The sequence below is a fragment of the Methylogaea oryzae genome, from assembly GCF_019669985.1.
Taxonomy (GTDB): Bacteria; Pseudomonadota; Gammaproteobacteria; order Methylococcales; family Methylococcaceae; genus Methylogaea; species Methylogaea oryzae.
This window is the reverse complement of sequence record NZ_AP019782.1, coordinates 355260-465751: the sequence shown is the minus strand read 5'-3', so window position 1 is coordinate 465751 and position 110492 is coordinate 355260. Positions and strand designations below refer to the sequence as shown.

Here is a 110492-nt window from a genome sequence, read left to right as displayed (position 1 = left end):
CACGCCGGTCACCGGCGGCGGCACGAAGCGATAGGCCCCCACCAGCAGCAGCGAACCTGCCGCGAACAGTAATGCCAGCCGCCAGGCGAAGCCCCATAAGCGCGCCGGCCAGCCTTGTCGCCGGTTCGCCGCAGCGGAGCGCCGAGGCGTTGGATTCTTGAGACGACTCATGAAAATGGAACGTGATGGACCATAATGAACACGGAGAAAATCTTCGCCAACCCGCCGTCCCGCGCGCCCATGAAACCATCCCCATCGGCCGTTGCACTAAGGTAAGATTTTAACCCCGACCAAACGTCATACCATTAAACTCCGCCACCGAGGCCCCAACGCCCATGTTCGAGAAGAAAACCGCCCTCGTCGTCGTCGACTCCGTTCCCATCGCGCAAATCATCGGTCAGTTGCTGCGCAACGAATTGAAGTTCGATTCAGTGCTCAACGCCAACGGCGGCATGCAGGGCTTGCAACTGTTCCAGGCGGAACCGGTGGACTGGATTTTCGCCGATTTCGAGATCCCGCAGATGAACGGTTTGGAGCTGCTGACCGCCGTGCGCGAATTGGACAAGGGCAAGTACACGCCTTTCGTCCTGATGACGGCGCAAATGAATATGGACACCTGCGCCAAAGCCGTGGAAATCGGCGCCAGCGACGTGATGGCCAAGCCGTTCACGCCCGCCGCGTTCATCCAGCGGGTTAGGCGTATCGCCGAAACCACCAAGCGCCGTCAGCCGCCGCCCGCAGCGGTGAACAAGCCCAACCAGGCCAACATCGTCTTTTCCCTGGTAGCGCGCTATAAGGCCGAAGTGGTGAGCGTCTCCCCCACCGGTTGTTTGCTGCGCTGCCAGCCGTTCCGCGACGGCGGCATGATTTACGACACCTGCCAACTGGGCCTGGAACTGAAAGGGGTTAACGTCGCCGCGAAAGGCCTGCTGGTGCGCATGGAAATCGACCGCAACAAAGCGGCGAATAAATCCATGCTGGTCGCCTTCCAGTTTCTGGAAATCGACGACGCCGGCCAGCAAGCGATCAAGGACTACCAGGCCCAAACGGCCTAGTCCCAGCCCGACAGGAGCCCGCCCCGTGCATCAGGCAACCGGCCCGCAGCGTAAGGGTTACGCCTACCGGAGCGTCGCATTTTCGGAGGACGGCCGCAAAGCCTGGCTGGACGGCTGCGAGTATCGGGAAGTACCGTTCCCCGCCGACAAGGGAAAACGCTTCAATTACATTATCGTAGCCATCATCGTGGCCGTATTCGCCGGCATCCCGCTGTTGGCGCAATACCAGCTGGAACTGTTCCAACGCCACTACCTAGCCGGCTTCGCTGCGCTCGCCATCGGATTGGCCTGGTTCAACCGCCGCATTCACCGCTGCCATCGCTGCAACCGGGCGACCCGGGAAATCACCACGCCCTACGACGGCGCCCCCGTATTGTTTTTCTGCCGCCGCTGCCGCGTTTTTTTCGAGCACGGCCAAATCGACGGCGGCTGGCCTTGGCACTAAGCGGCTCGGAATGAAAAAGGCCCGCGTCGCCGCGGGCCTCGACTTTATTGACGCAGCGCCCTAGAGGCGATTACCGGCGTCGCCTAACGCTTCCAGCCGAAGAACCACTCGGTCAAATGGCGCGTGCCGCCCAGTCCGGACAGGCGGCGGTCGACGGCGTCGTGGTTGCCCCAAACCACCTCGGCCCAGCGGCCTTCCGCCACTTGCGCCTCGATGTCCTTGCAGTAAAGCCCTTGATCACGCTGCACATAGAACCCGTAGGTGCGGCAAGCCACCGGCCGGTGCGCGTAGACCCGGCAAGCGCCCTCGGCGCGGTCCAGCAGCGGGCAAACGATGGGACGCACGGGGCGCTCGGCCAAGGCCGCCATGTCCCGGCTGATTTCCCGGAGCAATTCGGGAGACAATTCGGCCAACCCCTCCCTGAGACGAAGCCACTCCGCCTCGGTGAGATCGGGGATCGCCGCAAGCCGCCGGCAGCAAGCGTCACAGCCCACCCGGCATAACCACTCGCCGTGGCCGTCCGCGATGATGGCGCTGACGCGCGCGTCGATATCGGCATGGAGCTCGGCGAGCGTGTCGACCTTGCTGTCCGCTGCTTCGGTATCGGCGCTTTCCGACGGAACCGGCATGCCCCCTCCTCTCGCCTATTGCGGCGCGGCGGTTGCCGCCGCTCGGGAGCAGTCTTCCGACTGGGCCTGAATCGCCGTAATGGCGATGGTGTTGACGATATCCGGCACCAACGCCCCCCGGCTCAAATCGTTGATGGGTTTTCTCAATCCCTGCAAAACGGGGCCGATGGCGATGGCGTTCGCCGCGCGCTGCACGGCTTTGTAGGCGTTGTTGCCGGCGTTGAGGTCGGGAAAGATGAAAACGGTGGCATGCCCGGCCACTTGGCTCCCCGGCAACTTCAGTTTGGCGACCTCCGCATCGACCGCCGCGTCGTATTGCAAGGGCCCCTCGATCATCAGCTGCGGACAACGCTCCCGGACGATGCGCGTGGCCTCGCGGGCCTTGTCGACGTCCGGCCCGTGGCCCGACTCCCCGGTGGAATACGACAGCATGGCGATCCGGGGCTCCACGCCGAAAGCTTCGGCCGTCAGCGCCGAACTGACGGCGATATCCGCCAATTGCTCCGCCGTAGGATTCGGATTGATCGCACAATCGCCGTAAACGAGCACCCGGTCGGCCAGGCACATGAGGAAAACGCTGGAAACGATGGAGATGCCGGGTCGCGTCTTGATGAACTCCAGGGCGGGACGAATCGTGGCGGCCGTGGTATGCGTCGCGCCGGAAACCATGCCGTCGGCATAGCCCAAATGAACCATCATCGTGCCGAAATAGTTGGTGTCCGCCAGGGTATCGTAGGCCATTTCCTTGGAAATGCCCTTATGCCGCCGCAGCTCGTAGTACTCGTGGGCGAAGGGGGCGCGCAGTTCGGAGGACAGCGGGTCGATGATGCGCACGTTTTCCAGCGACAACCCCAATGCGGCGATTTTCCTTCTGACCTCGCCCGCATCCCCCAGCAGCGTCACGTCGCAGACTTCACGCAACAGGATGACTTCCGCCGCGGCGAGGACGCGTTCCTCCGCGCCTTCGGGCAGCACGATGTGTTTTCGCTGCCGCTTAGCCCGTTGAATCAATTCGTACTGGAACATGAGCGGCGTCACGTGTTCGGACCTGTCCACCGCCACGCGCTCCATCAGCTCGGCAAGATTGATGGAGGTTTCCACCAGCCCCAAAGCCGCGGCGATCTTGCGCCTGTCCTCCGGAGCGATGGACGGCTGGACGGCATTCACCTGAATCGCGGTGGTAAACGTGTCGGTGGCGACGCTGAGCACCGGAATGCGCGCCACGTCCAAGCCTTCCAAAACCCGTTGTATCTGGGGAGCCGGCTTCAAGCCGCCCGTCAGGACCAAGCCGGAGATGCGCGGGTACTGGCGAGACAACACCGCCGCCAGCGTACCCAGGATGATATCGGAACGATCCCCCGGCGTGATGATCAAGCTGCCGTCCTGCACGTGGTCGAGAAAATGCGGCAGCTCCATGGCGGCGACTTTCACGCCGGTCACTTCATTGTCGAGCAAATCACCGCTGTCCGTGACGATGCCCGCGTCGAGCGCCCGGGCGATATCGCGCACCGTGGGCCGTTGCAGGCGAGGATCCTCGCTGAGCACAAAGATGGGACAAGGTTGCGACAAGGCTGCCGTCAACCCCGCGAGCAGCGATTCGCGGTCGTTGGCGGCGACGCGGTTCAGCACCACGGCCAGGATATCGCAGTGATGATTCCGCAAAGTGTTCACGAACACCTGCGTCGCCTCCAGCAACTCATCCATGGATTGATCGCCGCCCTTGATCACCGCCAAAGCGGGCGTGCCCAAGTGGTTGGCCAGTTCCATATTGAACTCGAATTCCAGCACCGCCGAAGCATCGCCGTAATCGGTTCCCACGCACACCACGAAATCGCACTGTGCCGCTAGGCCCATGTATTTCTCGAGAATATTGCTGTAGAGATCCTCGCGGCGATCGGCCGCCAGCAACACGCGGGCGTCTTCGTAGGTGCAGCCGGACATCGCGGCGAAAGAAAATGGCAGCCGATACCGCGTCGCCATCAAGCTCAGCAACTCGTCCGGCTCTTCTTCGCTGCGCACCACGGGGCGGAAAAAGCCGATACGGCCGCTACGGCCCGACAAGAACTCCATGAGAGCCAGCGCAACGACGCTCTTCCCGCTTTGCGGCGCCGCGCTGGTGATATAGATGCTTTTCGTCATGGTATTCGTCGCGGCCTCTCGTTGGTTTGGCTGTTTCGCTCAAGTCCGGATATTTTGAAGCACCTCCCGCTCAAATCCAGTGTTCCTTCACCGCCAAGCCCGGCCGGTTTCGCCGCAACGTCGTCGCGCCGGGCGAACAGCGCGCTCCGGGGCCTCAAGAAGCGATCTGGTCAATGTTGTTGGAGTGCCGCCAATTCCGCCGGAACGGCATCATATGCGTCGCCGCGCGTTTACTCCGCAAACAGAACAAACGGAGCGGGTCTCGCGCCGGGCTTACCGGGACGGGCCAAAACTGGAAGGATTTTAGGAAAAGCGTAGGACAAAAAAAGGCCCGCGAGATATGCGGGCCTTTCGTTTCATGCGTTTGGTGCCCAGGGGCGGAATCGAACCACCGACACGAGGATTTTCAATCCTCTGCTCTACCGACTGAGCTACCTGGGCGTCGAAGCTTGCGCTTCGCTAGAACGCTTATTAAAGCGTTCCTGAGGCTTCGCGTCAAGCGGGAATCTTGCTCCGAAGCGCTCCGATCGCGTTAATCCTTGGGGGGAACATAACCTTCCGGCGTTTGGCTGCCTTGGCCGAAGAGGAATTTTTCGCGCTCGGCCTCCAAAAACTGGCGGGCCTTGGGCTCGAACGGCGTGAGGCGGTATTCGTTGATGAGCATGGTCTGCTGCCGCAGCCAGGCCTGCCAAGCCTCCTTGGAGACGTTTTGGTAAATGCGCTGGCCTTGTTCGCCAGGAAAGGGCGGCGACGCCAAGCCTTCGGCTTCGTGGCCCAGTTTTGCGCAATGCACCGTTCTAGTCATGGGTGGTGGTCTCTTCTAGTGGGTTGTTGAGTCGTCGGTATAGCCGCTGGATGGGCGTCGGCATGGGAGGCGGCACGTCGCGAGGATCCACCCAGCGGGAATAATCGCCATCGGCGATCCGTTCTGTTTCGCCCTGGCTTATAGCGATCACCGGCGTGTAGCTCAGGTGATAATGGGAAAAAGTATGCCTGCTGGAAGGCAAGCGCTCAAGGGCGGCGGGGTCGCCCCGCCAGCGCCGGCAAGCCGTTTCCAGCGCTTCCCAGCTGGCAAACTCGGGAAAACACCACAGGCCGCCCCACAGCCCCGGCTCGGGCTTCCGTTCCAGATAGACGCGGCCGTCCCTGTCCAGCAACATCAAAAAATAACATTCCCGTGTCGGCATGGCTTTGGCGGGCCGCTTGCCCGGCAACTGTGGAATACGGTTTTCCCGGTAGGCCACGCAGCGAGACGCGACGGGACAGCCGCAGCAAGCCGGCTTGGCGCGAGTGCAGACAGTGGCGCCCAAATCCATGATGGCTTGGGTGTAATCGTCAACGCGCCGATCGGGCGTCAAAGCCTCACTGAGCGCCCACAGGCGCCGGCTGGTATCCGCATCGCCCGGCCAGCCCACGACGCCGCCGTAGCGCGCCAGAACGCGCTTGACGTTGCCGTCCAGGATGGCCGCGCGCCGCCGGAAGGCGATGGCGACGATGGCTCCCGCGGTGGAACGGCCGATGCCCGGCAATGCGCTCAGGGACTCCACCGTGGCGGGGAAACGTCCCCCAAGGTCGCGGGCCACGATTTGCGCGGTACGGTGCAGGTGGCGGGCGCGACTGTAGTAACCCAGCCCCGCCCAGTAGCGAAGCACCTCTTCCTGTGGCGCGTCGGCCAAACCGCCGATGTCGGGAAACCGCTGCAGAAAGCGCTCATAGTAGGGCAGCACGGTGGCTACCTGGGTTTGCTGCAGCATGACTTCCGACAGCCATACGCGGTAAGGGGTGGGGTTGATCCGCCAAGGCAGATCCTTGCGCCCCTCCTCGTCGTACCAAGCCAACAGGGAGCCGGCGAAAAAGTTATCGGCGCCGTGGGCGCCTGTGGCGGAAGCGGTGCTGGGCATGTCGTTGCGGCGGGCGATTTTACTCATGGAACATCGGTCGTCGACGGTCAGGCGGCAAAGCGCGGCGCCCCATTGCCCGGGCGCTGCGGCGCACTGGACGCGTTTACAAAGCTCTGGGCGTTTTCTACACTGCGCCCTCCTTAATTGCTACCGGAAGCCAACCGCCATGGGAAAAAATGCCGGACTCAACGCATTGTTGGCGTTGGGCAGCATCTTGCTCAGCTTCATCGCCGTGGAAGCGGTTGTCGAACGTTTTTTGATTACCCGGACTCCGTTGAAATTCGCCTTCGCGCTGTCCGACGGCGTCGGGCTGCTGGCGCAAAGCTCCAAGAAAGGCCGGTTGCCGCAAAATTATATCGCCCTGGCCGGCGACTCCTACGCCCAAGGCAAAGGCGACTGGGTCTTCGAGGCCGACCCCAACAGCAACCCGCCCTACCACTCCGCCCACCTGATCCAGCAGCGCACCGGACGCGACGTTATCAGCTTCGGCAAGCGGGCGGTCGGCAGCATGCGCGGACTGGTGGTAGAACCGGCGGCGCGCTACCGGTTTGTCCACGATCATATCGATAGCGACCTGCAGCCGCCGGAGGAAATCTGGGCGTATTTTTATGCGGGCAACGACCTGGAAGACAACTTGGATGAACTACAGCAAAGGTTCCTGCGCAAGCATACCCTGGCCGAATTAAGCGACGACCGGGCCGTCCAGGCGTTCTTCCAAGACTGGATAGACCACCGCAGCGTCGGCCCCTACTCCTCCCTGACGCTCAACACCGGCTGGCTGCTGAAGTCCACCTACAAAATACTCGGCAACACGCTAAAGCCGGCGCAAGACGCCGAGCTGGCGCCGCAACAAGGCGTCGCCGCCGGCGACATCAACCGGGCGCGGATCGGAGAGCAAACCGTCGCCCTGCCCGACGGCCTGCAAGGCCCGGCGCTGGACTTGGACGACACCCAGTTCGAGCAAGGGGTAGCGGTCTTCCAGGCATCGCTGCGCGCCATGCGCGCCCTATTTCCCGACGCGAAAGTGACCGTGGTTTATATTCCGTCGGTGCTGGAGGCTTACCAGGTCGTTTCCCAGCAGGTCAGCTATGCCGACAAGTTGCACCCGCCCGTCGGCAGCGCGGCCACCAGCCGGCTTTGGCAAAACAGCAATCGTTTGTGCCGTGCGGTGCAAAGCGTCGTGGAAGCGCAACGCGTACGCTTTATCGACACTCGCCCGGCGATACGAGCGGCGGCGGCGCAGCGATCGATCCATGGACCGCGCGATTGGAAGCACTTCAATCAAGCCGGCTACCAGGCCCTAGTCGACGGCATCGTCGGACAACCCGCCACGGCTTGCGCGACCTTATAAAAGCAAAAACCGCTGCCCAGCCCCGGAAAGGGCCGAGCAGCGGTTGAGCCTAATCGCACACGATCAGAACAGGGTGTAAATGAACGGTGCGACCACCGAACCCTGCGAGAAGACAATCAGCGCGCCCAGCAGCAACAGCACCAGGATGATCGGCGCCAACCAGAACTTTTTACGGACTTTGAGGAACCCCCACAAGTCCTTAAGCAAATCCAACATCAGTACGGCCTCTCCAAATGTTCACGGGGTTGATGATTGCTGGGATTGCGGTAGCTGGCCGCTTGAGCGTCCAAACGGCGACGCATGGGATCCTTGCCCAGCAGTTTCATCAGCAATCCCACCGGGAAAAACAGCGCGACGAACAAAATGCCTAAGATGATGCGGGTGTTGATCCAACCCAGCACTTCGCCGATGGCCATCCACAGCCGGTAAAGGGGACTCAGCGTCTTGGGCAGCAACAACGCCCACAGCAGCAATACGCCGGCGGCGATCATCACCGGCAGCAACGGCGGCTTGCCCAGCCACCACAGGGGCACGGCACCGAAGATGACGGCCAGGATCAGCGCCAGCACCAGGCCGAACTGGCGCAGGGCGGCTTTATCGGGAACGGGGTGTTTGCTCATGGATCAATCCAGCTCGAATTCGGTTTTCCAGGCTTCGTCCTTGGCCCAAGCCGGCTGGTCGGACTTTTTCAGCAGGATGTTCTCCAGCACCAGGTAGTCCATTTCAGTGCGCATGAAGCAGCGGTAGGCGTCTTCCGGCGAGCAGACGATGGGCTCGCCGCGCACGTTGAAGGAGGTGTTGATCAACACCGGGCAACCGGTGGCCTTTTCGAATTCGTCCAGCAGGGCGTAGAAGCGCGGATTGGTTTCCGGATGCACGGTCTGCAAGCGCGCCGAGTAGTCCACGTGGGTGATGGCCGGCACGGTGGAACGCGGCACGTTGAGCTTTTCGATGCCGAACAGGGCCTCTTGCTCCGCCGTCATGGGGATGCGGTGCTCGTCGTTGACGCCGGCCACCAGCAACATGTAGGGGCTGCGGGTGCCGGTGTCCACCTGGAACCAGTCGGCCACCTTGTCCGCCTTCACCGCCGGGGCGAAGGGCCGGAACGATTCGCGGTACTTGATCTTCAGGTTCATCACCGACTGCATGTTGCGGCTGCGCGGGTCGCCGATGATGGAACGGCCGCCCAGGGCGCGCGGGCCGAATTCCATGCGGCCCTGGAACCAGCCGACCACGTTTTCGGAAGCCAGGATGCCGGCCAGTTCCGGCATCAATTCGGCGTCGCTTAATTCGCGATAGGGCGCGTTGATGCCGTCAAGATACTGCTTGATCTGGCTATTGTCGTAGCGGATGCCGAGATAAGAGCCCCGGCTCTGGTCGGTGACGTTGTCCGCAGCGCGCGGCTTGTCCAGGTACTGGTGCCAGGCGGCATAGGCCGCGCCCAAGGCGCCGCCGGCATCGCCGGCCGCCGGCTGGATCCAGATTTCCTTGAAGATTTTTTCCGAAAGCAGCTTGCCGTTGGCCACGCAATTGAGCGCCACGCCGCCGGCCAGGCACAGGTAGTCGACGCCGAATTCCTTCTTGATGCTGCGCGCCAGCTTGAGCACGATCTCTTCCGTCACCGCCTGGATGGAGCGGGCCAAGTCCATGTGTTTTTGCGTCAGCTGCGACTCGGCCTTGCGCGCCGGCTCGCCGAACAGCTTGGCGAAGCGGCGGTTGGTCATGGTCAGGCCGGTAGCGTAGTTGAAGTACGCCATGTTGAGCCGGTAGGTGCCGTCTTCCTTGATGTCGATGAGATTGTCGCGGATCAGGTCGACATATTTGGGCTCGCCGTAGGGCGCCAGGCCCATCAGCTTGTATTCGCCGGAATTGACCTTGAAGCCGCAGTAATAGGTGAAAGCGGAGTAGAGCAAGCCCAGGGAGTGGGGAAAATCGATTTCCCACTGGGATTCCAGCTTGTTGCCGTCGCCCACCCACACGGAAGTGGTGGCCCACTCGCCCACGCCGTCCAAGCACAACACGGCGGCCTTCTGGTACGGGCTGGGGAAAAAAGCGGAAGCCGCGTGGGACTGGTGGTGCTCGGTGAACAACAACGACGGCAGGTCTTTCTGCTTCAGGCCGCTCAATTGGCACAGCTCGTCCTTCAAGCGGCTCTTCAGGAACAGCTTATCCTTGAGCCACACCGGCATGGCGGAGCAAAACGAAGTAAAGCCCATCGGCGCATAGGCCAAATAGGTTTCCAACAGGCGCTCGAACTTGACCAGCGGCTTGTCGTAGAACACCACGTGGTCGATGTCTTTGAGCTGGATGCCGGCCTCGTCCAGGCAATACCGCACGGCTTCGGCGGGAAAACCCGGGTCGTGCTTCTTGCGGGTGAAGCGCTCTTCCTGGGCGGCGGCGACGACCTCCCCGTCCACCAACAAGGCCGCGGCGCTGTCGTGGTAATAGGCGGAGATTCCGAGAATACGGATAGGCATGGGAAACTATCTAAACCTTTCGGCCGATCGGTGGAAATGAATCGTGGAACATCCCTGTTCCTGCGGACTAGCGAAGAACGGTATTAAAGATCGATGCTGTATTTTTGCATCCGGTACAACAAGGTGTCCCGGGAGATGCCCAGCAAACGTGCGGACTGGCTGCGATTGCCCTGGGTGCGGGTCAGCGCCTGCCTGATCAAATCGACTTCCACCTGCTCCAACTGAATGCCGAAATCCGGCAGGGTGAATACGGATTTGCCCCCCTGCGCGGCGGCGCCGGTAATTTCCAGCGGCAGGTTTTCCTTTTCGATGACGCGTCCCTGCAACAGGATGGACAAACGCTCGCACAGGTTGCGCAATTCGCGCACGTTGCCCGGCCAGCTGTAGGCGTGCAAAACCTGCAACGCGCTCTTGCCGAACTGGGAAGGCTTGACGTTGTGCTCGCCAGCGAAGTGGGCCATGTAATGGCGCAACAGCAAGTCCACATCGCTGCCTCGCTCGCGCAAGGAAGGAATCTCCAAGGGCACCACGTTGAGGCGATAGTACAGATCCTTGCGGAACTCGCCACGGGCGATTTTTTCGTTCAAATCGCTGTTGCAGGCGGCGATGACGCGCACGTCCACCCGCTCGCTGCGGGTTTCGCCCACCGGCTGGATTTCGCCGGTTTCCAGGAAGCGCAACAACTTCGCTTGCAACGCCAACGGCAGAGAGTCCACTTCATCGAGGAACACCGTACCGCCGTCGGCGGCCTGCAAACGGCCGGTCTGGTTGCCCACGGCACCGGTGAAGGCGCCCTTGCGGTGACCGAACAGCTCCGACTCGGCTAGGCTTTCCGGCAAAGCGGCGCAGTTGAGCGTAACGAAGGGTTTACCGGCGCGCGGGCTGTGCTGCTGCAAAGCGCAGGCCAAAACTTCCTTACCGGTACCGGTTTCGCCGGCCAACAGCACGGTTACGTCGGTGGAGGCAACCATGCGCGCGCTACGCAGCATTGCTTCGAAATTGGGCGAGCGCCCGATCAGCTTGTCGAACATAACCTTAATACCTCACTGCGGCACGTGGTGCAGAACCAAGGGGTTCAGCATGGGGAACGCTGCCAGTACGGCCAGAATTATCATTGTTATACCCGCCATGGCGCGAAAGCGCTTCATACGGGACAGCCGTACCATCCAGTTGGTCATTATACCCACCCCCACCACCGCGGGCAAAGTTCCCACCCCGAAAGCCAGCATGGTAAGGCCGCCGCGGGTTACATCGCCGGCGGTGGCCGCCAGGGCCAGAGCCGCGTACACCAAGCCGCAGGGCAGCCAGCCCCACACCATGCCGAACACGAAAGCCTGCCGCAGGGTCTCCACCGGCAGTAAACGCCTGCCGTAAGGCTCGATGCGCCGCCAGATCTGCGCGCCGGCTTTTTCGATATAGGCGAAACGGGAAAACCAGCCGGCGACGTGCAGGCCGGCGCCGGCCATCACCAAGGCCGAAATCACCTGCAGCATGCGGTGTCCGTAACCTTCGCCGAACGGCAGCATCAACACGTTATGCAGCACCCCCGCCAGCAGTCCGGCCAAAGCGTAGCTGGTGATACGCCCCAGGTTGTAGCTGAGCACGAAGGGCAACAGCTGGGCCTTCTGCTCGCGCAGCGCGGGTTTCAGGCTCAGGGTGAGCGTACCGATGATGGAGCCGCACATGCTGAAGCAATGCAATGCGCTGAACAGCCCCATCATGAGGGCGACCAGGAATGAACTGCTGAAGGATTGATCGATATGCTGCATGGCGGTGCGGAACCATACCACAGAACCACCGATCCCAAAACTTCCGCAAGGATGCGGCAAATCACGCAATCGCTGCGGCAAAACCCACAACGATAACCCGTCACGCGCGGGCACATCAAAATTTAAGCATCTGATAATAAAGATATGTTGGAGGTTGGCACGAAGATTGAGTAAACGCCGTTACCAGTCGGCGCCTAGCCGACACCATCTTCCGCGAACCATCCCAACGAGGAGCAGCATGAAAAGAAACGATTCAGACCGGCGATCGGCGCTCAACATAATGCTGGGCGGTGCGATCCCGTTTTGCGTCGCCGTTTCGGCCATCGCAGACGACACTCAAGTGCAAAGTGGCGATCCGGCGAAGGAGAAAAAGCTCGAAAAAGTCGTGGTCACGGCACCGGCCATCGCCCCCAAAAAAACCCTGAACACGGTGGAAATGGGCGAAGCGGCGATCGCGGCGAAACGCTCCTACACCAGCGACACCGCCGCCTTGTTCGACGACGTCCCGGGCCTGAGCCGCTACGGCGGCGGCGGCGTTTCCAGCCTGCCGGTGATCCACGGGCTCAACGACGACCGGGTAAAAGTCCAGGTGAACGGCATGACCGTGGCCTCCGCCTGCGCCAACCACATGAACCCGCCGCTGTCCTACGTGGACTTGCGCAACATCGGAAAAACCCAGGTATTGTCCGGCATCACCCCGGTCAGTCTGGGCGGCGACAGCATCGGCGGCACCATCATCGTCGACTCGCCCGAACCGGTATTCGCCAAACAAGGCGAAGGCGTCCACACCGGCGGCAGCGTTTCCTCCTTCTATCGCAGCAACGGCAACGGATTCGGCGGCAGCCTCAACGCCGAAGCGGCCACGGAAAACCTCAGCATCGCCTATAACGGCTCCCACACCCAAAGCGGCAATTACAAAGCCGGCGACGGCATGGAAGTCAAATCCACCCGCTACGAAAACCAAAACCATGCCGTCACGCTGGCGGCGCGCAGCGACGACCACTTGCTGGTCCTGAACGGCGGGCAGCAGCACATGCCCTACCAGGGCTTTCCCAACGCCCGCATGGACATGACCAACAACGACAGCACGTTCGGCAACGTCGGTTACAAGGGCCGCTACGACTGGGGTAATTTGGAAGCCAAATTCCACTATGAACACACCCAGCACACCATGAACTTCCTGGACGACAAGCGCTATACGCCGGGCAGCAACATCCCCAACGAAATGCCCATGTATACGGACGGGAAAAACCTCGGCTACCTGGTCAAGGCGGAAATCCCGTTGAACGAACGCGACATCCTGCGCGTCGGCAACGAATACCAGCGCAACGAGCTGAACGATTGGTGGCCGCCGGTGGCCGGAAACATGATGATGGGACCGGGAACCTTCCGGAACATCAACAAAGGCGAACGCGACCGCATTGGCACCTTCGCCGAATGGGACGCGCGCTGGAGCGACGAATGGAGCAGCTTGCTCGGCTTGCGCCACGACCACGTTTCCATGGACACCGGCCCGGTCGTCCCCTACGACACGCGGGCTGGACGGCACATCCCCGGCAACATTTCCGCCAACGCGTTCAATGCCAAGGACCACAGCCGCGACGACGACAACTTCGACGTCACCGCCCTGCTGCGCTATACCCCGGACGCCACCAGCCAATTCGAAGCCGGTTACGCGCGCAAAAGCCGTTCGCCCAACCTATACGAGCGCTACGCCTGGAGCAAAGGGCAAATGGCCATGTACATGAACGGCTGGTTCGGCGACGGCAACGGCTATGTGGGCAACGTGAACCTCAAGCCGGAAAACGCCCACACCCTCAGCGTCACCGCCGGCTGGCACGACGAAGCCAAACAGGAATGGGAGTTCAAAGTCACGCCGTACTACACCTACGTGGAAAACTACATCGACGTGGACCGTTGCCCGGTAACGGCAGGCACCGACTGCGGCGCCGCCAACCTGACCAAAACCAACGACTTCGTTTTCCTGCAATTCGCCAACCACGCAGCCCAGCTGTACGGCGTGGACGTGTCCGGCAAGCTGCCCATCGCCAAAACCGACTTCGGCCGCTTCACGGCCAAGGGCATATTGGGTTACGTGCGGGGCGAAAACCTGGACACCGGCGACAACCTGTACCACATGATGCCGGTCAACGCGAAAGCCACCCTGGACCATCAATGGGGCGACTGGTCCAACGCCGTTGAATTCCAATTGGTCGCGCCCAAGAGCGTCGTCACCAAAGTGCGCAACGAAACGCAGACGGCCGGTTACGGCCTGCTGAACGTACGCACCGGCTACGAATGGAAGCAAGTGCGCGTGGACGCCGGCGTCGAAAACGTATTGGACAAGAACTACGACCTGCCCCTGGGCGGCGCCTACCTGGGCGCACGGCCTTACGCCTACGGCGCCAACGTGCCCGGCATGGGCCGTTCGGCTTACGTCGGCGTCACCGTCAAGTTCTAAAACGATCGTGGAGCGGCGCCCCGCGGATGCCGCCCTTACCTCCCCCTTCCCCGCCATGCCGTCCTCCATCCGGCGGCATGGCGGCCTTTTTTCAACCCCGCCCCCGCCCGTGACCGCCGTCACATTCCACAGCGGATTGCTCTACAATGGGCGGCTTAGGAGGAAATTCGGGCCGACGCTGGTCAAAGGACAAGCCCATTTCCACTCTGGGGCAATGCCCCGCATCAAGCCACTCACCGCGCAACGGCAGGGACGGCGACCGGACGCTCCGGTTGTGCGCAGCCGCGCGGGACGCGGCTTTAGGACTATAACGAGAAAAAAATGACCGACAAGAAATCCGTCTGTGAGCTGGTGGATAAAAGCTATGGGCGCTGCCGCATGACCGGCACGTTTATCGACGAGTTCTACACCGAATTCCTCGGATGTTCCCCGCTGGTCGCGGAAAAATTCAAGAACACCGATATGGAGCAGCAAAAACGCCTGCTGGACCAAGGCATCCGCCACCTGATCCTGTTTTTCCACGAGCCCAGCGCCATCACCGCCACCAAGATGACGGACCTGGGCGAATCCCACGCCAAATCGGGACTGGATATCGGCCCGGAGCTGTACGAACTGTGGCTGAGCGCCCTAGTCAATACCGTGGCGGAGAACGACCCGAAATTCGACGCTGAACTGGACGCGGCGTGGCGCGAAGTAGCCAACCACGGGATTAGCGTTATGCTATCCATGCACGACGACGATTAGTCCGGCACCCAAGGCAACCACAACAGGAGAAAAAAATGTCCAAGCGCACAGTGCTGTACATGCTGGACCCCATGCCGCATAACAGTCCTTTCGACATCAACATGGCGATCGACGCCGACTACGATGTCGTGCTGCCGTTCAGCGGAGTGAAACTGGAGGACATGAACGGCCTGACCCAGGACGCGATTTTTTCCCGCGGCCCAGAAGGCACGAAAAACACCGGCATATTTATCGGCGGTCGCGACATCGGCTTGGCCGTGGAAATGCTGGAGGTCGCCAAAAAAGCCATGGTGCCGCCGTTCCAAGTATCGGTCATGGCCGACCCCAGCGGCGCTTTCACCACGGCCGCCGCCTTGGTGGCCCTGGTGGAAAAACAGCTCAAAAGCATTCACGGCCTGGAACTGAAAGGCCGCAAGGCGGTGGTGTTCGGCGGCACGGGCCCGGTGGGTATCGCCACGGGCGTGATCGCCGCCTCCTGCGGCGCGGAAGTCACCATCGTCGACCACGCCTCGCTGGATGCAGCCCTGGATAAAGCCAACACCTACGGCCGCTTGTTCAACGTGCAGCTGGACGGCACCTGCGCCGCGTCGGAAGCGGACAAAGCCCATTTGCTGCACAGCGCCGAAGTGGTGTTCTGCACCGCCAAAGCCGGCGTGCAGGTCTTGAAAGCCGCAGTGCTGGCCGAAGCCGGCCAACTGAAGGTGGCTGCGGACGTCAACGCCGTGCCGCCGCTGGGCATCGAGGGCGTCAAGCGCACCGATTGCGGCGCGCCCCTCAAGCACGCCACCGGCAGCCCCGGCGCCATCGGCATCGGCTCGCTGGCCATCGGCGATTTCAAATACAAGCTACAGCACGCTTTGCTGAAATCGCTGCTGCAACACGACGAACCGGTGTTCGTGGATTTCCGCACCGCTTTCGAAATGGCGCGATCCATGTAGAGTAGGGTTCCGGGCCGCTTCGGCGGCCCTTGCCGCAAGCAAAGCGCCGCTGGCCCGCAAGGCCACCGGCGCTTTGTCGTTTCAGCCGCCGAATACCGACGCGATCTGCGCCTGGACGCGCAAGGCCTCGGCGCGCGGATCGGCGGCGTCGCGAATCGGACGACCCACCACGATGTAGTCGGCGCCGTTCTTGAAGGCGTCCTCTACCGTCACCACCCGCTTCTGGTCGTCGGCCGGGCGGTTCTCCACTGGGCGGATGCCGGGGGAAATCACCAGCAGTTTGTGGTCCACTTCCTCCCGCAGCAACGGCACTTCCAAGCCGGAGGAAATCACCCCGTCGCAGCCCAGCGCCAGGGCGCGCTTGGCACGGGACAGCACCAGCTTCTGCACGTCGCAGTCAAAGCCCAGGTCGTCCAGGTCGCCCCGGTCCAGGCTGGTGAGCACTGTAACGGCGAGGATTTTCAACTCGCCTTTGTTGGCGGCGGCGGCCTCCATGATGGCGTCGTTGCCGTGTACCGTGGCAAAATCCACGCCGCGCTGGCTGAGGGCGCGCACAGCGCGGCCGACGGTGGCGGGCACGTCGAAGAACTTCAGGTCGACGAACACGCGTTTGCCGCGCGCCTTGAGCCATTCGATCAGGCCGAAATAATCGCCCGCCATGAACAACTCCATCCCCACCTTATAGAAATGCACCGCATCGCCGAGCCGCTCCACCAGTTCACGGGCTTCTTCCACGCTGGGCACGTCCAGCGCCATGATGAGGCGTTCTTGCGGCGGAATGAGTTTGGTGGACTGATGGCTCATAGGGGCTCCCGATCGGTGCAATGGCTGATGGTGATGGATTGAGGAACTAGACGATGGCCGACGTGGTACTGCAAATGGCGGTGATGATTCTGGCCGGCATCGCCTGGCGTATTATACGTCCGGCCAAGCTCGATGCCGACCTGACCCGCCACGTCATCGCCAGTTTGGTGTACTACGTTCTGCTGCCGGCCTTGGTGCTGGAGGTGCTGTCGCGCCATGCCCTGGGCGTTGAAACCCTGCGCATCGCCGCTTTCGGCGCGACGCTGATTTTCGCCGGCGTGGCGCTGGCCTGGCTGGCCTACCGCTGGCTGCCCGCGCCGGACTCCCAGCGCGGCGCGGCCATCCTGGCCGTGGCTTTTCCCAACGTCACCTTCCTCGGCCTGCCGGTGCTGGAGCAAACCTTCGGCCCCTGGGCGCGGGCGGTGGCGATCCAAATCGACCTATTCGCCTGCATGCCCTTGGTGCTGACCCTGGCCGTGACCATCGCCGGCGCCTACGGCAGCGGCGGCGGCAAGGACAACGGCGCCTGGCGGGCGCTGCTGTCGGTGCCGGCGCTATGGGCGGTGCTGGCCGCGGCCTTGCTAAACCACTTTCACATCACGCTGCCAGCTTGGCTGGCGGGCGCCCTGGGACGCATGTCCGGCACAGTGGCGCCGCTCATGCTGTTCGCCCTGGGCCTGGGATTGCGGCTGGACGCCCTGCGCTGGCGCAACATCGCCCTGCTGGCGCCGGTGCTGGCGCTGCGGCTGCTGCTGCTGCCGCTCTTGGCATGGCCTCTCGCATCGGCGCTGCATTTCGGCGGAGACACTTGGCGGGCGCTGATATTGGAGGCAGCCATGCCCAGCATGGTGGTGGGCATCGTGCTGTGCGACCGCTTTCGTCTGGACAGCGGCTTTTACGCCGCCGCGGTCACCTTGACCACCCTGGCGAGCTGGCTATCGCTGCCGTTTTGGTGGCGGCTGTTTCAGGCGGTGGCGTGAAACACGGCTAACGACTCTTCCGCGCCGGCCACGCAGACCTGGTTGCGCCCGCCCTGTTTGGCGCGGTAAAGCGCCTGGTCGGCCAGCATCAAAAAAGTTTCCGCGCCGGCGCCGCGCGGCGGAACCAGGCTGACGATGCCGACGCTGACGGTGATATAGGGGGCCGCGCCTGAAGCCATGTGCGGAATACGCGCCGCCAACACCTCGCGGCACAGGGTCGAACCGATGGAGCTGGCGCCGTTCCGATCCGTATTGGGCAGGAGAAACACGAACTCTTCGCCGCCGTAGCGGGCCGCCATATCCAATGGCCGGCGGGTGGCGTGACTGAGGATTTCGGCGACGCGCCTCAGGCAGTCGTCGCCGGCCACGTGACCGTAATGGTCGTTGTAGGCTTTAAAGTAGTCCACGTCCGCCAAAGCCACCGCGAGTGGCTGCTCTTCGCGCACGGCGCGACGGAGCTCCAGCTCGAATTGCCGGTCGAACGCCCGCCGATTGGCGAGCCCGGTCAAGCCGTCCTGATAGGAATGCCCTTCCAACTCCAGGGCGATGCGGTGCAATTCCTGCTCCCGGTCCACCGCCGCCGTCACGTCCTGGATCTGCACCAGGCAATAACGCTCCCCTTCGCACAGCAAAGGCACCACGCTGATGGCCTGCTGCATAGGCTGCCGGCTCAGGCGGTTGACCTGCACATGCAGCGGGAAAGGGTGGCGATTGAGGGACTGGGAAACCACCGAAGCCATGCCCTGCCCCAAGGCAGACTTGATGGCTCGATGGGCGCGGCCGCCGACCAGGGAGGGGAATGCCGTGGCGAAAGGCAGGCCGATGATGGATGCTTCGGTAAGATCGGAACGCTGCTCCAGCCAGTGGTTCCACATCACCACCCGCTCGTCCCGATCCAAGGCCAACAGGCCGGCGTTGATGGCATAACAAATTTGCGCCAACAAGGCGGACTGCTGCGGCGCCACGGCCTCAGGCACCGATTTTCTCGAGAAACGCCCCCAGCACCGCTTTCAAATCCACTAGGGAAATCGTATCGAGCAAAAACACCAAATAACCGCGAATCTGGCGTTTTTCCGCCAGAAAGTCGATGAAGATAACCAAGGACAGGTCTTCGCCGCCCTGCTCGGAATAGCCCAGCACCTGTTCCATGGAACCGCGGAACAAGCTGGGCAGAGACGCGTGGCATTCGTTTTCCATGGTATTGGCCATGGCGCCGACGCAAGCGTTGAGGATGATGTTGCCGATCTCGCACAACGCTTCCTGCTGCATTTCGGTCAACGTGTTATGGGGAACGCTTTCGCCCAGCATCAGCTTGACCAGCTCCAGGCTCTCGTCCTCGGGGAAAAGCAGGTGGGCGTTGGCGCTGAACAAGCCCGACACGCTCTGGTGCACGCCGCAGATGCTCTTGGATTGCAATTGCAGGGCGTCGCTCAGGGATTGGCGCGGCAGCACCTCGATGGAAGGCACCGACAGGCGCAGTTCCTCGTTCAACAATTCGTTCATGGCGGAGGCGGCATAACCGACGCCGATGTTGAACAGCTCGGTCAGAGCGTCCTGTTCGAGCGGCGTCAGTAAAAACGCCTCACTCACCTAACAGCTCCACGATTTTCGCACAGCTTTTCTCCGTGATCGGCTTGGCGACGAAATCGATGCCCAGCGCCGCCGCCCGTTGCTGCACCGGCTCCTGGATATTGGCGGTGAGCAGCGTCATTTTCAGATCAGGAAAGCTGGCGGCCAGGATTTCCGCCAACTCCATGCCGTTCATGCCTGGCATGTTGTAGTCCAGCGTGGCATAGTGCGGCGTTTCCGTGGTGGTCAAGGCGATGGCTTTTTCGCCGTCCTCCGCCTCCACGATATGCCATTCGGGCCGCATGGCGCTGATAAACGAACGCAGCATGAGACGCGCCACACGGCTGTCGTCTACGATTAGCAAGGTTTTGCCGGAACTCATTGGTGTCAAAAACCGCTTTGGGAGCCGGGAATTCTGGCCCAGCGCCAGGGAAACGTCAAATAACAGATAACTTATAGGTTTGCATACACCTTGGTACAGTTACGTCTAGCAAAAATCTCCATCGCCTTCGGCGTGCATCCCTTGTTGCACGAAGCGGATTTCCAACTGGACAAAGGCGAGCGGGTCGGCCTCATCGGCCGCAACGGCGAAGGTAAATCCACCTTTTTGAAAATCCTTTCCGGCCAGCAGCCGCCCGACAGCGGCGAGGTCTGGCGGCAGCCCGGCTTGCGCCTGGCGTTCCTGGAGCAAACCCCGGACCTGCCCGCAAACGCCACCATCTATGAAGCCGTGGCCGGCGCGCTGGGAGAAATCGGCGAGCGACTGTCCCGCTATCATCACCTGCTGGCGGAAGGGCTGGAAGCCCAAGGCGCCATGGCCGAGCTGGGACAGGTGCAGCAATGGCTGGACGCCCACGACGGCTGGAGCCTGCAACAACGGGTGGATGCGGTGCTGAGCCGCTTGGACCTGCCGGCCGACAAAGCCGTGGCCGCCCTGTCCGGCGGCTGGCAACGGCGCGTGGACCTGGCCCGCTCCCTGGTGCTGAACCCCGACGTGCTGCTGCTGGACGAACCCACCAACCACCTGGACCTGGAAGCTATCGCCTGGCTGGAAGAGCAGCTGCTGCAATTCCCCGGCGCCGTGGTGTTCATCACCCACGACCGCGCTTTTTTGCAAAAACTGGCGACACGCATCGTCGACCTGGATCGAGGCAACCTGACCTCGTGGCCCGGCGATTACAACGACTACCTGTTGAAAAAAGCCGCCGCCCTGGAAGAGGAAGCCAACAACAACGCCCTGTTCGATAAAAAATTGGCCGAAGAGGAAGTTTGGATCCGTCAAGGCATCAAGGCCCGCCGCACCCGCAACGAAGGCCGCGTGCGCGCCCTGAAAAAACTGCGGGTGGAACGCTCCCAGCGGCGCGAACGCCAAGGCACGGCGAAAATGGCGCTGGACCGGGGCGAGGAATCGGGCCGCAAAGTCATCGAAGCCACCGACGTCAGCATCGCCTTCGGCGGCCGCCCCATCATCCGCGATTTCTCCACCACCATCCTGCGCGGCGACCGGGTCGGCCTGATCGGCCCCAACGGCGCCGGCAAGTCCACCCTGCTCAAACTGCTGCTGAAGCAATTGGAACCGGACTCCGGCCAAGTGGAACACGGCACCCGCTTATCCATCGCCTATTTCGACCAGTTGCGCGACCAACTCGATCCGGAACAGACCGTGGCCGAAGTGGTGGGCGACGGCCGCGACTGGGTTGCGGTGGGAGACCGCAAGGTCCACGTGATGTCCTACCTGGGCGACTTCCTGTTCAGCGCCGCCCGCGCCAGATCGCCGATCCGCAGCCTGTCCGGCGGCGAGAAAAACCGCGCACTGCTGGCGCGCTTGTTCAGCCGCCCGGCCAACCTGCTGGTGATGGACGAACCCACCAACGACCTGGACCTGGAAAGCCTGGACCTGCTGGAAGACCTGCTGTCCAGCTACGACGGCACGCTGCTCCTGGTCAGCCACGACCGCGCCTTCCTCGACGGCGTGGTCACCCAAAGCCTGGTGTTCGAAGGCGACGGCGTGGTGAGCGAATACGTCGGCGGCTATTCGGACTGGCAGGCCCAGCGCAAAACCGCGCCGACCGCCAAGCCGGAAAAAAAAGAGGCCGCACCGGAACCGGCCGCCAAGCCCCAGCCCGCCGCCCGCAAGAAGCTCAGCTACAAGGACCAGCGCGAATTGGAACAGCTTCCCGGCCTGATCGAAGAATTGGAAACCCGCCACGGCGAGCTGTCCGCCCTAGTCAACTCCGGCGACCTCTACCGCCAGGAACGCGCCCAGGTGGACGCGGCCCTGGCCGAATATGCCGAGGTGGAGGCCAAACTGGCCGCCGCTTATGCGCGCTGGGAAGAGCTGGACGCCCTGCAGGCTGCCGCGTCGTAAGCCGGGCGCGACTCCCTCGCCGGACCCGTGGGGCTTGGACAGGCCACCCCAACCATGGCGGCGCCGCGTCAGGCAAACCGGCCGTGCTATATTTCGGCCGACGGCTTTTCGGGAAACTTGCGAATGGTTAGGGCCTTGGCTTTGATTTTATTGGGGACGGGATTATTGCTGCCCGTCCCATCGGCGCTGGCCGCGCCGAATTATCAAGCCGCCCTGGTGGTGGACGCGGAAAGCGCCGGCGTGTTGTACGAGAAAGACGGCGGCGCATTGTGGTTCCCCGCCTCCCTCACCAAGATGATGACGGTGTACCTGACCTTCGACGCCATGGCGAAAGGCAAACTGGCCCCCACCGACATGCTGCAAGCCTCGCCCCACGCGGCGTCGCAGCGAGGCACCACCCTCGGTTTGAAGGCGGGCGACAAGCTGTCCGTCGATACCGCCATCCGCAGCCTGATCGTCCGCTCCGCCAACGACGTGGCGGTGGTGCTGGCGGAGCGCGTCGGCGGCACGGAAAGCGCCTTCGCCACCCTCATGACCGACACGGCGCGCCAGCTGGGCATGGCCCACACCATTTACCGCAACGCCACCGGACTGCCCAACATGGAGCAGGTGACCACCGCCCGCGACATGGCGATCCTGGCCCGCGCCCTGCTGACCCGCTTCGCCAACTATTACCCTTATTTTTCCGGCCGCTCGGTCAACTACAAAGGGCGCGAACTGCCCAGCTACAACGGCTTGCTCAGCTCCTACGTGGGCGCGGACGGCATGAAGACGGGCTTCACCTGCGCCGCCGGCTTCAACATCGTCGCCTCCGCCAAGCGCGCCGGGCGGCGCTTGATCGGCGTATTGCTGGGCAGCACCAGCCGGGTCGAGCGGGCCGGCACCATCAGCTATCTGCTTAACCAGGGTTTCGCCGCGCAATCCGCCGCCGCCCGCCCCAACCTGTACGAGCTGTTCAAAAACACGGCGATGACGCTGTTGAAGCGGCCGCAACCGCTGGACGTGGACGCCTGCAACAGCGACGGGGCGGACAACGGCGCGACGACGGCGCAATCCGCGGCGCCGTCCCAGCCCCAGCAAGCGCAAGCGCCGTCCCAGCACTTCAACGGCTGGGGCGCGGTGATCGGCGAATTCCGCGCCGCCGACGAGCCGGGCGTGGTGCTGGAGAAATTCAAGGCGCGCTGGCCGGGGGACCTCGCCAACGGCCGAGCGAGGGTCGTGACGCACCTGGGCCAGGGAGCGGCGGGCCACAATCTGGTCATCACGGGAATCACCAAGGATCAAGCGAGCGCCATCTGTTCCCGCCAAGCCTGGCCGTCCCGCGCCCATTGCGTGACCGTCAACCCCACGGCCAACATCCGCGGCATCTCCGTCGCCGGAGGCGCACGCAAAACAGCGGTTATCGGCGCGCCTTGAAACGGCCGGCTTGAGCGGGCGCGGCGGGCGGCGGCAACAGGGGTTGCAGCGCCTGCCACACCCGCTCGGCCAACAGCGGCTGGGCGGCTTCGTTGGGGTGGATGCCGTCGGCTTGGAACCAAGCCGGATCCTCGGCGAAGCCTTCCAGCAGGAACGGGACGAACGGCAGGCCCAGCTTCTTCGCCAAGGCGGCATAGGCGTCGGCATAAGCGGCCAGATACCGCGGACCGTAATTGGGCGGCAAGCGCATGCCCAACAACAGCACTCTTGCGCCGGCGGCTTGGCTGCGCTGGGCGATGGCCTCCAGGTTTGCCGCCAGTTGCGCGGGCGGCAAACCGCGCAAGCCGTCGTTGGCGCCCAGCTCCAGAATGACAATGGCCGGACGGTGCATGGACAGTTCCTGGTCGATGCGCGCCAAGCCGCCTGCACTGGTTTCGCCGCTGATGCTGGCGTTGGCCAGCGTATAATCCCCGCCGGCTTGCTTTAACTTGTCCCGTAGCAAATCGGCCCAGCCGCGTCCCGTCGGCAGGCCGTAGCCGGCACTGATACTATCGCCCAGAAGCAGCACGGTTTCCGCCCTGGCCGGCGCGACCGCGGCCAAGGCCGCCAGCAACAACACGATGAATTTCCCCATACCCGACACGCGCAGAGAGCGAAAATGAAGCCGGATGCCATTATAGCCGTGGAAAATCTATGCAAGCGCGTCCCCATCGCCGAGGGCGAGCTGACCATCCTCAGCGACATCGGCTTCACCATACAACCGGGCGAAACGGTGGCCGTCGTGGGCGCCTCGGGCTCGGGCAAATCCACCCTGCTGGGCTTGCTGGCCGGCCTGGACTCGCCCAGCGCGGGCGAAATCCGTCTGGACGGACAAGCGTTGAGCGGCCTGAATGAAGACGGCCGCGCCCGTTTGCGCAACCGCCGGGTCGGCTTCGTCTTCCAATCGTTCCAGCTGCTGGCGGGCCTGACCGCCCTGGAAAACGTCATGCTGCCCCTGGAACTGTCCGGCGACGGCCAGGCCGCGAGTAAGGCCGCCGCCCTGTTGCGCAAGGTGGGCCTGGGCCAGCGCTTGAGCCACTACCCGCGCCAACTGTCCGGCGGCGAGCAGCAACGGGTGGCGCTGGCGCGGGCTTTCATCGCCGAGCCGGCGCTGTTGTTCGCCGACGAGCCCACCGGCAACCTGGATGCGGCCACCGGCCGCCAGGTGATGGACCTGTTGTTCGGCCTGAACCGGGAGCGGCGAACCACGCTGGTCCTGGTAACCCACGACGCCGAACTGGCCGGCCGTTGCAGCCGTACCATCCGGCTGGAAGCCGGCCGCCTGGCGGCCGACTGATGCGCTACCTGGCATTGGGCTTGCGGCTGCTGCGCCGCGACTGGCGCGCCGGCGAAGTGGCGGTGCTGGCCTTCGCCCTGCTGCTGGCGGTGGCGGCCAACACCGCGGTGGGCCTGCTGACGGACCGCTTGCAGCGGGGCATGGAGGAGCAGGCGGCGGAACTGCTGGGGGCGGACCTGCTGCTGGAAAGCCATCAACCCCTGCCCGGCGAATGGCTGCAGCAAGCCGATGCGGCGGGCTTGAGCCGCACGCTGGTGGTGGAGTTCCCCAGCATGGCGGTGGCCGGAGAGCGCTTCCTGCTCACCAGCGTCAAAGCGGTGGAAGCGGGCTACCCCTTGCGCGGCGCCCTGCGCACCGCGGCGACCAGCGACGCGCCGGATCAAGCGGCGGAAGGCATCCCGCCCCAGGGCGAAGCCTGGGTCGACGCGCGCCTGCTGGCCGAACTGGGCATTCCCCTGCAAGACGACATCGAGCTGGGCCGGCTGCGCCTGAAGGCCAGCCGGCTGCTGACCCACGAGCCGGATCGCCGCCCGGATTTTTACAGCCTGTCGCCCCGTTTGCTGATGAACGCCGCCGACCTGCCCGCGTCAGGCCTGCTCGCCGGCGGCAGCCGCGCCCATTACCGCGGCCTGTTCGCCGGCCCCGGCCGGGAGGCTTTCAAGGACTGGCTGCAGCCGCGATTGGCGGCCGGCCAGCGCCTGCTCGACGTGGACCAGGAACGGCCCGAATTGGGCGATACGCTGGCGCGCGCCGAGCGCTACCTGGGCTTGGCCTCGGTGCTGGTGGCCCTGCTCAGCGGCGTGGCGGTGGCCTCGGCCGCCCGCCGTTATGCCCAACGCCATTACGACGCCGTCGCCATGCTGCGCTGCCTGGGAGCCGGACGACGCGAGCTGCGACTGATCATCGGCAGCCAGCTGCTGGCGGTTGGACTGTCGGCCGCCGGCCTTGGCGTCCTGGTCGGCTGGCTGGCCCAAGAAGCCTTGCTGCATAGCTTGCGGTCTTTGCTGCCGATAGCGCCTCCGGCGCCCGTTTGGCGGCCGGCGGCCTGGGGCGCAGGCAACGGCTTGCTGATTTTGGCGGGATTCGCCTGGCCGGCCCTGTGGCGGCTGGAACGGCTGGCGCCGCTGCGGGTACTGCGGCGCGACCTGGAACCGCCCTCGGCTTCCGCTTGGCTGGCGGGGCTGGGGATGCTGGCCGTGGCGGCCCTGCTGGCCTGGCGTTACGCCGGCGACGGCAAAACCGCGGCCCTGTTGCTGGCGGGCGTCGGTCTGCTGGTATTGGCGGTGGCCGGCCTGGCCTGGGCCCTATTGGCAGCGAGCCGACGCTGGCAACCGCGCAACCTGGCCTGGCGCTTCGCCGTGCGCAGCCTCAACCGCCACCCAGGCCGCAGCCTGGCGCAAGCCGTCGCTTTCGCCATCACCCTGGCGGCCATGGCCGTCAGCCTGGTGGTGCGCAACGATCTACTGGACGACTGGCGCGGACAACTGGATGCCCATGCGCCCAATTATTTCGTCATCAACCTGTTCGAGCAGGATCTGGAGCGTTTCCAGCGCCAGCTGACCGCGGCCGGCGTGGCGGCCAGCCGCTATTATCCGGTGGTGCGCGGCCGGCTCACGGAAATCAACGGCCAGCCGGCGCAAACCTTCGCCGAAAAGGGCTCCCAGGGCGAACGGGCGCTCACCCGGGAACTGGGCCTGACCTGGACGGCGGACCTGCCCGCCGGCAACCGCATCACCGCCGGCGCCTGGTGGGACGGGGAAAGCGAACCAAGCCTGTCGCTGGAGCAAAAGCTGGCGGAAAGCCTCCATGTGGGCGTGGGGGACCGCCTCGCTTTCACCGTCGCCGGCCGCAAAGTGCAAGCCACCGTCTCCAGCTTGCGCAGCCTGCGCTGGGACAGCATGACGCCGAATTTCTACGTGATTTTTCCGCCCGGAGCCCTGCGGGATTTTCCGTACAGCTACCTGACCAGCTTCCACCTGCCCGCCGAACGGCGCGCCGAACTGGCCGATCTGCCGCGGCAATTTCCCGGCGTGACGCTGCTGGACGTGGACCAGTTGCTGCGCCAGCTGCAAACGGTGCTGCGGCAGGCGACCCTGGCCGTGAACGGCGTGCTGGTTTTCGCCCTGGCGGCGGGGTTGGCGGTCTTGTGGGCGGCGGTGCTCAACCAAGCGGACGAACGCCTCAAGGAAGACGCCCTGCTGCGCGCGCTGGGAGCCGAACGGCGCTTGCTGCGGCGCAGCCGGCTGCTGGAATTCGCGCTGCTCGGCGCCCTGGCGGGTTCGGTGGCCGCCATGGTGGCCGAAGGGCTGATCTGGGTGCTGTACCGCCGCGTGCTGCACATGGATGCGGCCTTCCACGGCCCGCTGTGGCTCGATCTGCCGGCCGTCGGCGCCTTGCTGGTGGCGGCTTGCGGACTGCTTTTGACGCGGCGCGCGGTGACGGTCGGCCCGCTGACGGTGCTGCGGGAGGGATGAGCCCCAAACGAAAACGGCCGCCGGCTGTTGCCAGCCGGCGGCCGTTGCGACATCCCGCCGATTAGGGCTTGATGTTGGTCTTGGCGGTCCAACCGCTCTTGCCGGCGCAGCTGCCGCCGGTGATTTCAACTTTGACGAACGGCAGGGATTGGCCGCCCATGGTGGGAATCATGGTTTCGTCCTTCACCGTGGCCGCCGTGCCGCCTTCCGCGTAGCAAACGAAACTTTTTTCATCCTCGGCGTTAACGCTGAAGTTGCCCGGCTGCTCATCGATCAAGGATTTGCCGCCGTTCGGATTGAGCAGGGTAACGGATTGGCCGGGCGAAACGTTCACCTTCACCTCAACGTTGCCGCCGCCGCTGCCGCTCATGATGAACCACAGCACGATGACCACCCCGGCGATGCCGCCGTACAGTACCGCGGGCTTCTCCTGTTGCAGCTTGGTCAAGGTATCGGTGATGCCCTTGGCAGCGTCTAAAGGACTCTTGGATGCATTGTTTTCTTCGGACATTCTCGGTTACCTCCTCTCTACGTCTGTTTTCGGCTGGTCGAGACCGCGAGGGGCAACTTACCATGCCGGAAAGACATTATCAAAAGCGTATTTGTTATAGTTGATGTGCTCTGCAAAAGGCGTTCAGGGAGCCTTGCGGGCATTATAACGCGAAGACTTGGCCGCGCACGTTTGCCGTTGGATCGCGGCATCCGGCGGGGCGACGGCCCCCTGAAGCGCCGCCCAGGGCGGTGCCTCCCGCGAGGATTTCCAAGGCCGGCTCGTATAATGTCTGGCTTAACCCACGAGGAGCCGAATTGATCAGGCTGTTATTGCTCACGGTCATTTTGGGACTGCTTTTCTACGGCGGACGCCGGCTGTGGCAAATCTGGGCGCCGCGCCTGCACGGCCGCTGGCACCGTGTCGCCCTGTACGCCGGTGCGCTGGCCTTGCTGGTGCTGGCCGCCACCGGCCGGCTCGGCCTGCTGCTGGCCGCCGCGGGCGGAGTCGCCGCCTACGCGTCGCGCAATTTCCCGCAACTACTGCGCTGGGCGCCCGCGCTGCATCGCCTATGGCTACAGCTGCGCGCCCGGGGCGGGCTGGGCGACATGGAAACCGCCTACTTGCGCCTGCGCATGGATTACGCCAGCGGCCTGCTGAGCGGAACCGTGCTGGCGGGACGTTTTGCCGGCAAGCGGCTTGACGAACTCAGCCTGGACCAATTACTGGCCTTGCACGGCGAATGGCAATCCGCCGACGCCGCCTCGGCCGCTTTGCTGGAAACCTATTTGGATCGGCAGCACGGCGCCGATTGGCGCCGCGTCCATAGCCGGAGCCGGAGCGATGGCAAACAGTCCTCCCGCAACGAGACGATGAGCCGCGACGAGGCCAGCGAGGTGCTGGGGCTGCAAGCGGGGGCATCCGAGCGCGACATCGTCGCCGCCCATCGTCGCTTGATGCAGAAATTCCACCCGGACCGGGGCGGCTCGGACTATTTGGCTACCCGCATCAATCTGGCCAAGGATGTATTGCTCAGAAAGTAGCCCCGCCGCAACAACTTGCTTTTTGCTAATAGGTTTTTTACCCTGCATAAGCCTCGGGTAATCCATTAAGGAATCCATGAATTTACGTACTTCGGAAATTTTCCAGCGGTTTAAGGACCAGGGCTTGTTGACCGAACATCGAGGTCCGGACTCAACAGTGCAGCGGATAGCCCCCATCGAGGACTGCGGACCGGGCGACTTGGTATTCGCCGACCGCGCCAAGTTTTTAGACACTCTGCGCGCACAACGGCCGGCCGCGGTGGTCGCTGACCGGGCCTTGGCGGAACAGCTGGCCGAACAAACGGAACTGGCGGTGCTGGTGTCCCCCAACGTCAAGCTGGCCATGGCTCTGCTGCGCCAAGCCTACGACGACCGCGACCTGCGCATCAGCGAATGGCCGCGCGTTCACGCCACGGCGGTAATCCATGACAGCGTGGCCCTGCCGGACGACGCCATCGTCGGCCCCGGCGCCGTCATCGGCGCCAACGTCCGCCTCGGCGCCAACACCGTGATCATGGCCAACGCGGTGGTGGAGCACGACGCCGTCATCGGCGCCAACACCGTGCTGCACCCCGGCGTGGTGGTCTGCTACAACTGCGAAATCGGCAGCGACTGCATACTCAAGCCCGGTTGCGTCATCGGCGCGGAGGGCTTCGGCTTCGCCCAGGACGAACGGCGCCGCAACTACCGCATTCCCCACATGGGCCGGGTGGTGATCGGCGACCGCGTGGTGATCGGCGCCAACACCACCGTGGACCGCGGCACCTATGGCGAAACCCGCATCAAATCCGGCACCATCGTCGATGCCTTGTGCCACTTCGGCCACAACGTGGAATTGGGCGAGGATTGCATCATCTGCGCGCAAACCGGCTTGTCCGGCTCGACCCGCTTCGGCAACCGCGTGATCGCCACCGGCCAGACCGGCACTATCGACCACGTGCAGGTGCCGGACAATACCGTATTGCTGCACCGCGCCGGACTGCCCAACAGCATCAAAGAGCCGGGCATGTACGCCGGCGGACCGGCGCAGCCGCTCAAGGAATACAAACGCAATATCGCCATGCTGCCGCGCCTGCACGAAATGTGGACGCGGCTGAAGGCCTTGGAGAAAAAACTGGACGATTCGTCCGAATAGCTTATCGGCGCCCGTCGCAGCGTTTCAGACGGAATCGGCAGACAGGGACCCATCACCCAATCCATCATGCAAGGGTGCGGCATTGCGCTCAAGAATGTTTGCGCGGAACCATTCCGATAGCCGGGCCGGCTTGCAACGGGCGTTGCTGGCCGGCTGCTGCGCCGCACTGTTGAGCGCCTGCGCCACCAGCCCCCCGCCCAAACGGCATCCGCCGCCCGCCGCCCGCCAACCAGCCGCGCCCAGCGGCGACTCCTACGTGGTGCAACGGGGGGATACGCTGTATTCCATCGCCGTCCGACTGGACATCAACTTCAAGACGCTGGCGCGCATCAACAATATCGCGCCGCCCTACCGCATCGTGGCCGGCCAGCGCCTATCGCTCCACCAAACGGAGACATCGCCGGCGCTACCGCCCGCCCGCCCCGCCGCTACCGACCACGCCGCCCCCCCCTCCCAAGCAACGGCAACCGCGCTCGCCGCCTCGCCCACTCCTGCGGTAACGCCCGCAAAACCGCCCGCGGCTGCAGAAGACACCATTCCAAGTATTTATGATAACCAAGCGCCGATTACCTGGCGCTGGCCGCTTTTTGGCCCCTTGGCGCGGGGGTTTCAAGACGACGGCAATAAGGGAATCGATATAACAGCCCACGACGGCGAAACCGTGGCAGTAGCGGCCAACGGCAAGGTTGTTTACAGTGGTCAAGGGTTGATCGGTTACGGCAACCTCGTTATCGTCAAACACAACGACACGTATCTGAGTGCTTACGGCAACAATAGCCGCCTGCTGGTGCAGGAGGGAGACGAAGTGGCGGCGGGGCAACCCATCGCCGAAGCGGGGTCGGTAGGCGACAAGCCGCCCACCTTGCATTTTGAAATCCGTCAGGCGGGGAAGCCGGTGGATCCTTTGGATTACTTGCCTAGACGCTAAAACGGCAACTATTGGGATTTGGTTTGCATGTCCGATCACGGTTCACACGAATTCGAAGAAGAAAATCCGTTCGACGCTGAAGTGGTGGAGGAAATAGAGGCATTGGAAGCGGAGGAACCGCTGGAAGCCTTGGCGCTGGCCGACAAAAGCGGCAGCGAGGATTTCGACGCCACCCGGCTCTACCTCAATGGCCTATCCGCCTCGCAACTGCTGAGCGCGGAGGAGGAACGCCATTATTCCCGCTTGGCCCGGCAAGGCGACGAGTCGGGCAGGCGCAAAATGATCGAATCCAATCTGCGCTTGGTGGTGAAGATATCCCGCCGTTACCTGAACCGCGGCTTACCTTTGCTGGATTTGATCGAAGAAGGTAATCTGGGCCTGATGCACGCGGTGGAGAAATTCGACCCGGAACGGGGATTTCGTTTTTCCACCTACGCCACGTGGTGGATACGCCAAACCATCGAGCGGGCCCTGATGAACCAGACCCGTACCATCCGCTTGCCCATACACGTGGTCAAGGAGATGAACGTCTATCTTCGCACCCTGCGGGAGCTGGCCGGACGCCTGGATCACGACCCCCGCGCCGAAGACGTGGCGCGCCATTTGGACAAGCCCCTGAGCGAAGTGGAGCGCATGCTCAAGCTCAACGAACGCGTCGCGTCCATCGACCTGCCCGGCAAGGGCGATTTCGACCGCCCTCTGGCGGACTCGCTGTCCGACGGCGACGCGCTCACGCCGGCCGACATTCTGCAGGACGAAACGCTCAACGCCAATTTGAATCAATGGCTGGAACGGCTTAACGACAAGCAGCGGGAAGTCATCGCGCGGCGCTACGGCTTACACGGCTACGACCAGTCCACCCTGGAAGACGTTGCCCGGGAGATGGGCGTGACCCGCGAACGGGTGCGGCAGATACAAATCGAAGCGCTCAGGCGCTTGCGGGAAATCATGGAAACCGAGGGATTCTCGGCCGAAGCACTGTTTTCCTAGCCCCTCCTGGACCGACGGCCGAGCATACCCCGCGCCGAAGCCCCCGCCCCCAAGGCCCGGTGAAGTAACCGAGGCCTTGTGCTATCATGCGCCGCTGTCAAGCGGCCGCATGGGCCGCACGCAAAGCGCATTAGAACGGATAATCGGGAGTTATTGCATGTCGCAGGCCATTCAATCTTCAGGAAAAGCAATTCTGCTCGGCACGCTGCTGGCGTTAACCGGATGCGCAAGCCAACCGAAGCCGGTCGCGCCGGAACCGAAAGCCTCCGAGGAAACCAATAGCTTGGGCGAGCGCATGAGCCGCGTCAGCTCCAAAATGACCGTCATGAGCCAACAGTGGGACGAAGGCAAAAGGCTGGTAGAACAAGGCCGTTCCACCATGGAGAAGGGACGCGGCCTGATCGACGAAGGCCAGGACATGGTGAAAAGAGGCGAGGAGATGCAACGCAAAAGCGAAGAGTTTTTCCGCGAGCACGGCGGCAAACCCTGAGCCGGCAACGGGCCGCCTTGGCCCCTGCCCTCTCCGGCATAAGGGCGAACCGGCAGTCATCAAACCGTAAACAATCGCCGCTAGCATTGCCCCATGTCACAAAATAACGCTGTCACCCCCCGCTCCCTGCTGCCCGACGAAAAAACCATGACCCGCCGCCGCCGGCGGCGCATGATGGTCGACACCCTGGTCAGCCACGCCATGGCCATCGGAGGCGGCGCGGTCATCATGGCCGTCCTGCTGATTTTCTTTTACCTGCTGTACGAGGTGGCGCCTTTGTTCAAAGGCGCGGAAAGCGAAGCGGCGGCGGAATTCGCCGTGCCGGCTGCCAATGCCGGCGCCACCTTGACCTACGTCATCGACGAACAAACGGAAGTGGCCTTGCGCTATACGGACACGGGCCACGTCATCCTGTTCCAACCGAACTCCGGCAAAATCCTCAACGAGAGCACGCTGCCCATTCCGGCGGGAGTAACCATCGCCTCCTTCGCCAAAGGCGCCGGCGCCGTGCTGGCCTTCGGCCTCAGCGACGGCAGCGTTATCGTCGCCAAGCAAAAGTTCTCCGTCACCTTCCCGGACGATCATCGCACCATCACCCCGGACCTGGCCTACCCGCTGGGCCAGCAGCCCTTGCGCCTGCTGCAGGCCAAGCAGCCGGTACGGGCGCTGGCGGCGCAAGCCGGCAGCGACGGCGCCATCATCGTGGGCTGGGGCGGCGGCGCCGACCTGGATCTGCTGCGCTTCCAAAAAGGCGAGTCCTTCCTGGACGACGACGCCAGCCTGAAGGAAGAGCGGGCGACCCTGTCCGTGCAGCTGGAGCAACCCAAATACCTGCTGCTCGACAGCGACATGCACAACCTGTACGCGGCCGACGAAGCGGGCCTGCTGGCGCAATACGACGTCACCGACCTGGAGCACACCAAGCTCAAACAACAACTGCCGCTGCTGCATCAGGGCCAAAAGCTCACCGCGCTCACCCACCTCACCGGCGACATCTCCTTGCTGGTGGGCGACTCCGACGGCGGCCTCGCCCAGTGGTTTCCGGTACGCAACGAACACGGCTACCCCGAGCTGAAAAAAATCCGCGCATTCGACGCCTTGACGCGCTCCGTCAGCGTCATCATCGCCGAAGAAGGCCGCAAGGGATTCCTCGCGGCCGATGGCGCCGGCCGCATGGGTATCTATCACACCACCGCGCACCGCACGCTGCTGCAAACCGAAGTCGGCCAAGCGGCAGTCAGCTCCGCGGCCCTGGCGCCGCGCGCCAACGCGGTAGTGCTGGAGGACGCGGCCGGCATAGTGCACTTTCAGCGCATCCATAACGAACACCCGGAAGTATCCTGGTCGTCGCTGTGGGGCAAAGTCTGGTACGAGAGCTACCCGGCGCCGGACTACGTCTGGCAATCCTCTTCTTCCGGCAACGACTTCGAACCCAAATTCAGCCTGGTGCCGCTCAGCTTCGGCACGCTCAAGGCGGCGGTTTACGCCCTGCTGGTGGCCGTGCCCCTGGCCATTTTCGGCGCCATTTACACGGCTTACTTCATGGCCCCGACGCTGCGCCAGACCGTCAAGCCCATGGTGGAAATCATGGGCGCCCTACCCAGCGTGATCCTGGGCTTCCTCGCCGGCCTCTGGCTGGCGCCAGCCCTGGAAAGAAACCTGCCCGGAGTGTTTTTGATGGTGGTGCTGATCCCCCTGGGCACGACCGCCTTCGCCTTTTTCTGGCAACGCCTGCCGGAACGCTTGGCCTCCAAGGTTCCTAACGGCTGGCTGCCGTTGCTGCTTGTGCCGGTGGTCTTCCTGTTGGGCTGGATCAGCTTCGCCATGAGCTACCCCATCGAGCAATGGCTGTTCGGCGGCGATGTCCGCAACTGGCTGGTCAACGTCATGCACATCAGCTACGACCAGCGCAACGCCATCGTCGTCGGTTTCGCCATGGGCTTCGCGGTGATGCCGACCATCTTCTCCATCGCGGAAGACGCCGTTTTCGACGTGCCCAAGCACCTCACCTACGGCTCCCTCGCCTTGGGCGCAACGCCGTGGCAAACCATGATCCGCGTGGTGCTGCTCACCGCCAGCCCGGGTATTTTCTCCGCCGTCATGATCGGCATGGGCCGCGCCGTGGGCGAAACCATGATCGTATTGATGGCGACGGGCAATACGCCGGTGGTGGATTTCAGCCTGTTCCAAGGCATGCGCACCCTGGCGGCCAATATCGCCGTGGAAATGCCCGAATCGGCGGTGGGAGGCACCCATTTCCGCGTATTGATTCTGGCGGCGCTGGTTCTCTTCGCCTTCACCTTTTTGTTCAACACCATTGCCGAGCTGGTTCGTCACCGCCTGCGGCAGAAATACAGCTCCTTGTAGGCCACTATGCGATTTACCGAATGGTTTAAAAGCGGAGCGCCGTGGATCTGGCTCAGCGCCAGCGCCGTGGCCGCCAGCTTGCTGGTTGTCATGGGCTTGCTGCTTTTGCTCGTTTACCAGGGCTCCAGCCACTTTTGGCCCCGCGCCGTACTGGACGTAACCTCTCCCGGAGAAAAAGTCCGGCTTATCGGCGAGCAGCGCCAGTCCGAAACGGTGCCCGCCGAGCGCTTGCGCTCCCTGGGCCAGACGGTACCCGCCGGCCAAGAAATGGTGGAACGGCGCTTATTGCGCGTGGGCAACCGCGACCTGCTGGGCAGCGATTTCCGCTGGGTACTGGCCGACGAACTGGCCGGAGCCGCCTACCCCGCCGATCTAACGGTGCTGGAAAGACGCGAGTGGGGCAATTTCTACGGCTATCCGAAAACGGTCAAGGAAAACGGCAACGTAGTGGCCCAAGGGGACAAACTCTGGCCGGAACTGGAATCCCATCTGGCCCGGGCATTGGATTTGCACGAGCAAATCCGCCGCATCGAGAAAGACGAAATCGGCGCCATCAACTACAGCCTGGAAAAGCTGCGGCTGGAGCACCGCAAGCTTGAACTGGCGCAGGACAACGACCCGCAGAAGCAGCAAGACCTCTCCGCGCGACGCCAGTCCTTGCAAGCCCAATACGAGACGTTGCAACGGCGCCTGGGCGAACTTTACGCTCAAACCGGCCGCGACAGCGTATCCGTGGAAACCAGCGACGGCACGCTGCAGGACATCCCCCTCGCCAAAGTCGTTCGCGTCTATCGCCCCAACGCCATGGGCCTGCTGGACAAAATGGTTTTTTATGTGGGCAAGGTGTGGGAATTCGTCAGCGAGGAACCGCGTGAAGCCAACACCGAAGGCGGGATTTTCCCGGCCATTTTCGGCACGGTGCTGATGGTATTCATCATGACCATCATCATCACGCCGTTCGGCGTCATCGCCGCCGTGTATCTGCGCGAATACGCCACCCAGGGCTTCATCACCCGCCTGATCCGCATCGCGGTGAACAACTTGGCCGGCGTGCCGTCCATCGTCTACGGCGTATTCGGCCTGGGCTTTTTCGTTTACTCCATCGGCAGCCACATCGACGCCGCCCTGTACCCGGAAGCCCTGCCCTCGCCGACCTTCGGCACACCCGGCCTGATGTGGGCGTCCCTGACCCTGGCCCTGCTCACCGTGCCGGTGGTGATCGTCTCCACCGAGGAAGGGCTGACCCGCATTCCGCGCATGATCCGCGAAGGCAGCCTGGCGCTGGGCGCCACCAAGGCCGAGACTCTATGGCGCACGGTGCTGCCCATGGCCAGCCCGGCCATCATGACCGGCCTGATCCTCGCCATCGCCCGCGCCGCCGGCGAAGTGGCGCCCCTGATGCTGGTGGGCGTGGTCAAGCTGGCGCCGACCCTGCCCCTGGACGGCAACTACCCGTTCCTGCACCTGGACCGCAAGTTCATGCATCTGGGCTTTCACATTTACGACGTGGGCTTCCAAAGCCCCAACGTGGAAGCGGCACGGCCCCTGGTTTACGCCACGGCCCTGTTGCTCGTTTTGGTTATCCTGGTATTGAACCTGGCGGCGATCGCCACTCGCAACCGTTTGCGCGAGCGCTACCGGGCCGAGGAATCCTGAGGAATCGGTAATGAGTGAAACAATGACCCACGGGTTGGACATCAGCGCTTTGGGCCGCAAGCCCGGCGGCATCAATGCCGGCCAGTTGCAAAAGTGCCTGGAAGTCAAAAGCCTCAAACTCTATTACGGGGAAAAGTTGGCGCTGAAATCCGTCGACCTGGAAATCCCCAAAAAATGCGTCACCGCCTTCATCGGCCCGTCCGGCTGCGGCAAATCCACCCTGCTGCGCTGCTTCAACCGCATGAACGACCTGATCAGCAACGTGCGCATCGAAGGCGACATCCTGCTGGACGATCAATCCATCTTCGACCCCGCCCTCAACGTGGCCGACCTGCGTCGCCGGGTGGGCATGGTGTTCCAGAAGCCCAACCCCTTCCCCAAATCCATCTACGAAAACGTAGCCTACGGCCTGCGTATCCAAGGCGTGAAAAACCGCCGGGTGGTGGACGAAATCGTGGAAAAATCCCTCAAGGCGGCGGCCCTGTGGGACGAAGTGAAAGACCGGCTGCACGACTCCGCCATGGGCCTGTCCGGCGGCCAGCAGCAGCGCCTGGTGATCGCCCGCGCCATCGCCATCGAGCCGGACGTTATCCTGCTGGACGAGCCGGCTTCGGCGCTGGACCCCTTGTCCACGCTGAAAATCGAAGAATTAATCTACGAATTGAAGTCTAATTACACCATCGTCATCGTCACCCACAACATGCAGCAGGCGGCGCGGGTGTCGGACTTCACGGCGTTCATGTACATGGGCGAATTGATCGAGTTCGGTCCCACCGACCGCTTGTTCACCACCCCGAAGAAAAAACAAACCGAAGACTACATAACGGGTCGCTATGGCTAGCATATTCGACAAAGACGAGCTCCAGCAGCACATCTCCAAGCAGTTCGACCAGGAGCTGGTGGACATCCATAGCCGCATCCTCGCCATGGGCGGCTTGGTGGAAGAACAGGTACAGCTGGGAGTCAAATCGCTGATCGAGGCGGATGCGGAACTCGCCGAAAGGGTGGTGGCCGACGACGTCAAGATCAACTCCCTGGAAGTCTCCATCGACGAGGAATGCACCCAAATCCTCGCCCGCCGCCAGCCCACCGCCCGCGACCTGCGCCTGGTGATGGCGGTCATCAAGACCATTACCGACCTGGAACGCATCGGCGACGAGGCCAAGCGCATCGCTTACCACGCCATGGACTTGTCCAGGCAATTCCCCAAACGCAACCAGTTCACCGACTTGGAGCACCTGGCCACGCACGTGGGCGTCATGCTGCACGACGCCCTGGACGCCTTTGCCCGCATGGACGTCGAACAAGCGTTTCGCGTGGTGCAGGACGACAAGGTGGCAAACGCGGAATACGAAAGCATCCTGCGCCAGCAAATCACCTACATGATGGAGGATCCGCGCTCCATCCCCGTTTGCCTGGACATCATGTGGTCGGCCCGCTCCCTGGAGCGCATCGGCGACCGCGCCTGCAATATCTGCGAATACGTCATCTATTACGCCATGGGCAAGGACATCCGCCACATCAGCCTGGACCAGGTCCAGAAAGACCTCAAGGGCGAATAGCCCGCTTCCCTGCGCTCGCCCGCTTTCGCGGCGGGCGCTGCGCCGGCCGCGCCAATAGCCGGCCCCTTCCCCGCAGCCCGCAGCCCGCAGCCCGCAGCCGCATCAAAACGCAAACGATGGGTATACGCCGAACATAAAAAAACCCGACACCGTAACCGGCGTCGGGTTTTTTGGGTTTTTGGTCGGGGTGAGAGGAATTGAACCTCCGACTCCTGCTACCCGAATCCACGGGGCGCAGGGAAAGCGGCTTGTAATCAAAAACTTGCGCAGCCTGCCCGCGCGAATTGTTGCCAGAAGTTGCCAGGAAATGCCGCTAAGGGACGGTGGTGTTTCACGATCGATTTCACGTGCAGCCAGGCAAGCTGCTCGTGACTTAGGAGAGCCAGCCGTAAGTGGCTCTGGGTCTCCAGGTTTCGCGGGCCTTTCCGGTTGGGCTTGGTTGGATCGGACCCTTGTTGTGCGAAAATAGCGCATGTTTTCTATCGCACACATGTGGCAGCGAACCGCCCCGAGGCTTCCGTGCGGGCCTCTTTCTTGAGGTCGTGGTTGCGCTCGTGCTTCTGGGCCGCATAGTTGCCGTGTCGCACCATTACACTCAACTGTCGCCACTTCATAGCAGGCAGAAACGCTCTACCATGCCAGACTTCAACGAAATAACGCCAACGACACCGCCGGACATTGCATTTCAGCCGGGGCGAAGGCTCGGGGGCATACCAACCATATCTCTTTTCTCCGGCTGCGGAGGGATGGATATCGGAGCGGAGCTTGCCGGGGCTGACATCATCTTTGCAAACGACATAGACCAGGATTGCTGTTCAACCCTTCGTCGATATTTCCCCGATACGGATGTCTATGAAGGCGATGTTTCTGTCTTGAAGGCCTACCCTAAAGCCAGTTTAGTGATAGGAGGGTATCCGTGTCAGTCATTTTCTATGGGTGGGAATAGGGACCCGGAAAATGATCATCGAACAAACTTATACCGCCAGTTTGCCAGGTGCTTGGAAGTTGTTGAGCCAAAATACTTTCTTGCTGAGAATGTCTCCGGTCTTCAGCAGCTAAAGAAAGGGCATTTTTTGGAAGAACAAATTAAGACTTTTGGGGCAATCGGGAAGCATGGCTACCATGTTACCGCGCAGCTATGCGACGCTAGAAAATATGGGGTGCCGCAGGCTAGAAAAAGGCTCTTTATCGTTGGTGTAAGAAAAGACCTTGGGCAAGTCTTTAACTTTCCAGAAGAAACCCACGGAAAAGCGACGCCAAAACAGCCGTACCTCCTGCCGTACACGTCCCACGGTGAGGTTATAAAGGACTTGCCTCTCTGGCCTGTTGGTGAGTTCTATGAGCGCCCCCACGATCCAGATGGTCATATGTCGTGGTACTACATGTCCCGGAATCGGAAGGCTCCTTGGGATGGGCCTTCTTATACGATCGTTGCCAATTGGAGGCACGTGACACTGCATCCTGCGAGTCCCGTAATGAAGCTGGTTTGGTCCAACCTAGCCGATGGCTGGAAGCAGAAGTGGGATTTCAGTGACGAGTATGAGCATACGCGGAACCACCCAGAGCGACCAGTGCTGCAAACCCCTAGGCGCCTCTCCTGGCGGGAATGCGCCAGGATTCAGACTTTTCCAAAAGGCTTTGAGCCCGAAGGGGGGGTGGAATCGAAATTCAAGCAAATAGGCAATGCGGTGCCGCCGCTTCTTGCTAAAGTCGTTTTGGAACACCTTATTTCTGGGAAAGGGCTCGTTTCTGTGCGGACCGAGCGGCGCCCCATGGCGGAGCAGCTCGCGCTAGCCTTGTAGATGCGTGGCTCTGCCTGTGACACGAGAAGATTAGATGTCCAAGATCGCCTGCACGGTTTTATCTAGCTCATCCATTTCCTCGGCGGTTGCTCCATCGCCCCTGCCCGTAATGCTCTTTCCTAGCGTGCTCAGGCTCATGTGCCTGGCATTGCTCTTATCGAAGCTCGGAATATTTAAATATTCGACGACACTAACACCAAGGCTTAGCAGGGCGGCTGCATATCTAGATACCGCCTTAGCCACGGTAGGTGTGTTAAGGAATGCTGTTAGATAAGCGGCTTCATCCTCGGTTTGGACTGGGATGAAATAAAGCTTGTGGTCCGGAATAACTAGACGCTTTCCAAGGATCGGATCGTCTATAGAACCGACATATGCGGCGGCGAAGCTGCTTCCGGCCATTTCTCGCCAAAGGACTTTATACTCGGAAAAAGTGTATGTCCCAGTGCTCCAAAGCGAATAAAAAGGATGGCCTTGTTTCTTCTGGTATCGCTTGTAGCTTGACCGTCCTTCGAGCACTTGCTCGAAGGCCTTCAGGAACTTGTAGGTTTTTGGGTGGCTCAGAACCAAATTAGGGTCCCCATGCATGCCCTTTTGGGGAATAAGCATCCTTAGATCAGGGTCGGGCACCGCACAAAACGAGGAAACGCCGCGTCCACGAAGCAAAGGGTACACATGTTCGGTCTCCACGAGGCCTGTCTTTTTTTGGATGCCCTGTGTTCTGCCAATTTCCGCTGCATTTTGTATCGTAACCGTTGTAGGCGATGTTCGATCCAGCACGTGAACCCAAAAGACCCCATTCCGATCAGTTGTAACCCCCTTTCTCGCTTGATACTGCGGTTTACCAAGTGCAGGTGAAAAAACCTTCTCGAAGACCGTGTGATCATGTGCCGTTCCCACTAGCCAAGGACGGCCAGGGTCACCCCCAGGAATGGGATAGGCAAGATGGTCCACGTGTTCCGCGACGCCAAGAAATGAACTGGCATCGCTAAAGGACCGAAGCTTTCGGCCCGACGCATCTTTCGCGGACCAAACACGATAAGGTACTGGAAAAGTCGTTGGCTTATCGCGCTCAACGACGATGAGCGTCGGATGATTAGATACGTCGTCGAACGGACTAATTGCACGGAAGTCCTCTACCGATTTAACCCCCAGGGGTATATTGCTGCTCTTGAGGACAAACCGGCGAAACCCTTCGCTAGATTCTGTAGTAAATACCGTTCCGGTGATGAAGAAACCAAGGGTGCCGCCTTGGGCAAGGTACCTGTCCGCTGCTACATAAAGTACGGCTGTCGATATGTCCGATTCGATTCCCCCTACCCATGCATCATCGCTGAACAGGCCATAAGATTGGAAGCGAGGCTTAATAATTTGTGCGTAGTCCGGCGGAAGATGGCTCCACTTGATCCAAGGCGGGTTGCCGCTGATGAAAGTGACAGTGGGGATGGCAGCCGCAGCAAACCGTTCCGCGATGATGGAACACCAAATGCCATTCCAGCCATTCTGATGCAGCTCTACTAGGGTGGTTACGGTCTGGAGAATGGCCCCCAATTCCTCACCCTGCAGATGCAAGTGCGGAAACTCAGCTGCGAGTACGTCGGCGATCTCAGCCGGCGATCTGTCAGCGTCTACCAACACGCGCATCCTGGCGAAGAACTTATAGAAATCTTTTTGCCGCAATAAGCGTTCATGCACCCTGAACGGCTTGTTGCCAAATTCCGTCTGTAATGTGTGCTCGAAAAAGCCATCGCCTTCTTTTGTGGCGGGGATAATGGCGTCGGCAAGATATACAGGGAGACGAATAGGATTTTCTGCATCGAGATATGGGGCCACGAATACGGCAAGGGACCCTTTGGCCGCAAGGACTGCCAAAGGATTCAGATCAATGCCATAAATGCCTTGAAGAAGGCGCTCGGCACTGTCCGGAGCGCCCTTTGCTAGCCGTCGCCGCACGGCCTCCAAAAGGAATGTGCCCGATCCGCACGTCGGATCAAGGAGTTGCGCGTCTTCAGGCCATCCTAGCGTGGTTAAGGCATGTTCGGCGAGCCAGTCAGGGGTATAAAACTCGCCTAGTGCGTGTCTCAACGCGCGAGGGATGAAGCTCTCGTAGATGCCCTTAAAGAGATCGCGTGTTGTCTCCGGGGCTTTCTTGCTCACGTCAAAGTCAACGCCAGCAAGACGAGAAAGAAGGGACTGTATGGGCGCCTCAAAGCGATCCCAATTGGAGTCGTCAAAATACCAGGAGAAAAAATCACCGGCTAGCATGTTGGAGATGCCGGCTGCCTCAAAGAGATCGCCAGACTCTAGTGATTGGATGCGATCAGCAGTCGGCACTGAAGCATCACGTACGTCCTGGCTCGGGTTGGGAAGAGCACACGCCGCGATGATCTTTGCCAGTAAGGCAATATATGTGTGCAGTGCGAACAGGTACGCCGGGGGATTTGATTGGTAATCCTCGTCGTGCGAAACCGTCTGACGCTGAAGAAGCGCTTTCATCGCGTCTGGCTGGAAGCTAATGACCTGCCGGAATAAGCGCTGCCATTCGGTAAATAGCAGCTTTGTTTTTGTTGTGGCGGTTGCTGATTCTGCCTTGCAAATCGCATCGAATAAGAGCGGAATCAAGTCCTTGCCATAATCTGACTCTGGCCCAACAAGTGTTGATAGCAGCTTGGGGTGAACAAGCGGTACGCCATTGTTCCTTAGTTCGCTCAAAAGGCGTTCCGCTGCCGCGGGGTCAAATGGAACCGGCGTCTCCCAATTCGGTTTGCTGTGGGAAAAACGACCGAAATTGATATGGGCTCCATCCCACGCAATGAGCACGTACTCACCTAATGACCGGCCTTCTTCGTGGGCGAGGAGCTCTGCATACTCCTCAGCTTGTTTCCGGGCATAGCGGAGTTTGTGGCCTACAGATCCTCGAAAAGATTTGGGCGGCTCGTATTCGATAACCACGGCGCCATGAGCCACGTCAACAAACTTTGTTGTTTTCCCGCTACCCTTTACCGCGAGGTCAAGTTGAAACGGCGTCCACGGGATGGATAGCGCATTGCAAGCGCTTTCGAGAGCATTTTCGACTTCATGTCTAAGCTGTGTCTCGTTCTGGCTGCTTGCAGTGATAGTGGTTACGGACTGTGCTAGAGTTTTAGCCGTTGTTTTCATTTTCGTTTTGGCGGAAAGGTAACTGACTGCTTAAGGGCGGTTATTGACGAGAATCTCTAGATGGCAGATAAGGTTTCGCCGATTGTCCGTAGTAAAATAATGAGGGCCATAAAGCATAAAAACACCAAGCCAGAGCACCTCGTTCGTTCGTGCCTATTCAAGGCTGGCTTGCGCTATCGACTTCATGTGAAAGAGTTGCCTGGCAAGCCAGATATTGTGCTTAGGAAATATCGGACAATAATTTTTGTGCATGGGTGTTTCTGGCATCAACATCCAGGGTGTCGATATGCGAGGGTGCCTGCATCGAATGAATCGTATTGGGGGCCCAAGTTGCGAAAAACCCAGGAAAGGGATAAGGCGCATGTGGAGGCGCTCCAGCGCTCTGGATGGAAGGTGATAATCCTTTGGGAATGCGAAATTTTGGAGCCACAGTTGGAGGCCGTGCTGGGAGAAATTCTGCACGGGAGTGACAAATAGAGCACTTCACCCACCCTTCACGCCCCTTTGTTCTTCAGCCGCATCCACAAGCGCTTTCGCCACTTGTCGGAGCGCGGCGCGCTGGTTGGGCGGCAGCGAGTCGAAGGCCTTGGCGAACTCCATCGCCTCGTCGCTGATTCCATCCCTGGTGCGCGCCGCGTCCGCGCCTTCCTTTGCATCTTCCATGATGTCCGACAGGCTGACATGCAACGCCTTGGCGATGGCCGCCAGGCTGTCGATGGCCATGCCTTTTTCCCCGCGCTCCAGGCGCGAAATGTGAGCCTGGTCGATCCCGACCATTTCGCCAAGCTGTTTTTGCGTTAGCCGCCGCTCTTCGCGGGCGCGCTTGATGCGCTCGCCAAGTGTTTTCATGTCCATCATCACATTATGCCTTGGGGTCATTTACTTTGCTTGATAATGACCAAAGGACATTTTCGGAGGTGTCTATGAAAATTCGTGAACTGCGGCAGTCGCGCCGCTACAGCCAAAAACACCTAGGTTCGCTGGCTGGCCTGGATCAGTCCTACGTCAGTCGAATCGAGGCCGGCAACGTGGACGTACCCATCATCAGCACTTTGCGCCGTCTGACCCGCGCCCTGGGGGTAAAGCCGGCCGAACTGCTGGCCGACGAGCCCCTGGACAACGCCGCCTAGCCATGGCGTCGCCGCAGACCGAAGATGGTTATATCCGTATCGCCAACGAACTGTTGGACGCTATCCTGATGTTTCCGTTCTCCAAGCGGCAGCTCAAGGTGGTGCTTGCCTTGATCCGCAAGATCTACGGCTTCAACAAGAAGGCCGACGACCTGGCGTCAAGCCAGCTTTCAACCCTTACCGGCCTGAATGATGCCCACTGCCGGGGCACGGTGCGCCGCATGATCCAGGCCGGCGAACTGCGCACGGTGAAAGTGCGGCGCTTGGTCCGCGTGCCGGCAGAAAGCGTCCGCGCCGACGTAGCCAAGCATATGCAGCCCGCACATGATGATGAGCGTGTAGGGCAGGCTGTGCACGAACAGGAGAAAGGCGCATGCCAAAACGCAAGAAACAACGGGACCACGATGGAATCTTCGAAAGGCCGGACTCGCCATACTGGTGGGCCGCCTTTATCGACGGACGCAGCAAGCCAGCTAGGCGCTCTACTGGCATTCGACGCGACGAAGACCCGCGCAAGGAGCGAGCAAAAGCCGTCCGCGCCGGCTGGATCGTAACGGCGGCGGACGAGCGAAGGGCCGGACCCCAGCCGCCTAAGCCGGCCGGCCGGACCTTCGATGACCTGGTGCTGGCCTACCTGGAAGGGCCGAGCAAGGAAAAGCGCAGCCACGAACGGGACTTGTTCAGCGCCAAACAGCTTTACCCGGCGTTCACCGGGCGAGAGCTGACCACGCTGACCAGGGCGAGGGAGTGGGCGCTGCGACGATCAATAAGGAGATTTGCTTGCTCCGGGCCGCCATCAACTGGGCGCAACGTGAACTGGAATGGGACATTCCCAACCCCTTCGGCGGTGGCAAGCTCAAGAAACCGGCCCCACGGGCGCGCTGGCTCACCCATGCGGAAGCGGCGGCGCTGATCCGGGCGGCGGAGAAAGTGCCCAAGGCGAGGCATCTTGCCCGACTTCATAAGGAGGGCGAACGGATCGCCAGCATCAAGAAAGGATTCGCCAGCGCCGTGAAAGCGGCGGGCCTAGACGACGTCCACCCGCACGACCTGCGGCGGACCTTCGGGAGCTGGCTCGTACAAGCCGGCGTGCCGATACAGGCCGTTTCTAGCCTGCTGCGCCACAGCGATATAAGGATCACGGATCGGGTCTACGCCCACCTGTCGCCGGTGACGTTGAAAAGCGCGGTAGACGTGCTGGATGGGAACGTGATTTCACGTTGCCCCAAAAAAGCAAAAGCCCCTGCTGAGAGGGGCTTCTAACGTACTGAAATGACCTTAAAAATGGTCGGGGTGAGAGGAATTGAACCTCCGACTCCTGCTACCCGAAAGCAGTACTCTACCAGGCTGAGCTACACCCCGAAATGAACCGTCATTATACTAGTAATTGCGTGCAATTGAAAAGCCCGCGAGCGTAATCATTGCATCTTTCTCTGCCGAAGCGGGCAAACATCCCAGGCACTCCACGGCTTTCTGCGCCTCTTCCTTGGCGCGCCGCTCGGTATAGGCGATCGCGTCCGTCGCCTGAATGATGGCGTAAACATCGTTGAAAGCATCGCGGTCGCCTTCCTCGATGGCCTTGCGCAACACCACGGCCTGCTCCTCGCTGCCTTGCTGCAAGGCGTAGATCAACGGCAAGGTGGGCTTGCCTTCGGCCAAGTCGTCGCCGAGGTTTTTGCCCAGGTCTTCCGGATCGGCTTTGTAATCCAACACATCGTCGATGAGCTGGAACGCAATCCCCAGATGCTGGCCGTAAGCCGACATGGCCTGCTCCACCGCCGGCTCGGCGCCGGTCAGCACAGCCGCCAGCTGGCCGGCGGCGCTGAACAAAATGGCGGTCTTGCGCGAAATGACCTGCAGGTAACTGTCTTCGCTGGTGGCGGCGTTGTTGCAATTCAACAGCTGCAGCACCTCGCCCTCGGCAATGGCCGTGGTGGTGCGGGACAAAATCTCCATGATGCGCAGGTTCTGCACCGTCACCATCATCTCGAAGGAGCGCGAGTACAAATAATCGCCCACCAGCACGCTGGCGGCGTTGCCCCACAAGTCGTTCACCGTATTGCGGCCGCGCCGCAGGGAGGACTCGTCCACCACGTCATCGTGCAACAAGGTGGCGGTATGGATGAATTCGATGACGGCCGCCAGCGTAACGTGGTGCTGACCTTTGTAGCCCATGGCCTTGGCCGCCAGCAACAGCAATAGCGGACGGAGCCGCTTGCCGCCGCTGCCGACGATGTAGTGGCCGATCTGGTTGATCAGCACCACGTCGGAACTGAGCCGCTCCAGGATCAAACCGTCGGTGGCGCGCAACTCTTCCACCACCATATCGCGTACTTGGGCGAACATCGCTTGGCTGTCGCCGGCCACGCTTTTCGCGTGATTGGAAGAAGTGGACGAACTCATCGGCTGTTGTGCATGGGATCGGTCATGACCGGCTTTCGCCGTTGTTTGGCGCGTCGCGGGGCAGTTTTTCCCGCTTTGGCAAGCGGCGCATTATATACGCGCATTGACCCAAAAAAAACGGAAAGTTACAATGATTTATTCTTTGATCCAAAGTGGCCTTCGTGGAGTGCGCTGATGTACGCGGTGATTAAAACAGGTGGCAAGCAATATCGGGTAGAGAACGGTGTCTACCTCAAGATCGAAAAGCTCGACGCGGAAGACGGTGCGACCGTGGAGTTCGATAAGGTTCTTCTGGTGTCCTCCGACGCCGGGGTAAAAGTGGGCAAGCCCTATATCGAGGGCGGCAAAGTGACGGCAACGGTGCGTAGCCATGGCCGCCACGACAAAGTAAAGATCGTGAAATTCCGCCGTCGTAAGCACCATATGAAGCAGGCGGGTCATCGCCAGCATTATACGGAAGTGCTGATCACCGGAATTTCCGCCAACTAATTCAACTGAGGTGTAGCAATGGCTCATAAAAAAGCGGGCGGCAGCTCCCGTAACGGCCGCGATTCAGAATCCAAGCGACTTGGCGTCAAGATGTTCGGCGGCCAGGAAGTAAAGGCCGGCAGCATCATCGTGCGTCAGCGCGGTACCCATTTCCATCCGGGCGTCAACGTCGGCCTGGGCAGGGATCACACCCTGTTCGCACTCACCGACGGCCGGGTGCAGTTCATCGTCAAAGGCGCCAAGAACCGTAAATTCGTCAGCATCGTTCAAGGCTGACCGGCGCGCGGCGCCGGTCGCCGCCGTCGATGGTTCCCAACCGTCTTTAACTAAGGCCTCGTCAACGACGGGGCCTTTTTATTCAGTGCTATGAAATTCGTCGATCAAGCGGAAATACGGGTGGAAGCGGGCGATGGCGGCAACGGCTGCATCAGCTTCCGCCGGGAAAAATACATCCCCAACGGCGGCCCCAACGGCGGCGATGGCGGCGATGGCGGCAGCGTTTACCTGGTGGCCACGGAAAACCTCAACACCCTGGTGGATTTCCGCTTCAACAGCACCTACCGGGCCGAGCGCGGCCACAACGGCATGAGCAGCGACTGCACCGGCCACAAGGGGCATGACCTCCATGTGCGCGTGCCGGTGGGCACCATGGTCTACGACGTCGAAACCGACGAACTGATGGGCGACCTGGCCAAGGAAGGGCAAACCCTGCTGGTGGCCAAGGGCGGCTGGCACGGCCTCGGCAACACACGCTTCAAGAGCAGCACCAACCGCGCACCGGAAAAAGCCACCCCCGGCACGCCGGGCGAGCACCGCGTCTTGCGGCTGGAGCTGAAAGTGATCGCCGACGTGGGCCTGCTGGGCCTACCCAACGCCGGCAAATCCAGCTTGATACGCTCCGTTTCCTCGGCCAAGCCCAAAGTGGCCGACTATCCGTTCACGACGCTCTATCCCAATCTGGGAGTGGTGCGGGTGGACGAATTGCGCGGCTTCGTCATGGCCGACATTCCCGGCCTGATCGAAGGGGCCGCCGACGGAGCCGGCCTCGGCCTGAAGTTTCTCAAGCACCTGTCCCGCACGCGGCTGCTGCTGCACGTGCTGGACGTGGAACCCTACGAAACCATGGAACACCCGGTGGTGTCCGCCAAGAAGGTGATCGCGGAACTGGGCAAGTGGAGCCAGGAACTGCTGGATAAGCCGCGCTGGCTGGTGCTGAACAAGATCGACCGCTTGCAACCGGAACTGGTGGAGGAACGCTGCCGGGAAATCGTCGACGGCCTGGGCTGGACCGGCCCGGTCTACCGCATTTCCGCCATGAAGGGCGAAGGGCTCAAGGACTTAATCTACGGCGTCATGGCCTTCCTCGACCAGGAAAACGAAGCCGGCGATCAAAACGACCCTCAGCCCGAAGCCGCCCCGAACTCCGCGCCCTCCCCAGAGGATGGGGAAGAATAAGACGGCGGAGACGTTTACATGAAAAACAGAACCGACTTTCCCAACGCCGGCCGCGTCATCGTCAAAATCGGCAGCTCCCTGTTGACCGGTGGCGGCCGCGGCCTGGATCAGGCCGCCATCGGCGGCTGGGTGGCGCAAATCGCCCAACTGCGCCAAAGCGGCAAAGAGGTGGTGCTGGTATCCTCCGGCTCCGTGGCGGAGGGCATGAGCCGCCTGGGCTGGAGCAGCCGCCCGCAAACCCTGCACGAACTGCAGGCCGCCGCCGCGGTGGGCCAGATGGGCCTGATCCAAACCTACGAATCGCTGTTCAAGCAGCACGGCTTCCACGCCGCCCAGGTGCTGTTGACCCACGAGGACCTGTCCGACCGGCAGCGCTACCTCAACGCCCGCAGCACCCTGCTGACTCTGCTGGAGCTGGGCGTGGTGCCGGTCATCAACGAAAACGACACGGTGGCCACGGAGGAAATCCGCTTCGGCGACAACGACACCCTGGGCGCCCTGGTGGCCAACCTGGTGGAAGCGGACCTGCTCATCATCCTCACCGATCAAAACGGCTTGTACGACGCCGATCCGGGCCTGAAACCCGACGCCAAGCTCATCAGCCAGGCCAATATCAACGAGCCGGGCTTGTTGGAAATGGCCGGCGGCAGCCGCAGCGGACTGGGACGCGGCGGCATGTCCACCAAGGTCAGCGCCGCCAAGCTGGCCGGCCGCTCCGGCGCCGCCACCGTCATCGCCCCCGGGGCGGCGCAAGGCATACTGACGCGCGTCATGGGCGGCGAGGACGTCGGCACGTTCCTGGTGCCCGACCTGGAGCCGTTGGCGGCGCGCAAGCGCTGGCTGGCCGGCCGCTTGCAAGTCAAAGGCAGCCTCACTCTCGACGAAGGCGCGGCGCGCGTCCTGCTGGAAGCCGGCCGCAGCCTGCTGCCCATCGGCGTCATCGCCGTGGAGGGCAGTTTCCAGCGCGGCGAATTGGTGGCCTGCCGCGACCCGCAGGGCCGCGAAATCGCCCGCGGCCTGACCAACTACGGCAGCGACGAAGCCCGCCAGATCCTGCGCCAACCGAGCAATCGCATCGCCGAACTGCTGGGCTATGTGGACGAACCCGAGCTGATCCATCGGGACAATCTGGTACTGGTGTAACCCCCTTCGCTCCGCCGTATCCGCCGACACCCATGTTGCATAGCGATATCGACTGTGTATCCTTCCTGCGCCGCAAACCGTTGGCGGCGGCCGACGCAGGACGTTTTCCGCTCGCCCGCCCACTGAGCCCTTGAGGTTCATGCCTGTTCAACCAACCTGGCAACGCCAGCCCACAACAACTAGAAAAATGAACATCGAAAAATCCCTAGGCCTCGGCGCCAAGCCGCAAGACCCGGAAGCCGAACGCCAGCGTTTGCAGCTTTACATCAACCTCAAGCTGTCCTCCACCGGGCAACCGGCCGCGCACGCCGGCGACCACGAATTCATGTCCATCGCCCAGGATTTGCTGAAAAGCTACCGGGAAAAAAATCGCCTGCTGACCAACTACCTGTGTCCGGTGGACCGGCGCATCCAGGCGTTCCTCGACGGCTACCTGCAAGACTTGGGCGACGAAGGCCGCGTGCGGCTGCCCAGCAACAGCCTGGTGCTGGACCGCTACGGCGTGGCGCGCGAACTGTCCCTGCCGTCCGACAGCGACGTGTTCACCTCCGACATCGTCTCCAGCTACCGCGTGCGCCAGGGCATCCTGCACAACCCGGCCAACGACCGCCGCACCACCGAGGGCTCGTTCCACGTGGCCGAGGGCGGCTTGCCGGTACCGGGCGACAAAAAGTCCGTGCCCAAACTCGCCTTCGCCCGCCTCTTGGCCAGGGCCCTCAACCCGCCGGATGAATTGCTGCAACTGCCCTTTACCGCCAACGAGGAACGCAAGGCCAAGCTGTTCGTCTCCCTGCTGCTGCGCCCGGTGGTATGCCCGGAAATCCCGTCGGTGCAGCCGGAAAAAAGCATGGAAGTCCGCTGCTTCGCGCCGGGCAACCTGGTCAGCAACCTGGACTTTCTGGAAAGCATCTTCGGCAACGCCGGCAACCCCTACCTGCCGGAACACGACGCCGCCCTGGACGTGGAACGGTGGACCGGCCACACCGGCTGCATCATCCTCGCCCCCCACCTGGCGCGGATGACCAAGAAGGAACTGGGCCTGCCCCATTACGACCAAGCCACCGAGCGCCAACGCCGCGACGGCATGTGCTGGCAAAACGAAGACGAGCGCTACAACAACGGCAACGCCTTCAAAATCACCGCGCGGGACATGAACGGCGTTATCGTCACGGTCCTGGCCGACAACTACTACGGCTATTGCAAAAAGGAAGTCAAAACCCAAATCAGCTACGCCGCCAACCTGTTCGGGCTGTCGGAAGAAGAGCATGCCGGCGGCGCCCTGGCCTTCCCGCGCCACAACCACGGCGACGAATTCGGCGCCGACATCCGCACGCGGCAAAATCCGGAAACCTATTCCTTCGAAGCCATGGTGCAGCGCTACGGCGCGGTCATGGACGTGCAGCCGGAAGGCTATGCCGTCGACCGCAACCACCCGGACCTGATCTACGTGCCGCTGGATTTGCGCATGGACTTGCGCAGCCAAACCATCTGCTGGAATACCGCCGCCGGCAAGCAAAGCATCAAGCTGCGTCCCGGCAAGACCTATATGCAGCCCAACGGCTACAAGATCGAGATGCACAAGCACCCCGCCGCCCCGTCCTGGCGCTTGATCGGCACGGAAGCGGAAGGGGTTTTCTGCCACAAACCCTGCACCGTGTCGGGCGGCGGCAAGTCGGAAATTTCCAAATCCATCAACGACGCGGTCATCTACGGCCCGGTGTTCGTGCAGGAGTTCGAGAGCGACATGGACCAGGTCGCCGCCATCTTCAACCGCGATTACAGCGACCGGCTCAAGCCGGAATTCCGCCACGAAGACCGCGACCCGAGCCGCAAACCCCTGAGCGCCGAGCGCAGCCTGGGCTCCGTCATCAAGCTGCTGACTCCCTCTCCCAGCAACACCGAGGCGTACAACGCCTGGCTGGCGACGATTCCGCCGCGCATCCTATCCCAGGCCTTCATCATCAAGCGCTTCTACAAGCCCGAATGGGGCGACGACTGGCGCAAACGGCTGTCCGTCGACATCATCAACGGCACGCCGGGCAATGCGCTGAAGCTGGACGGCCGGGAACTGGCGGCGTCCTTCCTGCGCGTCGGCCTGGGCAAGCACGGCAACTGGCACACCTATAAAGTGCGGCAGGACTTCATCGCCACCGAAAAGGTGCAGATGGAGGACGACATCAGCGCTTCGGTGGTGGTGAGCCGCGACGTGCTCCCCAACCTGTCGCCCAAATCCTCCAACGCCAGCGTCAAGCTGGTGAAGAACTGCGAATACCGGCTGTTCCAACGGCCGGACGACGCCGTCCACCGCGGTTTCGACAAGCAAACCGAATTCGACATGGCGCAGCCGGGCAACTTCATGGCCAACTTCGAACCGCTCAACGGCGACACGCTGGCGGACATCGTCGAGGACGTGGTGGAGTTCCAAAAGTACACCGCGCCCATGCGCGACCTGCTGCAAGCCGCCCACGACAAGGGCGGCCAATACGTGGTGTCCTCGGCCAACCCGCGCCTGATCGGCGGCAAGCCCAGCAAGAATCCGCGCTATTTGCAGGTTCGGCCGGATTTGCAGAAGCCCATGCGCACCTATGTCGCCGAAATGGGCGCGCGGCTCAGCCGCCGGGTGCCGTTGGATCAGGCCTTGATCACGCCGGTCAACGCGGTCCTCACCGGCCGGCGCAACAACCCGCCGGAACCGGGCATCCGCCCCCTGGCGGTGTTCAACCCGATCCATTACCAGGAACTGCCCGAGCTGTTCATGGACTTCATTTGCAGCGTTACCGGCAAGTCGCCGTCTACCACCGGCGCGGGCAGCGAAGGCGCCCTGACCAAGGGGCCGTTCAACGCCCTGCGCGCCACGGCGGACCTCAACAACACACTGGTGTCCTTCATCGTCAGCGGCTACGCCGGTTTCTCCAGCGCGGCCGGCTACATCGGCCCCAACCGCCGCGTCGATCACGACATCAGCCTGCTGATCCCGGAAATCTGGGCGCGCCTGGAAGAACACGAACGCGATCCGCAGCGCATGATCCGGGAAGGCCATTTGGAGAAACTGGAAGACTTCGAATACGAAGGGAAAACGGTGCAAGCCAGCCGACTCGGCTACCGCATCACCGACCGCTTCGTCGCCGCCTTCATGGGCAAGATCTTCGACAACCCGGCGGTCGCCATGGACGAGGCCATCCTCAAGCCGGAAACCCAGGACATGGCCGTGTTCGTCGACGGCGTCAACAACATCGTCGAAGCGCAGCAGCAAGCCGCCCAGCACTACCTGGACGACGGCAGCATCGACGACGCCTGCCCGCCGCTCAAGGCGCTGCTCACCATCATGGCCACCGGCGCCTACCAGGGCAAAGACGTCCGCCACCCGGACATCCGCGAGTTGTTCACCCTGGACTATCTGCTGGCGTCCGACTGGTACCGGCAACGGCTGGAAACCAAGCAGCGGCGCGACATCGCCCTGTGGCAACGCCACTGCAGCGACCTCCAGCATTTCCTCGACCAGGAAAGCCACCAGGACGTGGCCGCGGAAATGGACATTGCCGGCCGTCTGCAAAAAGCCCAGGCGACGCTGGAACATATCAAATCGCCGGCTTATTTGCAGAGCCTCAAAGGCACCATCGGGGCCGACCTGCTGGAGGCCTGCCCAGGCTGAAGGAAGGGCGGCGCAGGGGCTGGCGCGCGCGGGCCCCGAGCCCGCCGGGCCGCACTTTTCCGCCGCATCTTCGGATATGCTAACGTTTATCGCGTCATTCCCCGCCCAATGCAAACAGAGGAGAAATCCATGCAATTACATAAATTCGCCGCGTTGATCATCGGCGCCGCGCTGGCCTATGCGCCGGCGTCCCAAGCCGCAGCGCAAGGAGAAAGGAAGCCGGCGAACAAGCACGCGGCAAAACCGGCGCCGGCAAAAGCCGCTCCGGCAAAGGCTGTCCAACCGCCCAAAGACAGCGCCGCGGTCCCGCCGTCGCCGGCAAAAGCCCCGACGGCTCCGGCACAGCCGCCCAAGCCCCCCCTCATTGATGAAGAAGAGGAAGAGGAAGGCGAATAAGCCGACGGCGTAACATGGGGGCTACGTCGGTCGGACGCAGCCCCGCAGCCGACAACTCGCGCGCGCCGGGCAGCCGCCCGGTTATTTAGCAACCGGCCGCTTTCAGCAAACCCAGGGAGCCAGCCACTTGCCACCCCCAAGCACCGATGGCCGCCCGAACTTCCTAACCCTAGCCTATGCCTTCGAAGGCGGCTTGGTGGGCGTCGCCTACGCGCTGGGCTGGATCGCCGGCATCACCCCGTTCTCGGACTTCCGTTTCGACGGTTCCGCCGTCAGCCACGGCATACTGGGTACGCTGCCCTTGCTGTTGTTGTTTTTCTGGACCTACCAACTCCCGCACCCGGAGCTGACAAAAATCAGGCGTTTCCTGTTGGATAGCCTGGCTCCGCAACTAGCCGCCTGCCGCGTGCATCAGCTGCTGGCGCTCGCCGCATTGGCAGGCTTGGGGGAAGAGGCATTGTTCCGCGGCGTCCTGCAACCCTGGGCCGAGGCTCATTGGGGCTGGGGCGCCGGTTTGATGCTAAGTAACGTGCTGTTCGGCCTGCTGCACTGCGTCACCCCGCTGTACGGCCTGCTCGCCCTTTTCACCGGAATCTACCTCGGCGTGATGCTGGACATCGGCGAAGAACGCAACCTGCTCACGCCCATGGTGGTGCATGGACTTTACGACTTCGTGGCTTTCTGGATAGTCATTCAAAGCTATCGCGCCGAGCAGTCGCAGCGTAACCGGCGGTAGTCGAGCGCGACATTCGCCGACGGCTGACGGCGAACCGCCCTCAGGCGGCGTCCAATAACTCGGACAGCCGCCCACTGTCCGCCGGGCCCGCCCAGTGCAGCTTGAAAACGCCGGAACGGGCGTACCCGGCGAACGCCTCATCCACCACGCCATCGGCCCGCAGGCGCTCCAGCGACGCATCGGCGGCGACGGCGACGGACTTCACCATCAACAGGTCCGTTGCGCCCAAGCGCGCCGCCAACCAGGCGGCCAAGCTATCGGAAGTGACGTTCCAACTGGCGGGAACGTCCGCGGCGTCCAGCTGTTGCAAATCGGGCAACCACAACGCCGCCTCCCCTTGCGCCAAGCGCGACTCCAGCCGTTCGACGTCAGCCTCCAGCGACAGCGCCGAACACAAGCCCTGGAGCATCCAAGCATATTGATGCATGGCAAGCAGCGCCATGGCGTGCGCCGCCCGGTCACCGAATGCAAAGGAATGTTGCGCGACGCGCACCGCGTCGGCGAAAGGGCCGCCGCCGGGCACGATCACCACACGCCCACGGCCATAGGCGGCCAGCGCTCGAAGCCAGCCTTCCAGGGCGTCGGAGCGGGTTAAGCTGCCGCCGAACTTAACGACCCACACGGTCGCACTCGGGCTTGGCCGTGTATTGCTGCAGCAGGGTGAGCAAGGCGGAAGCCTTGGCGTAGCACTCGCGATACTCCTCTTCCATCACCGAATCGGCAACGATGCCGCCGCCGGCCCAGAAGCGGATGGCGTGATCGGATTGGCACTGCGGCGTAGCGGAATGAACCAGGGTCCGAATGGCGATATTGGTGTCCATATTGCCGTCAAACCCCACATAACCGATGGCACCGCAGTATATGCCGCGCCGATTCGGCTCCAGTTCCTCGATGATTTCCATGGCGCGAACCTTCGGCGCGCCGGTAATGGAGCCGCCGGGGAAACAACCGCGCAACAGATCCAATGCATGCACACCGTCGGCCAGCTGGCCGCGCACCGTGCTGACCAGGTGATGGACGGTGGCGAAGCTTTCCACGTCGAACAATTTCGGCACGTGGACCGAACCGGGCCGGCAGCTTTTACCCAGGTCGTTGCGCAGCAAATCCACGATCATGAGATTTTCCGCCCGATCTTTTAGGCTGTCGCGCAACGCCTGGGCTTGGGCGAAATCCGCCGCGGAGTCGGCCCCGCGCGGTCGCGTGCCTTTGATGGGCTTGGTCTCCACCACGCCGTCCTGGACTTGCAGAAAGCGCTCGGGAGAGGAGCTGAGGGTCTGTACCTGAGGATGGTTAAGGTAGGCGCTGAACGGCGCGCAGTTGAGCCGGCGCAACTGGTGGTAGGCATGCCACGGACTGCCCTGGCAGGGCGCCGAGAAGCGCTGCGCCAAATTCACCTGATAACAATCGCCTTCGCGAATGTAGTGCTGGATGCGTTCGAAGGCCCGCGCGTAACGTTCGCGCGGCAAATTGGACACCACCTCGCCCAGCACACGGAATCCGCGCGGCTGCCAAGCCAGGGTCTGCACTTGGCTGAAAATGCGTTGGAGCTCGTTCCAGCGCGCCGCGGTGCGCGCATCGCGGCCCTGCCCCACCAGCCAGGAACGGCGTTCGCGATGGTCCACCACCACGGCCCAATCGTAGAGGCCGATCACCATGTCGGGTATGCGCTCTGCGTCCTCCGCCAGCGTCGGCAACGCCTCCAAGCGGCGCGCCAAGTCATAGCCGAAATAACCGATCGCCCCGCCGCAAAAAGGCAAACCGCCCTGTCGTTGAGCCGTTTCCCCCAGATAGGCGCGGACCAAATGGAAAGGGTCTTCGGGCGACAGGCGTATCTCGCCCTCGCTGCGAATTTCCGTGACTTTGCCACGGGTGGTCAGCGTGGCGTAGGGATCGGCCGCCAATATGTCGTAGCGGCCCTGGCGTCCTTGGGGCGTTCCGCTGTCGAGGAAAACCGCCCAGGGGCGCTCCGCCCAAGGAGTGAACAGCGCTGCGCTGTCTTCCGAATAAGGGAGTTCGCTAAGCAGAGGTGTCGTCACGATTTTAAACGCATCGCCAATTTCGCTACCGCCACCGCGGGCGCCACATCGGCCGCGCTCGGCGAAGCCGGCGAACCGGGTACGGAGTTAATCAAATCGCCTATATCCACATAAGGCCTGTCTAGGCGCTGCGCCAAGCGTTGCAACACGAACCGCCCGACGCCGGCGCCCACCAAGGGCGCGTCGCCGTGCAACGGTCCGCAAGACAGTTGCCTCAGGCAAGCCAAGTGCAACTTCTGCAACTGGCGCTCGCCGAAATAAGCGGCAACTTGGCGCCAAACGTCCAAAGCTTCGTCGCCCAAATCGCGCCCCAATAGCCGCGCGATGCGCCGCGCGCTGCCCTCGGGGGTTTTAGCGCCGCCGTCCGCTGCGGGCCATTGATCGGCGTGCTCGGGCAGTCGTCCCAACAACCGGTAAACATCGGCCATGGTAGCGAAATGTTCCGCCGCCAGCAAAACCATATCGCCGTCGAAAGGCGCCCGTTCCGCCACGGCCATCAGCGGCGTGCGTACCGCTCCCGTGTAAACCAGCTCCTCCTGCCGCAAGCGCTCGAAATCGCTATACCCTCGATAACGGACGGCACCGTCACGTATCGACAGGATGTCCGTCGTGGTGCTTCCCATGTCCACCAACAGCGCCGACGCTACCTGACTGGCGACAAATTCGGCCGTGGCCATCCAGTTGGCCGAGGCGACGGCGTCGCAGATTTCGTCCTCCGGCGGCTGGTGCGCCAAAAAAAATCCCCGCGGACCGGCATAGACCATCAAGGCGCGCGTGACAAGCAAGCGTTCCAACGCCGCCACGATCGTCCGCACGCCTGCTCTACGGCTGGCGAACGCATCCACCAGCTCCCCGGTCATGGTGATGGCGTGGCTTACCGGCCCGGTAGCGCCCAACGCGGTCAACACCCGCGGTAGCACGCTGTCCAGCTCCCCGATGCCTCGCCACAATGCGCAAGCCTCCTGCGCCGCCACCAGCACGCGCCCGTCCCGGTCCAAGCCTGCCGCCTTGATATGAGCGCCGCCAATGTCCCAACCCACCGTCTCAATAGCCATGCTTACCAATCCACCAACACCCTTCGACCGGCTTTTGCATCCACGCTGGGCAAACGGCCGGTTTCGTACAAATTCAATATCAATGCCGCCGGGTTGCAGGGTAACGCCCGCCCCAGCGCGGAATAAGACGATGTCAAACGCGGATTAATTTCCAACACCACCGGGCCGCTTGCCGTCTGTATGAAGTCCACGCCGGCATACCCCTCCAACTCGGGAACGGCGGCGGCGATTTGTCGCGTCAACATAGAATATTGTCCCACGTCGTCCGTGATCGCGTTCACTTCGCATCCGGTGAGTCGAAAAGCGCCTTCGTCGGACAACGCCATCGATTGACGGTTTACGGTTAAGAGAGCGGCGTCGCCCCGCCAGAACAGCGCGCAAAGGCTCAGCGGAGCGCCGTGTACGTATGGCTGTATCAGCCAGTCGTTGGACGCCGCCTCCGCGCTATAGTTTTCCAGCTGGGCGGGACTCTCGACCACGTAAGTGTCTTGGCAGCCCACCCCATCGTCGGGCTTGACGACCCGAGGCCAGGGCAGGCCTGCCGGCACTTCCCGGACGCGATAAGTCGGCACGGCAGGCACGCCGTGAGCCGTCAAACGATCGACCGTTTGCCGCTTGCTCGTCGCGAGCGACACGCCCCCAGGCGGACAATTCAATAGCCGGACGCCGGATTGCGCCACGTCGCGGCACACGTGAGACAATACCCCGCCAGTCTCCGGCGCAATCGGCCATACGGCGTCGCATCGCTCCAACGCCGCGCGCCAAAGGTTCCGGAAGGACAGCGCACTCTCCACCGGCATCAATTGAACGCGAGGGTGATCGGCGTATTCCGGCAACGGCAAGCGGCCGTCCCAAGGAACGACGAGGCTGACGCCGGCAATGGAAAGCAGGTCGCAGGCGAGCGAGACCGCCATCGCGCGCCCTTCCCGCACCAACCCGGGCGGTAGCTCCAGCCCGGCCAGTCCGCCGCCGGTGATATATTCGAACAACAGGATTTTCATAGGCGCTGAATGCAAGTCGTACCCGTCGTCGATTTGAAAAACGGGGCGGCGGTTCATGCCGTCAAAGGCCAACGCGACGATTACCGGGAGCTACGGAGCCGTCTGTGCGACAGCGCGGCCCCCATGGCGGTCGTAGAAGGCCTGTTGCGCTTTTACCCTTTCCGCTGCATATATCTGGCGGACTTAAACGCATTGACCGGACAGGGCGATAATCGCGCCGCAATCAACCACCTCGCCCATCAATTCCCCTGCGTCGAATTTTGGGTAGACCAAGGCTGGCCCGACAACGCCACAAACCTCCCCGCGAACCTAATCCCCATCCTGGGCAGCGAATCCATGGACACCGCATGCGTGAGGCAGCTAGCGTCGTGGCAACACCGCGCAATTCTCTCCTTGGATTTTTTCGGCGAACGTTACTCGGGTCCGTCGGAGCTTTTGGAAACCCCGCAGAGCTGGCCGCTCCGCATCATCCTGATGACGCTGGGGCGTGTCGGCAGCGGCGCCGGCCCCGACTGGCCGAAATTACAGCGGCACCTGCACCACTATCCTCAACATCGCTGGATCGCCGCGGGAGGCGTTCGCCACGCCGAAGATCTGAGCAAATTAGCGGACATGGGAGTATGGGCCTGCCTAATCGCTTCCAGCCTCCATCAAGGCGCCATAACCGCGGAAAACCTAAGCGTCTACGCCTAAACGCACTATCGTTGTCCAAACTGCGAGGCTTAGACGGACAAAAAAAGCCGGCACAAGGCCGGCTTTTTTTTCAGTGTAGCGTTCGCTACTCCGCGTTGCGATCCACCAATTCGATGTATGCCATCGGAGCTGCGTCGCCGGCGCGGAAACCGCACTTGAGGATACGCAAATAGCCACCGGGGCGCTGTTTGAAACGCGGACCCAGATCGCTGAACAACTTGCCGACAACTTCCTTATCGCGCAAACGTGCGAATGCCAAACGACGGTGGGATACGCTATCTTCTTTCGAAAGCGTAATCAGCGGCTCGGCGAAGCGACGCAGTTCTTTTGCCCTCGGCAGGGTGGTCTTGATGATTTCATGGCGAAACAAGGAAACCATCAAACCTTGGAGCAGCGACTTGCGTTGGCTGCTGTCCATGTTAAATTTTCTTCCGGCCTTACGGTGACGCATATTCTTTTATCTGCCTTGCTTAACTATCTAATTGGTTATGCAGCCCGGCTACGGTCCTTAAGGGATTCCGGCGGCCAATTCTCCAACCGCATGCCGAGTGAGAGACTTTTGGACGCCAACACGTCCTTAATCTCGGTCAGCGACTTCTTGCCCAGATTCGGAGTGCGCAGCAACTCGACTTCCGTACGCTGAATCAAATCCCCGATGTAGAAGATATTCTCAGCCTTGAGGCAGTTAGCCGAACGAACGGTGAGTTCGAGGTCGTCTACGGGACGCAACAGAATCGGATCGAATTCCGGCTTCTCGTCGTAGCTGGATACCGGCATCACCTCGCCCTTCAGCTCGACGAACACAGCAAGGTGCTCGACCAATATGCGGGCGGCCGCTTTGATCGTCTCTTCCGGGTCAACCGTGCCGTTGGTCTCGATATCGATGACCAATTTGTCCAGGTCCGTACGCTGTTCCACACGAGCGTTCTCGACGTTATAGGCGACGCGACGGATGGGGGAGAAAGAGGCATCGAGATGCAGCGTCCCCACCGCGCTGGACTCCATCGCGGCACGACGGTTCAGCGCGGTCTGGTAACCGCGGCCTTTTTCAACCTTCAGCGTCGCATTCAACTTTCCGGAATCGTTCAGCGTCGCCAGCACCAAATCGCCGTTAACGATTTCTACGTCGGGCCCGCCGACCAAATCAGCCGCAGTGACGACGCAGGGGCCGGTCTTGTCGACCCGGAGGATGGCCTGGCTCGCTCCGCCATGCAGCCTGACGGCCAAGTTTTTGAGGTTCAGCAAAATATCGATGACATCCTGCTCAACTCCTTCAATGGCGCCATATTCATGCAACACGCCTTCAATCTGCACCTCGGTGACCGCACATCCCGGAATCGAGGAAAGAAGTACGCGACGCAGCGAACTGCCAAGCGTGTGCCCATAACCCCGCTCCAGCGGCTCGATAACCACCCTGGCGGTGTGAGTCTTGGCTGACTGAATGTCGACCACTCGCGGCTTAAGCAACTCCCAGACTTGATTTTGCATCGGTAAACCTTGTTTGAGCCTTACTTCGAGTACAACTCAACGACCAACTGTTCGTTGATGGCGCTGCCTAACTCTGCTCTATCCGGAGCGCTCTTGAAAACGCCACGCAAGGCCGCGGTTTCGACGTCAACCCAATTCGGAAGACCATACTGCTCGGCATAGGCCATCGCATCGATAACCCGCTGCTGCTTCTTTGCGCGTTCGCGCACTTCAACAGTGGATCCAGCAGCAACCTGATAGGAAGCGATATTGATAACTTGCCCATCTACCGTTATGCCTTTGTGGCTCACCAGCTGGCGGGCTTCCGCACGCGTGGCCGCAAAGCCCATACGATAAACGACGTTATCCAGTCGGCTTTCCAGGATGTTCAGCAGGTTTTCACCGGTAGAACCCTTGCGGCTAGCGGCGACCTGATAGTAGTTGCGGAACTGCCGTTCCAAGACACCATAGATGCGACGAAGCTTTTGCTTCTCGCGCAGCTGCAAACCATAGTCAGACGTGCGCGTCTTGCGCAGGCCATGCTGTCCCGGGGGCTGGTCCAATTTGCACTTGGACTCAATCGCCTTACCGCGCGACTTCAGGAATAGATCCGTACCTTCGCGGCGGCTCAGTTTGCACTTCGGGCCAATGTATCTTGCCATTAAAACTCTCCAGCCAAATCAGACGCGACGTTTCTTGGGCGGACGGCAGCCGTTATGCGGAATCGGCGTTACGTCCTCGATGTTGGTAATCTTAAAGCCCAAATTGTTGAGCGAACGAACTGCCGACTCACGGCCGGGGCCGGGGCCTTTCACTCTGACGTCGAGATTTTTCAAACCGTATTCTTTCGCCTGAACGCCAGCGCGTTCCGCCGCCACCTGCGCCGCAAACGGGGTGCTCTTTCTGGAGCCACGGAACCCGGAGCCACCGGAGGTAGCCCATGCCAACGCATTGCCCTTGCGGTCGGTGATGGTGATTATGGTGTTGTTAAACGAGGCGGAGATGTGAGCGATCCCGTCGGAAACGTCCCGTTTAATGCGCTTTTTTGTGCGGCCTGCTGTTGCCATTTTTTAGTTACCCAGTGTTCGGCGAATCTACGCGATTACTTCTTGATCGGACGCCGCGGCCCCTTGCGGGTGCGGGCGTTAGTTTTCGTACGCTGACCGCGTACAGGCAAGCCGCGACGATGGCGGAACCCACGGTAGCAGCCCAGGTCCATCAAACGCTTGATGCTCATGGACACCTCGCGGCGCAGGTCGCCCTCAACCACGAATTTCGCAACCTCGACGCGCAGGGTTTCCACCTCCGCATCACTTAGGCTCTTGACCTTGGAAGCCGGGTCAATGCCCGCGCGCTCACAAATCATTTTCGAGCGAGTACGACCTATCCCATAAATTGCCGTAAGGGAGATCACGACGTGTTTATGGTCAGGAATATTTACGCCTGCAATACGTGCCATTTACATTTTTCTCCGCGACGATCGCGATAATTTGAAGCCAATTAACCTTGGCGCTGTTTATGCCGGGCCTCTGCGCAAATAACCCGAACCACGCCGTTACGCCGAACAATTTTGCAATTGCGGCACAATTTCTTTACCGATGCGCGTACTTTCATTTCTACTCGTTCCTTAGCGGCGAATCCGCGATTATCAACGTTTGGATTTAAGATTCGCTTTTTTAAGCAGCGACTCGTATTGGTGAGATATCAGATGGGACTGGACCTGACTGATAAAATCCATAACCACAACCACAATAATCATCAACGACGTGCCACCGAAATAAAACGGGACATTCCAGTACAAGATGAGAAATTCCGGAAGCAAGCACACCGCCGTAATGTATATACCGCCGGCCAAAGTGAGCCTGGACATCACGCCGTCAATGTAAGCGGCGGTCTGTTGGCCCGGACGAATGCCGGCGATGAATGCGCCAGACTTCTTCAGATTCTCGGCCGTTTCCTTGGTGTTGAACACCACCGCCGTGTAGAAGTAACAGAAGAAGATGATCGCAGCAGCATAGCACAGTATATAGATAGGCTGCCCCGGAGACAAGGCAGTGGCCACATCCTGCAACCAACCCATGTGCTCCGTGTTGGCAAACCAGCTAGCCACCGTGGCCGGGAACAAAATTATGCTGGAGGCGAAAATGGGCGGAATCACACCGGACATATTGATCTTCAACGGCAGGAAGCTCGCCTGCCCACCGCTAGCGCGGCCGCCATGCTGATTTTTCGGATAGTTGATCTGGATGCGGCGCTGCCCCCGCTCTACGTAAACTACGTAGGCAGTCACCGCCACCGCGACCACGAACAACCCGATAACGGCGAACGGACTCATTTCGCCCGTGCGGGCCAACTCCAGCGTGCCGCCGACAGCGGGAGGCAGGCCGGCAACGATACCCGCAAAGATGATGATGGAAATGCCGTTACCGATACCCCTCTCGGTGACCTGCTCCCCTAACCACATTAGGAACATCGTCCCGGCGACCAAGCTCAACGAGGTCACAAAAACAAATTGAAAGCCCGGAGTCGAAACCACCGGCAAGCCGCCGGCGGTCTGATTTTGCAACGCCATACCGACGCCGACCGACTGGAACGCCGCCAACACAACCGTCCCATAACGGGTATATTGGTTGATCTTCCTGCGCCCCGCCTCGCCTTCCTTCTTGGTCTCTTCCAGCTTCGGAATGACCATGGTCATCAGCTGCATGATGATAGACGCGGAAATATACGGCATGATGCCCAGCGCCAAGATACTCAGGCGCTTCAGCGCGCCGCCGGAGAACATGTTAAACATGTCCAATATCGAGCCGCCCTGCTGTTGAAACATCAGAGCCAGCGCCTTGGAATCGATTCCGGGAACCGGAATGTGGGCGCCGATGCGGTAAACGACCAGCGCACCTAGCACGAACAACAGACGCTGGCGAAGTTCCGCCAGTTTGCCGAAGCGATCGGCGCCGAAGGGGTTTGGCGTGCTCACCTTTAGGCCTCGACTTTTCCGCCAGCCTGTTCGATGGCCGCTTTGGCACCCGCAGTAACGGCAACACCTTTTACCGTAAGGGCTTTCGCGATCACGCCGGTGTTTATGATCTTCACGCGCTTCGCATTAGATGCAACCAGGCCGGCATCCTTCAGCGCAGCGATGGTCACTTCACCTTCCAGACGAGCGACATCCGACAAGCGCACCTCGGCGGAAAAAGGCTTCATGGGAGAGTTGAAGCCGACCTTCGGCAGCCGTCTCTGCAGCGGCATCTGACCGCCTTCGAAGCCGACTTTATGGTAGCCGCCAGCGCGAGCCTTCTGACCCTTATGACCCTTGCCACTGGTTTTACCCAACGTACTGCCAATCCCGCGACCAAGACGCACGCGATCCGGGCGACTTCCTTCTTCCGCTCTTAAATTGTTCAGACGCATATCACTGCTCCTCGACGCGAACCATGTAGGACACCTTGGCAATCATGCCTCGAGTGCACGGGGTGTCTTCGACTTCCACGGTGTTGTGGATCTTGCGAATCCCCAAACCAATAAGACACGCCTGATGGCTGGCCTTGCGGCCGTGCTTACTTTTAATCAACGTCACACGCAATTTGGAAGCCATGATCTTAGCCCGTAATTTCTTCAACCGTCAGGCCGCGCTTCGCCGCAATTTGCTTCGGGTCGCGAACCATGTTCAACCCTTCGAGCGTGGCACGAACCACGTTGATGGGATTATTAGAGCCGATGCACTTCGCCAAAACGTTGTGAATTCCCACAACCTCAAACACAGCGCGCATTGGGCCGCCAGCGATGATCCCGGTACCTTCCGAAGCAGGCTGCATGTGAACCTTAGCCGCGCCACACTCCGCAGTCACCGCATGATGCAGGGTCGTGCCGTTTAGGCGAACCTTACGCATGTTCTTCTTGGCCTGCTCCATGGACTTTTGTATAGCAACCGGCACTTCGCGCGCCTTCGCAAGACCATATCCAACCTGACCGTTGCCATCGCCGACCACCGTCAGGGCGGTGAAGCCAAATACACGGCCGCCTTTCACCACCTTCGCTACGCGGCGTACCGCGACCAATTTTTCCTGAAGGGTGCCCGCGCCTGCAGCGGCGGAACCTTGATTACTTTGAGCTCTAGGGGTAGCCATGGTGAACCTCAGAATTGAAGGCCAGCTTCGCGGGCCGCGTCAGCCAGAGCTTTCACCCGGCCATGATATTTAAAGCCGGAGCGATCAAAAGCCACCTTGGTTACACCAGCAGCGGTTGCACGTTCTCCAATTGCCTTACCTACGGCCACCGCGGCCGACGAGTTACCCGTATGCGCGCCAGCCAGAGCTTTGCGCACCTCGGGATCGAGCGTGGAGGCGGATGCCATCACCGTCGCGCCATCTGCGCTGAATACCTGCGCGTAGATGTGGCTTGGGGTGCGATGAATCGTTAGACGGTTAGCGCCTAAGCGCTTAATGGAAGCTCGGGCCTTTACAGCACGACGCCTACGGGACGCTTTCTTATCCATGGTATGAAACTTTATTTCTTCTTGGCTTCTTTACGCACAATAATTTCGTCCGAATAACGGATGCCCTTGCCTTTATAAGGCTCGGGACCACGAAACGCTCTTATATTTGCGGCCACCTGGCCTACGACCTGCCGATCGCACCCCTTCACGAGGATTTCCGTTTGGCTTGGAGTCTCAACAGTAATTCCGGCGGGTGCCTCGAATTCGATGGGATGAGAGTATCCAAGAGACAAGCTGACCGTAGAACCTTTTGCCTGCGCTCTGTAACCGACGCCGACCATGGTCAACTTACGCTCGAACCCCTCCGACACGCCCTTGACCATATTAGCCAGGATCGCGCGCGCGGTTCCCGCTTGTTGAGTAGAGCTCCCGTCGGAAGGCAGCGCCACCTTGGCAACACCTGCGTCAACGATGATTTCCACAGAAGAATTGACCGCTTGAGACAAAGTCCCTTTCGGCCCCTTAACCGTAAGCTGCCCGGAAGTGAAGCTCACTTCCACGCCCTTCGGCAATACGACAGGATTTTTAGCTACCCGAGACATGAAAACTCACCTTAAGGCTTATGCCACCAGACAAATCACTTCGCCGCCCAAGGACTGGGCGCGAGCAGCGCGATCCGTCATCACGCCCTTAGAAGTGGATACAACAGCTACACCGAGACCACCCATAACCTTAGGCAACTCGTCCTTGGACCGATAGATACGCAGCCCTGGGCGACTTACGCGCTTAACCATCTCGATTACGGGGACTCCGTGATGGTATTTCAACGTGACGCTCAAGCGTTCCTTGCCGTTCTCGTTGGAAGCCGAAAAACCGCTGATGTAGCCTTCAGCCGCGAGCACCTTGCAAAGCGCCTTTTTTTGTTTAGAGGACGGCATGCTCACCTCGGCCTTTCCGGCCATCTGGCCGTTACGAATCCGGGTCAACATATCCGCGATGGGGTCGGTCATGCTCATAGTAATATTCTTCGCTGAATCAATTGCTTGAAGGGTGCTCTTTTACCAGCTGGCCTTGGTAACACCAGGCACATCGCCGCGCATCACGGCAGCACGAAGCATATTACGGCCAAGCCCGAACTTGCGGTAATACCCATGCGGGCGCCCGGTCAGGGAGCAACGGTTTCTCGCACGGCAGGCCGACGAATCCCGCGGCAGTTTCTGCAGAGCTACGGTGGCGACGTGCTTCTGCTCAAAGCTGGCCGTCTGGCTGCTGATAATCGCCTTTAGCTCTTTGCGCTTTGCAGCGTGCTTGTCGGCCAGTTTCGCCCGTTTTACTTCGCGGGCTTTCATCGACTTCTTAGCCATACCTATTATTCGCTCTTGGTCCGGAAAGGAAACTTGAACATTTCCAACAACGCCCGAGCCTCTTCGTCGCCGCGAGCAGTCGTCGTAATAGTGATATCAAGACCGCGCAGCGCGTCGATCTTGTCGTAATCGATTTCCGGGAAAATAATCTGTTCCTTCACGCCCATGGAGTAGCTGCCGCGACCATCAAACGAGCGCGGATTCAACCCACGGAAATCCCGAACACGCGGCATTGCGACATTGATTAGGCGATCCAGAAACTCGTACATGCGCTCGCGACGCAGAGTAACTTTGCAACCGATGGGCATTCCGTCGCGGATTTTGAACCCGGCGATGGACTTGCGCGCGATCGTGGCGACCGGCTTTTGCCCACTGATTTTCGCCAAATCTTCGATAGCTGCCTGCAGGATTTTCTTGTCCGCCACCGCTTCGCCAACACCCATATTCAGGGTAATTTTCGTAATGCGGGGCACCTGCATGATGCTGCTATAGCCGAAACGCGTCATCAGCGCAGGGCGGATTTCTTCATTATATGTTTTTTGCAACCTAGCCATGGGGTCCGGTGTTCCTCTTAAGACTACGCGTCTACCGCTTCGCTGGTGGACTTGAAAACCCTGATCTTCCGGCCGTCTTCCAAGGTACGAATACCTACTCGATCCGCCTTTTTCGTCGCAGGGTTAAACAACGCGACGTTAGAAACGTGAATTGACAGCGTCTTATCGACGATACCGCCCTCGACGCCACGGGCAGGCATGGGCTTAACATGCTTCTTGACGACATTGATGCCTTCAACAAACACGCGATGCTCATCAACAGACATGACGGCGCCGCGCTTGCCCTTATCTTTTCCGGCAATAACGACGACCTGATCGCCTTTCTTTATCTTACGCATTTTTTTCCGCCTTCCGTTACAGTACTTCTGGAGCCAGCGAAATAATTTTCATGAACCGCTCAGTCCGAAGCTCGCGGGTGACCGGCCCAAAAATGCGCGTACCGATAGGCTGGAGCTTATTGTCGAGCAGCACGGCAGCATTTCCGTCGAAACGGATCTGAGAACCATCCGGGCGGCGAATGCCCTTGCGGGTCCTGACGACGACGGCATTGTGAACTTCGCCTTTCTTCACTCGGCCACGAGGAATGGCATCCTTAATGCTGACTTTAATAATGTCACCAATGGCTGCGTATCGGCGCTTCGACCCGCCCAACACCTTTATGCACATTACCCGCTTTGCCCCGCTGTTATCAGCAGCATCGAGGCAGCTTTGCATCTGAATCATGGTATCTCGCTTTTCTTTCGACTAATTGCCCAGCGCCACTCGCGATCAGACAGGGGCTTTTTCAACAACCTTCAAAACCTGCCAGCTTTTGCTCTTGGACATCGGCCGGGAGGGAGTCAACACCACCAAATCCCCTTCGGAAGCGTCGCCCTGCTCGTCGTGAGCGCGAACCTTGGTGGTCTTACGAGTAATTTTGCCGTAAAGCGCATGAGGAACCAGGCGCTCCACCGAAACCGTCACACTCTTCTCACCTTTAGCGCTTACCACGCGGCCGGTAACGGTACGGATCTTTTTTTCGCTTTCGCTCATCACTTTGCCTCGGCGAGCTGCTTTCGCACAGTCATAATTCTTGCCACTTCGCGACGAACCTGACGCACATCGTGGGTTTTGCTCAACTGCCCGGTTGCCTTCTGCATCCGCAAGTTGAACTGCGTACGATATAACTCTCCGAGCATTTCGTCAAGTTCTGCGACGCTTTTCTGCCTTAGTTCGCTTGCTTTCATTACATCACCGTACGCTGTACAAACGCTGTCTTGACCGGCAGCTTGGCAGCGGCCAGACGAAATGCTTCGCGCGCCACTTCCTCGCTAACCCCCTCAATCTCGTAAAGCACAACGCCAGCCTTGATGTCGGCGACCCAGTACTCCACGCTACCTTTACCGCTGCCCATACGAACTTCCAACGGCTTCGTCGAAATGGGCTTGTCAGGGAATACGCGAATCCAAATTTTCCCGCCGCGCTTCACATGGCGAGAAACCGCGCGTCGAGCGGCCTCAATCTGGCGAGCGGTGATACGGCAACCGTTGACTGCCTTCAAACCGTATTCGCCGAAGCTGACTTTCGAGCCACGCCCAGCCAATCCCGACTTGACAGTTTTATGCGTTTTTCTGAATTTTGTGCGTTTAGGCTGTAACATTACTTTTCACCCATGCCCTCAAACGAATCGTTCGTCGGGGTTAAACACTTCACCCTTGAAGATCCATACTTTCACCCCGATCACACCGTAGGTGGTATGCGCTTCGGCGAAGCCATAATCGATGTCGGCCCTCAAGGTGTGCAAGGGCACCCGTCCCTCGCGATACCACTCGGTACGCGCGATTTCAGCGCCGTTCAGTCGGCCCGCAGCGTTAATCCGTATTCCTTCGGCACCGAGGCGCATGGCGTTCTGCAGCGCGCGCTTCATTGCGCGGCGAAACATGATGCGCTTTTCCAACTGTTGGGCGACACCTTCCGCAACCAACTGCGCATCCAGTTCCGGCTTACGAATTTCCTCGACACTCACCTGAACAGGGATACCCAAGAATCCGGAGACGGACTTACGCAGCTGCTCGATATCCTCGCCACGCTTGCCTATCACAAGACCCGGACGCGCCGTGTGAACCGTAACCTGCGCACTGTTTGCCAGACGGTTGATCTGGATACGGCTGACGGAGGCGTGTTCTAGCTTCTTTTTCAGAAACTCGCGCAGCTTGAGATCCTGATACAAATATTTGGCGTAGTTCGCCTTGTCCGCATACCAGCGGGAAGACCAATCTCTTACGTGTCCGAGCCGGATACCGGTGGGGTGTACCTTCTGTCCCATTTTTCGAGCCTTTGGCTATTTATCGGTGAGTTTTACGACGACGTGGCAAGTACGCTTCAGAATGCGATTCGCGCGGCCCTTCGCTCGCGGCATAAGGCGCTTCAACGAAGGACCTTCATCTACGTAAATAGCCCCAACCTTCAATTCGTCGATGTCGGCGCCCGCATTGTTCTCCGCATTCGCCACAGCCGACTCCAACACCTTAAGGACGATGTCAGCAGCCTTTTTTTGACTAAAACGCAGGGTGTTCAGCGCCGACTCAACCTTCTGACCGCGAATCTGGTCAGCCACGAGCCGTGTTTTCTGCGCCGAAGAGCGAGCGAACGAGAGCTTAGCTTTAACTTCCATCTGGGTCCCGCCTTATCTGGCCTTTTTGTCGGCCTGGTGGCCTTTGTAAGTACGAGTCGGTGCAAATTCACCCAACTTGTGACCAATCATGTTTTCGCTGATCAATACCGGCACGTGCTGCTTGCCGTTATGTACTGCGATTGTGAGTCCGATCATGTCCGGAAACACCATGGAACGGCGCGACCAAGTTTTGATCGGGCGTTTTCCGCCGGACGCCGCTGCTTCCTCCACCTTCTTCAACAGATGGTGGTCGATGAAAGGGCCTTTTTTAATAGAACGTGGCACGACCGCTTCCCCTTGAATTATTTCGCTTTGCGACTTCTAACAATCAGTTTTCCGGTACGCTTATTGTGCCGGGTCTTATAGCCCTTGGTGGGGATACCCCACGGGGTCACCGGATGGCGACCGCCGGAGGTGCGGCCTTCGCCGCCGCCATGGGGGTGGTCCACCGGGTTCATAACAACACCTCGAACGGTAGGACGAATTCCCCGCCAACGGGAGGCACCGGCCTTACCCAATGAGCGCAGGTTATGCTCGCTGTTGCCAACTTCGCCGAACACGCCCTTGCAGTCCGCCGGAACCTTGCGCATTTCACCGGAACGCAAACGAATCGTCGCATACGCGCCTTCCTTTGCGACCATCTGCACAGAAGCGCCTGCGCTACGGGCAAGCTGGGCACCACGGCCCGGCTTCAACTCGACGCAGTGAATAATGGAGCCTACCGGCATGTTACGCAGCGGCATGCAATTGCCGGTTTTAACGGGCACGAAATCGCCCGAAACGACTTCGTCACCGACAGCCAGCCCTTTCGGAGCCACAATGTAACGCCGCTCGCCGTCGCGATACAGGATCAGAGCGATGTTGGCGCTACGGTTCGGATCGTATTCAATGCGCTCAACCTTGCCAGCTACGCCGACCTTGTTTCGCTTGAAGTCGATCAGACGGTATTGACGCTTGTGCCCACCGCCTTGGTGACGAACGGTAATGCGTCCGACGCTGTTGCGCCCGCCATTCTTGGCCAGGTTCTCGACCAGAGAACGCACGGGCTTGCCCTTGTGCAATCCGTCGGTGCGAACTTTGACCACAAAACGCGTGCCCGCGGAAGTGGGTTTTTTCTTGATAATCGCCATCGCTCTAACCTACTGTGAAAACTTAAGCTGTACCGAAGTTGATGTCGTGGCCCGGCTTAAGCTTTACGTATGCTTTTTTCCAGTCCGACCGTTTGCCGATGAAACGCCCAGTGCGCTTATTCTTGCCTTTGACGTTCAAAACACGGACCGAGTCGACCTCAACTTTAAACATCAATTCTACAGCACGGCGGATCTGATCCTTTTCCGCTTCCGGCAACACGCGAAACACAACCGCAGCGCCTTTTTCAGCAGCCAACGTGCTCTTTTCCGAGATTACCGGCGCCAGGATAACCCGACTCAGTTGCTTTTGGTTCATTTGAGTCTCTCCTCAAGGCTCTTCAGCGCCGCTCTCGTAGCGATAACGCGATCTGCTGAAACCAAGGTGTACGGGTCCAAACTGGTCACGGTGGAGAGTGCAACGTTGGGCACGTTACGTGCACCCAACCACAAATTCTCTTCAATCGTCTCCGTAACAATCAAGGTACGCGTACGGCCAACTTGGCCGATACGATCGACGAAAGCTTTGGTGCGCGGCTCGGCGGGTACCAAAGCGTCGTTGACGCTGACGCGCCCTTGCCGCAGCAACTCGGACAAAATGGAGCACATCGCGGCGCGATACATTTTGCGGTTGACTTTTTGGCTATAGTCGCGCGGACGGGCGGCAAACGTCACACCACCGGTGCGCCACAACGGGCTACGGCTGGTGCCCGCGCGAGCGCGGCCGGAGCCCTTCTGCTTCCAGGGCTTAACGCCACCGCCGCTAACGTCGGAGCGGGTCTTTTGCGCCTTGGTGCCGGCCCGGGCCTTAGCCATATAGGCTACGACCACTTGATGCACCAAACCTTCGTTGTATTCCTTGCCGAAGACTTCATCGGCGACTTGCGCTGCCGCGCCACCGTTGTCGCTTGCAGGTACTTGCACGCTCATGCTCACTTGCCTCTACGTTTTTTTGCGGCCGGCTTCACCACCACGAATCCGCCCTTGGGTCCGGGAATCGCGCCTTTGATCAGCAACAGCCCGCGCTCTTTATCTACGCCGAACACCGTGAGGTTCGGGACAGTGCAGTTCACCGCACCCATATGGCCCGACATGCGCTTGCCCTTGAACACGCGCCCCGGCGTCTGGTTCTGGCCGATGGAGCCATGACCGCGATGGGACAGCGAGTTACCGTGGGTCGCGTCTTGCGTCGCGAAGTTGTGTCTCTTAACTACGCCGGCGAAGCCCTTGCCGATGGTCACACCGCGCACATCGACGGTTTGCCCTTCTTCAAACACTTCAACGCCAAAGGCGGATGCCAGCGCCGGGACAGCTTCGCCTTCCTCCAGTCGGAATTCGAGTACTTTCTTGGCGGTGCCGGTCTGGGCTTTCCCGAAGTGTCCGGCCATGGGCTTGTTTACACGAGAAGCCTTCTTCTCACCCACGCCCACCTGAACAGCGCTGTAGCCGTCATTTTCCGGCGTCTTAACTTGCAGTACGCGGTTGTCCTGAACGCGAACCACGGATACAGGAACGGAAACTCCCTGCTCGGTGAATACGCGGGTCATACCGCACTTTTGGCCTACTAAACCGATAGCCATCTCAATTAGCTCCCGTGCTGCGCTTAGCTCAGTTTGATCTGTACGTCCACGCCCGCAGCCAGATCCAGCTTCATGAGGGCATCAACGGTCTTATCGGTCGGGTCAACGATGTCGAGCAACCGCTTATGGGTACGCAACTCATACTGATCCCGAGCATCTTTGTTCACGTGCGGAGAGGTCAATACCGTCCACCGCTCCTTCTTAGTCGGCATCGGGATGGGGCCCAAAACCTGGGCGCCTGTGCGCTTAGCGGTCTCGACGATCTCCGACGCCGAACGATCAATCAGACGATGATCGAACGCTTTCAACGAAATACGAATGCGCTGCTTTGCCATATCAATTACTCAATAATCTTCGAAACCACACCGGCGCCGACGGTACGGCCGCCTTCGCGCACTGCGAAACGCAAACCGTCTTCCATCGCGATCGGGGCGATGAGCTTAACCGTCACTTTGACGTTGTCGCCCGGCATTACCATTTCCACGCCTTCCGGCAGGTCGATGGCTCCGGTCACGTCGGTGGTACGGAAGTAAAACTGCGGGCGGTAGCCGTTGAAGAACGGCGTGTGACGGCCGCCTTCATCCTTCGACAGGACGTAGATTTCCGCTTCGAAGTGGGTGTGCGGCTTGATCGAGCCCGGCTTTGCCAGCACTTGGCCGCGTTCCACGTCTTCGCGCTTGGTGCCGCGCAGCAGTACGCCGACGTTGTCACCCGCTTGACCTTGGTCCAGCAGCTTGCGGAACATTTCTACGCCGGTGCAGGTGGTCTTGACGGTGTCTTTCAGACCGACGATTTCCACCTCTTCGCCTACTTTGACGATGCCGCGTTCGACACGGCCGGTCACCACGGTGCCGCGGCCAGAGATGGAGAATACGTCTTCGATCGGCATCAGGAACGGGCGGTCGATGGGACGCTCCGGTTCCGGGATGTAGCTGTCCATGGCTTCTACCAGCTTCTTGACCGCCGGCACGCCGATGTCGCTCTGGTCGCCTTCCAGCGCCTTCAGGGCGGAGCCCACGATGATGGGGGTGTCGTCGCCGGGGAAGTCGTACTTGCTCAACAAGTCGCGCACTTCCATTTCCACCAGCTCGATCAGCTCGGCGTCGTCAACCATGTCGGCCTTGTTCAGGAAGACAACGATGTAGGGCACGCCTACCTGACGAGCCAACAGGATGTGCTCGCGGGTCTGCGGCATGGGGCCGTCGGCGGCGGAGCAAACCAGGATCGCACCGTCCATCTGTGCGGCGCCGGTGATCATGTTCTTCACGTAGTCGGCGTGGCCCGGGCAGTCCACGTGCGCGTAGTGGCGGTTCGGGGACTCGTACTCCACGTGCGCCGTGGCGATCGTGATGCCGCGTGCGCGCTCTTCCGGAGCGTTGTCGATCTGGTCGTAGGCTTTGAACTCGCCGCCGTGCAATTCCGCCATGCACTTCGTCAGCGCCGCCGTCAGCGTCGTCTTGCCATGGTCAACGTGACCAATCGTGCCCACGTTTACGTGCGGCTTCTTGCGCTCGAATTTTTCTTTAGCCACGGTACACCTCAGTGATTCAAATGCTTAGCTGTTAGCTTTTTTAATGACCGCATCGGCGACATTGGCCGGCGCTTCCTGGTATTTCTCAAACTGCATCGAGTACGTCGCACGACCTTGAGTGGCGGAACGAAGGTCGGTGGCGTAACCGAACATCTCGGCCAACGGCACTTCCGCGTTCACAACCTTTCCGGAAGGCGATTCGTCCATACCCAAAATCATGCCGCGCCGACGGTTGATGTCGCCTACGACATCGCCCATGTACTCTTCCGGCGTCACAACCTCGACCTTCATGATCGGCTCAAGCAAAGCGGGATTTGCCTTCTTGGCGCCCTCTTTGAAACCCATCGAGCCGGCAATTTTGAAGGCCATTTCGTTGGAGTCCACTTCGTGGTAAGAGCCGTCAAAAATCGTGACCTTGACGTCGACCACAGGGAAGCCGGCAATCACACCGTTCTGCATTTGTTCCTGGATGCCTTTATCCACGGCAGGAACATACTCGCGCGGCACAACGCCGCCCACGATGGCATTGACGAATTCGTAGCCCTTACCCGGCTCCTGCGGTTCGATGCGCAACCAAACGTGACCGTACTGACCGCGGCCGCCGGACTGGCGAACAAACTTACCTTCCTGCTCGACCGATTTGCGAATCGTTTCGCGATAAGCCACCTGCGGCGCGCCGACATTGGCCAAAACGTTAAATTCGCGCTTCATGCGGTCAACGATAATCTCGAGATGCAGTTCGCCCATGCCCGAAATAATCGTTTGGCCGGTTTCCTCGTCGGTATGAACACGGAACGACGGATCTTCTTGGGCCAGCTTATTCAGCGCGATGCCCATCTTTTCCTGATCCGCCTTGGTTTTCGGCTCTACAGCGACAGAGATCACCGGCTCAGGGAATTCCATGCGTTCCAGGGTGATGATTTCCTTCGGATCGCAGAGCGTGTCGCCCGTGGTGACTTCCTTCAGGCCGATGGCCGCCGCGATGTCGCCCGCGCGAACTTCTTTAATTTCTTCCCGGTTGTTGGCGTGCATCTGCACGATACGACCGATACGTTCGCGACGGTCCTTCACCGGATTGAATACGGTGTCGCCGGAATTCACCACACCGGAATAAACGCGGAAGAAGGTGAGAGCCCCGACGAACGGGTCGGTGGCGATTTTGAACGCCAAAGCAGAAAACGGCTGATCATCGGAAGAGGCGCGCGAACCTTCGCTCTCGTCATCCAGGATACCGGTCACAGCCGGCACCTCTACGGGAGACGGCAGGTACTCGATCACCGCGTCCAACATGGCCTGAACGCCTTTGTTCTTGAAGGCGGAACCGCACAGGGCCGGAACAATTTCGTTGGCGATGGTGCGAGCGCGCAAGCCGCTCTTGATTTCAGCAACGGAAAGCTCACCGCTCTCCAGATACTTTTCCATCAACTCTTCGTTGGACTCCGCAGCGGCCTCTACCATCTTCTCGTGCCATTCCTGGCAGGCGTCAACCATATCCTCCGGGATATCGCGCTCCTCGAACTTCATGCCCTGCGTGGAGTCGTCCCAGAAAATCGCCTTCATCTTGATGAGGTCGACGACGCCTTTAAAGTTTTCTTCTGCGCCGATGGGGAGCTGCAGCGGCACCGGCGACGCGTTAAGGCGCGTGCGAAGCTGCTCGACGACGCGCAGGAAATCGGCGCCGGAACGGTCCATCTTATTGACGAACGCGATACGCGGCACGCCGTATTTATTCGCCTGGCGCCACACGGTTTCGGACTGCGGCTCTACGCCACCGACCGCGCAGAAAACAGCGCAAGCGCCGTCAAGAACACGCAAGGAACGCTCAACTTCAATCGTGAAGTCCACGTGACCCGGGGTGTCGATGATATTGATACGGTGCTGCGGGAAGTTGCCGCCCATACCGGTCCAGAAACAGGTCGTCGCAGCGGAGGTGATAGTGATACCACGCTCCTGCTCCTGCTCCATCCAATCCATGGTCGCTGCACCGTCGTGCACTTCCCCGATCTTATGCGAAACACCCGTATAAAAGAGGACGCGCTCAGTCGTCGTCGTTTTACCGGCGTCAATGTGCGCCATGATACCGATGTTGCGATATCGTTCAATCGGAGTAGTACGTGCCACGAGTGCGAACCTTTTCTCAGTCAGGTGAATGCGAAAAACCCAAAACTACCAGCGGTAGTGGGAAAATGCCTTGTTGGCTTCAGCCATGCGATGCGTATCTTCACGCTTCTTTACTGCGGTGCCGCGATTCTCGCTGGCTTCCATCATCTCACCCGCCAAGCGGGCCGCCATGGACTTTTCCCCGCGCTTGCGGGCGGCATCGATCAACCAACGCATAGCCAGCGCGGTGCGACGGGAAGGACGAACCTCGACAGGAACCTGATAGGTGGCACCGCCAACACGACGGGACTTTACCTCAACCATCGGCTGCACGTTATCCAACGCCTTACCCAAAACACTGACGGAGTCGGAATGGCCGCGGCCTTCCATGATCTCCAGCGCACCGTAAACAATGCGCTCGGCGACGGATTTCTTACCGCTGTCCATCAACATATTGATGAATCGAGACAGGGTTTCGCTACCGTGACGCGGATCCGGGGTGATATCTCGCTTTGCAGCAAATCTTCTTCTAGACATGACGAATCCTAAACCTTATTTCTTCGGTCTTTTGGCGCCGTACTTGGAACGGGCCTGACGACGCTTCGCCACACCCGAGGTATCCAGGCTGCCGCGAACGATGTGGTAACGAACACCGGGCAAGTCCTTTACACGGCCGCCGCGGATCAGCACTACGGAGTGCTCCTGAAGGTTGTGACCTTCGCCGCCGATATAGCTGCTCACCTCGGCACCGTTCGTCAGACGCACACGCGCCACCTTACGCAGAGCCGAGTTCGGCTTTTTCGGCGTCGTGGTATAAACGCGTACACACACACCCCGCTTTTGCGGGCAACCGTCCAACGCGGGCACGTTGCTCTTCTCAAGCTTTCGTGTGCGCGGCTTCCGAACCAACTGGTTAATCGTGGGCATTCAAAACTCCGAACTCTGCCTTTGCGCCAATGTCATACCGAATATTCCGCACCGCCTTGACGGTGCCGCAATGCTCGCCTGCTCCAGCATTAATACCAATCCCGCGCCGAGGCACGGGATTTGCGATAGCCGCTTATTGTATGTTGACGCCGGCATGCTGTCAACCGGCGTCTTCAACTCAGTCCTCGCCGCTCAAGGCTTGCTTGAGGGCTTCCTCGGCTTCGACCATGTCGACGCCACTCGATACCGCTTCGGCCTCGACTTCTTCCAAGAGCTTGCGCTTGCGCTTGCGCTCCTGGTGATACGCCGAACCGGAACCCGCCGGGATCAAACGACCCACGATCACGTTTTCCTTCAAGCCGTGCAAACGGTCCACCGCACCGCGGATCGCCGATTCGGTCAACACACGGGTCGTCTCCTGGAACGAAGCAGCCGAGATAAACGACTCGGTGGACAACGATGCCTTCGTGATACCCAGCAGCACCGGCTCGTAACAAGCCGGAATCTTGCCTTCGGCGACGAGGCGCTCGTTCTCCTCCAGCACCCGCGACTTCTCGGCTTGTTCGCCGATGAGGTAGCTACTGTCGCCGGTAGACGTGATCTCCACCTTGCGCAGCATTTGCCGGATGATTACTTCGATGTGCTTATCGTTGATACGCACACCCTGAAGACGATAAACGTCCTGGATTTCCTTGACCAGGTAAGCCGCCAACTCCGTTACGCCGCGCAGACGCACGATATCGTGGGGCGTCAACTCGCCTTCGGCGATCGTTTCGCCCTGAGTCACGTGCTCGCCTTCGAACACGGTGACGTGACGCCACTTGGGAATCAGCGCTTCGTGCTGTTGCCCCTGGACATCGGTGATGATGACGCGGCGCTTGCCTTTGGTTTCCTTGCCGAAGCTAACCGTACCCGTCGCTTCCGCCAGGATCGCCGGATCCTTGGTTTTACGCGCCTCGAACAAGTCGGCCACGCGCGGCAGACCGCCAGTGATGTCACGGGTTTTCGACGATTCTTGCGGAATACGCGCCAATACGTCGCCCACTTCCACCATGCCGCCGTCGCGAGCGTTGATCACGGCACCGGACGGCAGGAAATACTGCGCCGGAATTTCGGTGCCCGGAATATTGATTTCGTTGCCCGATTCGTCCACCAGCTTCACCATCGGCCGCAAGTCTTTGCCGGCTGCGCCGCGCTGCTTGGGATCGATGACCACCAGCGAGCTCAAGCCGGTCACTTCGTCGGTGTGCTGACGAACGGTTACGCCGTCGATGAAATCCGTCAACTGCGCGCGACCGTTAACTTCGGTGATAACCGGGTGAGTATGGGGATCCCAATTCACCACGATCTCGCCGGCCTTGACGCGGCTCCCTTCGTCCACGGTCAAGACCGCGCCGTAAGGAATCTTGTAGCGCTCGCGCTCACGGCCATGCTCGTCGATCACGCTAACCTCGCCCGAACGCGAGACGGCAACCAAGTTGCCTTCTTTGTTGCGCACCGTTTTCAGGTTAGTCAAACGGATGGTGCCGGTCGACTTGACCTCCACGTTGCTGATGGCAGCGGAACGGGACGCCGCGCCCCCAATGTGGAAGGTACGCATGGTCAACTGGGTACCCGGCTCACCGATGGACTGAGCGGCGATAACGCCGATCGCTTCGCCGATGTTGACCAAATGCCCACGTCCCAAATCGCGGCCGTAACACGCCGCGCACACGCCGTAGCGGGTTTTGCAGCTAATTACCGAACGCACCGTGACGCTGTCGACGCTGTGTTGTTCCAACACGCCGACCCAATGCTCATCGAGCAACGTACCGGCGGGAGCCACCAATTCCTTGGAGGCCGGATCGAGAATATCCTCCGCCGCTACGCGACCGAGCACCCGCTCAGCCAGCGGTTCGACCACGTCGCCGCCTTCGATCAGCGGATTCATCACCAAACCTTCCTCGGTGCCGCAATCCAGTTCGGTAATCACCAGATCCTGGGCCACGTCCACTAGGCGGCGCGTCAGGTAGCCGGAGTTGGCGGTCTTCAACGCCGTATCCGCGAGGCCCTTACGAGCACCGTGAGTGGAAATGAAGTACTGCAGTACGTCCAATCCTTCGCGGAAATTCGCAGTGATCGGCGTTTCGATGATGGAGCCGTCAGGCTTGGCCATCAGGCCGCGCATACCGGCCAGCTGTCGAATCTGCGCAGCGGAGCCTCGAGCCCCGGAGTCGGCCATCATGTAGATGGAATTGAACGACTTCTGCGCCGCTTGCTTGCCTTCGGCGTCGAGCACGAAATCCGTGCCGAGCGTGTCCATCATGGCCTTGGCCACTTGGTCATTGGCATGCGACCAAATATCCACCACTTTGTTGTAACGCTCGCCGTCGGTCACTAGACCCGACGAATACTGGCTCTGAATTTCCTTCACCTCGCGATCGGCCGCTTGGATGATGTCCACCTTTTTGGCGGGGATTACCATGTCCTCGAAACCGATAGACACGCCGGCGATGGTCGCGTAGCGGAACCCCATGTACATCAACTGGTCGGCCAGCACCACCGAGACTTTGATGCCCAGCAGGCGATAAGCGGTATTGATCAGCTTAGAAATTGCCTTCTTGGTCATATCCTGGTTGACCATTTCGAACGGCAACCCCGGCGGCACGATCGTCCAAATGATGGCGCGGCCCACGGTGGTCTGTTCGCGGCGGGTTTCCGTAGTGCTGTTGCCGTCGGCGTCGACGACCGTCTCTGTGATGCGCACCTGGACCTTCGCCTGCAAATCCACCACCTTATTCAGGTAAGCGATCTGCACCTCGTCGACGTTGCTGAAGATCATGCCTTCGCCGGTGGCGTTGATGGATTCGCGGCTCATGTAATAGAGCCCCAACACCACGTCCTGGGTCGGGTTGATGATCGGCTCGCCGTTGGCGGGCGACAGGATGTTGTTGGTCGCCATCATCAAGGTGCGCGCCTCCATTTGCGCCTCGATGGACAACGGTACGTGGACGGCCATCTGGTCGCCGTCGAAGTCGGCGTTGAACGCGGTACACACCAACGGGTGCAACTGAATCGCCTTGCCTTCGATCAGCATCGGCTCGAACGCCTGAATGCCCAAACGGTGCAGCGTCGGCGCACGGTTCAGCAGGATGGGATGCTGGCGAATGACTTCGTCCAAGATATCCCACACCTCCGCGCTTTCCCGCTCGACCATCTTCTTGGCGGCTTTGATTGTGGTGGCCAAGCCGCGCAATTGCAGCTTGCTGAAAATAAACGGCTTGAACAGTTCCAAGGCCATTTTTTTCGGCAGGCCGCATTGGTGCAGCTTAAGGGTCGGACCGACCACGATCACGGAACGGCCGGAATAATCGACGCGCTTGCCCAACAGGTTCTGGCGGAAACGTCCCTGCTTGCCTTTGATCATGTCGGCCAAAGACTTAAGCGGGCGCTTGTTCGACCCGGTAATGGCGCGACCGCGGCGGCCGTTGTCCAACAGCGCGTCGACCGACTCCTGCAGCATGCGCTTTTCGTTGCGCACGATGATGTCCGGCGCATTCAAATCCAGCAACCGCTTCAAACGGTTGTTGCGGTTGATGACGCGGCGATACAAATCGTTGAGATCCGAGGTAGCGAAACGGCCGCCGTCCAACGGAACCAACGGCCGCAAGTCCGGCGGCAGAATCGGCAATACCGTGGGAATCATCCATTCCGGACGATTATTGGAGGACAACAACGATTCGATGGCCTTCTGCCGCTTGGTGAGCTTGCGGATTTTGGTTTCCGAGCTGGTTCCCGCGACGTCTTCGCGCAATCTGGCGATTTCCTGCGGCAGATCCATGGTCTTCAGCATGGCGTAAATCGCCTCGGCTCCCATGGTCGCGGTCATTTCATCGCCGTACTGTTCGACAGCCTCGTTGTACTCGTCTTCGCTGAGCAACTGGCCACGCTGCAACGGCGTACTGCCCGGATCGATCACGAGGAACGATTCGAAGTACAGCACCCGCTCAATTTCGCGCAAGGTAAGGTCCAACAAAAGCGCGATACGGGACGGCAGCGACTTAAGGAACCAGATATGCGCGACGGGGCTGGCCAGATCGATGTGGCCCATGCGTTCGCGGCGCACCTTGGACAAGGTCACCTCGACGCCGCACTTTTCGCAGATAACGCCGCGATGCTTGAGGCGCTTATATTTTCCGCACAAGCATTCGTAGTCGCTAACCGGGCCGAATATCTTGGCGCAGAACAAGCCGTCGCGCTCCGGCTTGAAGGTACGATAATTGATGGTTTCCGGCTTTTTCACTTCGCCGAAGGACCAGGAGCGAATGGTGTCGGGCGAAGCCAAGCCGATACGAATCGCATCGAACTCTTCAACCTGACCCTGTCTTTTCAGAAAGTTAATCAAATCTTTCAAGGCCTTGTCTCCTAATCGGATATGCAGTCACGTGCTATTTCTGGGGGCAGCCCGGTGATGCCCGGGCTGCCGACGCTCTATTACTTATTCCTGATCCAGCTCGATATTGATGCCGAGGGAACGGATTTCCTTGATAAGCACGTTGAACGATTCGGGCATGCCCGCTTCCATGGTGTGGTTACCGTCCACGATGTTTTTGTACATCTTGGTGCGGCCGTTGACGTCGTCCGATTTCACGGTGAGCATTTCCTGCAAGGTGTACGCGGCGCCATAGGCCTCCAGCGCCCACACTTCCATTTCACCGAAGCGTTGTCCGCCGAACTGCGCCTTGCCGCCCAAGGGCTGCTGAGTCACCAAGCTGTACGGCCCCGTCGAACGGGCGTGCATCTTGTCATCCACCAAGTGGTTGAGCTTGAGCATGTACATATAGCCCACCGTGACCGGGCGCTCGAAGCGCTCGCCGGTTCGGCCGTCGTGCAGGTAGGTCTGGCCGCTTTCCGGCAAACCCGCCAGACGCAATAGCGCCTTGATGTCCTCTTCCGCGGCGCCGTCGAACACCGGAGTGCCCATGGGGACACCGCCCTTCAGGTTGGCGGCCAGTTCCAGCACCTCTTTGTCGCTCAGGGAAGCGATATCCTCGTGTCGACCGCTGCCGCTGTTGTAAACCTGTTCCAGGAATTGACGGATCTCTTGGATCTTGGCCTGGGCCTCGAGCATCTGGGTGATCTTGTGACCCAGACCGCGCGCCGCCCACCCAAGGTGGGTTTCCAGAATCTGGCCGACATTCATGCGCGACGGTACGCCGAGCGGATTCAACACGATATCCACCGGGGTGCCGTCTTCCAGATACGGCATGTCCTCTACCGGCACGATCTGAGACACCACACCCTTGTTACCGTGACGACCGGCCATCTTGTCGCCGGGCTGGATGCGCCGCTTGACCGCCAAATAGACCTTAACCATCTTCAACACGCCCGGAGGCAGGTCGTCGCCCATGGCGATTTTCTTCTTCTTGTCTTCGAAGAAGCGGTTGATGTCTTCGCGCTGCTGCTTGACCTGAGCGGAAATGGCGTCCAGCTGCTGATTCAAATCCTCGTCTTTCAAACGGATGTTGAACCATTCTTCCTGCTTGACCGTTTCCAAGCTGGCCTTGTCGATGGTGCCGCCGGCCTTGATGCCTTTCGGACCTTTCTCGGCCACTTGGCCGACCAGCATATTTTCCACGCGCTGGAAAATATCCTTTTCCAGGATGCGCAACTGGTCGTTCAAGTCCTTGCGTACGCGAGCGATTTCCGCGTCTTCAATGGCCTTGGCGCGCTCGTCTTTCTTGACGCCATCGCGGGTGAACACCTGCACGTCGATAACGGTGCCGTCCATGCCGGACGGTACGCGCAACGACGTGTCCTTCACGTCGGAGGCCTTCTCGCCGAAGATGGCGCGCAGCAGTTTCTCTTCCGGCGTCAGCTGGGTTTCGCCCTTCGGCGTGACCTTGCCGACCAGGATATCGCCCACCTTCACTTCCGCGCCGACGTAGACGATGCCGGACTCGTCCAGCTTCGCCAGGGCCGCCTCGCCCACGTTGGGAATGTCGGCGGTGATTTCCTCCGAGCCCAGCTTGGTGTCGCGAGCCACGCAGGTCTTTTCTTCGATATGGATAGTGGTAAAACGGTCGTCCTGCACCACCCGCTCGGAGATCAGGATGGAGTCTTCGAAGTTGTAGCCGTTCCAGGGCATGAAGGCCACCATCATGTTCTGGCCCAGCGCCAGCTCGCCCATGTCCGTCGAAGGCCCATCGGCCAATACGTCCCCGCGAGCGACCACGTCGCCCTTTTTCACCAGCGGACGCTGATTGATGCAGGTGTTCTGGTTGGAACGGGTGTACTTGGTCAGGTTGTAAATATCGACACCCGGAACGCCGGCCTCGGTTTCCTCGTCGTTGACGCGAACCACGATGCGACCGGCATCGACCGCCTCGATATAGCCGCCGCGCTCGGCGACCACGGTAACGCCGGAGTCCTTCGCCACGGTGCGCTCCATGCCCGTACCCACCAGCGGCTTGTCCGCACGCAGGGTCGGCACCGCTTGGCGCTGCATGTTGGAGCCCATCAAGGCGCGGTTCGCGTCGTCGTGCTCGAGGAACGGAACCAACGAAGCGGCCACGGACACGATCTGGCGGGAGGACACATCCATATACTGGATGCGGTCCGCCGTCGACAGCGTGAATTCGTCCCGGTGGCGGCAAGACACCAAGTCGTCTTTCAGGCGGCCGTTTTCGTCCACGGCAGCACCCGCCTGGGCGATCACGTACTGGCCTTCCTCGATGGCGGAGAGGAACTCGATCTGGTCCGTCACCTGGCCGTCGACGACTTTGCGATAAGGCGTCTCCAGGAAGCCGTAGTCGTTGGTGCGCGCGTAGACCGCCAACGAGTTGATAAGGCCGATATTCGGTCCTTCAGGAGTTTCGATAGGACACACGCGGCCGTAATGGGTGGCGTGCACGTCGCGCACTTCGAAACCGGCGCGTTCGCGGGCCAAACCGCCGGGACCCAGGGCCGACACGCGGCGCTTGTGGGTCACTTCCGACAGCGGGTTGTTCTGGTCCATGAACTGGGACAGCTGGCTGGAACCGAAGAACTCTTTGATCGCAGCGGCTACCGGCTTGGCGTTGATGATTTCCTGAGGCATCAAGCCTTCGGAATCGGCCAGCGTCAGACGCTCCTTCACGGCGCGTTCAACGCGAACCAGGCCGACGCGGAACTGGTTTTCGACCATTTCACCAACGGAACGCACGCGGCGATTGCCCAAGTGGTCGATATCGTCCACCGATCCGTTGCCGTTACGAATGTTGATCAGTTCTTTGAGCACATCGATGATGTCCTCTTTGGTCAACACGCCGGGGCCGGTCACTTCGTCGCGGCCCAGGCGGCGATTGAACTTCATACGACCCACCGACGACAGGTCGTAACGATCGGCGGAGAAGAACAAGCCTTCGAACAATGCCTGCGCGGCCTCCTTGGTGGGAGGTTCGCCCGGGCGCATCATGCGATAGATCTCGACCAACGCCTCCAGCTGCGTGGTGGTCGTGTCCAAGCGCATGGCGTTGGAAACGTAAGGACCGTGATCCAAGTCGTTAACGTACAACGTGTCGAACTCGGCTACGCCGGCGGCCTGCAGCTTGCGCAAGGTCTCCGGCGTGATTTCGTCGTTGACCGTCGCCACCACCTCACCGGTGGACGTATCAACCACGCTGTGCGCCAGCACCTTGCCGTACAAGTAGTCCTCGGGCACAGCGATACGCTGAACGCCGGCTTTCTCCATCTCGCGGATGTGCTTGGACGTGATGCGGCGACCTTTTTCTACGATCAACTCACCGCCCAAGCGGATGTCGAACGCCGCCATGTCGCCCCGCAGTCGCTCGGGCAACAAATCCAACCAGAACTCGTTGTTTTCGATGGTGAAGCGGTTCGTTTCGAAGAAATTCTGGATGATTTCTTCGTTGTTGTAGCCCAGGCCGCGCAACAGCACGGTCACCGGCAATTTGCGGCGACGGTCGATACGAACGTACAGGCAATCTTTGTGGTCGAATTCGAAATCCAACCAGGAACCGCGGTAAGGAATGACGCGAGCGCTGAACAACAGCTTGCCGGAGGAATGCGTTTTGCCACGATCATGGTCAAAAAACACGCCGGGAGAGCGATGCAGCTGGGACACGATGACCCGCTCGGTGCCGTTGATGACAAAGGTACCGGTGTTGGTCATGAGCGGCAACTCGCCCATGTAGACTTCCTGCTCCCGGATGTCCTTAACCACCTTGGCGCCCGCCGGCGCGTCCTTGTCGTAGATCACCAGGCGCACCAATACGCGCAGCGGCGCCGCATAAGTCGCCCCGCGCTGTTGGCATTCCTTCACGTCGAAGGTGGGCTCGCCCAACCGATAGCTCACGTATTCAAGCACAGCGTGACCCGAGTGGCTTTCCATGGGAAACACACTCTTCAAGGCGGCATGCAAACCATCGTCCGCACGCTGCTTGGGCGTCCGCTCGGCTTGCAAGAAGCGCCGATAGGAATCAATCTGCATGGCCAAGAGGTATGGGACATCCAGCACCTCCGGACGCTTGCCAAAGCTCTTGCGAATACGTTTCTTCTCGGTAAAAGAGTACGCCATAATCGGTTCCTTACCTGTTAAACATAGCTATGAATCGCCAAACCGCAGCAACCCAGGACCCAACAAATCCCCCGTCCTCGGTCGCGCAATGGCCAGTTTCTGGCCGGGGTAGCGCAGCCCCAAATTCGGAAAAAGGCAACCGGACCATCCGTTAGGTTGCCGTCGCAACGCGAACGCTAGTTCGCGCAACAACTACAAACGTTAAAAGGCCGGTAGCTTATAGCTACCAGCCTGCCACGCCACGGAGGCGCTTGTAACGAAGCAGAGATTTATTTGATCTCTACAGCAGCGCCGGCTTCGACCAGCTGCTTCTTGATGTCTTCTGCTTCTGCCTTGCTGACGCCTTCCTTAACCGGGGAGGGAACGCCTTCTACCAGGTCCTTAGCTTCTTTCAAGCCCAGGCCGGTGATGCCGCGAACAACCTTGATCACGTCAACCTTCTTCTCGCCGAAGCTGGTCATAACAACGTTGAATTCGGTCTGTTCTTCGGCGGCGGCGGCGGCCGGAGCCGCTGCAGCGGCAACAGCAACCGGAGCGGCTGCGGTAACGCCGAACTTGTCTTCCATTGCGGAAATCAGGTCGACAACTTCCAACACGGTCATGTTGGAAATCGCGTCCAGAATTTCGTCTTTCGAAATAGCCATCTGTTTGCTCCTTAGGATTCTGATTGGTTCAGCACTGCGCTGTCAGCGGTTTATGCTGCTTTTGCGTCTTTGATCGCCGCGATGGTGCGAACCATCTTGGTATGCGGCGCCACCAACGTGCGCACGAATTTCTCGATGGGCGCCTTCATCGTGCCCATGAGCATGCTGATCGCTTGGTCTCGGGTCGGCATGCTAGCCAGACGATCCAAATCGCCTGCGCCGTACAGCCTTCCGCCAAATGCCACCAGCTTGACCACCAACTTTTCATTGCCCTTTTCCTTGGTGAATTCGGACACAACGCGTGCTGCGGCGCCCGGATCCTCCATGGAGAATGCAATAATCAGCGGTCCGACCAAACCTTCACGCATGCACTCGAACTCGGTACCTTCGACGGCTCTACGAGCCAAGGTGTTTTTAATCACCCGAAGATAGACGCCCGATTTACGCGCGTTTTTACGAAGATTGGTCAGCTGCTCTACCGTCAAACCGCTGTATTCGGCAGCGACGGCAGAATAGGCTTTAGCGGCAACCTCTGAGACCTCTGCGACGACAGCTTTTTTGTCATCTAGTTTCAGAGCCACCTTTTACCCTCGTGTTTGCGTCTAGGACATTTCTGTCCCGGACATTTTCCTTTGAACGCCGGAGTCACGCGGACCCCGGCCCCTCTAAATCGGTCTCGTTACCGGCATACCGGCGCGAACGACCGTCTGCGCGGGCTTCCCGCCATTAAGCGCTCATGCGCACCCGCGGTCTTTGACGATAACCGGCGCACCGGCACCCTCAAATTTCGTGGCGTTAAGCCGAAAGACTGGACAATTCCACTACGAGGCCAGGCCCCATCGTGGTCGAAACGGTGATTTTCTTCAGGTAAACACCTTTAGAAGTCGCCGGTTTCAATTTCTTCAAATCCGCCAGCAACGACTCCAGGTTCTGCGTCAGAGCCTGAGGCTCGAAGCTTACCTTGCCGATAATGCAATGGATGATGCCTTTTTTGTCGGCGCGATAGCGTACCTGACCCGCCTTCGCATTGCGCACGGCGCCGGCGACATCGGGGCTAACCGTGCCAACTTTCGGGTTGGGCATGAGGCCGCGCGGGCCCAGAACCTGGCCGAGCTGCCCGACTACGCGCATCGCGTCGGGAGATGCGATAACCACGTCATAATTCAGGTCGCCGCCTTTCATGCTAGCGGCCAGATCGTCCATGCCAACTACATCGGCGCCGGCTTCTTTAGCCGCATCGGCCGCCGCACCCTGGGCGAATACGGCTACGCGAACGCTCTTGCCGGTGCCGTTGGGCAGCACGGTGGCGCCACGCACGGCCTGGTCCGACTTGCGAGGATCGATACCGAGATTCACGGCGACTTCCACCGACTCGACAAACTTGACGCTGGAGACTTCCTTCAACAGCGCAAAGGCATCCCCGGCGGCATACTGACGGCCCAGTTCAACCTTGGCCGCGATAGCTTTCTGACGCTTGCTCAACTTCGCCATTTTACAGCCCCTCCACGTTCAAGCCCATGCTGCGAGCGCTGCCGGCGATAGTGCGAACGGCGGCTTCCAAATCGGCTGCGGTCAAATCCGGCTGCTTCATTTTCGCAACCTCTTCCAACTGAGCCCGGGTCGCGGTGCCGACCTTGTTGCTGTGAGGGGTGGAGCTGCCTTTCGGAATGCCGGTTATTTTCTTCAGCAACACGCTGGCCGGCGGCGTCTTCGTGATAAAGGTGAAGCTTTTGTCGGTGTATACCGTAATCACCACGGGGATGGGCATGCCCTTCTCGATATTCTGCGTAGCAGCATTGAACTGCTTGCAGAATTCCATGATGTTGGCGCCTTGCTGACCCAGCGCCGGACCTACCGGCGGACTCGGATTCGCTTCACCGGCTTTCACCTGAAGCTTGACGTAAGCTTGGATTTTTTTTGCCATTGTTGACTCCTAATGGGTGGATAGCGCCTTGCGGCTCCCCTAAATACACGAAGAAAGTTCGTGTTAGACTTTTTCGACCTGTCCGAACTCCAACTCAACCGGAGTGGCACGCCCGAAAATCAGGACGGAAACTTTTAAGCGGCTTTTTTCGTAGTTGACGTCTTCAACGACCGCATTAAAGTCCTTGAAGGGGCCTTCGATGACCCGAACCACTTCGCCCGCCTCAAAAAGTATTTTTGGCCGCGGCTTGTGCGCTCCCTCTTCGACACGACTGAGAATCGCGTCCGCTTCTTTGTCAGTGATTGGAGCGGGTTTGTCGGGCGTTCCCCCGATAAAACCAAGAACCCGAGGAACGTCTTTCACCAAATGCCAGGTCGCTTCGTTCAGATCCATCTGAACCAACACGTAACCAGGATAGAATTTGCGCTCGCTCTTACGCTGTCTGCCGGAGCGCATCTCCACCACTTCCTCGGTGGGAACCAAAACCTTTCCAAAGTACTCCTCCAGCCCTGCTCGCTGAATTCGCTCTTCTAGAGATTTTTTTACTTGGTTTTCAAAATTGGAGTAAGCCTGTATGACGTACCAACGCAACGCCATATCAACCCCCTTGCCCGGTGAGCAATTGCACCCCCCACAGCAAGAACATATCCAGCAACCACAACAGCATACCTACCACGAACACCATGGCAACGACCAACAAGGTGGCCTGCATGGTTTCGCGACGAGTCGGCCATACCACTCTCGACAACTCGATGCGAGAATCGCGAGCGTACACCAAAAAACTGCGCCCGTGAGCCGTCGAAAAGCCGAACAGCGACGAGACTACTACCGCACCGAGAACACCCAGCACACGATAGAGCTGACCGTATTCGGAGAAATAATAAAATCCCGCTATACCGGCAACGATAGCCAAAACAGCAAGAACAGATTTAATGGTATCCAATGCTGTGGACTGCGTTTCAGACTGCGCTTGCGCCGTCATCGGTATAATCCGTCGTGTTATCCAGCGTTGAAAACGATGATTGGAAAATGGTTGGCAGGCCAGGAGGGAATCGAACCCCCAACCTGCGGTTTTGGAGACCGCTGCTCTACCAATTGAGCTACTGACCTTCCATTCCCAACACTTGCGCGGTATTACCGCTTATTCGATGATCTTAGAAACCACACCGGCGCCGACGGTACGGCCGCCTTCGCGCACTGCGAAACGCAAACCGTCTTCCATCGCGATCGGGGCGATGAGCTTAACCGTCACTTTGACGTTGTCGCCCGGCATTACCATTTCCACGCCTTCCGGCAGGTCGATGGCTCCGGTCACGTCGGTGGTACGGAAGTAAAACTGCGGGCGGTAGCCGTTGAAGAACGGCGTGTGACGGCCGCCTTCATCCTTCGACAGGACGTAGATTTCCGCTTCGAAGTGGGTGTGCGGCTTGATCGAGCCCGGCTTTGCCAGCACTTGGCCGCGTTCCACGTCTTCGCGCTTGGTGCCGCGCAGCAGTACGCCGACGTTGTCACCCGCTTGACCTTGGTCCAGCAGCTTGCGGAACATTTCTACGCCGGTGCAGGTGGTCTTGACGGTGTCTTTCAGACCGACGATTTCCACTTCTTCGCCTACTTTGACGATGCCGCGTTCGACACGGCCGGTCACCACGGTGCCGCGGCCAGAGATGGAGAATACGTCTTCGATCGGCATCAGGAACGGGCGGTCGATGGGACGCTCCGGTTCCGGGATGTAGCTGTCCATGGCTTCTACCAGCTTCTTGACCGCCGGCACGCCGATGTCGCTCTGGTCGCCTTCCAGCGCCTTCAGGGCGGAGCCCACGATGATGGGGGTGTCGTCGCCGGGGAAGTCGTACTTGCTCAACAAGTCGCGCACTTCCATTTCCACCAGCTCGATCAGCTCGGCGTCGTCAACCATGTCGGCCTTGTTCAGGAAGACAACGATGTAGGGCACGCCTACCTGACGAGCCAACAGGATGTGCTCGCGGGTCTGCGGCATGGGGCCGTCGGCGGCGGAGCAAACCAGGATCGCACCGTCCATCTGTGCGGCGCCGGTGATCATGTTCTTCACGTAGTCGGCGTGGCCCGGGCAGTCCACGTGCGCGTAGTGGCGGTTCGGGGACTCGTACTCCACGTGCGCCGTGGCGATCGTGATGCCGCGTGCGCGCTCTTCCGGAGCGTTGTCGATCTGGTCGTAGGCTTTGAACTCGCCGCCGTGCAATTCCGCCATGCACTTCGTCAGCGCCGCCGTCAGCGTCGTCTTGCCATGGTCAACGTGACCAATCGTGCCCACGTTTACGTGCGGCTTCTTGCGCTCGAATTTTTCTTTAGCCATCAGACCATCCCCTGTTGTTCAAACACCAAACGCTTACAAAAAACCAAAACTGGAGCCCATAACCGGATTTGAACCGGTGACCTCTTCCTTACCAAGGAAGTGCTCTACCTACTGAGCTATATGGGCCATAACCTTACAGCGGTCCCGCAAAACAAAACCTGGAGCGGGTGATGGGAATCGAACCCACGCCATCAGCTTGGAAGGCTGAGGTTCTACCATTGAACTACACCCGCATTATCCAAACAGCCGGGCCGCTTCTAAAATTTGGTGGAGGGGGGTGGATTCGAACCACCGAAGGCAGAGCCGACAGATTTACAGTCTGTTCCCTTTGGCCGCTCGGGAACCCCTCCTAAACGGTTGAGCAAGTAATTCTGCTCCAAGAGTCGTCCGCTGTCAACAGCGACTTCAATTAAATTGCATTCAGCGAATTCATGGCGCGCTGAACATCGCCTTCCAACACCCACGACAACACCGACAACGAGCGCTCAATCGCCTCGTCCAACACCTGCCGCTCCGCGAGCGGCGCCCGCTCCAACACGTACGACGCGACTCTTTCGCGCTGAACGGGCCGCCCGATACCGAGACGGAGCCGCAGAAAGTCGCCGGAAAGATGAGCCGTAATGTCTCGCAATCCGTTATGACCGCCGTGCCCACCACCCCGCTTCAGCCGCGCCACGCCAGGCACGAACTCCAACTCGTCGTGGACCACCAGCATGTCGCTCGGGTCAATGCGATAAAAGGACGCCAGCGCCCTCACCGAGAGCCCACTGCGATTCATGTACGTCATGGGCTTCAGCAGGTACACCGTGCCGCCGGACCGTCGCCACACAGCCACCATACCCTGCATAGCGGACTCTTGCACGAACGACAGCCCTTCCCTAGCCGCTAACAGATCCAAAAACCGAAACCCGGCATTATGCCGGGTTTCTGCGTACTGCGTAGTCGGATTACCCAATCCGACGATCAGCCTAAGCCCCAAAACGGAGGACCCAAATCAGGCCGATTCGGACTCCGATCCCGGCGTATGCTGAATCACCACCACAGGATGATCATGCTCAGCCCCGTGAGTCAAAGCCACGATCTGCACGCCACCCGGAACTTTCAAATCCGACAAATGAACGATTTCGCCCAGCCCAACCTTGGCCAAGTCCACCTCAATCGCCTCCGGCAACTGGTGCGGCAGACAGACGACTTCCACGTCCACCATGCTATGGGTAACCACGCCGCCCTTCTTAACGCCCACCGAGGTGCTTTCGTTAATGAAATGCAACGGAACACGCACGTGCACCCTATCGCTCGCGCTCACGCGCTGGAAATCGATATGCGTCACCATCGGCTTGGCGGGATGGCGCTGCATCGCCTTCAAAATAGCGGTCTCTTCCTTACCATCCACTCGCACGGTCAAAATGTGCGAATAAACCGCATCATTCTCGAGATGCTTCAAAACCTTGTTGTGATCCAGCGATACATGCAGCGGATCCGCATGACCACCGTAAATCACAGCCGGAACCCTGTTGGTCCGACGCAGGCGACGCGCATCGCCTTTACCCCGCCCCGAACGGTTTTCCGCTTCGAACACAAAACTGCTGGTCATGACACTGTCTCCACTTGAATTTGTTAACTTTTACGCCCGCGCGGCCCAATCAATCCACGTACATGGAGCTGACGGATTCACCAAAGGCAATACGCCGAATGGTTTCCGCCAACATCTCCGCCACGCTCAACTGGCGGATTTTCGGACAGGCCGCCGCCTCGGCCCGTAACGGTATGGTGTCGGTCACGACCAACTCGTCCAGCATGGAGTTACCCACATTTTCCAAAGCCGCGCCGGACAACACCGGATGGGTACAATAGGCCACAACCTTCAGAGCCCCATGCTCCTTCAACGCCTTCGCGGCTTTGCACAAAGTACCGGCGGTATCCACCAAATCGTCCACCAACAAGCAGGTCCGCCCCTCGACATCGCCGATGATGTTCATCACCTTAGCTTCGTTGGGACGCGGACGGCGCTTGTCGATAATCGCCAAATCGGCATCATCCAAGCGCTTCGCCAACGCCCTAGCGCGAACCACGCCACCGACGTCGGGCGACACCACAATCAAGTCCTGGTACTGCTGACGCCAAATGTCGCCCAAGAGAATAGGCGAGGCGTACACGTTATCGACCGGGATATCAAAAAACCCTTGAATCTGGTCAGCATGCAAATCCACGGTCAACGCACGATCAACCCCGGCGCAATCAATCATGTTGGCGACCAGCTTTGCCGTAATCGGCACCCGCGAAGAACGGGTGCGACGGTCCTGCCGAGCGTAACCGAAGTAAGGAATTACCGCCGTGACGCTAGCAGCCGAAGAGCGGCGCAACGCGTCAGTCATCACCAATAACTCCATCAGGTGCTCATTGGCGGGCGCACAAGTGGGCTGGATCACGAAAACCTCGCGACCGCGCACATTCTCCTCGATCTCAACGAACAGCTCGTCGTCGCTGAAACGGCCGATGGTGGACATCCCCAGACGCATATTCAGCTTCTGGACCACACCTTCCGCCAAGGGTCGATTGGCGTTACCGGTAAACACCATGAACGACGCGTCCATCGACTCCCTCAAACCACAAAATTTATTCGAAAAAAGATGGCTGGGGCGCCAGGATTCGAACCTGGGTATGCGGGGATCAAAACCCCGTGCCTTACCGCTTGGCGACGCCCCAGTAAAAAATCAATACCTAAACTTCCAGCCCCTGTCTCTCGCTCAGCCGAGCCAACAAAGGCGAGCGATTAAGCCCTTTTGTAACCCACAAGCGCCACCGGCCGCGCAACGCGCGAGCCGCCTCCTCGGCGACTGACTCGCTCCCGAAGGCCGCAAATACGCATGCCCCGGTCCCGGTCAGCTTGGCGCCCTCCGAAAACGCCCCCAGCTCATCCAGCGCAGCCTTAACCGGCGGATACATCTGGGAAACGATTTCCAGGCAGTCGTTACCTTGCCAAAGCGCTGGAAAGTCCTCTATTTTGATGGGAACACGATTACGTGTCAAATTCGGCGCAGAAAATACTTTACCGGTGGCCACATGGCAATCCGGCGCCATCACCACAAACCACGGCTCGGGCAGGTTCATAGGGGTCAAAACCTCGCCGACACCTTCCGCCCACGCGGCCACCCCATTAACAAAAACCGGAACGTCCGCCCCCAACCCCAATCCCAAGGCCTGCAAGCGCCCCGCATCCAAGCCAAGCCCCCAAAGATGGTTCAGCGCAACCAATGTCGTGGCGGCGTCGGAGCTTCCGCCCCCCAAACCACCCCCCATAGGCAAACGCTTGTCGACGGAAATCGTCACCCCCTTGCCGCAACCGGTTTCCGCCTGCAACAGACGCGCCGCCCGCACGGTCAAATCCTCTTCGGCCGGCACGCCCGGCAGCGGATTAGCCAACGCTACCGCGCCATGGTCGTTTACGTCGAACGACAACCAATCACACAAATCGATGAACTGAAAAACCGTCTGCAGCAAGTGGTAGCCGTCAGGTCTTTGTCCAACGATGCGCAACATCAAATTCAATTTGCCCGGCGCAGGCCATGCCGCCCCGTTTCCGCCCACGACGCTCACCCGTCAAACCTCCAACGATCAACAATCAGTTTCAACACCACGCCACGCCCCTGGATGACCATTTTTCGCGGCGCCGTCCATTGCCCCTCCTGCATAAAGCCGTCGTAACGCAAGGACCAGCCGGCCTGATCGAAATCGGCGGAGACGTCCGCGCCCCCGGAAGAACGTCGAGGAGTAAACGCCTGATCCGGCGCGGGCAGGGCCAATACCCAGTGGCGCAGCGCCTCCAACGGCACGGCGAACCCCAAACGTTCGCGCAACAAAGCTTCAGGGTCGCCCGACTCGGCCCTATCGCCGTCAGCGGACTCGAAAGAAATGAAATTTTTACTGTAGCGGATAGTGGCCGCGCGCTGCGCGAAGGGGCCATTCAAATCCATGCGATCCTCGGACGCCCCGTGCCGCCACTCCAAATTGGCGCTCCAGGCGTCTTCCGGCGTACGCACCGCGATACGCCCCTCCATGACCCACCCCGACACCGCACGAAGCCGCTCCCGCTCGGCGCCGCCAGGCATAACGGCGTCAGGCTGCCATAGCCACGAACAACCGGACAGCCCAACCAGCAGCGCCGCCAGAATGAATGAGCGCGACAGCGCCCACCGCCGGATTCGAAAAACGGCGGCCGAACGCATCACTCAAAGGCTTCCTTGAACTGCTCCATCACCCGCCGTATGTACTCGTTGTCCGGCGCCCGCTTGGCGGCTTTGCGCCACACCGATTTAGCCTCCGCCCGCTCCCCAGCTATCCACAACACTTCCCCCAAATGGGCAGCGATTTCCACATCCGGATTGCGAGCATAAGCGCGGCGCAAATAGTCTACGGCGACGTCATAATTGCCCAGCCGGTACTGCAACCAGCCGTAGCTATCCAGGATAGCCGGATCCTCCGGCTTCAACTCCACGGCACGGGCCAACAGGCGCTGCGCCTCGCTATACCGGTTAGTCTTGTCGGCCAAGGTATACCCCAAGGCGTTTAGGGCATTCGCATCGTCAGGATTCTGCTTGAGAATCTCATTCAAGTCCTGCTCCAACACCTCCAGGCGATCCAAGCGCTCCGCCACCAAGGAGCGGGTATACAACAACTCCGGCCGCTGCGGCATCGCCTGCAATGCCTCGGTCAACACGTCAAACGCGGCGGCGTAATCGTTGTCGCGGGTCAGCAATTCCGCTTCCATGAGATAGAAGCGCAGCGCCTCCTGAGGAAACTGCTTGCGCAAATGGCGCAATTTTTCCACCGCCTCGCCGCCACGGTTCAGCGCAACCAAAGACGACACCGCATTGGTCTGCGCCTCCAGCGCCAGCGCCCCTCCGCTCACCTGCTCGAACCAATCCAAGGCAGCCTCGTATTGCTTGCGCCGACTTTCAAGCAGGCCCAGGTAATACGCCGCCTGGGCCGACCAACGCGACCCTTCGGCCAAGCGCATCAAGGTCTTGCGGGCGGCGTCGTCGCGGTGCTGCTGCAAAAGCGCCATGGACAATCCAAAGGCCGCGTCCTCGTGGTCGGGCTCCTGGCGCAGGATGCGCCGGAACTGCTGTTCTGCGGCCTTGGGGTTTTCTTCCCGCATCAACTGTTCGGCCAACACCAAGCGCAAGTGGGTGCTGCCCGGCTCAACCTTCAGCGCCTGCTCCAGAATCGCCTTGGCGCTCGCTCCGTCGCCGGCCCGCGCCGCCAACTGAGCCTGCAATATGCGTCCGCGCCCCCAATCCGGATGTAAACGCAGCGCCTTATCCACCTCTCTCCGCGCCAACGCCACTTCGCCCTGCTCCATGGCCAACAGCGAATAGGCGTAATGAACCTCGGCGCGCTGCGGGAATCGCTCCGCCAATTGCTCCATCAAACGCATGGCGTCCGCCTTGGATAGCTCCTGGCCGATCAACCGCACCAATTCCACCAGGGTGTTTTCCGCGTCCGCATCAGCCCGCTGCAGGATCACGCCCAGCTGATTCAAAGCCTCGTCCTGGCGTCCGCTCTTCAGCAACAACATGGCGACGATTTTGCGTGCGGCCAAATTCTCCGGGTCTCGCTCCAGCCACAAATTGGCCGCATCCAGCGCCTTGTCGGTCTGCTTGGCGTACAAGGCAATCTGGGTGGCCCGCTCGGCCAAACGCGCGTCGGACGAGTCCCGCGCGGCCTTCATATAAGACTCCAGCGCCTCGCCAAACTGCCCTTTCTGGCCCGCCACTTCCCCCGCCAACAACTGGTACATCGTATCGGCCCGTCGCGCCTCCTCGCTCGACATGGGACTACCGATCCGTTCATCCGGCTGCAAGCCGCCCTTGAGCGCGGTAGCGCACCCGACGGACAAAACCGCCAAGCCAACCAGCGCCAGCAAGTACACAACGATGCGAGTCAACACCTAGGAAAATCCGTTATAAGGTAAGGAATGAATGACAACACTATACCGAAATTGGCAACATAAAACGCCGACACCGTCAGAGTTCGATACCGCTTCCGCCCAGGCGGCACCCTGTCGACGGATTTGGAGTAGCCTTCGCTTTTCCTTAGAATTATATCCTGCCTACTTGGCATTTCCCGATAAATGGCAATACTCACACTCGGCATCAACCATACGACAGCTCCCGTTGCCATCCGCGAACGCCTGGCGTTCCCCACGGACGGGCTCAAGGACGCACTGCTCGACTTAGTGCGCAACGTGAAGGTAGAGGAAGCGGCCATCCTCTCCACCTGCAACCGCACCGAACTGTATTGCGGCGCGGACACGGCTACCCCGCAACACCTCATCGACTGGCTGGCGACGCATCATGGACTGCCTCGGGACGAATTCGTTCCCCATCTGTACACCCACACCGACAGCGGCACCATCCGCCACATGTTCCGCGTCGCCTGCGGCCTGGACTCGCTGGTCCTGGGCGAGCCGCAGATTCTCGGCCAAATCAAGCAAGCCTATCAATCCGCCAGCGAAGCCGGCACCCTGGGCAAGCACCTGGGCAAGTTGTTTCAATACACCTTCGCCGCCGCCAAGAAAGTCCGCACCGACACCGCCATCGGCTCCAGCCCGGTGTCCGTCGCCTTCGCCGCCGTGCGGCTGGCGCAAAGAATTTTCGACGACCTGGGCCAGCAAACCGCGCTGCTCGTCGGCGCAGGCGAAACCATCGAACTCACCGCTCGCCACCTGCACGAACAAGGCATCGGCGAACTGATCATCGCCAACCGCACCTACGACAAGGCCCACGCCCTGGCCGCCCAGTTCAACGGCTTCGCTATTTCCCTATCGGAACTGCCCCGCCACCTGGCCCGCGCCGACATCCTGGTGTCGTCCACCGCCAGCCAACTGCCCATCCTCGGCAAAGGCAGCGTGGAATCCGCCATCAAAGCCCGCCGCCATAAGCCCATGCTGCTGGTAGACCTAGCCGTGCCGCGCGACATCGAGCAGGAAGTGGAGCAACTGGCCGACGTCTACCTGTACACCATCGACGATCTGCGCAACGTCATCGAGGAGGGCCTCAAGTCCCGCCGCGAAGCGGCGCACCAGGCGGAAGAAATCATCGACAGCGAGGTGGAGCACTTCCTCGCCTGGTTGCGCGCCCAAGGCGCCACCGACACCATCCGCGACTTCCGTCTGCAAGCCGAATCCGCGCGCGACGAAGCGCTGGAGCGCGCCCTGCAAAGCCTGAAAAACGGCACGGCGCCGGAACAGGCCCTGCAATGGCTGGCGCATACGCTCACCAACAAGATCATCCACACCCCCAGCGCGCAACTGCGCCTGGCCGGCGAAACGGAGCGGCACGACCTCATCGCCGCCGCCCGCGAACTGTTCAAACTGCAAGGCAATCCCTGACCCCGTGAACCCGTCCATCCTGTCCAAACTGGAAAGCCTCGTGCAACGCTTCGAGGAAATCACCGCGCTGATGGCCGAACCCAGCGTGCAAAACGACCAAAACCGCTTCCGTGCCCTGGGCAAGGAATACGCCCAGCTGGAACCGGTCGTGCAGTGCTTCCGCCAATACCAGAGCGTGCTGGACGATCAGGAATACGCCCAATCGCTGCTGCAGGACGGCGATCCCGACGTGCGCGCCATGGCTCGCGACGAGCTGGAAGAGTTCAAGGACCGCCAGGAGCAGCTGGAAAAGGACCTGCAGATCCTGCTGCTGCCCAAGGATCCCAACGACGACAAGAACACTTATTTGGAAATCCGCGCCGGCACCGGCGGCGCCGAAGCCGCCCTGTTCGCCGCCGACCTGTACCGCATGTACATGCGCTATGCCGAGCGGCGCGGCTGGAAGACCGAGCTGATGAACGAAAGCGAAAGCGAGCTGGGCGGCTACAAGGAAGTCGTCGTGCGCGTCGCCGGCGACGACGTCTACTCGCGCCTCAAATTCGAATCCGGCGCCCACCGCGTGCAGCGCGTGCCCGCCACCGAAACCCAGGGCCGCATCCACACCTCCGCCTGCACCGTGGCCGTGCTGCCGGAAGTGGAAGACGTGGAAGTGGACATCAACCCGGCCGACCTGAAAGTCGACACCTACCGCGCCTCCGGCGCCGGCGGCCAGCACGTCAACCGCACCGAGTCCGCCATCCGCATCACCCACATCCCCACCGGCACCGTGGTGGAATGCCAGGACGAGCGCTCCCAACACAAGAACCGCGCCCGCGCCATGAGCCTGCTGCAAGCCCGCATCCTCTCCGCCCAGCAGGAAAAGCAGGACGCGGAAGTGGCCGCCAACCGCAAACTGCAAGTGGGCAGCGGCGACCGCTCCGAACGCATCCGCACCTACAACTTCCCGCAAGGCCGCCTCACCGACCACCGCATCAACCTGACCCTGTACAAGCTGGACGACATCATGGAAGGCAACCTGGACCCGGTGATCGATCCCTTGATCCAGGAACACCAGGCGGAGTTGTTGACGCAGTTGGCGGGGGAATGAGCTTGATGACGGAGCGGTCTTGCCATTCCGCCCTTGGCGGCCGATGAGCGCTCAGCCCGTCATCAAAACGCTGTTGTTCGAAGCCTCCGAAAGGCTGGCGCCAACCTCCGATTCACCCCGCGCCGATGCGGAAATCCTGCTGGCGCACGTGCTGGGCAAGGGCCGCACCTACCTGTTCGCCTGGCCGGAAAAACAACTGGAGCCGGAGCAGGAAAGCCTGTTTCTCGACCTTATCGCCCGCCGCCAGACCGGCGAACCCATCGCCTATCTCACCGGCACGCGCGAGTTCTGGTCGCGGGAGTTTTTAATAACTCCGGACGTGCTGATACCGCGGCCGGAAACGGAGCTGCTGGTGGAACTGGCGCTGGATCGCATCCCGCAGGACCAAGCTTGCGTGGTGGCCGACCTGGGCGCCGGCAGCGGCGCCATCGCCGTCACCGTGGCCCTGGAACGGCCCAAGGCCAGGGTGTGGGCCAGCGACATCAGTGGAGCGGCGCTGGCGGTGGCGAAGGCTAACGCCGAGCGGCAGGGCGCGCGCAACGTGGAATTCGTCCTGAGCGACTGGCTGGACGGCTTGCCGCCGCTGCCATACGACCTGATCGTCAGCAACCCGCCTTACATCGCCGAGCACGACCCGCACCTGGCCGAGGGCGATTTGCGCTTCGAACCAACCGGCGCCTTGGCCTCAGGGCCGGACGGCCTGGACGCCATCCGCCGCATCGCCGCCGATGCGCGCGGTCGCCTCAAGCCGGGCGGGGCGCTGCTGTTGGAGCACGGCTACGATCAAGCCGAAGCGGTGCAAGCGCTGCTGTGCGGCCTCGGCTATCGGGATGTGGCCTCGCACCGGGATTTGTTGGGCCATGGGCGAGTGACCCTGGGGTTGCTGCCGCCCTCTCCCTAGCCCTCTCCCGCCAGCGGGAGAGGGGACCGAATTGCGGACAATCCGCCGCTTAAGCCGCAACGATATCGATATGCACGGCTTGGCCGGCCGCCAAGGCCGCTTGCAGCTTGGGAAACAGCTCGGCAAACGCGGCGCGGCTTGCACCGATGTAATTCTCGGCCTTGCTCTGCCCCACCAGGATGCAGCCTTCCGTGTCCTTGGCGGTATTGCCGGTGTGGATACGAATGCCGTCGAAATCGGGCACATCCAGCAGCAAAGGCAGATCGCGCTGGAAGCGCTGGGAAAAATTGACGATGACCTGATAGCGGCCGGCGGGAATGGCGGTCCGGCCTTGGATCTTCAGCGGCCGCACCACGGGCTCCAGCGTGTAGCACTGAAATTGCCCATCCACGTATAACTCGCCGACGGTGCTTGCGTCGGTGCCAGTCTTGCGCAACAGCCTCAACTCCATGACGACCTCCGGCTTCTAAGGTTCGGGCGGATTATGGAACGCGCCTTCCCATTTCGCCACCACCACCGTCGCCACCGCGTTGCCGATGAGATTGGTGATGGCGCGAGCTTCCGACATGAAGCGATCGACGCCCAGCAACAGGGCAAGGCCAGCCACCGGCACCGTGCCGGTGGAGGACAAAGTGGCCGCCAGCACGATGAAGCCGCCGCCGGTCACCGCCGCCGCGCCTTTGGAAGTGAGCATCAACACCGCCAGCAGGGCCAGCTGCTGGGCCAGGTCCAGCGGCGTGTTGGTGGCCTGGGCGATGAACAGCGCCGCCATGGTCAGGTAAATGGACGTGCCGTCCAGGTTGAAGGAATAGCCGGTGGGCACCACCAGCCCCACCACCTCGCGCCGGCAGCCGAAGCTCTCCAGCTTGGCCATCAAGCGCGGCAGAGCCGATTCCGAGGAGGAAGTGCCCAGCACGATGAGGATTTCCTCCTGAATGTGCGCGAGCAGTCGCCACAGGCTGAAGCCGTGCAAGCGGGCAATGGTACCCAGCACCAGCGCCACGAACAGGATGCAGGTGAGGTAAACCGACGCCATCAGCTTGCCCAGGGACAACACCGCCGCCAGGCCGTATTTGCCGATGGTGAAGGCCATGGCGCCGAATGCGCCGGCGGGCGCCAGCCGCATGATCATGCCCACCACGCCGAACAAGGCGTCGTTGGCCTGCTCCAGCCACTGCACCACCGCCGCGCCGCGCTCCTGCATGCCGGCCAGGGCCAAGCCGAACAGCACGGCGAACAGCAGCACCTGGAGGATTTCGCCCTTGGCGAAAGCGTCCACCACGCTGGACGGAATGATGTTAAGCAGGAATTCCACCGCATCCAGCGACTTGGCGCCGCTGGCGTAGCCGGCGACGGACGCCGCGTCCAGGCTGGCCGGATCGGCATTGAGTCCGGCGCCGGGCCTGACGACGTTGACCACCAGCAAGCCGATGCCCAACGCCAGGGTGGAAACCAATTCGAAATATAACAATGCCTTGGCGCCGACCCGCCCCACGCCGCGCACTTCGCCGACGCGGGCGATGCCCACCGCCACCGTGGCGAAGATGATGGGGCCGATGAGCATCTTCACCAGCTTGACGAAGGCGTCGCCCAAGGGCTTAAGCTTGACGGCCGCCTCCGGCCATAGACAGCCCAGCGACACGCCCAGCGCCACCGCCAGCAGCACTTGCAGGTACAGCTGGCCGCAGAGTTTTTTCAGCATGGGCGGGGCTTGGGCGAAAGCGCGGGCTACGCCTTCGGCAGGGTGACGCCGGTCTGCCCCTGGTATTTGCCGCCGCGGTCGCGGTAGGAGGTTTCGCACACCTCGTCGGCGCCGATAAACAGCACCTGGGCCACGCCCTCGTTGGCGTAGATCTTGGCCGGCAAGTTGGTGGTGTTGGAAAACTCCAGGGTCACGTGGCCTTCCCATTCCGGCTCCAGCGGCGTGACGTTGACGATGATGCCGCATCTCGCATAGGTGGACTTGCCCAGGCAGATGGTGAGCACGTCGCGGGGAATGCGGAAATATTCCACCGTGCGCGCCAGGGCGAAGGAGTTGGGCGGGATGATGCACACGTCGGACTTCACGTCGACGAAGCTGCTTTCGTCGAAGTTCTTCGGGTCGACGATGGCGGAATTGATGTTGGTGAATATTTTGAATTCGTCCGAACAGCGCACGTCGTAGCCGTAGCTGGAGGTGCCGAAGGAAATCACCCTGCCCTGCTCGGCGTTGCGCACCTGCTGCGGCTCGAACGGCGCGATCATGCCGTGTTCCTGCGCCATGCGGCGAATCCAGCGATCCGATTTGATGCCCATAATCAATTGTTCTCTACGATAATCGTGGGGAAGCGCGCGCTGAAATCCTTGGCGCGCATGGCGAGACGGCCGGCGGTTTTGCGGGCGATTTCCCGGTACATCTGCGCCGCCGCGCCGTCCGGCTCGGCCACCACGGTGGGGTGGCCGCCGTCGGCGTTTTCGCGGATTTTTACGTCCAAAGGCAACGCGCCCAACAATTCCACGCCGTATTTATGGGCCATTTTCTCGCCGCCGCCGGCGCCGAAAATGTGTTCGGCGTGGCCGCAGTGGGAGCAGATGTGTACGCTCATGTTCTCCACCACGCCCAGCACCGCCACTTCCACCTTCTCGAACATTTTCAGGCCTTTCTGCGCGTCCAGCAAAGCGATGTCCTGGGGCGTTGTGACGATGAGGGCGCCGCTGACGGGAATCTGCTGGCACAGGGTCAGCTGGATGTCGCCGGTGCCGGGCGGCAAGTCGATGACCAGGTAATCCAGCTCGCCCCACAGGGTATTGTTGAGCAGCTGCTGCAAGGCGCCGGTCACCATCGGCCCGCGCCAGATCATGGGGGTATCTTCGTCGATCAGCAGGCCGATGGAGTTGGCCTTGATGCCGAAAGCCTCCTTGGGCAGCATGTTCTTGCCGTCGGGACTTTCCAGCGTGCCGGACAAGCCCAGCATCTGCGGCTGGCTGGGACCGTAGATGTCGGCATCCAGCATGCCCACTCGCGCCCCTTCGGCGGCCAGGGCCAGGGCCAAGTTGACCGCGGTGGTGCTCTTGCCCACCCCGCCCTTGCCGGAAGCGACCGCAATGATGTTTTTCACCCCTTGCAAAGGCTTGAGGTTTTTCTGCACGGCGTGGGAAACGATTTTTGTCTCCACCTTCAGCTCCACCGCCGTCGCGCCGGTGGCGGCGGCAATCTTATCGCGCAGCTCGGTGGCCAACCGCTCGCGATAACCAGCGGCGGGATACCCCAGCACCAGGTGGATGGACACTTTGCCGTCGTCGACGGCGATGCCTTTCACCGCCTTGGACGCCATCAAGTCCTGGCCGGTGTAAGGGTCGATATGGGCTTGCAGTACGGTTTCGATGTCGGTTTGGCTAATCTGGCTCATGGCGGTTGCTCGGTTAATTCCCGAGGATTTTACCCGATAATGCGGAACGGTAGCGGGCGGGCCGGCGATGCCGCGAGTCGTTGCTATACTCCATTCCGCCTTTTCCAGCGCATCTCCGGCTCCGGCGGCATAACGGAAACCAGCAACCTTGGCAAGAACACGGCGTTTAGATCGTCCAAGCATTTTATAATCGCCGCTGCCAACGGCCGGCCGCCAATGCGGAAACGGGCCGTTTGAGCGCGAAAACGCTGGGGCTTCCGCCAGCGCTTCGCTACCCCCATCCTCGATAACAGGCGAAAAAACATGTGGTCCAGCGGTGAAATGCAAACGGACGGCCCAAACTCCAACGTCCCGCAAGAGATCATCGACGACTTCATGGTGGAATTCCACGAAGTCCACCAACAATGCGAAGAAACGCTGATGGAGTTGGAACGCCAACCGGACAATCCGGAACTGATGCGTTCCCTGTTCCGTTTCGTGCATACGGTGAAGGGCAATTTGTCCTACGTGCAGATGTACGACTTCATGCCGCTGCTGCAAAGCGTGGAAGACGTTCTGGATGAAATCCGCAACGGCCGCATGAGCTTCGACGACGCGCTGAGCGACGTCATCCTGCTGGCGCTGGACGCCACCCAGCGGCTGGTGAACGCGCGGGTGGAAAATACGCCGCCGCCCATGTCGACCGCGCGCTTCGACGAAATCTGCAAAACCATACGCGGCATCGTCGATCACCGCGCCGGCCCCGCCCGCGACAGCAGCACCCAGCGGGCCATCCGTCTCCTGGACCCGGATACCGGACTTTGCGACACGCCGACCGCGCCCGCGGAAACCGCGCAAGCGACCCTGGCGGGGGGAGTCGAGGGCATCTTGGCGAAATACGGCGTGGCGCTGGACGACGACCTGGCGTTTTTCCGCGGCCTGATCGTGCCCTTGGAAATCCGCTCCATCTATTGGGTCGGGCGCACCGAGCGCCTGCTGGCGCTGGCTTTAGCCATGAACGATCAGGCCGGGTGTCCGGTCGACCCGGCGCAGTTGGCCGTGGCGGTATTCATGCACGATATCGGCATGGCGTTTTTGCCCGTGGAAATTCTCCACAAGCGCGACCCCTATACGGAAGAAGAGCGCTGGCTGCTGCATTCCCATCCGTTGGTGGGGGTGGAGCTGCTGGGCCGCATGCCGCGCTGGCGCCCCGCCTCGGACATGGTCTTCCAACACCACGAGCGCAGCGACGGCAGCGGTTATCCGCAAGGGCTCGGGGACGAGGAGATTTGCGATGGCGCCAAAATACTCGGCATCGTCGAATCGTTCGACGCCAGAACCCAGGAACGCGCTCACCGCACCTTAACCAAACGCCCCTTCATCCGCGCCGTGCTGGAAATCAACAATTGCTCGGGGCAATTGTTTTCGGAGCGCTGGGTTCAGGTGTTCAACGACACCGTACGCACCCTGCACGGGCCGAAAGAGGAAACCCTGCACTGAGCCCGCGACACCCCCGAACTCAGATGGCGTAACCGTCGCGCCGCCGGGGTCCGGGCGCTGGCGGCCGGGCCGGCTCTTCCGGCTCCAGCTGGCGAAAGCGCTTGTCCAGCTCGCGTAAACGCGGCTCCAGCTCTTTTTCGGCGCCCTTGCCGGCCTTGTCCAGCTGCTCCATGAAGCGCTTCCATTCCTCTTCCAATTTTTTCGCGTCCTCGGAATTCGGCAGTTTTTCCAAACCGCGCTGGAACTGCTCGATCTGGTCGCTGAACTCGCGCAGCCCCTCCCCCATGCCCTTGAAATGAAGGGGAGTGAGATAAATCTAGACGGTAAGGTGAGATAAATCAGGGATAACCTGGGATCAATCGGGAACAAACGGGAGGGAAAATACAAAAACGTTGCGCACGGTGCAACGCGCTATTCGATGGCGCTGGAGTAGAAGCGCCGGAGGATTTCCATCACACCGCGCTGGTCTCCATCCCCCAGTGTTCCCGCTTCGGGATCGGCGGTCAGTAGGCCGCGCCGCTCCATGTGCTTGGTACCGACTTCATGGTACGCGGCATATTCGACGCCGAATCCAACCGCCACGCTACGGCTGCGGACCTCATGGCTTAGGCTTTGCTCCATGGCGCCGGACATGATCAGCAGTGTGCCGATGCTCCCCCCTTCCTTGTCGGTATGCCGCTTGACCGTCGCCGGCTTCCAGTGTTCCCAGGGCACCCCGCCCGGATCGGTTTTGGTGTCGAACCGCTGATGGACGCGGCTTTCCAGTAGGTTGCCGATATCATCCAGCGCCGGCTTAGGGTCATGCCCGCGCTTGACCAGGCGATCGAGGGCGGCCAGGACTTGGCGATCGTCAATGTCGAAGGTGACGCCGATCATGATCCATGATCCTTCTCAAACAGCTCAGCAGCTAGCGCATTGCACAGGGCGTCGCAGGCCTCCCGTTTAGCGATTTCGTCAGCGGTTTCGTTGGACATGGGAGCATCTTTGAGACGTTCCTTATGCCGATCAATGTCGTCCACCGTCACAACCCAATGGCCAGGCTCAATATCGGCATGTTCGAACTCCTCGATCCAGTAATCAGCACCGCAGCAATCTAATTCATTGCATTCCGACAGCACGGGATTGCGCCCGAAAAACTGCAAAAACAGATCAATCGCATCGTCCTCGCAAGCCTCGATCCAAATAACCTGCGCCCCCAATTTTTGGCCGCCACCGCTGTGCGAATCCCAAAACCGTGTCCACATAAATTAATTCACTCTTGATGTTCGAACTGGAGGCCGTGGTCGCCTGCATACGGTTGGCGATGGTCGTTTTGACCGAGCCAAATAGCGTCGGGGATGCCACCGGGGAACGCTGTGCACGTCGGCGCCAGGGTCTTGTGCTTGTGGCGGCACAGCCAACAGGGCGCCTTCCTGCTTTTGTAGAACGCCTCGCCGTCAAGGCGCTGGTAATCGCTCATAGCTCATCCCGGTTTGCGTGGCCACGTCCGTCCATATCCGATGATACAGTTCTTCCCAAAACGCCGCTTCGCCGATCTCGCCCCGCTGCAAGCGCGACATCAGCTTGCCCACCACTTCAGCCTGCACCGATTCATAAACCGGCTTGACGGTATCCTCCCAGAACGCACGATCCCAGCCGGACGCCGGCGGACGCATACTATATAAGTAGAGCGCATCGACCGCCCGCATTTCCAGCGCTTGCCAGCGGCACGCCACGGCGATATCGCCCGGAGAAAACGCCCCCACTTCGGTATGGTTGTGTGTAACGACGCGCCCCGTCATCGCGGCGCCGGTTTCCGCGTCGATGTCGATGCTATCGGCATCGCCCTTCAGCTCGCGGATAACCGCGCCCTTGGCATCGACGATATAGCCGGTTTCTACCTCGGCCTGTTGGATGAAGCGCTCCAGCTTTGCCAAACTCGGCAGCCGCTCCGGTTGCTGCAGCTGTGCAAACGCCGTCTCCTTGTCCTTCAGCAGCTGCTCCAGCTTCGCCTGCCTGGCCTTCCCAGGGTTGTAATCGAACCCCGGATCGATCCCTTCCGGCAGCTTCCGCACCTCGCCCGTGCGCGGATTGGTCCAATCCTTATACGTAGTCGGCGGCGCATCGTAGCGGATCGGGCGGCCGGCATCCGCCAATTCTTGGGCACCGGCCTGGTCGATGGCGTAGGCGATGCAACGGCAACGCCAGCCATTGGGTGGATAATGCGTATTCCACCAGGCGTCATCCTGGGGCAGCGTCACACCATCCCACGCCTTGTGTTGCCAGCGCACATGGCTGTCGCGCATAGTGCGGTAGGTCAACAACGGCAGCACCGCTTTGCTGCGCTGGAACCGCTCCCACCGCCCCGCCGAATACGCACTGCGCAAATTGGTGTCGTAGATGATCTCCAGCCGCCGCGGGCTGCCCAATTGCGCCTCGCGGACTGCGCCCGTGGCCGGATCCGCCATGGTCTTGCGCCCCCACCAGCCTTCCTTCTCCAGAATCGGCCGCAGGTCGGCGGCGAACGCCTTTAGCGATCGACCCTCCTGGATGGCGCGCGTCACATGCTCCTGCACGGTTTGCAGCAGGTCGATGCGCGCCATCTTAGCCACGGTAAACGCCGCTGCATGTTCTTCCGCGTAAACATCCCGCCAATCGAACGAAACCGCCAATCCCTTGGCTTTCAGGTAATCGACGGCCTCTTTGGGCGGCAACGGTTGGAGTTGAACGGCCACGGGCTAGGTGTTGATATCCATGCCCGCATCGCCAGCCGCGCGGGCCATGAAACCGGCTTGCGCCAAACTTTCCGTCAGCTTCGAAATGTCCATGTTTCCCAGCAGCGCCGGCAGCTCGGCCTGGAATTGCGCCAACGTCTTGCCGGCCGCAATCGATGCATCCAGCGCCGCTACCAGCGGATGGGTAATCGGCTGCATGACCGGCTGCCAACCGTCCTGCGCCAGGTCGCGCAGGGCGTCCAGGGCGTCGGGCGGGTCGCCTTCGCCGTAGCAATGGGGGCAATGGTGTTCGGCGAACGCCGGCGCCGGCTGGCCCTCGGCGGGCGCGCCGTTTGGCTGGGCTCCGACATTCGGCGGCGGCGCAGTTTTCTCCTCCCATTCGCCGCTGTATGTATCGGTGATGTACTTTGCCGTGGGCTTGAAACCCATGTCGAAAATCACCTTGTCGCGATCCGCCCGCGCCTTCAGGTCTTCCTGCGCCTCGCAGTCGCGCCAAACGCGCGGCGGATTAGCCTGCGGATCGTTGTATTCGGTAAACCAGCGAGCCACCTGCAGATTGAAACTGCCGCAAATCAGGTCCGCATCGGCCTTGATGATGTCTTCCCGGACATCCTGTGCCAAATGCTCAGCACCCCATTTACCTGGTGTGGATTGCGTGCTGGCGGTGTGGCCCAGGATAACCTTGGCGATCGCGTTGTCCATGCGGTCGCATAGCGCCACATAGTCCACCGTGCCGGAGCGCGCCGCCTCGATCAGCTCGATCTGCATGGACTCCGGGATGCGGATAGCAGCATCCCGCTGCACGGCCGCGGCGGCTTGCAGCAGCGCATCCTTCTCCCCGGGGGTTGCGGTAGATGGATACTTCCCGACCACTGTAGGCGCAGCGAATTTTTCCAAAAACGTCAGCCAGAACTTGATGCCGTTGCGCTTGAAAAACACCGGCCAGTACAGCCAATGGGCCAGGCCCAGGCCATAGGGCTCGTCGTCGTCATCGGCCCCGGTGGCAAAGGTCCAGAACTTGCGGTCCGGCATCACCTCGCCCATGGCGTTGGCGCTGGTGATCAGCTTCAGCTCGCCCTGGGGCGAAAACCCGAAACGCCTTTGCTTGCGCACCTTGATGGCCTCGATGGTCGTTTCCGCCCCGTCCGTGCCCCACAGGATTTCCGCCACCGAGTGGCCGTAAAAAATCCCCGCCAGCATCTTTTGGCTCATCTCGTCCCAGGCCAGGCGATCCAGCACCGCTTTCAAGGCGTCGGCCGCCTTCTTGTCGCGCCGGCCGGACGTGGCCGGCTCCACCTTCCATTCCTTGGACACCAGCGCCAGCTTGCGCTGGGCGAGGCAGGTCTTGACTTGATCGTCGCGCAGCAGGTCTTCGTACAGCTTGTAATCACCGCCGCCGCGGGATTGCAGCACCGTATCGGTCGGCGGTAGGATCGGCAACGCATCGACATAGCCGCGGGTGATATCGCGCCCGCCGCCAATGCCGGCGATTTCCTCGCCGCTCGGACGCCGGCTGCCGGCGATCTCGGCAAACTCCGCCTCCGAAACGATCACCCCACTTTTCAACTGCACGTAATCCATCAACCCCACCCATTGAAATCGTTCAGGCCGCTGACAGTACCGAAGCCGGCCTCGGTGATGGCCACCGACTCCCGACCATGGTCATCGAGCGACTCGCGGCGGCCGGTGGATTCGAATTCGATCAGCGCCGCCTCCATCAACGACGCGCAATAGGCCAGGAACAACGCCACCGCCGCGTCCGCATGGCGCTTTTTGCCGTCGGCACCTTCGTATTCCCCGTCCTTGTTGATCTTGGGCACCCCCTTGATCACGCTGATGCAACGCAGGTCGCGGCGCACGTCGGCATTGCGGGGAATCTTGATCAAGCCGTCCTCGAAGGCGGCCTTGAAGTGGGTCATGTTGGCGCCGTAGAAGGCGTCGTTGAACTTTACGCACTGAATGGCCTGGCCAAACTCGTCCTTGGTGTACTCCGCTATGGTCTCGCCGTTGCCGGTGGCGTCCATGGCGCCGGCCTGGAAGCGGGGTAAGCGCCGGATGATGTGCCAGAGGATTTGCTGCTGCTGGCGCGTCGGTACATTGCGCATTTCCACCAGGAACGGAACCCAGCGCGTCAGGTTCTCGGAAATCATCATGGGGGAGATCACCGACAAGTGGCCGGAACGGGCGAAGTCCTGGCCGTAGCAGTGCATCAGCTTGCCGTTGAGACCCTTCAGCAGCGGGTCCAGCTGTTCCTTGATCCAGTCGGCCACATGCGCCCGGCGCACCGGCTCCGCCAGTACCTGGAACGGTTCGTCGCATTCCAGGCGGATGATGGGCGCGTCGTACATCGCTTTTTCGATGAGGATGGCCGGCAGGTAGGAACCGGAACCGGCCTTGGGCACCACGTCCAATTCTTCCGCCGCATCCTCGCCGTAGAAGGCGTACACGTCGGCGATCCAGGCCTCTTCCTCGGCCTGGCTCCACTCCTTGCCCAGCCGCAGGCACACGCGCCGATAGAGGCCTTGGGACACCGCGTTCCTGAAGGTCATCCCCTCGTGCACCGAGCCCTTGCGCGTACCGTTCTTGATCTCGTTCACCAGGGCGTTGAACGGGTTTTCTTCGCCGTCGTGGGTGCTGATCACCCGCACGCGGCCGCCCCAGATCAACAGCGCCAACGCAGCCTTCAGCAGCTCGCCCAGCTTGTCGTGGAAGGCCGCCTCGTCGATGACGATGGTGCCCTGCTTGCCGCGCAGGTTGGCCGGCCGGCTGGACAGCGCCACGATGCGGTGCCCTGACTCCGGGAAGCGGATGGTGAAGGTCTTGATGTTGCGATCCTCGCCGTCTTCCTCCCATAGACCTTCCTCCACCTCGGAGGCCAGATAGTTGAACGCCTTGGCCCACATGCCGCAGGCCTCGATGAACTCCAGCCCCATGTCCTGGTTGTAGCCGATGTAATAAACGTTTTGCCCGCCGGCGCTCTTGTTGGCGCCGGCAATCAGTACGTCGTCGGCTGCTTCTGCCCAGGTGAGGCCGATACGGCGGCTCTTCGGCCCAACCTTTAGCTGGGCGTCGTCGGCGATCCAAGCCTGCTGATACGGCAAAAACACCGATGGCAGATCCCCATCGATGCCGCTGGCCGCCGTATTCGGAATGGACGTATCAAGCACGCGCCACCCCGAGGATTTCCGCCTTGATGGCTTCCACCGTCTCGCGGCTCATGCCGCCGCGCTTGGCGATCTTCTCTACCTTCTCGGCGGCTTCGGCCGCCACCTGCCGGCGGATGTCCTGCTCATGCTTCTTCTGGCTCAAACTGGCCCGCGACAGATCGGCTATACCTTTGGCCGCCTTGCCCATCAGCAACAGTCGCTCCTCGGGGTTAGCCGTTTCCGCCTCTTGCAACATCAGCAACACGTTGAAGATATCGGTCTGCACCAGACTGATGACCGCAGCACTGCGCTGGTCAGCATCGTCCGGCGCCGCCTCGGCAATCAACCGCGCCGCATCGGTGCTGGCGCGCACCGCCGCCAGGCGCCTCTCCATGGCCTGGCCGTGGCGGTGGATAGCGGACCGGCTGATCTGGAAGCCGCGCTTTTTCAACTCGGCTTCCAGCGCCTCGTAGCCGGCGAAATTGCCTTCCACTAGTGCAGATTCCAGCCAGGCCAAAACGGCC

Annotated in this window: 119 protein-coding genes and 7 tRNA genes (2 of these 126 cut by a window edge); 37 read left to right on the top strand and 89 right to left on the bottom strand. The window is 60.7% G+C overall.

Annotation, left to right across the window (positions count from 1 at the left end):
• Positions 1–171, bottom strand: partial view of a monofunctional biosynthetic peptidoglycan transglycosylase gene (gene mtgA / locus K5607_RS02400; RefSeq protein ID WP_221048076.1) — the start only. 585 nt of this gene lie to the left of the window's left edge; the window shows 171 of its 756 coding nt (coding positions 1–171); the start codon lies at positions 169–171; its stop codon lies off the left edge, out of view.
• Positions 172–335: 164 nt separating this feature from the next.
• Here mtgA and K5607_RS02395 point away from each other — a divergent pair, with 164 nt between their 5' ends.
• Both K5607_RS02395 and K5607_RS02390 read left to right on the top strand, forming a co-directional pair.
• Entirely contained in the window at positions 336–1055 is a 720-nt protein-coding gene (locus K5607_RS02395; protein ID WP_054772900.1) for a response regulator, read from the top strand.
• A gap of 25 nt (positions 1056–1080) precedes the next feature.
• The gene (locus K5607_RS02390) at positions 1081–1500 is read left to right on the top strand and encodes a hypothetical protein (RefSeq protein ID WP_054772899.1); all 420 of its coding nucleotides are present in this window, start codon (positions 1081–1083) and stop codon (positions 1498–1500) included.
• An 83-nt stretch (positions 1501–1583) separates the two neighbouring features.
• On the opposite strand, the gene K5607_RS02385 is transcribed toward K5607_RS02390, so the two are convergent.
• The 5 genes from K5607_RS02385 to mutY form a co-directional block, all read right to left on the bottom strand.
• Complete coding sequence (locus tag K5607_RS02385) at positions 1584–2129, bottom strand: YkgJ family cysteine cluster protein (protein WP_054772898.1); 546 nt, start codon at positions 2127–2129, stop codon at positions 1584–1586.
• Between the two features lie 15 nt (positions 2130–2144).
• On the bottom strand, positions 2145–4268 hold the full coding sequence (gene pta / locus K5607_RS02380; RefSeq protein ID WP_221048075.1) for a phosphate acetyltransferase: 2124 nt from the start codon (positions 4266–4268) through the stop codon (positions 2145–2147).
• 365 nt (positions 4269–4633) lie between these two features.
• A tRNA-Phe gene (locus tag K5607_RS02375) sits at positions 4634–4709 on the bottom strand.
• Positions 4710–4800: 91 nt separating this feature from the next.
• Positions 4801–5073 (bottom strand): oxidative damage protection protein, encoded by a 273-nt coding sequence (locus tag K5607_RS02370; protein ID WP_054772897.1) that lies wholly within the window; start codon positions 5071–5073, stop codon positions 4801–4803.
• Positions 5066–6196, bottom strand: coding sequence for an A/G-specific adenine glycosylase (gene mutY, locus K5607_RS02365; protein WP_246598932.1), 1131 nt, complete (start codon positions 6194–6196; stop codon positions 5066–5068). The genes K5607_RS02370 and mutY overlap by 8 nt, the downstream gene beginning before the upstream one ends.
• Before the next feature lie 139 nt (positions 6197–6335).
• On the opposite strand from mutY, the gene K5607_RS02360 reads away from it, so the two are divergent.
• Complete coding sequence (locus K5607_RS02360; RefSeq protein ID WP_054772896.1) at positions 6336–7520, top strand: SGNH/GDSL hydrolase family protein; 1185 nt, start codon at positions 6336–6338, stop codon at positions 7518–7520.
• Between the two features lie 63 nt (positions 7521–7583).
• On the opposite strand, the gene K5607_RS02355 is transcribed toward K5607_RS02360, so the two are convergent.
• The 5 genes from K5607_RS02355 to K5607_RS02335 form a co-directional block, all read right to left on the bottom strand.
• A complete protein-coding gene (locus tag K5607_RS02355) occupies positions 7584–7736 on the bottom strand; it encodes a DUF5989 family protein (protein WP_221048074.1) in 153 nt (50 codons plus the stop codon).
• Complete coding sequence (locus tag K5607_RS02350) at positions 7736–8140, bottom strand: SxtJ family membrane protein (RefSeq protein ID WP_054772895.1); 405 nt, start codon at positions 8138–8140, stop codon at positions 7736–7738. The genes K5607_RS02355 and K5607_RS02350 overlap by 1 nt, the downstream gene beginning before the upstream one ends.
• 3 nt (positions 8141–8143) lie before the next feature.
• The gene (locus tag K5607_RS02345) at positions 8144–9997 is read right to left on the bottom strand and encodes a carbamoyltransferase family protein (protein WP_221048073.1); all 1854 of its coding nucleotides are present in this window, start codon (positions 9995–9997) and stop codon (positions 8144–8146) included.
• Positions 9998–10080: 83 nt separating this feature from the next.
• Positions 10081–11028: a sigma-54 interaction domain-containing protein gene (locus tag K5607_RS02340; RefSeq protein ID WP_054772894.1), complete on the bottom strand. Its 948-nt coding sequence runs from the start codon at positions 11026–11028 to the stop codon at positions 10081–10083.
• A 12-nt stretch (positions 11029–11040) separates the two neighbouring features.
• A complete protein-coding gene (locus K5607_RS02335; protein WP_246598931.1) occupies positions 11041–11766 on the bottom strand; it encodes a sulfite exporter TauE/SafE family protein in 726 nt (241 codons plus the stop codon).
• Between the two features lie 238 nt (positions 11767–12004).
• On the opposite strand from K5607_RS02335, the gene K5607_RS02330 reads away from it, so the two are divergent.
• The 3 genes from K5607_RS02330 to K5607_RS02320 all read left to right on the top strand — a co-directional run bounded on the left by K5607_RS02330 (position 12005) and on the right by K5607_RS02320 (position 15909).
• The gene (locus K5607_RS02330; protein ID WP_221048072.1) at positions 12005–14227 is read left to right on the top strand and encodes a TonB-dependent receptor; all 2223 of its coding nucleotides are present in this window, start codon (positions 12005–12007) and stop codon (positions 14225–14227) included.
• 321 nt (positions 14228–14548) lie between these two features.
• Positions 14549–14971 (top strand): globin domain-containing protein, encoded by a 423-nt coding sequence (locus K5607_RS02325; RefSeq protein WP_221048071.1) that lies wholly within the window; start codon positions 14549–14551, stop codon positions 14969–14971.
• 35 nt (positions 14972–15006) lie between these two features.
• Positions 15007–15909: an NAD(P)-dependent methylenetetrahydromethanopterin dehydrogenase gene (locus K5607_RS02320; RefSeq protein WP_054774623.1), complete on the top strand. Its 903-nt coding sequence runs from the start codon at positions 15007–15009 to the stop codon at positions 15907–15909.
• 81 nt (positions 15910–15990) lie between these two features.
• Here K5607_RS02320 and pyrF read toward each other — a convergent pair whose 3' ends face one another.
• The gene (gene pyrF, locus K5607_RS02315) at positions 15991–16713 is read right to left on the bottom strand and encodes an orotidine-5'-phosphate decarboxylase (RefSeq protein ID WP_054774624.1); all 723 of its coding nucleotides are present in this window, start codon (positions 16711–16713) and stop codon (positions 15991–15993) included.
• A gap of 53 nt (positions 16714–16766) precedes the next feature.
• Between pyrF and K5607_RS02310 the strand changes: the two genes are divergently transcribed.
• Positions 16767–17693 carry an AEC family transporter gene (locus K5607_RS02310; protein WP_221048070.1) on the top strand — a complete coding sequence of 309 codons (927 nt, stop codon included), beginning with the start codon at positions 16767–16769 and terminating at the stop codon, positions 17691–17693.
• Here K5607_RS02310 and K5607_RS02305 read toward each other — a convergent pair.
• From K5607_RS02305 to K5607_RS02295, 3 genes are read right to left on the bottom strand one after another with little or no spacing between them, the layout of a single operon-like run.
• The gene (locus K5607_RS02305; RefSeq protein WP_054774285.1) at positions 17678–18670 is read right to left on the bottom strand and encodes a GGDEF domain-containing protein; all 993 of its coding nucleotides are present in this window, start codon (positions 18668–18670) and stop codon (positions 17678–17680) included. The genes K5607_RS02310 and K5607_RS02305 overlap by 16 nt on opposite strands.
• Positions 18663–19283, bottom strand: a complete 621-nt coding sequence (locus tag K5607_RS02300) for a chemotaxis protein CheX (RefSeq protein ID WP_054774284.1) — start codon at positions 19281–19283, stop codon at positions 18663–18665. The genes K5607_RS02305 and K5607_RS02300 overlap by 8 nt, the downstream gene beginning before the upstream one ends.
• Positions 19276–19644 carry a response regulator transcription factor gene (locus tag K5607_RS02295; RefSeq protein WP_054774283.1) on the bottom strand — a complete coding sequence of 123 codons (369 nt, stop codon included), beginning with the start codon at positions 19642–19644 and terminating at the stop codon, positions 19276–19278. The genes K5607_RS02300 and K5607_RS02295 overlap by 8 nt, the downstream gene beginning before the upstream one ends.
• Before the next feature lie 90 nt (positions 19645–19734).
• Between K5607_RS02295 and K5607_RS02290 the strand changes: the two genes are divergently transcribed.
• Both K5607_RS02290 and K5607_RS02285 read left to right on the top strand, forming a co-directional pair.
• The gene (locus K5607_RS02290; protein ID WP_221048069.1) at positions 19735–21630 is read left to right on the top strand and encodes an ATP-binding cassette domain-containing protein; all 1896 of its coding nucleotides are present in this window, start codon (positions 19735–19737) and stop codon (positions 21628–21630) included.
• Positions 21631–21765: 135 nt separating this feature from the next.
• Positions 21766–23046, top strand: a complete 1281-nt coding sequence (locus tag K5607_RS02285; protein WP_221048068.1) for a D-alanyl-D-alanine carboxypeptidase family protein — start codon at positions 21766–21768, stop codon at positions 23044–23046.
• Here K5607_RS02285 and K5607_RS02280 read toward each other — a convergent pair.
• Positions 23030–23680, bottom strand: coding sequence for an arylesterase (locus K5607_RS02280; RefSeq protein WP_221048067.1), 651 nt, complete (start codon positions 23678–23680; stop codon positions 23030–23032). The two genes, K5607_RS02285 and K5607_RS02280, sit on opposite strands and share 17 nt — an antisense overlap.
• 24 nt (positions 23681–23704) lie before the next feature.
• Between K5607_RS02280 and K5607_RS02275 the strand changes: the two genes are divergently transcribed.
• Together K5607_RS02275 and K5607_RS02270 are read left to right on the top strand one after the other, a co-directional pair.
• Entirely contained in the window at positions 23705–24382 is a 678-nt protein-coding gene (locus tag K5607_RS02275) for an ABC transporter ATP-binding protein (protein WP_221048066.1), read from the top strand.
• Positions 24382–26856, top strand: a complete 2475-nt coding sequence (locus K5607_RS02270) for an ABC transporter permease (RefSeq protein ID WP_221048065.1) — start codon at positions 24382–24384, stop codon at positions 26854–26856. The genes K5607_RS02275 and K5607_RS02270 overlap by 1 nt, the downstream gene beginning before the upstream one ends.
• 61 nt (positions 26857–26917) lie before the next feature.
• Here the strand turns inward: K5607_RS02270 and K5607_RS02265 are convergent, their stop codons facing one another.
• Positions 26918–27367 carry a hypothetical protein gene (locus tag K5607_RS02265; protein WP_054774776.1) on the bottom strand — a complete coding sequence of 150 codons (450 nt, stop codon included), beginning with the start codon at positions 27365–27367 and terminating at the stop codon, positions 26918–26920.
• A 296-nt stretch (positions 27368–27663) separates the two neighbouring features.
• Here K5607_RS02265 and K5607_RS17995 point away from each other — a divergent pair, with 296 nt between their 5' ends.
• From K5607_RS17995 to K5607_RS02215, 10 genes are all read left to right on the top strand, one after another.
• Positions 27664–28389, top strand: a complete 726-nt coding sequence (locus tag K5607_RS17995) for a J domain-containing protein (protein WP_246598930.1) — start codon at positions 27664–27666, stop codon at positions 28387–28389.
• 76 nt (positions 28390–28465) lie between these two features.
• Positions 28466–29524 carry a UDP-3-O-(3-hydroxymyristoyl)glucosamine N-acyltransferase gene (gene lpxD, locus K5607_RS02255; RefSeq protein WP_221048064.1) on the top strand — a complete coding sequence of 353 codons (1059 nt, stop codon included), beginning with the start codon at positions 28466–28468 and terminating at the stop codon, positions 29522–29524.
• Positions 29525–29618: 94 nt separating this feature from the next.
• Positions 29619–30452: a peptidoglycan DD-metalloendopeptidase family protein gene (locus K5607_RS02250; RefSeq protein ID WP_221048063.1), complete on the top strand. Its 834-nt coding sequence runs from the start codon at positions 29619–29621 to the stop codon at positions 30450–30452.
• A 27-nt stretch (positions 30453–30479) separates the two neighbouring features.
• Positions 30480–31442 carry an RNA polymerase sigma factor RpoS gene (rpoS, locus tag K5607_RS02245; protein WP_221048062.1) on the top strand — a complete coding sequence of 321 codons (963 nt, stop codon included), beginning with the start codon at positions 30480–30482 and terminating at the stop codon, positions 31440–31442.
• 109 nt (positions 31443–31551) lie between these two features.
• Positions 31552–31932, top strand: coding sequence for a hypothetical protein (locus tag K5607_RS02240; protein WP_221048061.1), 381 nt, complete (start codon positions 31552–31554; stop codon positions 31930–31932).
• Between the two features lie 93 nt (positions 31933–32025).
• Positions 32026–34299: an ABC transporter permease subunit gene (locus K5607_RS02235; RefSeq protein ID WP_221048060.1), complete on the top strand. Its 2274-nt coding sequence runs from the start codon at positions 32026–32028 to the stop codon at positions 34297–34299.
• A 6-nt stretch (positions 34300–34305) separates the two neighbouring features.
• Positions 34306–35955 (top strand): phosphate ABC transporter permease PstA, encoded by a 1650-nt coding sequence (gene pstA / locus K5607_RS02230; RefSeq protein ID WP_054774097.1) that lies wholly within the window; start codon positions 34306–34308, stop codon positions 35953–35955.
• A gap of 10 nt (positions 35956–35965) precedes the next feature.
• Positions 35966–36796, top strand: coding sequence for a phosphate ABC transporter ATP-binding protein PstB (gene pstB, locus K5607_RS02225; protein WP_054774098.1), 831 nt, complete (start codon positions 35966–35968; stop codon positions 36794–36796).
• A complete protein-coding gene (gene phoU / locus K5607_RS02220; RefSeq protein WP_054774099.1) occupies positions 36789–37517 on the top strand; it encodes a phosphate signaling complex protein PhoU in 729 nt (242 codons plus the stop codon). The genes pstB and phoU overlap by 8 nt, the downstream gene beginning before the upstream one ends.
• Before the next feature lie 635 nt (positions 37518–38152).
• A complete protein-coding gene (locus tag K5607_RS02215; RefSeq protein WP_221048059.1) occupies positions 38153–39319 on the top strand; it encodes a DNA cytosine methyltransferase in 1167 nt (388 codons plus the stop codon).
• 30 nt (positions 39320–39349) lie between these two features.
• Here K5607_RS02215 and K5607_RS02210 read toward each other — a convergent pair whose 3' ends face one another.
• Positions 39350–42475 (bottom strand): N-6 DNA methylase, encoded by a 3126-nt coding sequence (locus K5607_RS02210; RefSeq protein ID WP_221048058.1) that lies wholly within the window; start codon positions 42473–42475, stop codon positions 39350–39352.
• A gap of 60 nt (positions 42476–42535) precedes the next feature.
• Between K5607_RS02210 and K5607_RS02205 the strand changes: the two genes are divergently transcribed.
• Positions 42536–42952, top strand: a complete 417-nt coding sequence (locus K5607_RS02205) for a very short patch repair endonuclease (protein ID WP_082411458.1) — start codon at positions 42536–42538, stop codon at positions 42950–42952.
• A gap of 6 nt (positions 42953–42958) precedes the next feature.
• Here the strand turns inward: K5607_RS02205 and K5607_RS02200 are convergent, their stop codons facing one another.
• Entirely contained in the window at positions 42959–43333 is a 375-nt protein-coding gene (locus tag K5607_RS02200; protein WP_054773314.1) for a helix-turn-helix domain-containing protein, read from the bottom strand.
• 65 nt (positions 43334–43398) lie between these two features.
• On the opposite strand from K5607_RS02200, the gene K5607_RS02195 reads away from it, so the two are divergent.
• From K5607_RS02195 to K5607_RS02185, 3 genes are all read left to right on the top strand, one after another.
• Complete coding sequence (locus tag K5607_RS02195; RefSeq protein ID WP_054773313.1) at positions 43399–43605, top strand: helix-turn-helix domain-containing protein; 207 nt, start codon at positions 43399–43401, stop codon at positions 43603–43605.
• Positions 43606–43607: 2 nt separating this feature from the next.
• Positions 43608–44159, top strand: coding sequence for a replication protein (locus K5607_RS02190; protein ID WP_054773312.1), 552 nt, complete (start codon positions 43608–43610; stop codon positions 44157–44159).
• A gap of 226 nt (positions 44160–44385) precedes the next feature.
• Complete coding sequence (locus K5607_RS02185; protein ID WP_217994913.1) at positions 44386–44868, top strand: tyrosine-type recombinase/integrase; 483 nt, start codon at positions 44386–44388, stop codon at positions 44866–44868.
• A gap of 22 nt (positions 44869–44890) precedes the next feature.
• On the opposite strand, the gene K5607_RS02180 is transcribed toward K5607_RS02185, so the two are convergent.
• Both K5607_RS02180 and K5607_RS02175 read right to left on the bottom strand, forming a co-directional pair.
• Positions 44891–44967, bottom strand: a tRNA-Pro gene (locus tag K5607_RS02180).
• A gap of 18 nt (positions 44968–44985) precedes the next feature.
• The gene (locus K5607_RS02175; RefSeq protein WP_221048057.1) at positions 44986–46008 is read right to left on the bottom strand and encodes a polyprenyl synthetase family protein; all 1023 of its coding nucleotides are present in this window, start codon (positions 46006–46008) and stop codon (positions 44986–44988) included.
• A 174-nt stretch (positions 46009–46182) separates the two neighbouring features.
• On the opposite strand from K5607_RS02175, the gene rplU reads away from it, so the two are divergent.
• From rplU to K5607_RS02140, 7 genes are all read left to right on the top strand, one after another.
• Positions 46183–46497 (top strand): 50S ribosomal protein L21, encoded by a 315-nt coding sequence (rplU, locus tag K5607_RS02170; RefSeq protein ID WP_054773311.1) that lies wholly within the window; start codon positions 46183–46185, stop codon positions 46495–46497.
• Between the two features lie 18 nt (positions 46498–46515).
• On the top strand, positions 46516–46773 hold the full coding sequence (gene rpmA, locus K5607_RS02165; RefSeq protein ID WP_221048056.1) for a 50S ribosomal protein L27: 258 nt from the start codon (positions 46516–46518) through the stop codon (positions 46771–46773).
• Positions 46774–46863: 90 nt separating this feature from the next.
• Entirely contained in the window at positions 46864–47952 is a 1089-nt protein-coding gene (gene cgtA / locus K5607_RS02160) for an Obg family GTPase CgtA (RefSeq protein WP_221048055.1), read from the top strand.
• A gap of 18 nt (positions 47953–47970) precedes the next feature.
• On the top strand, positions 47971–49095 hold the full coding sequence (gene proB / locus K5607_RS02155; protein ID WP_221048054.1) for a glutamate 5-kinase: 1125 nt from the start codon (positions 47971–47973) through the stop codon (positions 49093–49095).
• A 187-nt stretch (positions 49096–49282) separates the two neighbouring features.
• A complete protein-coding gene (locus K5607_RS02150) occupies positions 49283–52747 on the top strand; it encodes a PPi-type phosphoenolpyruvate carboxykinase family protein (RefSeq protein WP_221048053.1) in 3465 nt (1154 codons plus the stop codon).
• Between the two features lie 129 nt (positions 52748–52876).
• Entirely contained in the window at positions 52877–53143 is a 267-nt protein-coding gene (locus K5607_RS02145; RefSeq protein WP_221048052.1) for a hypothetical protein, read from the top strand.
• A gap of 127 nt (positions 53144–53270) precedes the next feature.
• Positions 53271–53879, top strand: coding sequence for a CPBP family intramembrane glutamic endopeptidase (locus tag K5607_RS02140; protein WP_054772825.1), 609 nt, complete (start codon positions 53271–53273; stop codon positions 53877–53879).
• Positions 53880–53919: 40 nt separating this feature from the next.
• Here K5607_RS02140 and K5607_RS02135 read toward each other — a convergent pair whose 3' ends face one another.
• The 4 genes from K5607_RS02135 to K5607_RS02120 are packed head-to-tail and all read right to left on the bottom strand — an operon-like array spanning position 53920 to position 57971.
• Entirely contained in the window at positions 53920–54501 is a 582-nt protein-coding gene (locus tag K5607_RS02135) for an amino acid kinase family protein (protein ID WP_156302288.1), read from the bottom strand.
• Entirely contained in the window at positions 54488–55915 is a 1428-nt protein-coding gene (gene pabB / locus K5607_RS02130) for an aminodeoxychorismate synthase component I (protein WP_221048051.1), read from the bottom strand. Before pabB ends, K5607_RS02135 begins: the two co-directional genes overlap by 14 nt.
• Positions 55912–56970 (bottom strand): hydantoinase/oxoprolinase family protein, encoded by a 1059-nt coding sequence (locus tag K5607_RS02125; protein WP_221048050.1) that lies wholly within the window; start codon positions 56968–56970, stop codon positions 55912–55914. Before K5607_RS02125 ends, pabB begins: the two co-directional genes overlap by 4 nt.
• A gap of 2 nt (positions 56971–56972) precedes the next feature.
• Positions 56973–57971, bottom strand: coding sequence for an ATP-grasp domain-containing protein (locus tag K5607_RS02120; protein WP_054772822.1), 999 nt, complete (start codon positions 57969–57971; stop codon positions 56973–56975).
• 9 nt (positions 57972–57980) lie between these two features.
• On the opposite strand from K5607_RS02120, the gene K5607_RS02115 reads away from it, so the two are divergent.
• Complete coding sequence (locus K5607_RS02115; RefSeq protein WP_054772821.1) at positions 57981–58664, top strand: HisA/HisF-related TIM barrel protein; 684 nt, start codon at positions 57981–57983, stop codon at positions 58662–58664.
• 85 nt (positions 58665–58749) lie between these two features.
• On the opposite strand, the gene rplQ is transcribed toward K5607_RS02115, so the two are convergent.
• The 52 genes from rplQ to K5607_RS01855 all read right to left on the bottom strand — a co-directional run bounded on the left by rplQ (position 58750) and on the right by K5607_RS01855 (position 95809).
• Positions 58750–59115, bottom strand: coding sequence for a 50S ribosomal protein L17 (rplQ, locus tag K5607_RS02110; RefSeq protein WP_054772820.1), 366 nt, complete (start codon positions 59113–59115; stop codon positions 58750–58752).
• A 35-nt stretch (positions 59116–59150) separates the two neighbouring features.
• Positions 59151–60152: a DNA-directed RNA polymerase subunit alpha gene (locus K5607_RS02105; RefSeq protein WP_054772819.1), complete on the bottom strand. Its 1002-nt coding sequence runs from the start codon at positions 60150–60152 to the stop codon at positions 59151–59153.
• A gap of 20 nt (positions 60153–60172) precedes the next feature.
• Positions 60173–60793, bottom strand: a complete 621-nt coding sequence (rpsD, locus tag K5607_RS02100; protein WP_054772818.1) for a 30S ribosomal protein S4 — start codon at positions 60791–60793, stop codon at positions 60173–60175.
• An 18-nt stretch (positions 60794–60811) separates the two neighbouring features.
• A complete protein-coding gene (gene rpsK / locus K5607_RS02095) occupies positions 60812–61198 on the bottom strand; it encodes a 30S ribosomal protein S11 (RefSeq protein WP_054772817.1) in 387 nt (128 codons plus the stop codon).
• A gap of 35 nt (positions 61199–61233) precedes the next feature.
• Positions 61234–61590, bottom strand: coding sequence for a 30S ribosomal protein S13 (gene rpsM / locus K5607_RS02090; RefSeq protein WP_054772816.1), 357 nt, complete (start codon positions 61588–61590; stop codon positions 61234–61236).
• Positions 61591–61631: 41 nt separating this feature from the next.
• On the bottom strand, positions 61632–61745 hold the full coding sequence (gene rpmJ, locus K5607_RS02085; protein ID WP_082411344.1) for a 50S ribosomal protein L36: 114 nt from the start codon (positions 61743–61745) through the stop codon (positions 61632–61634).
• 34 nt (positions 61746–61779) lie between these two features.
• Complete coding sequence (gene secY, locus K5607_RS02080) at positions 61780–63108, bottom strand: preprotein translocase subunit SecY (RefSeq protein ID WP_054772815.1); 1329 nt, start codon at positions 63106–63108, stop codon at positions 61780–61782.
• A 2-nt stretch (positions 63109–63110) separates the two neighbouring features.
• On the bottom strand, positions 63111–63542 hold the full coding sequence (gene rplO / locus K5607_RS02075; RefSeq protein ID WP_054772814.1) for a 50S ribosomal protein L15: 432 nt from the start codon (positions 63540–63542) through the stop codon (positions 63111–63113).
• 1 nt (position 63543) lies between these two features.
• Positions 63544–63726, bottom strand: coding sequence for a 50S ribosomal protein L30 (gene rpmD, locus K5607_RS02070; protein ID WP_221048049.1), 183 nt, complete (start codon positions 63724–63726; stop codon positions 63544–63546).
• A 4-nt stretch (positions 63727–63730) separates the two neighbouring features.
• Complete coding sequence (rpsE, locus tag K5607_RS02065; RefSeq protein WP_054772813.1) at positions 63731–64258, bottom strand: 30S ribosomal protein S5; 528 nt, start codon at positions 64256–64258, stop codon at positions 63731–63733.
• Positions 64259–64266: 8 nt separating this feature from the next.
• The gene (gene rplR / locus K5607_RS02060) at positions 64267–64626 is read right to left on the bottom strand and encodes a 50S ribosomal protein L18 (protein ID WP_054772812.1); all 360 of its coding nucleotides are present in this window, start codon (positions 64624–64626) and stop codon (positions 64267–64269) included.
• An 11-nt stretch (positions 64627–64637) separates the two neighbouring features.
• Positions 64638–65168, bottom strand: coding sequence for a 50S ribosomal protein L6 (gene rplF, locus K5607_RS02055; RefSeq protein WP_054772811.1), 531 nt, complete (start codon positions 65166–65168; stop codon positions 64638–64640).
• An 18-nt stretch (positions 65169–65186) separates the two neighbouring features.
• Positions 65187–65582, bottom strand: coding sequence for a 30S ribosomal protein S8 (rpsH, locus tag K5607_RS02050; RefSeq protein ID WP_054772810.1), 396 nt, complete (start codon positions 65580–65582; stop codon positions 65187–65189).
• 42 nt (positions 65583–65624) lie between these two features.
• A complete protein-coding gene (gene rpsN / locus K5607_RS02045; RefSeq protein WP_054772809.1) occupies positions 65625–65930 on the bottom strand; it encodes a 30S ribosomal protein S14 in 306 nt (101 codons plus the stop codon).
• Positions 65931–65935: 5 nt separating this feature from the next.
• Entirely contained in the window at positions 65936–66484 is a 549-nt protein-coding gene (rplE, locus tag K5607_RS02040; RefSeq protein ID WP_054772808.1) for a 50S ribosomal protein L5, read from the bottom strand.
• A 23-nt stretch (positions 66485–66507) separates the two neighbouring features.
• Positions 66508–66822, bottom strand: a complete 315-nt coding sequence (gene rplX, locus K5607_RS02035; RefSeq protein ID WP_054772807.1) for a 50S ribosomal protein L24 — start codon at positions 66820–66822, stop codon at positions 66508–66510.
• 16 nt (positions 66823–66838) lie between these two features.
• Positions 66839–67207 (bottom strand): 50S ribosomal protein L14, encoded by a 369-nt coding sequence (gene rplN, locus K5607_RS02030; protein WP_054772806.1) that lies wholly within the window; start codon positions 67205–67207, stop codon positions 66839–66841.
• A 45-nt stretch (positions 67208–67252) separates the two neighbouring features.
• Positions 67253–67516, bottom strand: a complete 264-nt coding sequence (gene rpsQ / locus K5607_RS02025) for a 30S ribosomal protein S17 (RefSeq protein ID WP_054772805.1) — start codon at positions 67514–67516, stop codon at positions 67253–67255.
• The gene (gene rpmC / locus K5607_RS02020) at positions 67516–67710 is read right to left on the bottom strand and encodes a 50S ribosomal protein L29 (protein ID WP_054772804.1); all 195 of its coding nucleotides are present in this window, start codon (positions 67708–67710) and stop codon (positions 67516–67518) included. The genes rpsQ and rpmC overlap by 1 nt, the downstream gene beginning before the upstream one ends.
• Positions 67710–68123, bottom strand: a complete 414-nt coding sequence (gene rplP, locus K5607_RS02015) for a 50S ribosomal protein L16 (protein WP_054772803.1) — start codon at positions 68121–68123, stop codon at positions 67710–67712. Before rplP ends, rpmC begins: the two co-directional genes overlap by 1 nt.
• An 18-nt stretch (positions 68124–68141) precedes the next feature.
• Positions 68142–68789, bottom strand: a complete 648-nt coding sequence (rpsC, locus tag K5607_RS02010; protein WP_054772802.1) for a 30S ribosomal protein S3 — start codon at positions 68787–68789, stop codon at positions 68142–68144.
• Positions 68790–68804: 15 nt separating this feature from the next.
• Positions 68805–69137 (bottom strand): 50S ribosomal protein L22, encoded by a 333-nt coding sequence (gene rplV, locus K5607_RS02005; protein ID WP_054772801.1) that lies wholly within the window; start codon positions 69135–69137, stop codon positions 68805–68807.
• 12 nt (positions 69138–69149) lie between these two features.
• Positions 69150–69422 (bottom strand): 30S ribosomal protein S19, encoded by a 273-nt coding sequence (gene rpsS / locus K5607_RS02000; RefSeq protein WP_054772800.1) that lies wholly within the window; start codon positions 69420–69422, stop codon positions 69150–69152.
• A 17-nt stretch (positions 69423–69439) separates the two neighbouring features.
• A complete protein-coding gene (rplB, locus tag K5607_RS01995) occupies positions 69440–70267 on the bottom strand; it encodes a 50S ribosomal protein L2 (RefSeq protein WP_221048048.1) in 828 nt (275 codons plus the stop codon).
• Between the two features lie 22 nt (positions 70268–70289).
• Positions 70290–70583, bottom strand: a complete 294-nt coding sequence (gene rplW / locus K5607_RS01990; RefSeq protein ID WP_221048047.1) for a 50S ribosomal protein L23 — start codon at positions 70581–70583, stop codon at positions 70290–70292.
• The gene (rplD, locus tag K5607_RS01985; RefSeq protein WP_221048046.1) at positions 70580–71194 is read right to left on the bottom strand and encodes a 50S ribosomal protein L4; all 615 of its coding nucleotides are present in this window, start codon (positions 71192–71194) and stop codon (positions 70580–70582) included. The genes rplW and rplD overlap by 4 nt, the downstream gene beginning before the upstream one ends.
• 2 nt (positions 71195–71196) lie before the next feature.
• Entirely contained in the window at positions 71197–71844 is a 648-nt protein-coding gene (gene rplC / locus K5607_RS01980; RefSeq protein WP_054772798.1) for a 50S ribosomal protein L3, read from the bottom strand.
• A 23-nt stretch (positions 71845–71867) separates the two neighbouring features.
• Positions 71868–72179 (bottom strand): 30S ribosomal protein S10, encoded by a 312-nt coding sequence (gene rpsJ / locus K5607_RS01975; protein WP_054772797.1) that lies wholly within the window; start codon positions 72177–72179, stop codon positions 71868–71870.
• Positions 72180–72184: 5 nt separating this feature from the next.
• Positions 72185–73375: an elongation factor Tu gene (tuf, locus tag K5607_RS01970; RefSeq protein WP_221048041.1), complete on the bottom strand. Its 1191-nt coding sequence runs from the start codon at positions 73373–73375 to the stop codon at positions 72185–72187.
• A 24-nt stretch (positions 73376–73399) separates the two neighbouring features.
• Positions 73400–75496: an elongation factor G gene (gene fusA, locus K5607_RS01965; protein ID WP_221048045.1), complete on the bottom strand. Its 2097-nt coding sequence runs from the start codon at positions 75494–75496 to the stop codon at positions 73400–73402.
• 45 nt (positions 75497–75541) lie between these two features.
• A complete protein-coding gene (rpsG, locus tag K5607_RS01960; protein WP_221048044.1) occupies positions 75542–76012 on the bottom strand; it encodes a 30S ribosomal protein S7 in 471 nt (156 codons plus the stop codon).
• Between the two features lie 15 nt (positions 76013–76027).
• Positions 76028–76402, bottom strand: coding sequence for a 30S ribosomal protein S12 (gene rpsL, locus K5607_RS01955; RefSeq protein WP_054772951.1), 375 nt, complete (start codon positions 76400–76402; stop codon positions 76028–76030).
• Positions 76403–76580: 178 nt separating this feature from the next.
• Positions 76581–80795 (bottom strand): DNA-directed RNA polymerase subunit beta', encoded by a 4215-nt coding sequence (gene rpoC, locus K5607_RS01950; RefSeq protein ID WP_343222947.1) that lies wholly within the window; start codon positions 80793–80795, stop codon positions 76581–76583.
• Between the two features lie 84 nt (positions 80796–80879).
• Positions 80880–84959 (bottom strand): DNA-directed RNA polymerase subunit beta, encoded by a 4080-nt coding sequence (gene rpoB, locus K5607_RS01945; RefSeq protein WP_221048043.1) that lies wholly within the window; start codon positions 84957–84959, stop codon positions 80880–80882.
• A 269-nt stretch (positions 84960–85228) separates the two neighbouring features.
• Positions 85229–85603, bottom strand: coding sequence for a 50S ribosomal protein L7/L12 (gene rplL, locus K5607_RS01940; protein WP_054772952.1), 375 nt, complete (start codon positions 85601–85603; stop codon positions 85229–85231).
• A 50-nt stretch (positions 85604–85653) separates the two neighbouring features.
• Complete coding sequence (rplJ, locus tag K5607_RS01935; RefSeq protein WP_054772953.1) at positions 85654–86184, bottom strand: 50S ribosomal protein L10; 531 nt, start codon at positions 86182–86184, stop codon at positions 85654–85656.
• A gap of 214 nt (positions 86185–86398) precedes the next feature.
• Positions 86399–87094, bottom strand: coding sequence for a 50S ribosomal protein L1 (rplA, locus tag K5607_RS01930; RefSeq protein WP_221048042.1), 696 nt, complete (start codon positions 87092–87094; stop codon positions 86399–86401).
• Between the two features lies 1 nt (position 87095).
• The gene (rplK, locus tag K5607_RS01925) at positions 87096–87527 is read right to left on the bottom strand and encodes a 50S ribosomal protein L11 (protein WP_054772955.1); all 432 of its coding nucleotides are present in this window, start codon (positions 87525–87527) and stop codon (positions 87096–87098) included.
• Between the two features lie 63 nt (positions 87528–87590).
• A complete protein-coding gene (gene nusG, locus K5607_RS01920) occupies positions 87591–88124 on the bottom strand; it encodes a transcription termination/antitermination protein NusG (RefSeq protein WP_054772956.1) in 534 nt (177 codons plus the stop codon).
• A gap of 1 nt (position 88125) precedes the next feature.
• Positions 88126–88509: a preprotein translocase subunit SecE gene (gene secE / locus K5607_RS01915; RefSeq protein WP_054772957.1), complete on the bottom strand. Its 384-nt coding sequence runs from the start codon at positions 88507–88509 to the stop codon at positions 88126–88128.
• Positions 88510–88561: 52 nt separating this feature from the next.
• Positions 88562–88637, bottom strand: a tRNA-Trp gene (locus K5607_RS01910).
• 31 nt (positions 88638–88668) lie between these two features.
• Positions 88669–89859, bottom strand: coding sequence for an elongation factor Tu (gene tuf / locus K5607_RS01905; protein ID WP_221048041.1), 1191 nt, complete (start codon positions 89857–89859; stop codon positions 88669–88671).
• Positions 89860–89909: 50 nt separating this feature from the next.
• Positions 89910–89985, bottom strand: a tRNA-Thr gene (locus tag K5607_RS01900).
• 33 nt (positions 89986–90018) lie between these two features.
• Positions 90019–90092 (bottom strand) — tRNA-Gly (locus K5607_RS01895).
• 32 nt (positions 90093–90124) lie between these two features.
• Positions 90125–90209, bottom strand: a tRNA-Tyr gene (locus K5607_RS01890).
• A 59-nt stretch (positions 90210–90268) separates the two neighbouring features.
• On the bottom strand, positions 90269–90838 hold the full coding sequence (gene pth / locus K5607_RS01885) for an aminoacyl-tRNA hydrolase (protein ID WP_054773533.1): 570 nt from the start codon (positions 90836–90838) through the stop codon (positions 90269–90271).
• Positions 90839–90853: 15 nt separating this feature from the next.
• The gene (locus K5607_RS01880; RefSeq protein WP_054773532.1) at positions 90854–91453 is read right to left on the bottom strand and encodes a 50S ribosomal protein L25/general stress protein Ctc; all 600 of its coding nucleotides are present in this window, start codon (positions 91451–91453) and stop codon (positions 90854–90856) included.
• Positions 91454–91502: 49 nt separating this feature from the next.
• A complete protein-coding gene (locus K5607_RS01875) occupies positions 91503–92453 on the bottom strand; it encodes a ribose-phosphate diphosphokinase (RefSeq protein WP_054773534.1) in 951 nt (316 codons plus the stop codon).
• A gap of 37 nt (positions 92454–92490) precedes the next feature.
• Positions 92491–92565, bottom strand: a tRNA-Gln gene (locus tag K5607_RS01870).
• Between the two features lie 15 nt (positions 92566–92580).
• Entirely contained in the window at positions 92581–93456 is an 876-nt protein-coding gene (gene ispE / locus K5607_RS01865) for a 4-(cytidine 5'-diphospho)-2-C-methyl-D-erythritol kinase (RefSeq protein WP_054773531.1), read from the bottom strand.
• Positions 93453–94085: a lipoprotein insertase outer membrane protein LolB gene (gene lolB, locus K5607_RS01860; protein WP_221048040.1), complete on the bottom strand. Its 633-nt coding sequence runs from the start codon at positions 94083–94085 to the stop codon at positions 93453–93455. Before lolB ends, ispE begins: the two co-directional genes overlap by 4 nt.
• Positions 94085–95809, bottom strand: a complete 1725-nt coding sequence (locus K5607_RS01855) for a tetratricopeptide repeat protein (RefSeq protein ID WP_221048039.1) — start codon at positions 95807–95809, stop codon at positions 94085–94087. The genes lolB and K5607_RS01855 overlap by 1 nt, the downstream gene beginning before the upstream one ends.
• Positions 95810–95992: 183 nt before the next feature.
• Between K5607_RS01855 and hemA the strand changes: the two genes are divergently transcribed.
• From hemA to prmC, 3 genes are read left to right on the top strand one after another with little or no spacing between them, the layout of a single operon-like run.
• Positions 95993–97252, top strand: coding sequence for a glutamyl-tRNA reductase (gene hemA / locus K5607_RS01850; RefSeq protein ID WP_054773528.1), 1260 nt, complete (start codon positions 95993–95995; stop codon positions 97250–97252).
• 4 nt (positions 97253–97256) lie between these two features.
• Positions 97257–98339, top strand: a complete 1083-nt coding sequence (gene prfA, locus K5607_RS01845) for a peptide chain release factor 1 (RefSeq protein ID WP_221048038.1) — start codon at positions 97257–97259, stop codon at positions 98337–98339.
• A gap of 43 nt (positions 98340–98382) precedes the next feature.
• On the top strand, positions 98383–99240 hold the full coding sequence (gene prmC, locus K5607_RS01840; RefSeq protein ID WP_221048037.1) for a peptide chain release factor N(5)-glutamine methyltransferase: 858 nt from the start codon (positions 98383–98385) through the stop codon (positions 99238–99240).
• A 49-nt stretch (positions 99241–99289) separates the two neighbouring features.
• Here prmC and K5607_RS01835 read toward each other — a convergent pair whose 3' ends face one another.
• Genes K5607_RS01835 through apbC form a run of 4 tightly spaced genes read right to left on the bottom strand, consistent with a single transcriptional unit; the run spans position 99290 to position 102629 of the window.
• On the bottom strand, positions 99290–99691 hold the full coding sequence (locus tag K5607_RS01835) for a DUF5675 family protein (RefSeq protein ID WP_054773648.1): 402 nt from the start codon (positions 99689–99691) through the stop codon (positions 99290–99292).
• Between the two features lie 15 nt (positions 99692–99706).
• A complete protein-coding gene (locus K5607_RS01830; RefSeq protein WP_054773649.1) occupies positions 99707–100942 on the bottom strand; it encodes a dicarboxylate/amino acid:cation symporter in 1236 nt (411 codons plus the stop codon).
• Positions 100943–100968: 26 nt separating this feature from the next.
• Positions 100969–101535 carry a dCTP deaminase gene (dcd, locus tag K5607_RS01825; protein WP_054773650.1) on the bottom strand — a complete coding sequence of 189 codons (567 nt, stop codon included), beginning with the start codon at positions 101533–101535 and terminating at the stop codon, positions 100969–100971.
• A 2-nt stretch (positions 101536–101537) separates the two neighbouring features.
• Positions 101538–102629 carry an iron-sulfur cluster carrier protein ApbC gene (gene apbC / locus K5607_RS01820; protein WP_221048036.1) on the bottom strand — a complete coding sequence of 364 codons (1092 nt, stop codon included), beginning with the start codon at positions 102627–102629 and terminating at the stop codon, positions 101538–101540.
• Positions 102630–102932: 303 nt separating this feature from the next.
• Between apbC and K5607_RS01815 the strand changes: the two genes are divergently transcribed.
• The gene (locus K5607_RS01815) at positions 102933–104108 is read left to right on the top strand and encodes an HD domain-containing phosphohydrolase (RefSeq protein WP_221048035.1); all 1176 of its coding nucleotides are present in this window, start codon (positions 102933–102935) and stop codon (positions 104106–104108) included.
• A gap of 19 nt (positions 104109–104127) precedes the next feature.
• On the opposite strand, the gene K5607_RS01810 is transcribed toward K5607_RS01815, so the two are convergent.
• The 8 genes from K5607_RS01810 to K5607_RS01775 form a co-directional block, all read right to left on the bottom strand.
• Positions 104128–104394 carry a hypothetical protein gene (locus K5607_RS01810; RefSeq protein WP_221048034.1) on the bottom strand — a complete coding sequence of 89 codons (267 nt, stop codon included), beginning with the start codon at positions 104392–104394 and terminating at the stop codon, positions 104128–104130.
• Between the two features lie 125 nt (positions 104395–104519).
• Positions 104520–104984, bottom strand: coding sequence for a phage virion morphogenesis protein (locus K5607_RS01805; protein WP_054773653.1), 465 nt, complete (start codon positions 104982–104984; stop codon positions 104520–104522).
• Positions 104981–105352, bottom strand: a complete 372-nt coding sequence (locus tag K5607_RS01800) for a hypothetical protein (protein ID WP_221048033.1) — start codon at positions 105350–105352, stop codon at positions 104981–104983. Before K5607_RS01800 ends, K5607_RS01805 begins: the two co-directional genes overlap by 4 nt.
• 8 nt (positions 105353–105360) lie before the next feature.
• Positions 105361–105567 (bottom strand): hypothetical protein, encoded by a 207-nt coding sequence (locus K5607_RS01795; RefSeq protein ID WP_054773655.1) that lies wholly within the window; start codon positions 105565–105567, stop codon positions 105361–105363.
• Positions 105545–106759: a phage head morphogenesis protein gene (locus K5607_RS01790; RefSeq protein ID WP_221048032.1), complete on the bottom strand. Its 1215-nt coding sequence runs from the start codon at positions 106757–106759 to the stop codon at positions 105545–105547. The genes K5607_RS01795 and K5607_RS01790 overlap by 23 nt, the downstream gene beginning before the upstream one ends.
• 66 nt (positions 106760–106825) lie before the next feature.
• Positions 106826–108403, bottom strand: a complete 1578-nt coding sequence (locus K5607_RS01785) for a DUF935 domain-containing protein (RefSeq protein ID WP_221048031.1) — start codon at positions 108401–108403, stop codon at positions 106826–106828.
• Positions 108403–109989 carry a hypothetical protein gene (locus K5607_RS01780; RefSeq protein ID WP_221048030.1) on the bottom strand — a complete coding sequence of 529 codons (1587 nt, stop codon included), beginning with the start codon at positions 109987–109989 and terminating at the stop codon, positions 108403–108405. Before K5607_RS01780 ends, K5607_RS01785 begins: the two co-directional genes overlap by 1 nt.
• Positions 109982–110492: the 3' portion of a DUF3486 family protein gene (locus K5607_RS01775; RefSeq protein WP_221048029.1), read on the bottom strand. It continues 35 nt past the right edge of the window; only the last 511 of its 546 coding nucleotides appear in the window; its start codon lies off the right edge, out of view — the gene reads right to left on this strand; the stop codon is at positions 109982–109984. Before K5607_RS01775 ends, K5607_RS01780 begins: the two co-directional genes overlap by 8 nt.

What these genes read in the sequence shown, in the direction of transcription:
- K5607_RS02395 (WP_054772900.1), top strand. Translation starts at nt 336, where the DNA reads ATGTTCGAGAAGAAAACCGCCCTCGTCGTCGTCGACTCCGTTCCCATC.
- K5607_RS02385 (WP_054772898.1), bottom strand. Translation starts at nt 2,129, where the DNA reads ATGCCGGTTCCGTCGGAAAGCGCCGATACCGAAGCAGCGGACAGCAAG.
- pta (WP_221048075.1), bottom strand. Translation starts at nt 4,268, where the DNA reads ATGACGAAAAGCATCTATATCACCAGCGCGGCGCCGCAAAGCGGGAAG.
- K5607_RS02370 (WP_054772897.1), bottom strand. Translation starts at nt 5,073, where the DNA reads ATGACTAGAACGGTGCATTGCGCAAAACTGGGCCACGAAGCCGAAGGC.
- mutY (WP_246598932.1), bottom strand. Translation starts at nt 6,196, where the DNA reads ATGAGTAAAATCGCCCGCCGCAACGACATGCCCAGCACCGCTTCCGCC.
- K5607_RS02360 (WP_054772896.1), top strand. Translation starts at nt 6,336, where the DNA reads ATGGGAAAAAATGCCGGACTCAACGCATTGTTGGCGTTGGGCAGCATC.
- K5607_RS02355 (WP_221048074.1), bottom strand. Translation starts at nt 7,736, where the DNA reads ATGTTGGATTTGCTTAAGGACTTGTGGGGGTTCCTCAAAGTCCGTAAA.
- K5607_RS02350 (WP_054772895.1), bottom strand. Translation starts at nt 8,140, where the DNA reads ATGAGCAAACACCCCGTTCCCGATAAAGCCGCCCTGCGCCAGTTCGGC.
- K5607_RS02345 (WP_221048073.1), bottom strand. Translation starts at nt 9,997, where the DNA reads ATGCCTATCCGTATTCTCGGAATCTCCGCCTATTACCACGACAGCGCC.
- K5607_RS02340 (WP_054772894.1), bottom strand. Translation starts at nt 11,028, where the DNA reads ATGTTCGACAAGCTGATCGGGCGCTCGCCCAATTTCGAAGCAATGCTG.
- K5607_RS02335 (WP_246598931.1), bottom strand. Translation starts at nt 11,766, where the DNA reads ATGCAGCATATCGATCAATCCTTCAGCAGTTCATTCCTGGTCGCCCTC.
- K5607_RS02330 (WP_221048072.1), top strand. Translation starts at nt 12,005, where the DNA reads ATGAAAAGAAACGATTCAGACCGGCGATCGGCGCTCAACATAATGCTG.
- K5607_RS02325 (WP_221048071.1), top strand. Translation starts at nt 14,549, where the DNA reads ATGACCGACAAGAAATCCGTCTGTGAGCTGGTGGATAAAAGCTATGGG.
- K5607_RS02320 (WP_054774623.1), top strand. Translation starts at nt 15,007, where the DNA reads ATGTCCAAGCGCACAGTGCTGTACATGCTGGACCCCATGCCGCATAAC.
- pyrF (WP_054774624.1), bottom strand. Translation starts at nt 16,713, where the DNA reads ATGAGCCATCAGTCCACCAAACTCATTCCGCCGCAAGAACGCCTCATC.
- K5607_RS02310 (WP_221048070.1), top strand. Translation starts at nt 16,767, where the DNA reads ATGGCCGACGTGGTACTGCAAATGGCGGTGATGATTCTGGCCGGCATC.
- K5607_RS02295 (WP_054774283.1), bottom strand. Translation starts at nt 19,644, where the DNA reads ATGAGTTCCGGCAAAACCTTGCTAATCGTAGACGACAGCCGTGTGGCG.
- K5607_RS02280 (WP_221048067.1), bottom strand. Translation starts at nt 23,680, where the DNA reads ATGGGGAAATTCATCGTGTTGTTGCTGGCGGCCTTGGCCGCGGTCGCG.
- K5607_RS02275 (WP_221048066.1), top strand. Translation starts at nt 23,705, where the DNA reads ATGAAGCCGGATGCCATTATAGCCGTGGAAAATCTATGCAAGCGCGTC.
- K5607_RS02270 (WP_221048065.1), top strand. Translation starts at nt 24,382, where the DNA reads ATGCGCTACCTGGCATTGGGCTTGCGGCTGCTGCGCCGCGACTGGCGC.
- K5607_RS02265 (WP_054774776.1), bottom strand. Translation starts at nt 27,367, where the DNA reads ATGTCCGAAGAAAACAATGCATCCAAGAGTCCTTTAGACGCTGCCAAG.
- lpxD (WP_221048064.1), top strand. Translation starts at nt 28,466, where the DNA reads ATGAATTTACGTACTTCGGAAATTTTCCAGCGGTTTAAGGACCAGGGC.
- K5607_RS02250 (WP_221048063.1), top strand. Translation starts at nt 29,619, where the DNA reads ATGTTTGCGCGGAACCATTCCGATAGCCGGGCCGGCTTGCAACGGGCG.
- rpoS (WP_221048062.1), top strand. Translation starts at nt 30,480, where the DNA reads ATGTCCGATCACGGTTCACACGAATTCGAAGAAGAAAATCCGTTCGAC.
- K5607_RS02240 (WP_221048061.1), top strand. Translation starts at nt 31,552, where the DNA reads ATGGGCCGCACGCAAAGCGCATTAGAACGGATAATCGGGAGTTATTGC.
- K5607_RS02235 (WP_221048060.1), top strand. Translation starts at nt 32,026, where the DNA reads ATGTCACAAAATAACGCTGTCACCCCCCGCTCCCTGCTGCCCGACGAA.
- pstA (WP_054774097.1), top strand. Translation starts at nt 34,306, where the DNA reads ATGCGATTTACCGAATGGTTTAAAAGCGGAGCGCCGTGGATCTGGCTC.
- pstB (WP_054774098.1), top strand. Translation starts at nt 35,966, where the DNA reads ATGAGTGAAACAATGACCCACGGGTTGGACATCAGCGCTTTGGGCCGC.
- phoU (WP_054774099.1), top strand. Translation starts at nt 36,789, where the DNA reads ATGGCTAGCATATTCGACAAAGACGAGCTCCAGCAGCACATCTCCAAG.
- K5607_RS02215 (WP_221048059.1), top strand. Translation starts at nt 38,153, where the DNA reads ATGCCAGACTTCAACGAAATAACGCCAACGACACCGCCGGACATTGCA.
- K5607_RS02210 (WP_221048058.1), bottom strand. Translation starts at nt 42,475, where the DNA reads ATGAAAACAACGGCTAAAACTCTAGCACAGTCCGTAACCACTATCACT.
- K5607_RS02205 (WP_082411458.1), top strand. Translation starts at nt 42,536, where the DNA reads ATGGCAGATAAGGTTTCGCCGATTGTCCGTAGTAAAATAATGAGGGCC.
- K5607_RS02200 (WP_054773314.1), bottom strand. Translation starts at nt 43,333, where the DNA reads ATGATGGACATGAAAACACTTGGCGAGCGCATCAAGCGCGCCCGCGAA.
- K5607_RS02195 (WP_054773313.1), top strand. Translation starts at nt 43,399, where the DNA reads ATGAAAATTCGTGAACTGCGGCAGTCGCGCCGCTACAGCCAAAAACAC.
- K5607_RS02190 (WP_054773312.1), top strand. Translation starts at nt 43,608, where the DNA reads ATGGCGTCGCCGCAGACCGAAGATGGTTATATCCGTATCGCCAACGAA.
- K5607_RS02175 (WP_221048057.1), bottom strand. Translation starts at nt 46,008, where the DNA reads ATGAGTTCGTCCACTTCTTCCAATCACGCGAAAAGCGTGGCCGGCGAC.
- rplU (WP_054773311.1), top strand. Translation starts at nt 46,183, where the DNA reads ATGTACGCGGTGATTAAAACAGGTGGCAAGCAATATCGGGTAGAGAAC.
- rpmA (WP_221048056.1), top strand. Translation starts at nt 46,516, where the DNA reads ATGGCTCATAAAAAAGCGGGCGGCAGCTCCCGTAACGGCCGCGATTCA.
- cgtA (WP_221048055.1), top strand. Translation starts at nt 46,864, where the DNA reads ATGAAATTCGTCGATCAAGCGGAAATACGGGTGGAAGCGGGCGATGGC.
- proB (WP_221048054.1), top strand. Translation starts at nt 47,971, where the DNA reads ATGAAAAACAGAACCGACTTTCCCAACGCCGGCCGCGTCATCGTCAAA.
- K5607_RS02150 (WP_221048053.1), top strand. Translation starts at nt 49,283, where the DNA reads ATGAACATCGAAAAATCCCTAGGCCTCGGCGCCAAGCCGCAAGACCCG.
- K5607_RS02145 (WP_221048052.1), top strand. Translation starts at nt 52,877, where the DNA reads ATGCAATTACATAAATTCGCCGCGTTGATCATCGGCGCCGCGCTGGCC.
- K5607_RS02125 (WP_221048050.1), bottom strand. Translation starts at nt 56,970, where the DNA reads ATGGCTATTGAGACGGTGGGTTGGGACATTGGCGGCGCTCATATCAAG.
- K5607_RS02120 (WP_054772822.1), bottom strand. Translation starts at nt 57,971, where the DNA reads ATGAAAATCCTGTTGTTCGAATATATCACCGGCGGCGGACTGGCCGGG.
- K5607_RS02115 (WP_054772821.1), top strand. Translation starts at nt 57,981, where the DNA reads ATGCAAGTCGTACCCGTCGTCGATTTGAAAAACGGGGCGGCGGTTCAT.
- rplQ (WP_054772820.1), bottom strand. Translation starts at nt 59,115, where the DNA reads ATGCGTCACCGTAAGGCCGGAAGAAAATTTAACATGGACAGCAGCCAA.
- K5607_RS02105 (WP_054772819.1), bottom strand. Translation starts at nt 60,152, where the DNA reads ATGCAAAATCAAGTCTGGGAGTTGCTTAAGCCGCGAGTGGTCGACATT.
- rpsD (WP_054772818.1), bottom strand. Translation starts at nt 60,793, where the DNA reads ATGGCAAGATACATTGGCCCGAAGTGCAAACTGAGCCGCCGCGAAGGT.
- rpsK (WP_054772817.1), bottom strand. Translation starts at nt 61,198, where the DNA reads ATGGCAACAGCAGGCCGCACAAAAAAGCGCATTAAACGGGACGTTTCC.
- rpsM (WP_054772816.1), bottom strand. Translation starts at nt 61,590, where the DNA reads ATGGCACGTATTGCAGGCGTAAATATTCCTGACCATAAACACGTCGTG.
- rpmJ (WP_082411344.1), bottom strand. Translation starts at nt 61,745, where the DNA reads ATGAAAGTACGCGCATCGGTAAAGAAATTGTGCCGCAATTGCAAAATT.
- rplO (WP_054772814.1), bottom strand. Translation starts at nt 63,542, where the DNA reads ATGCGTCTGAACAATTTAAGAGCGGAAGAAGGAAGTCGCCCGGATCGC.
- rpmD (WP_221048049.1), bottom strand. Translation starts at nt 63,726, where the DNA reads ATGGCTTCCAAATTGCGTGTGACGTTGATTAAAAGTAAGCACGGCCGC.
- rpsE (WP_054772813.1), bottom strand. Translation starts at nt 64,258, where the DNA reads ATGGCTACCCCTAGAGCTCAAAGTAATCAAGGTTCCGCCGCTGCAGGC.
- rplR (WP_054772812.1), bottom strand. Translation starts at nt 64,626, where the DNA reads ATGGATAAGAAAGCGTCCCGTAGGCGTCGTGCTGTAAAGGCCCGAGCT.
- rplF (WP_054772811.1), bottom strand. Translation starts at nt 65,168, where the DNA reads ATGTCTCGGGTAGCTAAAAATCCTGTCGTATTGCCGAAGGGCGTGGAA.
- rpsH (WP_054772810.1), bottom strand. Translation starts at nt 65,582, where the DNA reads ATGAGCATGACCGACCCCATCGCGGATATGTTGACCCGGATTCGTAAC.
- rpsN (WP_054772809.1), bottom strand. Translation starts at nt 65,930, where the DNA reads ATGGCTAAGAAGTCGATGAAAGCCCGCGAAGTAAAACGGGCGAAACTG.
- rplE (WP_054772808.1), bottom strand. Translation starts at nt 66,484, where the DNA reads ATGGCTAGGTTGCAAAAAACATATAATGAAGAAATCCGCCCTGCGCTG.
- rplX (WP_054772807.1), bottom strand. Translation starts at nt 66,822, where the DNA reads ATGCGTAAGATAAAGAAAGGCGATCAGGTCGTCGTTATTGCCGGAAAA.
- rplN (WP_054772806.1), bottom strand. Translation starts at nt 67,207, where the DNA reads ATGATTCAGATGCAAAGCTGCCTCGATGCTGCTGATAACAGCGGGGCA.
- rpsQ (WP_054772805.1), bottom strand. Translation starts at nt 67,516, where the DNA reads ATGAGCGAAAGCGAAAAAAAGATCCGTACCGTTACCGGCCGCGTGGTA.
- rpmC (WP_054772804.1), bottom strand. Translation starts at nt 67,710, where the DNA reads ATGAAAGCAAGCGAACTAAGGCAGAAAAGCGTCGCAGAACTTGACGAA.
- rplP (WP_054772803.1), bottom strand. Translation starts at nt 68,123, where the DNA reads ATGTTACAGCCTAAACGCACAAAATTCAGAAAAACGCATAAAACTGTC.
- rpsC (WP_054772802.1), bottom strand. Translation starts at nt 68,789, where the DNA reads ATGGGACAGAAGGTACACCCCACCGGTATCCGGCTCGGACACGTAAGA.
- rplV (WP_054772801.1), bottom strand. Translation starts at nt 69,137, where the DNA reads ATGGAAGTTAAAGCTAAGCTCTCGTTCGCTCGCTCTTCGGCGCAGAAA.
- rplB (WP_221048048.1), bottom strand. Translation starts at nt 70,267, where the DNA reads ATGGCGATTATCAAGAAAAAACCCACTTCCGCGGGCACGCGTTTTGTG.
- rplW (WP_221048047.1), bottom strand. Translation starts at nt 70,583, where the DNA reads ATGAACCAAAAGCAACTGAGTCGGGTTATCCTGGCGCCGGTAATCTCG.
- rplD (WP_221048046.1), bottom strand. Translation starts at nt 71,194, where the DNA reads ATGAGCGTGCAAGTACCTGCAAGCGACAACGGTGGCGCGGCAGCGCAA.
- rplC (WP_054772798.1), bottom strand. Translation starts at nt 71,844, where the DNA reads ATGGCTATCGGTTTAGTAGGCCAAAAGTGCGGTATGACCCGCGTATTC.
- rpsJ (WP_054772797.1), bottom strand. Translation starts at nt 72,179, where the DNA reads ATGGCAAAGCAGCGCATTCGTATTTCGTTGAAAGCGTTCGATCATCGT.
- rpsG (WP_221048044.1), bottom strand. Translation starts at nt 76,012, where the DNA reads ATGTCTAGAAGAAGATTTGCTGCAAAGCGAGATATCACCCCGGATCCG.
- rpsL (WP_054772951.1), bottom strand. Translation starts at nt 76,402, where the DNA reads ATGCCCACGATTAACCAGTTGGTTCGGAAGCCGCGCACACGAAAGCTT.
- rpoB (WP_221048043.1), bottom strand. Translation starts at nt 84,959, where the DNA reads ATGGCGTACTCTTTTACCGAGAAGAAACGTATTCGCAAGAGCTTTGGC.
- rplL (WP_054772952.1), bottom strand. Translation starts at nt 85,603, where the DNA reads ATGGCTATTTCGAAAGACGAAATTCTGGACGCGATTTCCAACATGACC.
- rplA (WP_221048042.1), bottom strand. Translation starts at nt 87,094, where the DNA reads ATGGCGAAGTTGAGCAAGCGTCAGAAAGCTATCGCGGCCAAGGTTGAA.
- rplK (WP_054772955.1), bottom strand. Translation starts at nt 87,527, where the DNA reads ATGGCAAAAAAAATCCAAGCTTACGTCAAGCTTCAGGTGAAAGCCGGT.
- nusG (WP_054772956.1), bottom strand. Translation starts at nt 88,124, where the DNA reads ATGGCGTTGCGTTGGTACGTCATACAGGCTTACTCCAATTTTGAAAAC.
- secE (WP_054772957.1), bottom strand. Translation starts at nt 88,509, where the DNA reads ATGACGGCGCAAGCGCAGTCTGAAACGCAGTCCACAGCATTGGATACC.
- tuf (WP_221048041.1), bottom strand. Translation starts at nt 89,859, where the DNA reads ATGGCTAAAGAAAAATTCGAGCGCAAGAAGCCGCACGTAAACGTGGGC.
- K5607_RS01880 (WP_054773532.1), bottom strand. Translation starts at nt 91,453, where the DNA reads ATGACCAGCAGTTTTGTGTTCGAAGCGGAAAACCGTTCGGGGCGGGGT.
- K5607_RS01875 (WP_054773534.1), bottom strand. Translation starts at nt 92,453, where the DNA reads ATGGACGCGTCGTTCATGGTGTTTACCGGTAACGCCAATCGACCCTTG.
- lolB (WP_221048040.1), bottom strand. Translation starts at nt 94,085, where the DNA reads ATGCGTTCGGCCGCCGTTTTTCGAATCCGGCGGTGGGCGCTGTCGCGC.
- hemA (WP_054773528.1), top strand. Translation starts at nt 95,993, where the DNA reads ATGGCAATACTCACACTCGGCATCAACCATACGACAGCTCCCGTTGCC.
- prmC (WP_221048037.1), top strand. Translation starts at nt 98,383, where the DNA reads ATGAGCGCTCAGCCCGTCATCAAAACGCTGTTGTTCGAAGCCTCCGAA.
- K5607_RS01835 (WP_054773648.1), bottom strand. Translation starts at nt 99,691, where the DNA reads ATGGAGTTGAGGCTGTTGCGCAAGACTGGCACCGACGCAAGCACCGTC.
- K5607_RS01830 (WP_054773649.1), bottom strand. Translation starts at nt 100,942, where the DNA reads ATGCTGAAAAAACTCTGCGGCCAGCTGTACCTGCAAGTGCTGCTGGCG.
- dcd (WP_054773650.1), bottom strand. Translation starts at nt 101,535, where the DNA reads ATGGGCATCAAATCGGATCGCTGGATTCGCCGCATGGCGCAGGAACAC.
- apbC (WP_221048036.1), bottom strand. Translation starts at nt 102,629, where the DNA reads ATGAGCCAGATTAGCCAAACCGACATCGAAACCGTACTGCAAGCCCAT.
- K5607_RS01815 (WP_221048035.1), top strand. Translation starts at nt 102,933, where the DNA reads ATGTGGTCCAGCGGTGAAATGCAAACGGACGGCCCAAACTCCAACGTC.
- K5607_RS01810 (WP_221048034.1), bottom strand. Translation starts at nt 104,394, where the DNA reads ATGGGGGAGGGGCTGCGCGAGTTCAGCGACCAGATCGAGCAGTTCCAG.
- K5607_RS01805 (WP_054773653.1), bottom strand. Translation starts at nt 104,984, where the DNA reads ATGATCGGCGTCACCTTCGACATTGACGATCGCCAAGTCCTGGCCGCC.
- K5607_RS01800 (WP_221048033.1), bottom strand. Translation starts at nt 105,352, where the DNA reads ATGTGGACACGGTTTTGGGATTCGCACAGCGGTGGCGGCCAAAAATTG.
- K5607_RS01795 (WP_054773655.1), bottom strand. Translation starts at nt 105,567, where the DNA reads ATGAGCGATTACCAGCGCCTTGACGGCGAGGCGTTCTACAAAAGCAGG.
- K5607_RS01785 (WP_221048031.1), bottom strand. Translation starts at nt 108,403, where the DNA reads ATGGATTACGTGCAGTTGAAAAGTGGGGTGATCGTTTCGGAGGCGGAG.